A 95,326-nucleotide genomic window follows, 5' to 3' on the forward strand; every position below is an offset into this window, starting at 1 on the left:
GTCTTGTCCAGATCCACCTGGGCCTGCGCCAAGCTGGCTTCGGCGCTTGCCTTCTCCGCCGGCAGCAGTGTTGAGAGCCGAAGGGTCGCAGACTGCTTGGTAGCCACTGCGGCATCAATCCCGGCTTGCCGCTGATCGACCAGGACTTGAAGTTTTTCAATATCGCGCTGCGGCACGATGCCGGGATTGCGGCGCTGCAGGTCGCTCTTGGTATCCAATTCGTCCTTCGCTTGCTGATGCGCGCTCCTGGCTTCCTGTGTCTGCGCCTCGGCCTTGACGACGTCGGCCTCCGCCGCCACCAGCGCAGCATCGACCTCGGCGACTTTGCGCTTGGCTGTTTCAACGGCCGCTTCCTGCTTCGAATTGTCCAGCCTGAAGATCACATCGCCTTTCTTCACCGGGGCACTGAAGCCGAAATTGACTTCCGCGACGCGTCCGGAGGTTTCCGGGAGGATAGGGATCGTCCGGAAGAATAGCGTGGCGCTGTCAGTGGCAGGGTGGAAATAGAAGATCATGGTGATCAGCGCTATCGTGAGCATCAGGCAGCCGGTGATACCCCACCTCAGCTCGAACCAGACCGAGAAGAACGTGATCTCCTTGCCGAAGCGCTTGCCCTGGACATAGCGGCGGAAGAGATAGTCTGGAAGGATGGTCACGAGGGAGCAGATCATGAGCTCAAGCATTGCTGGGCTCCCTTGCCTTGGTCTCCGATGAGGCGGCCGGAACTGCCGGATCCGGTTTGGTTTCAGGCTTTGCCGCGCCGCCTTCATCCGCTGCGGCACTCGCTATCTTCTCCACCGAGCCGGCAATGCTGCGCAGCGGCGTGCTGAAGTCGGGAAGATCGATCATGGCGAGCAACAGCGCCGCGACCCAGAACAGGTGGATGTGCGTGAAAAGCGCCAGTAAGCCGAGGACCGCGACGATTTCGAACTGCAGCTTTTGCGATTTGTGCGCCATCCGCTCGGGCAGGCTGTGCAGGCGCCAATAAAGCGTGCCGACCCAGAGCACGACGGCTACCAGGAAGATGCCCATGACAACCATCAGCACGTCGACCTCGTTCGGTGGCGTGATGAAAAACGGCAGATGATGGGGTGCCATTGGATGAATCTGGTCGCTCAACTGCTTCTCCCGGTCAGGAATTGGGTTTGACCGTTCAATCTGGATACCGCCGCCCGGGAGGTCGCTTGATCTGGATCAAAGGTGCGCCCCTACCCGGCCCTAGCCTTTTGCGAACGACCATTGGAAACGGCCACTCAGGAGATGTCAGCCATGCCCGCGAACATTGATGACCTGATCCCCAGCGCCAGCCAGATCCAGAAGGAGGCCGCCCTCCGCGAGGCGGAAAAGGCGGATGAGTATGTCCGCCGCGCGGCCGCCGCCGAGGCCGAGAAGAAAGCACTGATCGAGCGGCTCAGCCGGCCCTCGGGCAAGTCCGAGGAGGAAAAGATCCAGTTGGCATCGACCATCATCCAGCGTGCCGTGCGGAACGGATTGACCGAGGTCCTGGTGTATCGCTTCCCGAATACGCTGTGCACCGACAGGGGCCGTGCCATCAACCAGATGGAAGCGGGCTGGGAAGCCACGCTGACCGGGATTCCCAAGGAGATCTACCAGCTTTGGACCGACTACCTGAAGCCGCGCGGCTACCGCATCCGCTATCAGGTCATCGACTTTCCCGGTGGGGTGCCGGGCGACATCGGCGTCACCATTGCCTGGGGCGATTGAACGGCCGGTTCGAGACGATCTGAAGCAGTGGAAAGCCTAGACATGGCAGATGCGCCCGCCGCACGGATGAAGCGAAAGATCTATGAGAAGGAACTGGAGAAGCTCCAGGTCGAGCTATGCCATCTCCAGGAATGGGTGAAAGCGACCCAGGCGCGGGTCATCATCCTGTTCGAGGGCAGGGACGCGGCGGGCAAGGGAGGCACGATCAAGGCGATCACGGAAAAGGTCAGCCCGCGCGTGTTTCGTGTCGTCGCGCTCCCTGCGCCTTCCGATCGCGAAAAGACGCAGATGTTCATCCAGCGCTACATGCAGCATTTCCCCGCCGCGGGCGAGATCGTCATCTTCGACCGGAGCTGGTACAATCGGGCCGGGGTCGAATATGTGATGGGCTTCTGCACCCCCGCCGAGCACAAGCGCTTCCTTGAGCTATGCCCCACTGTGGAGCACTACGTCGTTGAGGCCGGCATCGTCCTAATCAAGCTGTGGCTCGAAGTGGGGATGGAGGAACAGGAGCGACGATTCAGGGCCAGGATCAACGATCCGCTGCGACAATGGAAGCTGAGCCCGATGGATACGGAATCCTATCGACGCTGGTACGCCTACTCGCGGGCACGCGACCTGATGTTCAAGGCCACCAACTCGAAACATGCGCCATGGCACATCATCCGCTCCGACGACAAACGCCGGGCGCGGTTGAACTGTATCTCGCAGGTCCTGGACTTGATCCCGTACAAGCGCGTTCGCCGCAACAAGGTCAAGCTGCCAAAGCGCTCCACCAAGGGGCGCTACAACGACCAGACCGCACTGCGCGGGATGACGTTTGTTGACGAGCGATACTGACGGTTGCGGCGAAGTCTCAAGTTCCTGGATTCTCCGATCGGCTATCCGGGACTCGCGACGCCAGCTTGATCTATGTCAAGGGAGCGACGCCGTGCACGAATAGCGTCAATACTGGCCGCTCATTCCGGCCAAGCAGGGATAGGTTCGAGGATCATCTCACCATCCGTCGCGATTCGCCAACGGCGGCACAGCAATCATTCGGTCTTCGAATCTTGTCCGCAACGAGAGGAGAGCGCAATGACACGGCTGCCAGTGATTGCCGCAGCGGTTCTAGCGATTGCTGCATCTGCCCCACTTGTCTGCACGACAACAAGCCCCGCATCAGCCCAAGGATGGCACGGCAGGGACGGCGATGTGGGCAGCGATTTGAGAGACCTTCTGAGAGACCGGATTCAAACGCGCGAAGACTTGCGGGATCTCATTATCGACCTCCTGCGAGACCGACAGGAGATGCGGGGCCGCCTGCGCGAGCGGATGGCCCAGTGGCGTGATCGCGAGGAGGATGAGGACGATGGGGGCTGGCACGGCGGTCTACGGGGGCGGCTCGCCGAAAGGTTGGCCGAACGACGCGGTGGAGGTGAGGGAGGAGGGTGCTATTTCCTTACCCGCAGCCTGAGCGATGAGGACCGCGACTTTATCCTTATCATTCGTAGGCGCGTGTGCCGCGACTGAGCATCTCAGGGGTGAGCCGGAGCGGATCACGACCAGGATCGTTCCGCTCCGGCGTCTCAATTCGCTCACAATGAGGAGACGCATGATGAACAAAGCCTTTGCCCTCTCCGTCACGCTTTTGCTTATCTCTCCGCCCGCCTTCAGTCAGAACGCTCCCAGCTCAGATCAGCGAGACTCATCACACTCCCGAATGGATCGTGATCTGGACGATGTTCTGCGGGCGATCGGCGAATCTGGTCGCGGGGGAGCGCGCCGAGGCGGCGCCTCGTTCTTCCTGCGGAATGGCGACTCGATAGTGGCAGTGCGCTGCGATCCACAAGACTCCATGAAGGCATGCGTTGACACCACTCTGACGCTCCTTGAGCGGGCGCGCTCCATGCAGCCAGGAGGAGGAGCGCAGGGTGGCGCCCCGGGAGCGCAGCCCCAACCTCGCTGACAACTCTGAAAGCCGGGATGTCCGCTTGCCATCTACCGTCCAGACTGGCAGGAGGACGCTCCTTGGGCGGATTGACTCTCGCGCATTGCGCAAGAGCGCCTCGCCCCCGAGAAGCGGACCAGGGCAACGCAGCCCTGGCCCGCCCCGCGATTATTTCAATCGTATGGTGACGCCACCGACGGCGGCTGACACTTCGGCGCCAATCCTCGGACCGCTGAGCTGCAAGATCACGCCATTGGCATTCTGCAACTGAACGCCTCCGGCGCCGGCGGCAACGGCGCCACCGGCGCCGACCACGGCGTAGCTGCCTTCGATGGACTCAGGCCCCCGCAAATTCAGTGCACGCCCAACAAACTTGGTGGTCGAGGCTCCGATCGTAAAGCCAACGCTCATGCCGGAGACAGTGAATGGATAACGTTTGCCGCGGAGTATCAGCACGCCCTCGCCGCCGCCGACGCCGATGACAAAGCCGCCTTTGGTGAAGACGACTGCAACCTGGCCGGTCTCCGCCCGCGACGGCGTACTCAGTCCTGCCAAGGCCAGCATTGCCATCAGCGCGATCACCCCAACTTGTCTCATGATTTACCTCCAAGAGCGATTTAGAGAAATTTTTCCCAAGACTACTTCTTGCGTCAGACACTCTCGACGGCGGGTTTCTCCCGATCGTCGAGAACGCCGACGTTTGATCGTGCGGGGTCGCCCCGCCGCCCCTTTGATCCAAGTCAATGCCGCGATCACTAGCCAATCTGCGCCTCGTTCTGGAGATCCGGCGATCATCTGCCGGCGTTGCTCTCGCCAAGCACGCTGTCGAGCGTCCGCATCCAGCTGCGGCTATCGGTCTTTTCCGCCAGCCCATCTGCCTGCAACAGGTCGCGCAGTTGGCCATGAGCGCCGACGATGCAGAACGTCACTCCACGATCTGCCAGTTCGTCATGCAGACCATGCAACATGCGCGCCCCGGCCAGATCGATGAAGGGCGATGCCGAGAGATCGCAGACCACCAGCTTGATACCCGACGATTCTCGGAGCGCAGCCAGGACGGCGTCGAAGATCGTCTCGGCGTTCACGTAGAGCAGTGATGCTTCAGGACGGAATGCGATGACGCCCGCCAGCGGCTCTACCCCATGATGCCTGGCGCTGTCCGAATAACGGCCGGTTCCAGGGAGTCGTCCGAGAAACGCCACATTCGGTTGCGACGCGCGGACGAGCAGCAGGAAGATGGATGCGAGTGCCGCAAGCAGCACGCCTTGCAGGATTCCGAGCAGCAGCACCGAGGCGAGCGCGATCGCCGCAGCATAGAAATCGATCCGGCTGATTTTCCACATGCGCAGCAGCGCCGGGATATCGACCAGCCTGTATACGGCGGCAAGAACGATGGCAGCGAGCACCGCCTTGGGAAGATTTGTCAGCAGTCCCGTGAAGAACAGCAGACACAGCGCAAGCGTGCCCGAGCAGAGCACCAGCGCCAAAGGCGTACGGGCCCCGGCCGCGTCGTTCACCGCAGATTGCGACAGGCCGCCGGCAACCGGATAGCCGTGGCCGAACGCCGCCGCGAGGTTGGCCGCACCCAGTCCCAGAAACTCCTGCCGGACATCGAGGCCGTAGCCATGCTTGGCCGCAAAGCTCCGCGCTGCGGAAACCCCCTCGACATAGGCGAGCAACAGACAGCCGGCCGCGATCGGAAACAGCTCTTCAGGCTCCGACAGTCCGAATGACGGCATTGCAAACGCCGGCAGCCCTTGCGGGATCGCCCCGGTGATCGGCACTCCGAGCGCCGGCAGGCCAAATATCGACGCGACCAGAATCGACAGTGCGACGACGGCGAGTCCAACCGGCTTGCCCGGCAGGACGCGTTCGCCGATCAACAACAGCAGCAGCGCAGCAAGACCGATCGTCAGAACGAGCAAGTGGACGTCGCCGAGCTGGCCGGCGAGCCGAACAGCCCGGTCAAAGAAGTTGTGGCCACCGCCGGCGACACCGAACAGGCTGGGTAGCTGGGTCATCATGATCGTCAGCCCGGCGCCCGCCTTGAATCCCACCAGGATGCTGTCGCTGATCAGGCGTACCAGAAGGCTCAGCTTGAACAGCCAGGCGATCAGGCAGAGCAACGCCACCGCGCAGGCCACCAGGCTCGCGAGGCCGGCGTATCGCGCCGGATCGCCCGCGGCCAAAGCCCCGACCGAGCCGGCGATCATGAGCGAGATCGCGGATGTCGGACCAATCGCTAGCTGACGCGAGGAGCCGAGGAGCGCATAGCCGACGCCGCCAAGCAGATAGCCGTAGATTCCGACATGCGGTGGCAGTCCGGCGAGCGTCGCATAAGCGAGCGAAACCGGTATCGCGTAGGCGGCGAGCGTAATTCCCGCGACGGCGTCCGAAGGCAGAAAGGAAAGCCGATAGTTTGTAAGCCACTCCACCGGCGGAAAGAGCCGCGTCCATCCCGGTTGCTGAGATGACAATGACTTCATGTGAATTGGCCCGTCACGAGCGCTATAGCGGTCGCCGAAATGCTCCGATGAACGGCGGCCTGCGGCCAAGCGGGATTGATCTGGATCAAGCGTCGCTTCGGATTCGATCCGTCAACTCGCCTCGTTACAGCGGAGCTCTGATATGGGTCAGGCTTGCTCACGATTCCTGATAATGCTGTTCGTTGTCCTCAGCCAGATCGCGCCGGTGCGCCCTGACGATCAGAACGCCGCCGTGCACATTCAGGAGGAAGTCTGGGCGCTGCCGCTCGTCTTGCCGACCATCGCCTACGTGGTCCGTCCGGTCGGCGGCGGCCCTTTCCCGCTCGCCATCATGAATCACGGCGTGTCACTTGACCCGGTGCAGCGCAGCTTCTTTCCGCTGGTCGAATTCCGCGACGCCGCCGTGTGGTTCGCGCGACGCGGCTACCTCGTGGTGGCACCGGTTGGGTCGGGCTACGGCGCCTCGGCCATCGACATACCCGCGCGCGGGCTCTACGGACCGTTCTTCTCCAAGATCGGCAGTTGCGCCAATCCCAACTTCCGCGACGCCGGCATGGCTGTTGCGCAGCTCGACCTCTGGATCATCGACTATATGGCTGCCGAGAAGAAGATCGTGCCGAAGGATGTCATCGTGATCGGCCAATCGGCCGGCGGCTGGGCGTCGATCGCGCTTTCAAGCGTGAACCCGCCGCAGGTCAAAGCCATCATCACCTTTGCTGCCGGACGCGGCGGCCGCGTCGATGGCAAGCCGAACAACAATTGCGCCCCGGACAGATTGGTCGAGGCTATCACTGAATTCGGCCGCACCTCGCGGGTGCCGATGCTCTGGATCTACATTGCAAATGACACGTTCTTCGGCCCGACGCTGTCGAAACGGATGCACGAGGCGTTCACCGCCGCAGGCGGCAACGCCGAATACCACCTTCTTCCGCCGTTCGGCGACGATGGACATTTCCTGGTCGGCTCAGCCGACTCCATTCCGATCTGGGCGCCGCTCGTCGGTGCGTTCCTGGACGGGCACAAGTAGCGACGGTGATCGGCGCTGAGGAGCACAGCCATGACGATGCAGCCTCCCGAACCGTTTTCGATCCTGTTCGCCGCCCTGATATTATCAGCGATGATCACGGCCGGCCCGGCGAATGGACAAAAGGTGCCGACTGGTGCGCAAGCCGGGGAGCCCGAAATCGCGCTTCGCGGCCAACGTGAAGCGCGCGACATCAAGTTCGGCGACTGGGAGAAGGTCTGCTTCAAGCCTGGCGGCGCCAAGATGGTCTGTCGCACCACCATCAGCGGCAGTTTCAATACCGGCCAGACCGCGGTTCGCGTCTATCTGACCGAGCGCGAGGACAATAGCGGCGCGCGGCTACAGCTTTTCCTGCCGGTCGGCCTCTATCTGCCAGCCGGCGCCACGCTCACCGTCGATCAGGGTACGACCTATCGACTTCCGTTCACGTGGTGTCTCACCAACACCTGCATTGCGGGTGACCTCGCAAATCCGAACCTGCTGCACGACATGGACTCCGGCCAAAAACTCTTCTTGCAGGTGGTCGACACCAATTTGCTGTCAGTGAGGACGCTACTCCCGCTCGATCAATTTGCGACCGTGCGCAAAGGCGCACCGGCACGCGTTTTCGAACAGGATATTGATGAGTGAATATCGGCAAGCTCCGCTAGGCGATAGCGGCTGCCATTTTTTCGATCGGCTCGATCAGCGATTTTGCCGAGAACGGCTTGGTCAGGTAAGCGACACATCCCGACTCCGTCGCCGCCGTGCGGTTCGCGTGGCTATCATTGCCAGTGATATAGATGACCGGCAGGGTGATGCCCTTGTCCAGGAGCCGGCGACGCAGATCGATGCCGGATTGGCCATTCAGATTGATATCCAGGATGATGCAGAAGGCGCCGCCGAAATCGCCGTGGCCAAGCAGCGCGCTGGCGGAATCGAACAGCGTCGTATCAAAACCGTACTGCCCCAGCAGACGCTTAAGGCTCCTGAGCATGGATCGGTCGTCATCTACGACAAGAACAGATCTTCGATTCGACAAGGTGCTGGCTTCAGCTTTTCGAGGATGTTTTCGGCTATCTTCTGCAGAAGGCGACCTGACCGCGAGCCGAGAAACCATGCTGATTTCACACGCGCCTGATACGCGCTGTCATTAAGATGTGATATTGTCCGTTCGTACAGGTGTCCTGAGGGAACCCGACAGGGTCTGCGCATTTTTCCTGCAAGATTGCGATACTTCGATTTCGAACGCTAACGGGCTGCATCGTCGCTTGAATCGAGCACGCCGAGCCGTTCCGCGATCGACACCAATTCGGCGAGCGAGTGCACTTGCATCTTTTCCATCACTTGGTGGCGATGTGCTTTCACCGTGCGCTCGGTTGTTCCCATTTGATGCGCGATCTGCTTGTTGATCTTGCCGCGCACGATCAACTCAAACACCTGTCGCTCGCGCGGGGTCAATCTCGCAAGCAGCGAGCGGTGGGAATCGAGCCTGATGCGCTGGCTGCGCGTTGCCTCGTGACGGGCAATCGCGCGCTCGATTGCATCGATCAACTGTGCCGAAGACACTGGTTTGGTCAGGAAATCCTCAGCGCCGGCCTTGATTGCCCGCACGGTCGTCGCCGTGTCGGCGTACCCGGTGAGGAATACGATCGGCAGCGTCGAACCGAGTTCGCTGAGACGATCCTGCAGTTCGGGACCGCTCAGGCCGGGTATCCGCACATCAAGCAGGATGCATCCCAGCCGCTCATTGTCCGACAGACGGTCCAGTAGCTGCTGAGCGGACGGATAGGTTGCGACCTCATAGCCGGCTAGCTTCAGCCGCCGCTCAATGGCCGTCCGAAACGACGCATCGTCATCAACCACGTGAACGAGGCCAGGCAATTTTCCCTCCGAGAAGGCATGGAGCCGCACCGTGACCGGCAATCTCGCCGCCAGTCCGACACCATTGCCTACTTGTCCCATAGTACAATGGTCCGTGGGACAATGATTAGGAATGCTGCCTTCGTCGCAGATCAACCTTGGCGAGACCGGACCCGATACCGAATTCTTGCAGCGCAATAGTTCTAAAGACTGATAGAATTCGTGACGTTCAGGTGAGGAGTTGGGCCATGTTTTCCTATGTTAACATCGATCCGGCAGCGTCCCTACCTAATATGCTCGGCGCGTTCGGCATGGCGAGCGCTTCCAACCCGATGATGACCCTCAACGAATTTACGTACAAGAAAGGGACGGAGATCTACGGCGAGAAAGAGCCTGCCGATTACGTCTACCAGGTCAAGTCTGGCGCGGTGCGAAGCTACAAGCTGCTTTCAGACGGCCGCCGCCAGATTGGCTCGTTTCACCTGGTCGGCGATATCTTCGGGCTGGAGAACGGCAGCGAGCATCGCTTCACGGCCGAAGCGATCGTGGACACCGCGGTGCGCCTGGTGAAGCGTCGCAGCCTTGAACTCGTAGCCGAGAGCGACGCCATGGTCGCCCGCAACCTGCTGAACATGACCACGAACAACCTGCAGCATGCCGAGGATCACATGCTGCTGCTCGGCCGCAAGACGTCGCTCGAGCGCGTTGTCGCCTTCCTGCTCGAAATGGACAAGCGCCTGACCGCGGCCGGCGTCCTGGCGCTGCCGATGTGCCGCCGCGACATCGCTGATTATCTCGGCCTGACGCTGGAGACGGTCTCTCGCGCCCTGTCCCGGCTGCACGAGCTCGGTATCCTCGGATTCATCGGCAACAACCAGCGTCAGATCGTGCTCCTGGACCGGCCCCAGTTGGCTGGTCTCGATTTGCAGAACTGAACGGCCCTCCGGTGTCGTCGCTCTGCAACACGGGCGATGGCGACCACAGCGACTGTCACCAGCGCGTGGATCATGATGTTGGATCGGCTGATGGTTGCGACGACCAGGAATTGAAGGGCCACAGCCAGCACCGGGCCCGCAAGGCAAATCAGCTCTTGGGAGTAAACACGCCGGTTGCGGCTTTCATGGCCGATTCGCCCATGCTCCTCCCCTGTTCCATCAGCGCTCGCATCTGGTCCTGGAAGAACTCGGACTGAATTCTGACTACATCAGGCACGTCCTTGGCCTGGATCAGGCGGTCGCAGAGGTCGAAGGTCGCCGAAGTCTGGCGCCGCATATGATCGCAGAACTGCTTGGCCTGCCCGGCAATCGGAAGCTGCGAGGAGCTCATCCCCTTCTCAAGCATGTCAAAATAATCCGAATTGGCCTTGCGAACACGACTGAGATTCTCGGCGAGCATCGCGCGGACGTTGTCCGCTGCCACTTGGGGGTCCGACATTGCATCCTCCTCTGTTGATGAAATCTACTAACAGTTCCGTCGATTTCGCAAGGCCGCCGAACCAGCCGTCACAGAGCGCAGCCAATTCGAGATCCATGCCGGTGCCGGGCACGATGGCGAGTCGACGGTCCCTCACAGCCTTCCCCATTGTCTCGAGGTCGGCAAGCGCAATCCAGCCGTCCTGCTCACCCAAGAGCGCAAGACGCGGATGCCGGATAACCGGTATCTGTCGCTCCAGCGAATACCCTTGATACAGATCAAAGCGACGCGATGAGCGGGGACCAGCATCGCACGAGTACCGCCCCGATCAATCGCGTGCCGGCCGGAGTGCCAATCATGAAGGCTATTTCCGTCGAAGAAGCCGTTGCGAAGATCCCGGCCGGTGCGAGCATCATGGTCGGCGGCTTCATGGGCGTCGGGACGCCGGAACGCCTGCTCGACGAAGTCGTACGCCAGCACAAGACGGGCCTTGCCTTGATCTCCAATGACGCGGCGATACCCGGAAAGGGCATCGGCAAACTGTTCGATGCCGGCCTGGTCTCAAGCCTGACCGCAAGCCACATCGGCCTCAATCCCAAAGCGCAACAGCAGATGCTGGCCAACCAGATTGCCGTCGACCTGATTCCGCAGGGGACGTTGGTGGAGCGCATCCGCGCCGGAGGCTGCGGCCTTGGCGGCGTGCTCACGCCGACCGGCGTCGGAACGACGGTTGCCGAAGGAAAACGCCAGATCGAGATCGACGGAAAAGCGTTCCTGCTCGAGACCGCATTGCGAGCCCAATTCGCGCTGGTCCACGCCTTCCTCGCCGATTACCTTGGCAACCTTTCTTATGCGCTGACCGCGCGCAACTTCAATCCCGTCATCGCGATGGCCGCCGATACCGTGATCGTGACTGCCGAGCACATCGTTCCGGTCGGCGTCATCGCGCCCGACCATGTGGTCACACCGGCGCCGCTTGTCGACTATCTCATAGCGAACGAGTGAACCATGGATGCACAAGAGATCATCGGCCGCCGCGTGGCACGCGAGCTTCGCACTGGCCATCTGGTGAACCTCGGGATCGGCATTCCAACGCTGGTAGCCAACTACGTGCCATCAGACATCAAGGTGTTCTTCCAGTCCGAGAACGGACTGATCGGCACCGGCCCGATCCCGGAGCAAGGGTTGGCCCATCCCCTTCTGACCGATGCAGGTGGACGACCGATCAGCGCGCTTCCGGGCGCCAGCACCTTCGACAGTGCGATGTCGTTCGGATTGATCCGCGGCGGCCATGTCGACGTGACCGTGCTCGGCGGCCTTCAGGTCGACGCAGAGGGACGCCTCGCCAACTGGATGATCCCAGGCAAGATGGTGCCGGGCATGGGTGGCGCGATGGACCTCGTCAGCGGCGCCAAACGCGTCATCGTGGCGATGCAGCATGCCGCGAGGGGGAAATCGAAGATCGTCAGAAAATGCACCCTGCCCCTGACGTCGTCGCGAACAATCGACCTCGTCGTCACCGACATCGCCGTGATCGGCTTTCCGGACGGCAAGGCGACGTTGATGGAAACCGCTCCCGGGCTCACGGTCGCTGAGGTCATGGCGGTGACGGAAGCCGAACTCGTCATTCCCGACACGGTTCCGGAAATGACGATCTGACGGGGTAACGAACATGCGGGTATTCAGCGCTGAACGGTCCCAGCCGCTACGGCAGCCGGGTTCACTTAATCGATGATGTGATAACCACCATCGATATACATGACGGTGCCGGTAATGAGTTTTGCACCGTCAAGCGCCAGGAATGCCGTCGCGTTGCCAACGTCATCGATGCTGACGAGGCTGCGGGTCGGCGCCTTCGACTGCGCCTTATCCATCAGCGCGTCGAAATCAGGAATACCCGAGGCTGCGCGCGTGGCGAGCGGACCAGGTGAAATCGCGTGAACCCGGATACCCTTCGGCCCCAACTCGGCCGCGATGTAACGCACGGCGGCCTCAAGCGCTGCCTTCGCGACGCCCATGACATTGTAGTTCTCGACCACCATCTGGCTGCCGTAGTAGGTCATGGTGAACAGCGTTCCGCCGTTCTTCATCAACGGCTCAGCCAGGTGAGCCATGCGCATGAACGACCAGCATGAGACCTCCATCGTCTTCAAGAAGCCATCCCGTCCGACATCCACGACGCGGCCGTGCAGCGCTTCCTTTGGCGAGAACGCGATCGAGTGCAACACGAAATCAAGCCGGCCCCAGTCCTTCTTGATGCGCTCGAACACCTGCTCCATCTGGCCTTCGCTGTTGACATCGAGCGGCATGAAGATCGGCGCTTCCAGCGCCTGCGCCAGCGGCTCGACATGCTTTTTCGCCCGGTCGTTCAGGTAGGTGACGGCCAGATCGGCGCCGAGCGCACGAAACGCCTTTGCGCAGCCCCATGCGATCGATTGATCATTGGCAATGCCGACAATCAGGCCCTTCCTTCCCTTGAGGGCCACCTTGGTCTCCGGAAGCACGGGAATATTCATGACACCCTCTGACGGTTCGCGTTGGGCGATTGATTGTTCAACAGAACCGACAGGGTGTGCTGCGCGATCATCAGTTCCTCATCCGTCGGTATGACGTACACCGGAATGCGGCTGTCGGACCGCGATATCAGCCGCGCGTGGCCGGCATTCGCGGCCGGATCGAACGCAATGCCAAGCCAGGCCAGCTGCTCGACGATGCGTGAGCGAATTCCTGCCGAGTTCTCGCCGATGCCGGCCGTAAAGACGAACGCGTCCAGACCCTGCAGCGCCGCCGCCAGCATGCCGACGTTGAGGCATGTCCGATAGACGAAATACTCGATCGCCAGTATCGCGCGCGGATCGTTGCTTGCCTCCAATTGCCGCATGTCATTGCTGATGCCGGAGAGGCCCTTCAGTCCACAACTGCGGTAGAGGAAATCCTGGACGTTCGAGGCCGACATTCCCTTTTCAGATATGAGATAAAGCACGACGCCGGGATCGATCTGCCCCGGACGCGTCCCCATCGGCAAGCCATCAAGCGCGGTGAACCCCATTGTGCTCTCCACGCTGCGTCCACCGTTCAGGGCGCACATTGACGCACCGCTGCCGAGATGGGCGACGATCACCCGCCCCTTCGCGACATCCGGCGCGATCTGCGGCAAGGTTCTCGCGATATATTCATAGGACAGGCCGTGGAATCCGTAGCGCCGCACGCCCTCGGCGTGGAGCTGATAAGGGATCGCGTAGTGATCCGCTACCGGGCCGTGGGTGCGGTGAAAGGCAGTGTCGAAACACGCCACCTGCGGAAGGGCAGGAAAATTGGCGAGCAGCGAACGGATCGGCGCCAGATTGTGGGGCTGATGCAGCGGCGCCAGCGCGACATAGCGCTCCAGGCGCGACACTACGCCATGGTCGATCAGCACCGGCCGCTCATAGTCCGGACCGCCATGGACAACGCGATGCCCGACGGCCATCGGGGAGATGCGAAGCTCGTCCCGCAGCCACGCTCCCGCAACAGCCATCGCGGCCGGGATGTCTGAGACGCTTTCGATCTGGTAGGCCCGCTCCGCCAGCGGATCGCCGTTTGCATCGACAGCGCGCAGGCGCGGGCGGCTGCCGATGCCATCCATCTGGCCCTTGATCTGCCGCCGCAGCCTCCCTTCTCCTTCAATCGCAAAGATCTGGAACTTGACGCTGGAGGAGCCCGCATTGACAACGAGGATCGTATCCATGGCGATCACGCAGCCGCAATTGGAGCAAGCCGGCGCCGCGCGTCGGCATAGAGCGCCGCAACCGCGCAGGAGGCCATGCGCGCCCGCGGTGAATCCGCACGGGAGGTCAGAACGATTGGCACCCGGGCCCCGAGCACGATGCCGGCGCTGTCGGCGTTCGCGAAATAGGCCAGATTCTTTGCCAGCATGTTGCCGGCCTCGAGATCGGGAACGACCAGGATCTGCGCGCGGCCCGCGACTTCGGACTTTATTCCCTTGATCCTGGCCGCCTCCACATCGATCGCGTTGTCGAAGGCGAGCGGTCCGTCGAGCAAGCCTCCGATGATCTGCCCGCGATCCGCCATCTTGCATAGCGCCGCGGCCTCGATGGTGGACGGGATCTTGGACGTAACCGTTTCGACCGCGGACAGGATCGCCACCCGTGGCAATGTGCCGAAACCAGCCTGCGTGAACAGATCGATGGCATTCTGGATGATGTCCCGCTTGTCATCGAGATCAGGGAAAATATTGATGGCCGCATCCGTCACCAGCAGCGTGTCGGGATAGGCGGGGACATCCATCACGAACACATGGCTGATGCGCCGATCGGTCCGCAAGCCGGTCGCCTTTGCCGTGACGCTGCGCATCAGCTCGTCGGTGTGCAGGCTGCCCTTCATCAGCATTTCGCCCTTGGCCGCATGAATCAACTCGACGCCTTTGGCGGCCGCGGCGTCGCTGTGGGGAACATCGATGATCTCGACGCCGGCGATGTCGAGGCCCTGCTTGCTTGCGGTGTTCCTGATCTTGGCTTCGGGGCCGACCAGCAGCGGACGGATGATGCCGGCTTCCGCGCTGTCCAACGCACCGCGCAGCGAGGTCTCGTCGCAGGGATGCACGACAATGGTCGGCACCGGCGGCACGGCCTTGGTGGCCGCGATCAACCGATCATATTTGGTGTGGGGTCGCACTTCGCCTGAATCTGCGGGCATGACGCTCATGGTGGCGCTCCGGATTCTTCCAACCAGCGTTACGACGCCTTCGCCTTGGGATCGAAAGGGGTAACCTTATCCCTTTCCGACATTTCGCTCGCATCCAGACAGAACAACTCGGCGACATGCTGCAAGCGCTTGGCGACCTCGCCTGAGATTTCAGCACTGGCCGACAACACCTCGCCGATCGCTGCGAAGGCCGCGCGACGTTCGTTGGCATTGTCGGGCAGCATTTTCGGAATTGCCGCTAGCGCTCTCCTCTGGTCCAGCAACAGCATGAAGAACTGCTCGCGCACCAGCATTTTGAATTGTGCCAACGTCAATCGCTCACCCCTCTCGCGGCGGATTCGCCGCAGCGCTTCGAGGCTGCGCTCGTCCACCATGCCCCGCGCCGACCCGACGTAAAGCAAGCCTCTGATAGCTGCCTCGCGAAGGCCGCCTTCGTCGATCCTGGGTTTCAGCTCGCCGATCCGCCGCTGGAGCATTTCGCGGTGCTCGGCCGGCATCCCTTGTCGCGACGGCTCCCAGCGCGGATCAACACCGACCGCCGCCTGAAGTGCGGGCGAACCATACACGGCGAGAAAGATGGTTTCGCTGAGTGCTTCCTGGTAGTCCCGCCAACCGTCGAGCGCACTGACGATTTGCCTTGAGATTCCTTCCTGAAGGGCGATGAACGGATTCTCCTCGGCCGCCGGTTTCCGATCATTCCGAATTCTTTCCGCCGTCGTCCCCACGGCAGTCATCAACGGATTTCGGCTGCTGAAAAACTCATATTGCAGGCGCAGCGGGTGGATATTGCGCGTCCACTCCGCCACCTGCGGCGTCACCATGCATTTGATCCAGGGCTGGACGAACTTTTTATAGGCGGCGAGATTGATCTCCGAGACGCGCTTGGCGGTCGCGAAGCGCCGTTCGTCTTCCGACGAGTTGCCGCCCATGGCGCGAATATCATCGAGCGTGCGCGCCTCGCAGCGCATCACCCACTGTCCGACCGCAAGATCCGCGTTGGCGGTGTCGGCGCCCTTTGCCTCGAAGGTCGCTTCATAGAGGCCCGGCGGCAGCACGTCGATCAGATCGATGTTGCTGGAAAATTCCGCGTGTTCCTTCTTGGCGATGCCGCCGGACACGAAGATTCCGAGATGGCCGACGCTCTCATGAACCGTGTAGACGATGGTCTGGCCGTAGGCCCTGATCTCGTCGATGTCGGCGTAGAGATCGAGGACCCAGCCCAACGCCTGCTGTGGCGGAGTGATATTGTCTCCCTTGGAGCAGAACACCACGATGGGTGACTTGATGTTGCGCAGGTCGACTGCCTTGCCATCGGACGTCTTGATGCGGCCGGCGGCGAGATTGTTGCCGATGAAGAGCTCATCGACAATGAACTGGATTTCTTCCGCGTTCAGGTTGACATGCCCGCCCCACCAGCGCTCGAATTCGAGATAGCGGTCCGCCTCGGTATCGACCTTCGAATACACATTATATTGTTTGGTCCACAGCGTGTTCGACGGGTTCTGGTTCTCGAAATTCTGCACCAGCCAGGCGCCGTCAAACTTGCCGGCGCCGAGGTCGCTGGTGAGCGCGGTCAACCAGCTTCCGCCGAGCAGGCCGCCCGAGTAGCGCATCGGATATTTGCCGTGCACGCCAGCCCAATAGGCCAGCGGCGCGCCGGCGACGATAATGGGCCCGAACAGTTCCGGGCGCAGCGATGCGAGCATCATCACGGCCCAGCCGGCCTGGCAGTTGCCGATCACGCAGGGCTTGCCGTCGGCATCAGGATGGCGCCTGATGACTTCCTCGATGAACAAGGCTTCCGCGCGCGCGATGCGCTCGATGGTCTGGTGCGGCATCGGCTCCGGCAGGAAGCCGATGAAGTAGCAGGGATGACCGGCCTTCATGGCGACGCCGATCTCGCTGTCCGCCTTGAACCCGCCGATTCCCGGCCCGTGTCCGGCGCGCGGATCGACCACGATGAACGGTCGCCGCTCGAGATCGAGCTCGATACCCTCAGGCGGAATGATGCGCACCAGCGCATAGTTCACCGGTTCGGAGAGCTTGCGCCCGTCCATGACCAGTTCGGCGGCGTAGTGCAGAACATGCGGTGCCGTCTGGGCAATGTGCTGCTGATACTGGTCGCCACGCCGGCGCAGGATATCCAGGAACAGCACAGTGCGCTGCCCGGCATCAATCATGTATTCCACGGCCGAAGCAACGAGGCCTGACATGGGAACGCGCGCAAGCGGTGTTTTGTCGATCGACATGTTCAGACCTCCGTGTCGCGCATCGATTGAATGCGCCGCGCCACCCCGGACTTTGATTTAGGTCAACGTCGTGAGCGGAACAGAATGGTCCGTTTTGAGCGGCTTCGGCTTGCGAGCTATTGTTCCGCTGATTGCGCAAGGCGGCTGCGATCCTGATTGATCCAGGCCACTGTCAACTCCCAAGCGACTGACAGGATGACCGGGCCGATAAAGAGGCCAAGAATTCCGTGTGCAAGCGTGCCTCCGACCACCCCGATAAGGATCACGAGGGCGGGTGTAGTAAGGCCGCGCCCCATCACCAGCGGCTTCAAGATGTTGTCGAGCAAGCCAACAATCACCAGAAACACGGTCAGTGGGAGCGCCGTCGTGAAGTCTTTCGCTGTCCAGAGCCAGATGATCACGGGAAGCAGGACCACCGCCGCACCGATCTGCACGATGCTCAGCAGCAGGATCGCGAAAGCCAACAGGCCCGCATTCGGAATTCCAGCCAGCTTGAGGCCGATGCCTGCGAGCAGAGACTGGATGATCGCGACGCCGATAACGCCCTGAGACACCCCACGTATCGTTGCCCCCGCCAATTCCAGGAAGTGTTCGCTCTGCTCGGGAACGACGCGGGACAGGAACCCCCTGCTCGCTGCCGCTAGTTGCGGTCCGTAGGGGAAGAGAAAGCCGGCCAAAGCAACCGACAGGAGGAATTTGAGCGTTCCAACCCCGGCATTCCCGGCAAGGCCGAGAATCGTCGCGGCCAGCGGCTTCAGATAAGGAGCGATTTCGCGCAGAACGGCGCGGAGGTTGGTCGATGCCTGGTCCCAGAGATCGTAGAGCTGCGGGCCGATCAGCGGCCAGTCCTTGATGCGCGCGGGCGGCGAGGGAACCCCGAGGCTTCCCGCGCTGAGTTGTGCGGCAATTTCCCGGAGACCATCCACCGCGCCCAGACCGAGCCAGGTCGCCGGCCCGATGACTATCGCGAGGTTGACGATAGTGAGAATCGCCGCCGCCAGCTTCGGGCGTCCGCCGAGCAACTTGGCGAGACCGTTAAAGACCGGATAGAACGCAACGGCGAGCACCACGCTCCAGGCCACGATTGGCACAAAGGGTCGTACAAGAACGAAAGTCCAGTAGATCAGAAAAGCCAGCAATCCAAGCCGGATCGCAAGCTGGATGATGTCCTCCCCGGACAAAAGCTGGCGAAGTGTTCTCAAGGGTTCGCCCTCGTTCGAGGCTGCGCGGCAGCATACCCACCGCGCTGCGCGACGCGGCTTGATTTAGATCAAGCACACCGACCCCCACTGCCCCATCTCGCGAAATCAGTGCCCTCGCCCGCTCGGTTTCGTGCTCGGGGAGGGGCTTCGCTTTTCCGCCCCATTGATCCAAGATCGACGCCGCGCGCTCGGCGCAGCACTTGCCTGCAAAACATGAGAGGCGAGAGGAAACAGAGATGAAAGTGACATTCGCAGTTCTGTTCGCAGCCATATTCGCGAGCATTGGCATGGCCAACGCCGCGGACGGCTGCGGTCCCGGTTGCCATGCGGCGCGCAACGGTGGGTGCGTCGTCGACGGCTGGGATAGAGGCGCGCGTGTGCGCAATGAGTGTCCGGTCGGGGCTCATCCCCGTCCTCCGTGCTATCGGTGGTTCGTCTGGAGCCGTCGCGACGGAGCCTGCATCATCAGCCCCAACTAGGGGGCGATCCAGATCGGGATGATCGGCGTGCATCGCGGGAGCCGACCGGAGTGAGCCGCGTCTCGCGGCCCGCGAAGATTCACACGAGTATCAAGTGCCCGTGTGGCTAATGAGGACTTGATCTGGATCAAGCACCCTGGTCCCCCGAGTGGCAGGTTTGATTGCCGATGTCATGGCAATGGTACTGAATGCCTTCAGCCCGAACAGTGATGGTTCCGCTGAAGGCCAGGTTTTTTGTGGCGGCCCTCTAGAACATAGAGATCAGTCATGACCACCTTCGACGAACGTGAAAAGGCGGTGGAAGCGAAATTCGCTCATGACGAGGAGCTGCGATTCAAAGCGATGGCCCAAGCCAACAAGTTGCTGGGCAACTGGGCAGCCGTACATCTTGGATTGATCGGAGAGGACGCGACCTCCTGCTTTCGCTCGACACTCTTGGTTGAAACGAGCACCATGCTCCGGTGCAGGCCTTCTCACTCCGCCTGGTCAGCGAGACGGGCCGTCGAATGATTGGAACAAGAGGCAGCAGATGCCGGAAGCCGCAACCTACACCGCGCACGAGCGTCTGAACGACGGCAGCCACATCGAAATCCGATCGCTTCGGCCGGACGATGAGGCCGACATGCTTGCTGCGGTCGGGCGGGCGAGCACGCAATCCCTGCAACGCCGTTTCTTTGCGGTGAAGCGCGGCTTCTCGGAGAAGGAGCGCGCCTTCTTCATGGACATCGATTTCAGAAATCATGGCGCGCTTGTCGCACTCATCGAGGAAGCCGGTCGGCCGGCGATCGTCGGAGGAGGTCGATACGTTGTATTCGAGCCCGGGCGAGCCGAGATGGCATTCGTGGTCGTCGATGCCTGGCAGGGACGCGGCATCGGTTCGATCCTGATGCGTCACCTCGTCGGCATCGCTCGCAATGCCGGGCTACAGGAATTGACCGCAGAGGTCTTGCCTGAAAATGCCGCGATGCTGAAAGTGTTCGGGAAGTTCGGCTTCAAGCCGGTCGCGCGGGGAGACCCGCAGACGATCCATCTGGCGCTGACGCTCAGCTAAAAACGATGGTCGGAATCCCTGCTGCCATGCGCTTATCATGGCCCTGCTGCGAGGATCACAGGTAGAGCACGGCAACTGCGGTTATTGCCCCAGAAAATATTCCGAGCGAGATCACGGCCGCTTTGAATACCAAGTCATTCTCGGCAACCCACAACAAGCCAGACCTCAATCCGAGAACGCCCTTGCGCCAACGCAATCGGGCGATAGCGAAGATCACTATTGTTTTCGCCCGGTTCGGATTTGAGAACGACGGCATAGCCCCGATACTCCACAGCGCCATGATGTGGCTGCGGCTGGCAATTGACCAGTGCAGTTTGTGCCACCGGAAGCTCGCGGCATAACAACGCTTGGTAGCTGAAGGCGCAACCTCGTTTTTTTCCGACGCTGGTCGCATGTGATATCTCCGCCTCTCATAGGACGGCAATCGCTCAGCTCGCGGCGGCCCCCTTCGTCTTCGGCTCGAGCGACGCAAGCCCTTCAGCCGTCATCAGCTCCTTGCATCGAGAGGCCTTGGCCATACGGGTTCGTCGGGCTGTCCGGTACGTACGGATTTCCAGCACCGAAGGGATTGTTGACACTATCCGGAGAGAAACGACTTCCATACCGGCCGTATGGATTTGAAATCGAATCCGGATCATACCGGTTGCTGCTTAGGCGCCCACGATAGTTTCCCTGGCTGTCATACAGCTTGGGTGCATCCATCGCGTACGGATTGTTGATGCTGTTTGGATTGTCGGGACTGCCAGCACCGAATGCGTTCCCCGTAGAATTCGGGGCATATGGATCGGCGGAATAGTTGCCGAGATATTGCGCGGCGGCGCTAGATGTCATCACGACCAGCAGGGCGATGCTCAAGGCGATCTTCATCTGCACTTCCTCTTCGTTCCAACATCACGGGCGCGCTCGCCGGACGTACAGCCCTCGCGCGACATGACCGCCCCTGCAGGGCGACCTTAACGCAGGCTTCGCCATGGCACCCAGCTCACACATCCACCACGTGCGGTCAGAGGTATCGCTACCTCAGCCCGAGAAGGGAGCGGCGGTAGCCGCTCGCCTGGGCTTCGCTCCTGCACACAAAACTTCCGGTGAGACCCAGCCCGTAACGTTTCTGCCCTTTCAAATAATAGCGCGCGCGCCGAAAATCGAGCCAAACCACGGAATCACCGGGGCAATGGCGTTGCGCCTGGGCTTGATAGCGGAATGGCGTGAGCGGGACGGCCTTAGCCTGGTGTGCGGTGCACACGAAAAGTGAGAAGAAAACGACAAGTCCACTGCGTTTGACCCAGATCAACAGTCGCTCCCCCAGCGTTTCCAGCGCCCCGACCCATAGCATTTTCGGCACGCTGCCTAAAGACGGTTCGAACGGACTGTGCTAAATTTCAGTCTCGATCGAGCGAGCAGCAACATGCTCACGATACCACATCTCACCGCGCAGGCGCTCGGCGCCTTTCTGGCCTCCGAGACAAACGGACGGTTCGGCGCGTCTTACGGTTACCTCAACGAGCTCCTGCCATATGCGGCACGACTGGCGCTCGAATGCATCGGCAACAGCGACGCGCTCTATCACGATATCGAGCACTCGATGCTGGTCACCCTGGCCGGCCATGACATCCTGATGGGGCGCGCCTTGTCGCGGCCGACGACGGCCGAGGACTATTCAAATTTCATCCTGGCCTGCCTGATCCACGACATCGGTTATGTCCGTGGCGTCCTTCAAGGAGACGGGGACGACGTCTATGTCGCCGATGTCACCGGCACGACCATCCGGCTTCCGCGCGGCGCGTCCGATGCAGCGCTCGCACCCTATCACGTGGACCGGTCCAAACTGTTCGCGCTGGAGCGCTTCGATGGTGTTGAACACGTTGACGCCAACCGGATGGCGCGCGCGATCGAATACACGCGATTTCCCTACGCACCGTCATCGTCCGACGACGATCTGAACAATGAAGAGGGCCTGCTGCTGCGCGCCGCGGACCTGATCGGCCAACTTGGCGACCCCAACTATCTGAGGAAGGCCAACGCTCTCTTCTATGAATTCGAAGAGACCGGGATGAACAAGCAGCTCGGCTACGATACCCCGGCCGATGTCGTGTACAAATATCCGCAGTTCTATTGGAACACCGTCGCGCCGCAGATATCGACCGCCATTCGATACCTGAACGTCACGTCAAGCGGCCGCCAATGGATCGCAAACCTTTACAGCAATGTGTTCAGGGCGGAACGAGAGATGAGGCTGTCCGGTCCGGAGTTGTGACGCTGATCAATTGCCAGGGCGCACGCGGCATGTGGCATATGTAACCGAATGTTCGGGCGCCTGAAATGCCCGCGTAACCCTGACCTCCCAAGTTCCGACACGCGGCACCGCTCGCGGTTACCGCGAGATGCATTCGTTAGCGGGGGCACAAGGAGGAATTCATGACAAACAAACTCGCACTGGCTGCATCAGTCGTCATCCTCATCGCATTCTCGGGCGCGGCGTTTGCAGGCAGCTCCAAAACGCACGCGCGCACGCATTGGTCCGCGGCAGCTTACGCTGCACAAGCCGCGTACTACCCTTACGCTTTCGAGCCGGCACCATACTGGCCCAACGTGCGCCAGTATCACGGCGGACCGAAGTCCAACTATTGAGATCGCCGTCATAGCCTGGAGCTTCGGCTCTGAGTTTGTCGCCGAGCGATTAACGGTGTGATGCAGCGCTTGCGCGCGACGCCGCCAGCCGGTCGAGCAGCGCCAGCATGACCGGGGCATCCGGCATCGGTAGCACCGCGTCGATGCGCTCGATCAGGCGCGATTGCAACAGTGCAACGCGCGCCTTGCCGATGGTGCCGAGCGGACCGCGGAATCCGTGATCCTCCCATGCCATCTCGAGCAGGCTGTCGCTCATCAGCGCATCGATGAGGTCGTCGGCCTGGCGCTCGATGCTGATCAACGGATGCGCGGAGAACACCGTCGGCTGCGGATAGAGGATCACCGGCTTGGCCGGCGCATTGGCCTCCAGCCGCTTCCAGCGCTCGGCATCCTGCAGCACCCACTCCACCAATTGATTCTCGTAGCCGACGGTCAGCGGCTGCGCGCCGGCGCCGCCGGCAACATAATCGTCGAACAATTTTCCCGAGGACGGTTGATGAAGTCCTTTCCGAAACGGCATAGGTTACCCGAGGGTCGCAAAACCCGATCCGGCGCGAGCTCGGTGTACGAAGAGATTCTTGTTTGATTTCAAATATATGTGAGCAGATCATCCACACTGCCGACCTGCCGTGCGTTCACGTTGTAGCGCGGCGCCGCGATTCCCCTGCCCCTCATGCTAACGTCGAACCGCCGACGAATCGTTTGCAGCACGAAAGTCCGCATACAGCCAATGCAGAACCAAAACGCCAAAGCGCTGAAATCCGTCTGTATCTTCTGCGGCTCCAGCCCGGGCCGTGATCCGATCTATCTGGAGACCGCGGTCGCCACCGGACAGGCGCTGGCAAAGGCCGGCATTACCATCGTCTATGGCGGCGGGAAGGTTGGGCTGATGGGAGCGGTGGCAGACGCGGCGCTCGCGGCGGGCGGACGCGTGGTCGGCGTCATTCCGCGCGCGCTGGTCGAGCGCGAGATCGGACACACGGGCCTGAGCCAGCTTCACATCGTCGAGACCATGCACGAGCGCAAGACGATGATGGCCGAGCTATCCGACGGCTTCATCGCGCTGCCGGGCGGCGCCGGGACGCTCGAAGAACTTTTCGAGGAATGGACCTGGGCCCAGCTTGGGATTCACCAAAAGCCGTGCGGCCTGCTGAACGTGAAGGATTACTTCGCGCCGTTGATGGCGATGGTGGAGCGGATGGTGGCTGAAGGATTCACGATCAGAGCCTACGCCGAGATGCTCATCATCGAAACCAAAGTAGAGGCGCTGCTGCGTCGCTTTGCGGCCTACCAGGCGCCGCCGCGAAAATGGCTGCGCACGGACGCGGCCGCCAAGCCATAAGAGACGGTCCGAAAAGAGCATGCTCAAACGAAGAGGTGAAACCGTGATCGATTCATTTCAATCGGATCACGATTTCAGTCACTTCACCCGCCATGCTTCTGCGGCTTATGGCCGCTCTGACCGGGATCGTTGTGCTTGTTGTGGTGGCTTTCCTGGTTCAGCCCGCCGCGGCTCACCGGAAATTCCGACTGGCGCACATCCTGTTTCGGACGTCTTACGGTCGCATCTTCCACATTCCGCGCGCCTCCTTGCTCGAGATTGCGCGCATCGGGAACATCGGGCTTGCGTTCCAGCATCCGCAACTGCTGCTCATGGGTCTTCTTGCCCTGCAGCACCGTCTTGCGCGATTTCGGCGTCTGATCGCGCGACGGGCGGCCCTGCCGGCGATCCGGCGCCTCGATACCACCCTGCGGGTTGGTGTCGTTCTCGACGTCGCCCTCAAAGGTGTTCTCGCCTTCGACATCCTCGAGATCATCTGGCGTTGCCTGCGCCATCGTGACGCCCTTCGATCCGCCGATCAGGGGATTGCGATGAAGATCGACGTCGCTCGGCCGTTTCGTCTTGGCGTGTTTCGTCATAATCACCCCTTCGGTGCCGGATGCGTACCCCCGCCCTTGTGTTCCGGTTCGTGCGTGTGGTGGCTGTCGCGCTCGCCACCGCCGCCGGAAATCCGGCTGTGACGTCGCCTGGGATCGTCGGCGGCCGGCTTCTTGACCTCAAGCGGCGCCTGAGCGTTTTCGTGCGCAGCACCGGGGCTGCCCTGGCGAATGCTCGCCGGCGTCTTGGTTGAAGTGGACATGATGCGCTCCTTCAGCGATCCTGCTGATAGCCCTGATGGGTGGTGTTCTGCTTGGTATTCGCCGACTGCCCCTGCTCGTCGGGATTTTCCACGTGCCCGCGCGTCGTGCGCGCCTGATGGGCATTGCCGGACTTCGGATCACCCGTACCCTTGCGGCTCTGGTTCTCCGGCGGCACCGGTGGTGGCTTGGTCATGATGGACTCCTGTTCCATCCAAAGTGACATAGGATAACGCACGCGAAATGCATGGGTTCACTTCACTGTCATCGAAAACCCGACGGCGTAACGATCAGGAAACCGGCTCCGCTCGCCGCGGCGTCCTCTTCGATTCCGGCCACATCGCGCGGACTTCCTCCGGCAATGCGTGGCGGATCTTCTCGACCTGGCCAGGATCGACATAGTGGTTCAGCACCTGGAACACAGCATGCGCCGCGTCAGGCGCGCTGACCGGCCGTGTCGAGCTTAGCTCGGCCGTGATGATCGACAGGAACTGTTCCGCTGACCGCCAGCTTTGCGGAGCATCGCTCGGGCGGAATCGATCATAATACGTGCCGCGCACGATCAGCGGAAGCTGTGCGCCGAGATGCGCCGCGAGTTCGATCGGAACCCGATCGCGTATGGTCCGCAACACCGCGCCCAGCGCATGCCACGCCAGCTGCCGGTCGCGTGGCAAGGTTTCCATGATCTCATCCAGCCATGAATTGGTGAGGTGGATGGTTCTGTCGAATACCTCGAGACCTGTCGCACTCATGGGGATCACCCTTCGTTTGCAAGACGCAGGGCTAACGATGCGCGGACGCATAGGTTCGCGAATATTGCAGTCGACGAGCGGGCGCCGGTATTTGTCGCTGGGCGGCCGGGCAGACATCTATAATGGTGGCAGCGCCGCCACCGGCATCATTCAGGCAGCCCGCACGGTCTGCAGGAACCGGCTGACTTCCGTCTGGAGCCGGCTGCTGTCGCGCGACAGCGATTGCGCGGACGAGAGCACCTGCGTGGACGCCGAGCCTGTCGCGGTGGCGCCGCGCTGGACATCGGTAATCCGCGAAGAAACTTCCTCAGTGCCTTGCGCGGCCTGTTGCACGTTGCGCGCGATCTCCTGCGTCGCCGCGCCCTGCTCTTCGACCGCAGCGGCGACCGTCGAGGCGATCTCCGCCAGCGATTCGATCGTGTTGCTGATCTGGCCGATGGCGCCGACCGATTGATCGGTCGCGGTCTGGATCGCGGCGATCTGCTGACCGATTTCGCCGGTCGCCTTCGCCGTCTGCTCGGCCAGCGCCTTCACCTCGGACGCGACGACCGCAAACCCGCGGCCTGCGTCGCCGGCGCGCGCAGCCTCGATGGTGGCGTTGAGCGCCAACAGGTTGGTCTGGCCTGCAATGGTGTTGATGAGCTCGACCACATCGCCGATGCGGCTTGCGGCCTTGGACAGTTCGCTCACGCGCTCGGTGGTGGCGCGCGCCTGGCCGACCGCGTCCGCCGCGATTCGCGCCGAGTCCTGGACCTGGCGGCTGATCTCGTTCACGGAAGACGACAGTTGTTCCGTGGCAGTCGCCACCGATTGCACGTTGGCCGACGCTTCTTCGGAGGCCGATGCCACAGCGACCGTTATTTCCTGGGCGCGCTCGGCCGTCGAGGTGAGCGCCTTTGCCGATTGCTCCAGCTCCGCCGACGCCGACGAGACCGTGCTGACGATCTCGCCTACCGCTCCCTCGAAAGCGTCCGCAAGCTTGATCATCTCGGCCCGGCGCTGCCCGGCGAGGAGGTCATCCTGCCGGCGCTTGGACTCGGCCTCGAGCACCGCCTTCTCTTCCGCCTTGACCTTGAACGCCTCGACGGCGCTCGCGACCGCGCCGATTTCGTCCTTGCGCCCGATGCCAGGCAACTGGACATCAAAATTGCCATTGGCGAGTTCCTGCATGGCCCGGCTCAGGCTGCGCATCGGTCCCGCGATCGAAAGCGCCGACAGCACGGAGGTCACGATCAGCAGCAGGGCCGCAACGCCGCCGATTGCGAGCGACATCCTGTCGGCCGAGGCGGCCTGCTGCGCCGCCTTTTCGATCTCGCCGGCCATGACCTGCTTGGCGCGGTCCACGATCGTGTTGGCGTTCGACTCGAGCTCCGCTGAAAGCGGCAGCATGACATCGTTGGCGATCTGTCGTGAATCCGTCGTCAACTGGGCGGCGCGCGCCTGAGCCTCGCTCGAGATCGTGAGCCCGGAAGCTTCGACGGAGGCAATTTCCAGAAGCTCGGTTTTCATCTTCGCGAGTTTCTCGGCGGCGGACTCATAGGCAGTCGCCGTGCTCTTCAGCTTCTCCAACTGCGAGCGCGTATCGGCGGTCGTCAGACGGGAGATCTCATCGATGAACCCGAGGAATCCTTTGTAGCGTGCCGCCAGATACTCGGTGGCCTTCTGCAACTCTTCATCGATGGTTGCAACGCGGATGTTAGCTGCGCCGACCTGCAGGCCGCGCGCTGCCGCCTTGGCGTCGATTGCCGCGCGCGCGATGTTGGACTGCAGGAGCACGCTCTCATTGGTGCGGCTGACTGAGGCATTCGTTGTCAATTGATTGATGATCATCAGCGCGACGAAGATCACGCCGAGCGCGGATGCGATGCCAAGCTTGGCTCCGATCCGCAAGTTTTGAATACCTTTGATCATGCCCACCCCGTTGCAGTCTTGCCTTTGGCCCAACCTCGTCAGCCGGGGCGAACTTATTGCTGGGGCTGTTTAAGTAACGTTAAACGACGGCAGCGAAAGCGGTGAAACAACCCGAGAGCGAGTGATGATTGCTTGCAGGAAAGGCACGCTTCATATGCCGAGGCGCGAACGCTCAGTTCGCACAACTCCCTGATGTATATCTTCGTCCAGAAGACGGTTGGTCAGGAAAATTCGGCAGCGCACTCATCCGCACAGGATACCGTCAGCAGAGCATCTCCTTCAACTTCAACACGGCGCTATCCGGCGTCGTGAGCACCGGTCGTCCCGACGCTTGCTCAACCGCCGATGCCGCCGGCGCCATGCTGTATTGCGCGAGCGCGATGACGTCGCAGTTGCGCAAGTCTTTCGACGTTTCGATCACAAGCCGATCATGCTCGGCGCGGTCGCCGCGATCGAGCGCCGCCAGCGCGCCTTCCGCCAGCCTCGGTACGAGCTCAATCGAGGCAGGAAACTCGCGAGGCATGGAGGCCAAGGTCGGCGGAAATGTCGAGAGCAGGCCGACCTTCCGGCCGCTTCGCGCAGCCTGCTCGATCATCGCCTCATTGGGCTTCAAGACCGGCATCGGCGCATGCGCCCGCGCCACCGCCTCGATGCAGGGTCCGAAGGCGGAGCAGGTGAACAGGATCGCATCGGCGCCCGTGCTCACGACATAGCGGCCGAGCGCGAGGAAACGCTCGGTCATGGCGTCGGTGAGCCGGCCGTCGCGCGCGAGATCGGCCGACAGGCTGTCGTCGAGCAGGTTCATCAGCCGCGCCTCCGGCCACAGCCTGGCGAACGATGATTCAATCGGCTGAATCGAATGCTTCAGGGCGTGAATAAGGGCGATGCGCATTGTCGTTGTTCTACTCTCGATCAGTTGCCGATGCTGGTCAGCGCTCTGTCGACGGCGCGGCCGAGCCGGTCGACGTTCACATTGCTGTCGTCAGGCGTCCAAGCCGAGCTTACGCGGAGATCGCCATGATAGTCTATCGCGGCACGCTTCTTGCTACTCCCGGGACTTCCCAGGGGAAATTTCCATGCAGTTGATGACCAGAGTGACCGCGATCCTTGCCCTGCTCGCAGCCATTGCGGCGCTGCCCGCCCCCTCGCAGGCGCAGGACAAGGTCGCCGTCGGCGTATTCCCGCTGTCGTCGTCGCTGCCTTATTTCGTCGCGCTGGAACGCGGGTTCTTCAAGGAACGGAACATCGAGCCCGAGATGACGAAGCTTTTCGGTGGGCCCGCCAACGTCGCGGCGCTGATGACCAACCAGATCGAGGTCTCGGCGGTTCTGGTCACGCTCGAAGGCCTCAACGCCAACGTCAAGAAGCCGGGAGTCGCCACCTATATCAGCCTCAACAGCCAGACCAAGGTCTGGAAGATGGAACAGTTCGTCGTCCGCAATGGCTTTGCGGCGAAAACGATCGCCGATCTCAAGGGCGCCAAACTGATGTCGGCGCCGGGACCGGCCAACATCAACACCGCAAAGGCGATCCTCGCCAAGAACGGCCTGAAGGCAGGCGACTACACGATCGACCAGCTCGACATGGGCCAGCACGTCAACGCCATGACGGCCGGCACCTTCGACGGCGGCTACACGCTCGAGCCGAATGCATCGATGATGATCAAGGCAGGCGTCGCGCACCCGATCGAGGCCGGGGTGATCTCGAAATACATCCTCGGCAATGAGAATGCCAACGCCTACGCCGCCGGCTGCGCGATGACAGCCGATTTCATCCAGAAGCGACCGGATGTGGCAAAACGCTTCGCGGCCGCCTGGGCCAAGGCGATTGCCTTCATCAACGCCAATCCGGATGAAGCGCGGAAACACCTCGCCAAGAACACGTTCACGCCGGATAACGTGGTCGATATGGTGCCGATGCTTGGCTATGTGATGGTCGGCGATATGACAAAGGAGCAGCTTGCCGATCTGCAGGCATTGTCGGATTTCGGCAACTCGATCGGCGTCGTGCCCGAAAAGATCGACGTCACCAAGTTCCTGCACAGGTTCTGAGGCGCGCATGACGAGCGCAGCCGCAAGCGTGGCGAGCGGGCTGTCCAGCGGCTTCGACGAGTCGCGCCGGACGGCGCCGCATGTCACGATCCGCGGGCTTTCCAAGCGTTATCCCGACGCTGTCATCTACGACGCCTTCGATTTCGATATTCCGCGCGGCAAGCTCATTTCCGTGTTCGGACCAAACGGCTGCGGCAAGAGCACGCTGATCAACATGATCGCAGGGCTCGTGCCCGCTGATAGCGGCGAGGTGCTGTTCGACGGGCGGCCGCTCAGTCGCGTCAAGTTCGGCTATGTGTTCCAGAACTATCGCGAGGCCCTGTTTCCGTGGCTGCCGGCCTTCGACAACATCGCCTATCCGCTGAAGCTGATGGGCGTGCCGAAGGCGGAACGCAAGCTGCGCGTGGAGCGGCTGGTGGCGCATCTCGGCGTCAAGATCGACCTTGCGCTCTATCCCTACTACCTCTCCGGCGGACAGCAGCAACTCGTCTCGATCATGCGCGCGCTGATCGTCGAGCCGGAGGTCCTGTTCCTCGACGAACCATTCTCCGCGCTCGATTACGAGATGACGCTGTTCATGCGCGAGCAGTTGCAGCGCGTGTTCATGGAAACGAAGACGACGACGGTGCTGGTGTCGCACGACCTCGAAGAAGCCGTGTATCTCTCCGACTATGTGCTGCTGTTGTCGCGCCATCCGGCACGGGTGGTCGAGTTCGTGCCGTATGACGCGCCGCGGCCGCGCACGGACAAGACGATGTCAGAGTCTTCCTTCGTCGCCACCAAGGCACACTGCCTGAAGCTGTTCCAGCACGAGGTGCGCCGCGGATGACGGGACGCCAGCAAATCGCGAGGGCGTTGCTGCCGCTGGTTGGCGTTGCGATGCTGCTCGCCGTCTGGACGCTGGTGAACGGACTGAAGCTGGTCGATCCCGTGCTGCTGCCCTCGCCCACCGAGACGTTCAGGACCTTGTGGGAAGGCATGACCAGCGGCAAGCTCGGCGTCGACTTCGTCAAGACGGTGGCGCGGACGATCTCCTCCACCGCAATTGCCGCCGTCATCGCCATTCCGCTCGGCATCCTGCTCGGCTCCTCGGAGAAGCTCTATCGCTCGGTGGAGTTCCTGATCGACTTCTTCCGTTCGACGCCCGCCTCCGCGATGTTTCCACTGTTCCTGGTGCTGTTCGGCGTCGGCGACCGCACCAAGATTTCCGTGGCCGCGTTCGGCGCCGGCCTCGTCATCCTGTTCAACGTCGCCTACGGCGTCATGAACGCGCGGAAGACGCGCCTGCTTGCCGCCAAGGTGATGGGCGCATCGCGCACGCGCGTGCTGTTCGACGTGATGCTCCTGGAATCGCTGCCGCAGACCTTCGTGGGCTTGCGCAACGGCGTGTCGCTTGCGCTCGTCATCATCGTGGTCGCCGAGATGTTCATCGGCTCGACCGACGGGCTCGGCCAGCGCGTATTCGAAGCGCAGCAATTGTTCGACATGCCCGGCATGTATGCGGCGATCTTTGCCGCCGGCGCGCTCGGCTACGCGCTCAATCTCTTGTTTCTATTGATCGAACGCCGCTTCGTGCACTGGGCCGGCCGCTAGGAGCGGCGCTTTCCGGCCTCAGGACGAGGTCGTGCGAACCCGAAATATCCCAGTCGGCCGAATGGCCTATCTTCTAGGCCGCCGGACGCATGCCCCGATCGAAACCTCCATTCCCCAGGGAGAACCTCATGGCCCGCACCGTTGCCGACCAGATGGTCGAGACCTTTGCCGCAGCCGGCGTGAAACGCATCTACGGCATTGTCGGTGACAGCTTGAACGGATTCACTGACGCGCTGCGCCGCCACGGCGGCGTCGAGTGGCTGCATGTGCGCCACGAGGAAGTCGCGGCCTTCGCCGCCGGCGCCGAGGCGCATATCACGGGCGAACTCGGCGTCTGTGCCGGAAGCTGCGGTCCCGGCAATCTGCATCTGATCAACGGCCTGTTCGACTGCCATCGTTCGCGTGTGCCGGTAGTGGCAATCGCCGCGCATATCCCTTCGCCCGAGATCGGCTCGGGCTTTTTCCAGGAGACGCATCCGGAGCATCTGTTCAAGGAATGCTCGACCTATTGCGAATTGGTGTCGAGCGCCGAACAGATGCCCCGCGCGATCGAGATCGCCGTGCGGCGTGCGATCGGCGAACGTTGCGTCAGCGTCATCGTGATTCCCGGCGACATCGCGCTCAAGCCAGCCACCGGCACCTCGGCCTCGGCATCGACAGGGCTGGTGCTGTCGCAGCCGGCGGTGGCGCCATCCGATGCCGCACTCAAGCAGCTCGCCGACCTCCTGAACCAGTCGGAGCGCGTCACGCTGCTCTGCGGCAGCGGCTGCGCCGGCGCGCATGACGAATTGATGCAGCTCGCGGAAGCGCTGAAATCGCCGATCGTCCACGCCATGCGCGGCAAGGAACATGTCGAGTGGGATAATCCTTACGACGTCGGCATGACCGGCCTGATCGGGTTTTCCTCGGGCTATCACGCCATGGAAAACTGCGACACGCTGCTGATGCTCGGCACCGACTTCCCCTATCGGCAGTTCTATCCGAAGGGCGCGCGGATCGCGCAGGTCGACGTCAGGCCCGAGGCGATCGGCCGGCGCGTGCCGGTCGAGCTCGGCGTCATCGGACAGGTCGGCCCGACATTGCGCGCGCTGTTGCCGCGACTGACGGCCAAGGATGATCGACGGTTTCTCGACGGCGCGCGCAAGCATTATGCCGAAGCGCGCCGCGGCCTCGACGAGCTCGCCTCCGGCCGCAAGGGCGGCACGCTGCATCCGCAACAGATCGCGCGTGTCGCAAGCCAGCTCGCCAGTGAGAACGCGATCTTCACCTGCGACGTCGGCCTGCCGACAGTCTGGGCGGCGCGCTATCTCGCGATGAACGGCAAGCGCCGCCTGATCGGCTCGTTCTGGCATGGCTCGATGGCCAACGCGATGGCACAGGCGATCGGCGCCCAGGCGGCTGCACCGGGACGCCAGGTCATCTCGCTTTCCGGCGATGGCGGCTTCACCATGCTGATGGGCGATCTCCTCAGCCTTTCCCAGCTCAAGCTGCCGGTTAAGGTGATTGTGTTCAACAATGGCGCGCTCGGCTTCATCGAGCTCGAGCAGAAATCCTCCGGCTTCCTTGACACCGGCACAGAGTTGAAGAACCCGAACTTTGCCGCGATGGCGGAGGCCACCGGCATCAAGGGTGTCCGCATCGAGGATCCGTCGGAGGTCGAGGGCAAGCTTGCCGAAGCTTTCGCGCATCCCGGACCCGTCGTGATCGACGCCGTCGTCAACCGTCTGGAGCTCGCGATGCCGCCCAAGGTCACCACCGAAATGGCCAAGGGCTTCACGCTCTACATGGTGCAGGCAGTGCTGAACGGCCGCGCCGACGAGGTCGTCACGCTGGCGCGGACCAATCTCTTGCGGTGAGAGGCGCCCTCTCCCGCTTGCGGGAGAGGTGAGATCACCGCCGCTACGTGCAGCGCGCCGAAAAACCCGATGCCGCGAGCTTGGCCAGCACATCGTCCAGATGCGCGCGGTCACGGGTTTCGATCACGAGCTCGAGCAGCGTCGCCTTCGCGGGGAGCGCCGAGAAGGTGCGCTGGTGCGAGACTTCGATGATATTCGCACCGGCTTCGGCGAGCAGCGCCGAGACCGCGGCGAGCTGGCCGGGTCGGTCGACGATGTCGAGCGTGAGCTGCGTCAACCGTCCCTCGCGCGCGAGCTCGCGCGTCAGCACCGAGGCGATCAGGCGCGTGTCTATGTTTCCGCCGGTCAGGACCAGGCCGACCTTCTGCCCCGCGAAGCGCTGCGGCGCGGCCAATACCGCCGCGAGGCCCACGGCACCGGCCCCTTCGACGACCGTTTTCTCGATCGAGATCAGCATCGATACCGCGCGCTCGATCTGATCTTCCGTGACCAGCAGGATGTCGTCGACCAATTCGCGCACGATCTTGGTCGTGATCTGGCCCGGCGACTTGACCGCAATGCCCTCGGCAAGGGTGTCGCCGCGCATCGGCAGATGCTCGTTCCTGACCGCGTTGTGCATCGACGGGTAGAGCTGGGCCTGGACGCCGATGATCTTCAAACCGGGCTTGAGCGATTTGGCTGCGATCGCGATGCCCGAGATCAACCCGCCGCCGCCGATCGGCACGACGAGCACATCCAGATCCGGCACGGACGCCAGCATCTCCAGTGCAATCGTGCCCTGGCCAGCCATGATCAGCGGATCGTCATAGGGATGGACAAAGGTCATGCCGCGTGTCTCGCAAAGCTTGCGGGCAAACTGCGCGGCGTCCTCCAGCGTCGCGCCGGAGATGATGACTTCGGCGCCATGGCGCCGCGTATTCTCGATCTTCACCATCGGCGTGCCGATCGGCATCACGATCGTGGCGGGAATGCCGAGCCGCAAGGCGTGGTAGGCGACGCCCTGCGCATGATTGCCGGCCGACATCGCGATCACGCCGCGCTGTCGTTCCTCCGGGGACAAAGCCTGCAGGCGATTCAACGCCCCGCGTTCCTTGAAGGAGGAGGTGAACTGCAAATTCTCGAATTTGAGCCAGATCTCGCAGCCGCAGATCTCGCTCAGCGTCCGGCTCTGGTTGCAGGCGGTGACGATGACGGAATCGCGGATGGTGGCCGCGGCGGCCCTGATATCGGCCAGCGTGATCGGAAGGTTTTTCAAGTTGACCTCGGTTTGTCCTGTAGCTCCGCTTGGCGCGCCTGTGGCATGCTCACGACCTCCCTCCTTGGACACGGTCTGGAATGCCAACCTATATCGCCCTGTTGCGTGCCGTGAACGTAGGCGGAACCGGCAAGCTGCCAATGGCCGAACTGAAAGCGATGTGCGTCGCCGAAGGATTTGCGAGCGTACAAACCTATATCGCCAGCGGCAATGTGGTGTTCGACAGCAAATTGCCTCCCGCGAAGGTGAAGGCAGCGCTGGAGAAGCAGCTGCAGGCCTATGCGGGCAGCCCGATCGGCGTGGTGATCAGGACTGCGGAGGAGATGGCCGCGGTGCTGAAGGCCAATCCGTTCCCCAAGGCGCAGCCGAACTGGACGATCGCGATCTTCCTTGATGAGGCACCGCCGGCCGATACGCTTGGGGCGATCAAGGGGCAGCAGGACGAGGAAGTGCGCCTCGGCAAGCGCGAGATCTATGTCGCCTACGGCTCAGGGATCGGCCGCTCGAAGCTGAAGATACCGGCGGCGACGAACGGCACCGCGCGGAACATCAACACAATCGCGAAGCTCGTGGAGCTCGCGTCGGGCAGCTAGAGCGTTTTGAAGCGAAGTGGACGCCGGTTCGCGTGAAGAAAACGCGTCAAAGCAAGAATCTAGGGCGTTTTCGAGCGAGGTGGAGCCCGGCTCAGGCGTGCTGGAGCTCAGCCTGGACGTGCTCGCGCGGCCTGACCGGCTCGGCCCGCTCGACCACGTCGCAGTTCTCGCAATGCAGGACGGTACGGAAATGCTTGTCCAGCGCGACGGTCCGTTGCCGGCCGCATTGGCAGCGCATCTGCTTGTCCATGGGAATGACCCTGGTTGTACTTGATTCGCGGGAAGGTCGGTGCGCCTAGCTAGCCGCTAAGGGTTAACCTAGTGTGACGACGATGACGCAAATCAGGCGCGGCTTCGACAAGCCATCTTGCTGCGCCGCCGATTTTCCTGCGGTTCGAGGCCGACCTGGTCGCGGGCTCAATGGGGCCGAGGGCCAAGCTCAGAGGCTCGGCACTTCCTCCAGCGCGACCGCTTGCAAGCCGCCAAAGCGGCGTTCCCGGCCATGGAAGGAGGCTAGCGCCTCGGCGAGATCGTCCCCGTCGAACTCCGGCCACATCCGATCGGTGAAGTGCAGTTCGGCGTAGGCGCCTTCCCACAGCATGAAATCGGACAGGCGCTTTTCGCCGCTGGTGCGGATGATGAGATCGACGTCGCGCAGATTCGGCTCGCCGGTGACGAGCTCGGAGAAGGCCTCGCGCGTGAGCTTGCCAAAGCCGGCGACCCGGGTCGCGGCGTTGAGGATGGCATCGCGGGCGGAGTAATCGACCGCGATGCGCAGATGCAGGGTGTCGCCATCAGCCGTCGCGTCTTCCCCACGGGCGATCGCAGCCGCAATGCCGTTGGGCAGACGGTCACGGCGGCCGATCACGGTGAGGCGAACGCCATTGCGCACCAGCGCCTGGATCTCGTTGGCGAGATAGAAGCGCAACAGGCCCATCAGCGCGGTGACCTCGGTCTTCGGCCTGCGCCAATTGTCGCTGGAGAAGGCATAGAGTGTCAGCGTACCGATCCCCTGTTCGGGCGCTGCCTCGACGATGCGGCGGATCGCTTCGACCCCGGCCTCGTGGCCGCGCAGGCGCGACAACCCCTTCCGCGTCGCCCATCTTCCATTGCCGTCCATGATGATGCCGACGTGAAGTTTGGAGGAAAGATCACTTTGCATTACAAAGTCTCCGATCAAAAAAGGGAATCGTGATCAGGCCGGCAGGATGCCGAGCTGGGAAGGCGCGGCGCCCTCCTTGCCCGCGGCCTTGGCGGCGTCGCGCACCAGCCGTTCCAGCACAGCCAGATAGTCGAGGAAGCGGCGGCGGCCCGCCTTGGTGAGGCGGCAAGTGGTGTGCGGGCGGTTGCCCTCATAGCCCTTGGTGACTTCGACGAGTCCGGCTTCCTGCAACACCTGCAGATGACGGCTGAGATTGCCGTCGGTCAATCCGCAAAGCTGCTTCAGATCGGCGAACGCCAATCCCTTCGGATGCGTCATCAGCGAGGTCATCAGCCCGAGCCGCGCCTTCTCGTGGATCACGCGGTCAAGACCGTCATAGGAGAACGGCGCGTTGTTGGCTTCAATCTTCGACATCGTTTTCTCCGGTGGCGAAATACAACAGGGCAGCCATCAAAACCTGACCGACGACGAAGGGCAGGCCCATGGTCCAGGGCGACAAGGCGTGGCTCTGGCTCGCTACCACCAGCACCGCAAAGCCCGAGAGGAAATACCAGGCGCCGGCAAAGGCGATGCTGCGCGGCAACGAGCGGACGGAAGCGAACACGCCGAGGCTCACCAGCACCTGCCACAGGCCGGGCAGCATCCACAGCGTTTCGGGCGCGAACTTCCACAACAGGATCGCGAGCAAGACGCCGGCGACGCCCGCGGGCAGGAACTGCTCGACCGCTTGCTGGATCATGGCGTCCGCAAGCCCGGAATGATGCCGGCGCGAGCGCGCCCGCATCTCGGTCCAGATCAGCGCGGCCGAAAGCAGCGCGGCGATGGTCCAGCCGCCAAAGAAGGTGAGCGGGTTCCCGGTCGGATTGTTGAGCCAGAGGAACTGCAGGACGGCTGTCAGGAGCGCGACGCCGCCGGTGGCGGCCACGGTCGCCGGGCCATAGCCGCGGAACGCGGTGCCCGCCGCAATCTGGCTGCGGATGGCAAGAATGTCGGCCAGGGCCTTGTCGAGATCGCGCATCGGTTGTCCGAACTTTGCATTGCAAAGTATACCGAGTCGCGAGACGGGCGCAAGTGAGCCAGCGGCCGACTGGATCACTTCGGCCGTCTCCATGGAAACAGTTTGTGTAGCGCCAGCGCCGCTACACCTTCACCAGGCTCGCAAATCCGCCATAGATCATGCGCTTGCCGTCGAAGGGCATCGACTTTCCGTTCATCATGGGTTTGAGGCGCTCATCCGCCATCACCTTGGCATTGATCTTGTCGCGCTGGGCACGCGATTTGTAGGTGATCCAGGCGAACACGACGGTTTCGCCGGGTTTCAGCTTGACGCTTTGCGGGAACGAGGTGAGCTTGCCGGGCTTGACGTCCTCGGCGACCCATTCGCGATAGTCCAGCGCGCCATGCTCGCGCCAAACCTTGCCGGCCTTCCGCGACAAGCGGGCATAGGCGGCGAGATTCTTCTTCGGGACGGCGACGATGAAGCCATCGACATAGGGCATGGGCGGTTCCTGTTGTTGTTCAGCCATCGTCATTCCGGGGCACGCGGCGCGTGAACTCTGATGCGCAATTGCGCATCGGAGAATCTCGAGGTTCCGGGTTCGATGCTCGCGCATCGCCCCGGAACGACGACAGTGGCTCTCAGCTATGGCAACAGGATGCCTGAACCGGCGTGGGCTGGTATTGGTCACGGTGCCGCACCCAGTCCATCGGATAAGGCAGGCCCTCTTCATGCCGGCCGAGCGGCGTGAGATCCAGATAGTGGTAGGCCGCATTCATCATGTCTGTGCCGCGGGAAAAACACGAATAGGTGTGAAAGACGTTGCCGGTCTCGTCGCGGTAGAACACGCTGATGCCAGGCGCCTCCTCGATACCAAAGCCGGACGTGCCGAAATTGTAGATCTTAGCGCCCGACTTCACTTCTTCCAGCGTGAACGACACCGCGAAATCATGGTTGAAGTCGCTGTTGGCCGAGGACAGCCAGTCGAACGTCCAGCCCATCCGTTTCCTGAACGCTTCCAGCTTCTCGAATGGCGCACGCGAGATCGCCACCAGCGTGGTGTCGCGCGCTGCAAGATGCGGGATCATGCGCTCGTATCCGTCGGCCCAGAACGAGCAGCTCTTGCAGCCTTCGTCCCAATCGGGTGCGAACATGAAGTGCTGCACGACGAGTTGCGGCCTGCCCTTGAAGAGGTCGGCGAGCGCCACTTTGCCGTTCGCTCCGTCGAACATGTAGGCCTTATCGACCTTGACCCACGGCAATGCCCGGCGCTCCGCGCTGAGGGCATCTCGTGCACGGGTGAATTCCTTTTCATGCGCCAGATGGACCTTGCGGGCTTCGAGCCATTCCTCACGTGATACGGTCTTGTGTGGCTGCATGGCATGCTCCTATGACAACGTTGAGGTGACGAACTTTTCCAACTTGCCGAGGGACTCGCTCCAGCCCCGTTCGTGGTCGTCGCGCGCGGTCTCGTCGACGAACTGTTCGTGATGGAAGGTCAGCAGCGTGCCGGCGCCATCTGACCTCAGCGATACGGTCACCAGCGACTCGCGCTCAGGCGTCGAATGCCAGGCCCAGGTGAACACCAAGCGCTCGTTTGGCACGACCTCGCGATAGACGCCGCCGACTTGGTGATATTCGCCGTCGTTGCCGGTGAAACTGATGCGGTAGCGCCCGCCGGCGCGAACGTCGAGTTCGGCCTGCACCGAGCCGGGCTTCACATTCGCCGGCCCGAACCATTGCACTAGGTTTTCCGGTTCGGTCCACGCGGCGTAGACTTTTTCCGGCCGCGCGCGGAGGCGGCGCGTAAGGGCGAGGCCGGGGCGCGCGGCGGCGCCGGGGCTGGCGGTGCTGATGGCCATGGGTCTTCCTCCACGAAGGCGGCAAGGCGATCGAAATTGTCGGACCAGAAGCGCGCATAGCGATTGAGCCAGTCCATCGCCTGCTCCATCGGTCGCGCGGTCAGCCGGCACGCCACCGTGCGGCCGGTCTTCTCCCGCGTGATCAGGCCGGCGTCCGACAACACGTCGAGATGCTTCATGATCGCGGGCAGCGACATCTGAAATGGCTGCGCGAGCTCGCTCACGGACAAGCCGTCCTTCTCGCCAAGCCGTGCCAGAAGCGCACGGCGGGTGGGATCGGAAAGCGCCGCGAAAGTGCGGTCCAGCGTCTCGTCGAAATACCTAACCATATGGTTTAGTATAGACGCGATCGATCGCGAGTCAATGGCGCGTATCGGGCGAACATTCACGAAAACTTGGCGCGCAAGAGAAGGGACAGAGGCGGCTAGCGCGCGCCGTTCTTTCCTTCTCCCCTTGTGGGAGAAGGTGGCGCGCATGCAATGCGCGACGGATGAGGGGTTGTCTCCGCGGGCGATGGTGATTGTGGAGACAACCCTTCACCCTAGCGGGTCTGTTGCTGGCGCCGTCGCAGCCCTCTCCCACAAGGGGAGAGGGCACATCAACTCGCGCCGCGAAGGCGCACCGCGTGAAGCGCGCCGTTCGCAAGCTCAGTTGTAATAATAATAGTCCCTATGCACGCGGCCGCGACGCGGCGGCTGTTGCTGACCGAAGGCGACGCGTGGATTGATGTTGCAATAGAGGTTGCGGCCGGACGCGCTCGCCATGCATTGCCCATAGGTTTGATACGAGCAGTCGCCCGGAATGCCGAAGCCCCTGCCTTGGGCGCACCAGGGATAGTCGTAGGCCGCGGCGGGAGCGGAGCCGGCGGTGACACCCGCCCCGACGGCCGTCACGGCCAGCATTGCCAACATCAGTTTGCGCATCGTCGTTCTCCTTCGCCTGGGCCAAGCTGATCATTGCCCCGCATCTGCGTAGTCGCATCGCCGGCGTCAAGGTTCAGAACGCGATTGCCGCAGGAAGGTTCTGGCTGGTGCGCGCTTGTGTCCTATTCCACCTTGAGCCCGGCGCCCTCGACCACTTTCCTCCACTTTTCGGTCTCCGCGACGATCTCCGCGCCGAACGCCTCCGGCGTCTGGATGCGCGGCTCGCCGCCCAGTTCAACCAAACGTGTTTTCATCGCCGGCTCGGCCATCACAGCGTTGATCTCGCTGTTGAGCTTAGCGATGATCTCCTTCGGTGTGTTCTTTGGCGCTCCCATGCCGAACAAGGCGCTCGCCTCGTAACCCTTCACCGTCTCGCCGACGGCCTGCACGTCGGGCAGTTGCGGCGAACGCTCCGCCGTGGTGACGCCGAGCGCCCGCAATGAGCCGGAGCGGATATGCTGAATGATCGAGGGCATGTTGTCGAAGATCACGTGCACTTGACCGGCAAGCAGGTCGGTGATGGCTGGCGCCGCGCCGCGATAGGGCACGTGCTGCATCTTGGCTCCGCTCATCGCCATGAACATCTCGCCGGAGAGATGCACCGAAGTGCCATTGCCCGATGAGGCCATGTTCACCTTGCCGGGATTGGCCTTCACATATGCGATGAACTCGGCGACGTTTTTGGCCGGGACATCCTTGTTGACGGTCATCACGTTCGGCACCCGCTGGAACGAGGCGACCGGCGCGATGTCGCGAACGAAATTGAACTTCAAATTCGCATACAGCGTGGCGTTGATGTAGTTCGCGGGATTGACCAGCAGCACGGTGTAGCCGTCCGGCTCGGCGTTGATGGCGGCCTCCGTGCCGATATTGTTGCCGGCGCCGGGCTTGTTCTCGACCACGAATTGCTGTCCGAGCTTTTCCGACAGCCGCTGCCCGATCAGGCGTGCCAGGATATCGGTGGCGCCGCCCGGCGGATAGCCGACGATCCAGCGGACCGGCCGAGCCGGATAGTCCGCCGCTGCCGAAGCGCGGCCGATCGCAAATGTCGAAATCCCGGAACCGATCAGGCCAAGCGCAGTACGGCGTGAAATCATGTAGTTTCCTCCGATATGGCCGGGTTCACACTCCGGTCCGTTTCTATTGAATTAGTGACGGCGCGCGTTGTAACAAACTACGCATTGGACAGCCAGTGCGCGGCCTGCGCGCTGGACCGCGACGAAAGGATGAGGCCATGGCCGTCAAGGTGAACGCGCTCGACCATCTCGTGATCAACGTGTCCGACGTGGCGCGATCCACCGAATGGTACAGCAGGATCCTCGGCATGGAGGTCAAGGTGTTCGATCCCGGTGAAGGCAAGGCGCCACGGACATCGCTGGAGTTCGGTAACCAGAAGATCAATGTGCGGCCGCGCGATGCCTCCAAGATCGAGTGGTTCACGGCCGACCACGAGACGCCCGGCAGCGAGGACCTCTGCTTCCTCACCTCCAGCACGCCCGATCAGGTGGTCGCGCATCTGAACGCCAACGGCATCAAGATCGAGGAAGGCCCGGTGGCCAGGCATGGCGCGCGCGGCATGCTGCGCTCGGTCTATTGCCGCGATCCCGACGGCAGCCTGATCGAGATTTCGTCGTATGAAGATGGCGGCAAGTAAGCGCGAAGCAAGCGCACCCTTCCGAGCACGCCCTCAGTCGTCATGCCCGGGCTTGACCCGGGCATCCACGTCTTTCTTGCCGCGGTTTCGTGGATGGCCGGGTCAAGCCCGGCCATGACGGAGGAAATAGCGCCATTTGATCACCTCACGATCCGGTGGCAAAACTGTCCTCCGAACAAGCAAGACGAAAGCAGCCGGCAAGGTTGCACGGGAGGAAGCATGACCAATTCACAGGCAGCACCTGGTATCGTGGGACCGTTCGCAGGCCTTGACGTGCCGTGGCTGCTTCGGATGCGCGCCGAGGTCCGGCGCGATCACCCGTTCCTGATCTGGGCGCCGTTCGAGGCGCCGGCGCGGAAATGGACCTACGGCGAATTTCACGAGCGCGTCGGCGCGCTGGCCGCGGGACTTGTGAGACGCGGCATCAGGCCCGGCGAATATGTGCTGATCCATCTCGACAATTGCATCGAGGCGATGCTGGCCTGGTTCGCCTGCGTCGAGCTTGGCGCGATCGCGGTCACCACCAACACGCGGTCGGCCGCCGCCGAGATGGAATATTTCGCCGGGCATTGCGGCGCGGTCGCCGCCATCACCCAGCCGGCCTACGCGGAACTGATCGCGGCCAATTGCCGCGAGCTGCGCTGGATCGCCGTGATCTCGCATAACGCCGGCGCCGCGCCGGCACAGGCCACCTCACGCGGCGACAGTTTTGAAGCGCTGTTCGCCGACAGCGCCGACCGGCCGCGCCGCGCCACCGACCCGCTCGCCCCCTGCAGCGTGCAATACACGTCCGGCACGACATCGCGCCCGAAGGCGGTGTTGTGGACCCATGCCAACGCGCTGTGGGGCGCCAAGGTCAATGCCGCGCACGAAGACCTGCACGCCGGCGATGTGCACCAGACCTACCTGCCGCTGTTCCACACCAATGCGCTGGCCTATTCGATGCTGGCGACGCTCTGGGTCGGCGCCTCCTGTGTGATCCAGCCGCGCTTTTCCGCAAGCCGGTTCTGGGGCGTCGCGCTGGAGCATGGCTGCACCTGGACCTCGACCATCCCGTTCTGCATGAAGGCGCTGCTGGAGCACGAGATCCCGAAGAATCACAAGTTCCGGCTCTGGGGCACGGCGGTGTGCGAGCCGCCGGCCTTTGCCGCGTTCGGCGTCAGGACCATCGGCTGGTGGGGCATGACGGAGACCATCACCCACGGCATCGTCGGCGAGGTCGACCAGCCGAACGCGCCGATGTCGATCGGCCGCGCGGCGAGCGAATACTCGATCCGGATCACCAATGATGACGGCTCGGCGACGGAAGTCGGCGGCACCGGCAATCTCTCGATCAAGGGCATTCCCGGATTGTCGCTGTTCAAGGAATATCTGCACAACGAAAAGGCTACCCAGGAAAGCTTCGACGAGCACGGCCATTTCCTGACCGGCGACCGCGTCACGTTGCTCGAGCACGGCTTCGTCAAGTTCGGCGACCGCGCCAAGGACATGCTGAAGGTCGGCGGCGAGAACGTCGCGGCGTCCGAGATCGAACAGGTGATCGCGGTGGTAGCAGGCGTGCGCGAGGCGGCGGTGGTTGCAAAGAAGCACCCGATGCTCGAGGAGGTGCCGGTGGTCTTCATCATTCCGCAGGGCGGCGTCGCACCCGCAGGCCTGCACGACGATGTCATGGCCGCCTGCCGCAACGCGCTCGCCGACTTCAAGGTGCCGCGCGAAATCCGCTTCGTCGACGACATGCCGCGCTCGACGCTGGAGAAGGTCGCGAAGGCGGAATTGCGGAAGATGCTGGAGTGAGGTGAACGCTGTCATTCCGGGGCGCGCATCGCGCGAACCCGGAATCTTGAGATTCCGGGTTCAACGCTGCGCGTTGCCCCGGAATGACGGTGACAATCAATAATGCCCGAACGCGACCGGGCGGAACGCCTGCAGCAATTGCTGGTCGAGCTTGGCGCCCATATCTTCCATGATCGCGAACGCCTTGGCGTGGGTGAACTGCAGCCGGTAGGCGCGCCTCTCCACCAGCGCGGCATAGATATCGACGATGGTGGTGACCCGCACGATGTCGCTGATCTGGCCGCCGTGGAGGCCATTCGGATAGCCGGAGCCGTCCAGCATCTCGTGATGGTGCAGCACCACGTCGAGCATTTCAGGCGGAAAGCCGCCTTGGACCAAGAGCGCCTCGTAGCCGCGCCGCGGATGCTCGCGCATCTCGGCCATCTCGTCCGCCGTCAATTCGGTCGGCTTGTCCAGGATCGAGGTCGGGATGAACGCCTTGCCGACATCGTGCAAGAGCGCCGCGCGGGCGAGGCGGCGCTGGTCGTCCTCGCGCATGCCGAGGTGCTGCGCGAACGCCACCGCAAAGCCGGTCACGAACAGGCAATGACGATAGGTGTCGGTGTGATGGCAGCCGACCATGGTCAGCCATTCGCGCAAGGATGAGTGCTTGATCGCCTTCAGGATCTTGCGCTCGGCGGCGACGATGTCGCTGAATTGCAGGGGCACGCCGGCCGGCAGCTTTTCGAACATCTTGACCATGACCGCGTGCGCCGCCTCGACGCCGCGATTCAGCGCCTTGCCGCGATCGGTTTCATCGTAGCCGTCGGCGTCCGGAAACGCGGCGCGAATGCGCTGCAACAGTCCGGCAGCGTCGAACGGACGTGAGATCGTGTCGGTGGCCCCGAGCGCCCAGGCCTGCATGGTCGCGTGGTGCAATGCATCCTGCAGCACGAACAGGCGCGGCATTTCGCGATAGGCTTCCGTCCTGAGCTTGTTGCGCACGAGCTGCACGCTCTCGGGCGAGCGCAGGTTGATGTCGACCACGATGCCCGAAAGATTATCCGCGGGGTTCTCGGGAATCTCCGCGGTCGAGATGGTATCGACCTCGCCGACGGACCGCAAAATCCTCGCCAGTTCGCTGCTCTGGTCGCCGCGATCCGACGCCAGCAACAGGCGGCGTCTTAGCGAATTCTTGTTGGCTAACGCTGTCATGAAATTCCTGGGCGTTCGCAATGACGATCGACAGCGAAGGCTAGCGGAAAAGGGGTTCCCTCCGGCTTAATGGGCGTGATGAACAGCGGTCTAGCGGAAATGCTCGAATTTTAACGATCGGACCTTCGATTTCCGCATTTCCCACCCGCGAACGGATCGCGCTAGGATGATTGCGCAGCATCGCTGCCGAAAATCTGGTCGGGGAAACGCAATGCCGAAAATCAAGCGAGATGGGGTCGAGATTTATTACGAGGTCCATGGCGATGGCCCTCCCCTGCTTTTGACCCACGGCTATTCATCGACCTCCGCGATGTGGCAGGGCCAGGTCGGGGCGCTGTCGAAGCGCCACAGGCTGGTGTTGTGGGACATGCGCGGCCACGGCCAGTCGGACTATCCGAGCGATCCCGCAGCCTATAGCGAAGCCCTGACGGTCGCCGACATGGCCGCGCTGCTCGATACGGTCGGCGCGGAAAAGGCGATCGTCGGCGGGCTCTCGCTCGGCGGCTATATGTCGCTTGCATTCTATCGCGCCTACCCGGAGCGGGTGCGCGCGCTCCTGATCATCGACACCGGACCCGGCTTCAAGAAGGACGACGCCCGCGATGCCTGGAACAAGCGCGCCTACGACACCGCAGAGAAGTTCGAGCGCGAAGGCCTGGACCTTTTAAAGTCGTTCAGCCGTGAGCGCTCGACGGTAACGCACCGCCATGCCACCGGTCTTGCGCTTGCCGCCCGCGGCATGCTGACCCAGCGCGACGCGCGCGTGATCGAGTCGCTGCCCGAGATCAAGGTGCCGTCGCTGATCGTGGTCGGCGCCGACGACACGCCGTTCCTCGCCGCCTCCGACTATATGGCGGCCAAGATCCCCGGCGCGCAGAAGATCGTGATCCCGGCCGCCGGCCACGCCGTCAATATCGATCAGCCGCAAGCCTTCATCGAGACGGTGTTGCCGTTCCTCGATAGCCTCGAAGTCAAGTCGGAGCAGAAGGCTGCGTCATGAGGAGGATGACCGCGACACTGCTCGTGCTCGCCGCTGCCGCGGAACCGGCCTACGCGCAACACCTGCCGCCATTTGGCGGTCCTGCTCCTGCGCCATCCACTTTCGTGACGACGCTGTCGAACATTACGCCGCTGGTGTTCGGGATGGATGTGGAAGAGACGTCGCGCGCGCTCGGCACGCCCCTCACCTACATTAGCGGACGTCCCGGCAACGAGATCTATCTCACCTTCCGTGACCTCGGTGGCAGCGGCCTGTTCCCGCACAAGGACCGGCTGTTCCTGCAGTTCCGCAAAGGACGGCTCGCCGGCTGGAAAGCCGACTGGGGCCAGAACTGGATGTGGCGGTAGAGCATGATCCGGAAAAGTGGAAACCGGTTTTCCGAAAAGATCATGCTCAAACAAGAGAGGAGATCATGATCCGATTCCGTAATCGGATCATGATCTACCCGCTCCTCTTTCGCGAACCGCAATTGCAACCCTCAAACCAGAAGGGATGACCCATGGGACAAGATATCACGCTGACGGCTTCGGACGGCTTCAAACTCGGCGGCTACCGCGCGGACCCTGCCGGCGCGCCAAAGGGCGCGATCGTGGTGATCCAGGAGATTTTTGGCGTCAACCACCACATCCGCTCGGTCTGCGACCGCCTCGCGCAGGAAGGCTATGTCGCGATCGCACCCTCGATCTTCGACCGCAGCGAGCCGAATTTCCAGAGCGGCTATTCCCCTGATGAAATCGCCGTCGCGCGAAAGTTCGTCGCCAATCCGGATTGGACGGCGATACTGCGCGACACGCAGGCTGCGATTGATGCCGTGAAGAGCGTCGGCCCGGTCGGCATCATCGGCTTCTGTCTCGGCGGCAGCGTCGCCTATGTCGCGGCGACCAAGCTGACGGGCCTGAAGGCAGCCGTCGGCTATTACGGCGGCGCCATCGTCCGCTTTGCCGACGACAAGCCGAAAGTGCCGACGCAACTCCACTTCGGCGAGAAGGACTCAGGCATTCCTTTGACCGATGTGGAGACCATCAAGGCCAAGCGACCCGAGGTCGAAATCCACATCTATCCCGGCGCGCAGCACGGCTTTCACTGCGACGAACGGGCAAGCTACGACAAGGCCAGCGCCGACATCGCCTGGCCGCGCAGCCTGGCGTTCTTCGCGAAGCATTTGCGCTGATCGTCATTGCCGGGCTTGACCCGGCAATCCATCGCCTTCGGAAAACTCACTTTCGATTGATGCGCGGGTCAAGCCCGCGCATCACAAGGTGATGCTTTCAGAACCATCGCTCGCCGACGAACACCGTATCGCCGGGACTCATCGGCGTGCCGAGCGGCACGGTGTAGCGCCCCGAGCCGCCAGCATCGGTATGCGTTAGCGTCACCATGTCGCGCTTGGCGCGCGGCGAGAAGCCGCCCGCAATCGCCACGGCGCTTTCGACGGTCATATTGGGCACATAAGGATATTGTCCGGGCGCGGCGACTTCGCCGAGGATGAAGAACGGCCTGTACGCCTCGATCTCGACGGCGACCGAAGGCTCGCGGATATAGCCGCTGCGCAGCTTTGCCGCGATCTCGCCTGCGAGCCCCGACGTCGTTCTGCCGCGCGCGGGCACCTGCCCGATCAGCGGCATGGTGATCGAGCCGGCAGCATCGATCGCGTAGGTATTGGTGAGCCCTTCCTGGCCGTAGACCACGACGCGCAGCCGGTCGCCGGCATCGAGATGATAGGCCGAGTCGTAGCGGACCGCAGCAACCGGCGCCGCCGCATAGGCCGCGCGGGGTGAAGCGGCAAAGGCGGAGCGAAGCGCGCCGACGGCGCCACCGCCGCTGCTGGCGACCGCGACCGGCGCAGGGGCGGCGGGCCCGCCATAGGCCATGGAGTCGAGATCGGCCGGCGCTGGAGCGACCGCAACCGGACCGCTCGCGTGCATGCAGCCTGACAGCACGAGTGCAGTCATAACGGCAGTGATCGGCAATCGAAACGCGCGTGCAACCCGCACCCTGGCCATCCCTGAAAAGCGAGACAGCCTAGTCTTGCACCGGTTATGGTTAACAAATGGTTTGTTAGAGAGAACTCCCTCGCTCCGCTCTTGCGGGGCGAGGGAGAACGCGATCAGGCGCCGACGCCGACCCCGATCGGGCACGACACGCCGGTGCCGCCAAGGCCGCAATAGCCCGCCGGATTCTTGGCGAGATATTGCTGATGATAGTCTTCCGCGAAATAGAACTCGCCGGCCTTTGCGATCTCGGTGGTGATCGGACCGAGGCCCTTGGCCGAAAGCGCTTTCTGATAGACGGCCTTCGAGGCCTCCGCGGCCTTCCGCTGCGCGTCGCCAAAAGTGTAGATCGCGGAGCGATATTGCGTGCCGACATCGTTGCCCTGACGCATGCCCTGCGTCGGGTTGTGATTTTCCCAGAATGTCTTCAGGAGTTGCTCGTAGGAGATCTTCTTCGGATCGAACACGACCAGCACCACTTCGGTGTGGCCGGTACGACCGGAGCAAACCTCCTCATAGGTCGGATTCGGCGTGTAGCCGCCGGCATAGCCAACGGCGGTCGTGTAGATGCCGTCGCCGAGCTCCCAGAATTTGCGCTCGGCGCCCCAGAAGCAGCCGAGCCCGAACACCGCCTGCTCCAGACCTTCAGGATAAGGCGGCTGCAGCTTGCTGCCGTTGACGAAGTGGGTGGTGGCGGTCGGGATCGGCGTGGCGCGTCCCGGCAGCGCTTCGGCTGCACTCGGCAACGCGGTGGTCTTGCGCATGAACAACATGGATTACCTCCAGGCGGGCACATCGGCCTGAAGCCGAGAGCGGCTTCGGCCGGCTTGGCCCTCAATATAGGTATTTACGCGCGATCTGGCAGCCCTGTTACGTCTCCACAACCCGAAGGAGCAAAGTTCGGATCAATCGCGCGCGTAGCCGATCAGCGGCTTGCGCGGCCGGAACAGGATCATCAAGAGGATGCCGGCGACACCGAGCACGACGAAAACCGGCTGGTCGAGGATGATCTTGATCACGCTGTCCCAGAGGAAAGGCGCGGTGCGCTCGATCCAGGCACGGAAGGCCGCCTGGCTGGACTGGTGGATGTCGTTCCAGAACTGGCCGAAGCGGGTGAAGCGCAGGGTCTGATCGGCGACGAAGCGGGCGCCGTCATAGACCATGAAAACAAATCCGCCGGCCAGGAGCAGCAGGCCGATTAACCGAAAAAACCCGCGGATCATGCCTCACCCTAGTCCCTGTCCGCCCCAAGCGCGCCAAGGCCCATTAACGGCAGGAAGGGCGGAAATTCAACCTGTTCAGCACCTTGGCGGCCATTTTCTGCCGGTTTCGGCCCTCCGAACCGGGTGGAAAACGTTGACGCTGGGGGCCGGCCCCTCTATAAGACCGCGCAATGGCGGCGGGCGCAATCCTGCTGCCGCTGTTCTTTGGACGGGCGGCCGCCGGGACTTTTGCTTCTGGGCACGGCTCCCTCAAGAACACATCTCGACAACACAGCAGAGTAGATCACGCGATTTCAACGGCCGGCGCGCTCGAGCCCGACCAACAGAGCGACCAACGCCGAAGGACAATTGAGACCATGGCCAACACCACTTCCGCCAAGAAGGCGACCCGCAAGATTGCCCGCCGCACCATCATCAACAAGTCGCGCCGCACCCAGATGCGTGGTGCGGTTCGCTCGGTCGAGGAAGCGATCAAGCGCGGCGACCGCGATGCAGCGCTGAAGGCGATGGCGCATGCCGAGCCCGAACTGATGAAGGCCGCACAGCGCAACATCGTTCACCGCAATACTGCGAGTCGCAAAGTCTCGCGCCTGACGCATCAGATCGCCAAGCTGGCGAAGTGAGCTGACGGAAAAACATTTTCGTCAAAGGCCCGGCTTTATGCCGGGCCTTTTTCTTTTGCGAAGCTTCGAACGACTGTGCTCTCGAAGTGACTCGCTGTTGCAGGACAGCGCGTGTGCCGTATTCAGTGTGCCCGTAGTTTACCGGACCTGCAGTTCTTGCTGCGCTTTACACGCGACGACGCGATTAAATACGCACGCGTGCGCCACATAATGGAATAGCACTAAACATTTCCTCGGCGAAAAGCCGCGAAGGGTTACCCTCCAAAAGCAATCGCGAAAAACTCCGTCTCGCTAATCACTTACCCACATAGCGAAGCCAACTTGTTTGAAAATTGGCGCCGCCGAGATGCTACGTAAATATTTTATGAACTTTTTTTTCCGTTACACCGCGCTTTGTGACACGCGCGAATCTGCGCGGTGATTCAAAAACTTGCTTTCCGGTTTCGCAATTGCAATGCCGCAACACCGGCGAAGACTCAACTCACGAGCCACAAACAACGGATTGTCAGAAATCACGCTTGGTGTATTTGTTTATGCGTTCGCGGCGCCCACGGCTCTTAAGATCAGCGCGATTTTAGACCCACGGGCGGACGTGCAAATCGGCGGCGGTGTGCGCGTTAGCGACGCTTTCCAAGCGAAGCTGAGTTGGCAACTCATAGCAGTATGAGAACGGCTGTTCTGTGTCTGGATTTCTCGATCGCAGCGTCCGCGCTGCGGGAGAGACGAACTGGGGAGACACGCAACAGCCGCGGCCTTAAGCAGCGGGGAACGCGGAGCCCGTGACTGGGTTGACAAGGACTGAACTACGCGGCGGCGCAGCACTGGACATTTCGATGTTTGGGAGCGGCACACTGAATTTGGACCACTTGCGAGCGGATTGCTCGCCGCGCGCAATCGCGGCGAGAGGGGGAGGCAGTATGATTTACGGAACCATCGCAGCATTCGAATTGCGCATTTCAGACAAGTCCGTATTCGACACCTTGAATTGCTCTTCCGCAAACAGCTCCACGCGAACTCCGGATACTCCTTCGAGTACGCGCTGACCTCGCGAACGCACGTCTGTTCCAGCACATAATCTGCCCTGCGGCGGTTTTGCCGAACGGGAGAGATGTGCCCGGAACAGAAGGCCTCGCTAGAGGTCGCGCCGTGGCAAGAAACATGCACGGCGCTTTCACAATCAACGGCACTACTCTTGAGAAAAGTCTTCAGGCAATGACAAACACGGAACAGGATCGCTGGTCGCGGGTGAAGGGACGGTTGCGGACGAGCGTAGGGGAGGATGTCTATACGAGCTGGTTTGCACGCATGGATCTTGAGGGCGTGCAGGACGAAAGCGTCCGCCTGTCGGTTCCGACCCGATTCCTGAAGAGCTGGATCCAGGCGCACTACGCCGATCGCGTGCTCTCCTGCTGGCAGGCCGAGATGCCGGAGGTGCATCGCATCGATCTGACCGTGCGCACGGCAGTGCGGCCTTCGGCCACGGTGAAGGAGACTCCCGCGCCGGCAGAAACGCGCCGCGTCGAGCGTCCGGAAGGACGGCCTTCCGTCGAACTGCGTTCCACCGCGACCGCGCCGGTATCGGCGAGCCACGATGCGCTCGGTGGTTCACCGCTCGATCCGCGGCTGACATTTGCGAGCTTCGTGGTCGGCCGCTCGAATACGCTCGCGCATGCGGCGGCGCGCCAGGTTGCGGAAGGTCGTCGCGGCGATCCCGTGATGTTTAACCCGCTCTACATCCATGCCGGCGTGGGGCTCGGTAAAACCCATCTTCTGCAGGCAGTGACCTGGGCCGGCAATTCCGGTGGCGAGCGCAAGGTGCTGTATCTCACCGCGGAAAAATTCATGTACGGGTTCGTCGCGGCGCTGAAGACGCAGACGGCGCTGGCGTTCAAGGAAGCGCTGCGCGGCATCGACGTGCTGGTGATTGACGACCTGCAATTCCTGCAAGGCAAATCGACTCAGGCCGAGTTCTGTCACACGCTGAATGCGCTGATCGATGCCGGCCGCCAGGTCGTGATCGCGGCCGATCGTCCGCCGTCGGATCTGGAAAGCCTCGACGATCGCGTGCGCTCGCGGCTTGCCGGCGGGCTCGTGGTCGAAATGGGATCGCTCGGCGAGGAGCTGCGCCTCGGCATCCTCAAATCGCGCGTGGCCGCGGCCCGCGTCCATCACGCAAGCTTCGACGTGCCGGACGAGGTGCTGGACTATCTGTCACGCACCATCACCCATAATGGCCGCGACCTCGAGGGCGCGATCAACCGCCTGCTCGCGCACAGCAAGCTGAACAACCAGCCGGTGACGCTGGAGATGGCCGAGCGCGAGGTCCGCGATCTGATCCGCCCGCAGGAGCCGAAGCGCATCAAGATCGAGGACATCCAGCGCGTGGTCGCCCGGCAGTACAATGTCAGCCGTTCCGACCTCTTGTCCTCACGCCGCACGGCGAACGTGGTGCGCCCGCGCCAGGTCGCGATGTACCTGGCCAAGACGCTGACGCTCCGCTCGCTGCCCGAGATCGGCCGGCGCTTCGGCGGGCGCGACCACACCACGGTGCTCCATGCCGTGCGCAAGATCGAAGCACTGGTTGCCAAGGACAACTCGCTCTCCGAAGAGGTCGAATCCCTGAAGCGCCAATTGCAGGAATGAATTCTTCCCTCCCGCCCGAACCATGATCCGATCCCGGATCATGGTCCCATCCTTTTGTTTGAGCATGATCTTTTCGGAAAACCGGTTTCCACTTTTCCGGATCATGCTCTAGCCGGGGCGGGAACGGCGTTTAATGCCTGAAAACGTGGGGAACGGCGTCCCGCTCCCTTGCGCTCGCGCGTTATCCGCGCCACCTTGCGGTCCCCCCGACGGTTTGGTCAAATCCCATGGATTAGCCGGCTTTCGGGCCTCAAACGCCGCGGCGCGCCCCATGGCCGCCCGGCCTTTCCATCTCAGAGCACGGTGGGTTACCGGTTTTCGGACAGACCATGCTCAACTCAGGGATCTGGCGGGTATTGCAATGAAGGTCACCGTCGAGCGCGCGCAACTCCTGAAGTCGCTCGGCCACGTGCATCGCGTGGTCGAACGTCGCAACACCATCCCGATCCTCGGCAATGTGCTGGTCCGCGCCGAAAATGCCAAACTCTCGCTGAAGGCAACCGACCTCGATCTCGAGGTGACGGAGACGCTGGCCGCGGAAACCGCCACCGCCGGCTCGACGACGGTGCCCGCCCACATGTTCTACGACATCGTGCGCAAGCTGCCCGACGGTTCCCAGATCATGCTGGAGGCGGACGGCGACCGCTCGGTGCTGGCGATCCGGGCCGGCCGCTCGCGCTTCACCCTGCAAACGCTGCCGGAGAGCGATTTCCCGGATCTGGCCGCCGGCGACATGACGCATTCGTTCTCGCTTCCCGCCGCCGGCGTCAAGCGCCTGATCGACCGCACGCAGTTTGCGATCTCGACCGAAGAGACACGCTATTATCTCAACGGCATCTACCTGCATTCGGCCGGCAGCGCCCAACAGGCGACGCTCCGCGGCGTCGCGACCGACGGCCATCGCCTGGCGCAGGTCGACCTGGTGCAGCCGAAGGGTGCCGCCGGCATGCCCGGCGTGATCGTGCCGCGCAAGACCGTCGGCGAAGTGCAGCGGCTGATCGAGGATACCGAGGCGGAAATCACCATCGAGCTCTCGCCGGGCAAGATCCGCTTCACGCTCGGCAATGTGGTGCTGACCTCGAAATTGATCGACGGCACCTTCCCCGATTACGGCCGCGTGATCCCGCAGAACAACGACAAGGAACTGGTGGTCGACAAGAAGGATTTTGAAGCCGCCGTCGACCGCGTCTCGACCATCTCCAGCGAGCGCGGCCGCGCGGTCAAGCTGTCGCTGTCGGCAGGCAAGCTCGTGCTGTCGGTGACAAACCCGGATTCCGGCAGCGCTACCGAGGAACTGGAGGTCGAATACGCCTCCGACGCACTCGATATCGGCTTCAACTCGCGCTATTTGCTCGACATCGCCGCCCAGATCGAGGGCGAAGTCGCAGTCCTGAAACTCGCCGATCCCGGCTCGCCGACGCTGGTGCAGGACAAGGACAACAAGAGCGCGCTGTACGTGCTGATGCCCATGCGGGTGTGACCTCGTCCCGCGAAACGCGCTCCGACGTACCCTCTCCCCTTGTGGGAGAGGGTGGCGCCTCACGAAGTGAGGCGCCGGGTGAGGGGTTTGCGCCGCAAACACCACACCATCGACCGATCGCCAAGCGCATCCGCACCTTCGCGAAGAAGATGCGGCTGGAGCCGACCGATGCCGAAGCTAAGATGTGGCGATTGCTCCGCGATCGACGCCTTTCACACCTGAAGTTTCGTCGCCAAGTCCCGTTTCAGACCTATATTCTCGACTTCGTCTGTTTCGAGAAGCGCCTCGTCATCGAAATAGACGGCAGTCAGCACGCGTCATCGACACGAGATGCGGTGAGAGAAGCCGCCCTCATCGCGGAAGGCTTTCGTGTCGCACGTTACTGGAACAACGATGTGCTGCTGCAACCCGGGGCGATATTGGAGGACATTCTCGCAAAGCTTGCCGAGCTGTGAGATACCCCTCACCCGTCGCCTCGCTTCGCGAGGCGCCACCCTCTCCCACAAGGGGAGAGGGGAAGGACGACGAACGACATGACCCCTTCGCGCATCCATCGGCTGTCGCTGACGCATTTCCGCAACTATCGGGCGGCGAGCGTTTCGACGCGCGGTGACGTGGTGGTGCTGGTCGGGCCGAACGGTGCCGGCAAGACCAATTGCCTCGAGGCGATCTCGTTTCTGGCGCCGGGGCGGGGCCTGCGCCGCGCGACGCTGGAAGACGTCGCCGACAACCAGGGCGAAGGTTCCTGGGCGGTCTCCGCCGAGGTCGAGGGCGCGCTGGGACTGTCGACGCTCGGCACCGGGATCGAAGCGCCCGCGCAAGGCGGCGAGAGCGTCAGCCGCCGCTGCCGCATCGATCGCGAGCCGGTGGGTTCGGCCGCGGCCTTCGGCGACCATCTGCGTATGGTGTGGCTCACGCCTGCGATGGACGGCTTGTTCATGGGCGCGGCCTCCGAACGACGGCGGTTCTTCGATCGGCTGGTGCTTGCCATCGACTCCGAGCATTCCAGCCGCGTCTCGGCGCTGGAGCGCTCGCTGCGCTCGCGCAATCGCCTCCTGGAAGTGCGCAATTATGACGACCACTGGTGCGGCGCGATCGAACGCGAGACCGCTGAGCTTGCGGTCGCGGTGGCGGCGACGCGCGGCCAGACCGCCGCAAGACTGTCGGCGATGCTGCGTGAGCGCGCGCAGGGGTCGGCGTTTCCTTCGGCCGAGATCGCGCTCGACGGCTGGATAGAGAATGCGCTGCTCAGCGAGCCCGCAACGGCCGTCGAGGACCGCTACCGCGAGATCCTGCGCCTCAGCCGCGCGCGGGATGCCGCCGCCGGACGCACGCTCGACGGCCCGCATCTGACCGATCTGCAGGTCGTCTACGCGCCGAAGAACATGCCGGCACGCGACGCCTCCACCGGCGAGCAGAAGGCGCTTCTGATCGGGCTGGTGCTGGCGCATGCGACATTGGTTGCCGAGATGACCGGCATCGTGCCGCTGCTGTTGCTCGACGAAGTCGTGGCGCATCTCGATCCGAACAGGCGCAAGGCGCTGTTCGACGAGCTGGCAAAGCTCGGCGCGCAGGTCTGGATGACCGGCGCCGATCCCGCCGCATTCGTCGATATCGGAGCGAATGGCGAGATCTTCGACGTCGAGGCAGGCCGCATCAGCCGCCGCGGCTGAAGCTACTTTCCCGGGTCGCCTGCTTTGCGCCCGTCGAGCACACGGTCAATCACCGCGTCGACGAGATAGGCCGAACCCTTTTCGGTGAGGTGAATGCCGTCGCTTGCGGTGATATCGCCGGCACTGTCGCCGATCCGGGTCAGGCAGCCCTCGCCATTGCACAGCACATCCCAGGCGGAGACGAAGTCCGCGCCGGCCGGCGCAAGCTTGTCGCGCATCACCGCGTCGAACCATCCGCTGGTCACGCCGCCGCTCCAGCGCGCCGGGAGCAGGTCGTGATAGAGCAGGAAATAACGCAGCACTTCATTCGGCAGCCCGCGCCGCCAGGTCGGCACCGCACCGAGCACGACCACGCGCGCGCCGGTCTCACGCTTCAGCGCGGCGGCGGTCTCGGCGATCTTATCCGGATATCGATCCCAGGTGCCGTGCATCAGCACGATGTCGGGCCTGATATCGCGGATCAGTGAGAACACCTTGTCATTCATCGCGCGGCAGTTGGGCGTGCCGGGCACATCGACATTCAGGATGGGGACGCAGGATGCCGAGGTGAACTGCGCGATGCCGAAATTCTTCGTCTCCTGCACTTTCCGCAACCCGGGCAACAGCGCGCCCGCGGTCGAGTCGCCCCAGATCACGACCAGCGGACGGTGGCCCTGATCGACGCAATCATCTGCGAACGATGTGTCGCGGCCGAGATCGAGCAGGCATCGGTGGTACCGCCATTGCGCTGATTGTGTCGACACACCGGCCATGGCGCGGATTTCCGGCGGCAGGCGGAAATCGTAGCCACGCCCCCAAACGACAGTGCCACCGAGCGCGGCGATGAGCACGATGCTGGCACCCAGCGCAACCAATTTGCGCGGCTGCGGCCGGCCGAAACGCAGCGGCTTCTCGATGAAGCGGTAGGTCGCCCAGGCGAGCAGCACGCTGAGCAGCAGGATCAGGCCGCGCTCGAGCAGCGTCAGCGGACTGAACTTGATCAGCGCGAAGAACACCAGCAGCGGCCAGTGCCAGAGATACAGCGGATAACTGATCAGCCCGATCCATACCATCGGCCGGCTGGCGAGCAGGCTGCGATTGAGCCAGGCAGCGGGAGCCGACAGCAGCAGCGCGGACCCAACTACCGGCAGCGCCGCGCGCCAACCCGGAAACTGGCTGTGACTGTCGTACAGGCCGACCGCGAGCGCGATCAGGGCGAACCCTGCGAACGCACGCCAATCACTCGCGACGGTCGGTTTGCCGGTCTGGCTCCAGCCCAGCGCCAGCAAGGCGCCGGCGAGCAATTCGAAGGCGCGCGTGAACGGCAGATAGAAGGTTGCGACCGGGTTTGCGCCGATCAGCACCAGATTGAGGGCGAAGGAGGCGGCGCCGAGGATTGCGGCGATCCAGAACAGTTTCAGCCGCAGCCGCGCCACCAGGATCAGCAATAGCGGCCAGAACAGGTAGAACTGCTCCTCGATGCCGAGCGACCACAGATGCAGCAGCGGTTTTTTCGCCGATTCGACGTCGAAATAGCCTGACTGCAGCAATAGCGCGATGTTGGCGAGAAACGCAGCGCTGGCAAAGACGTCGCTGCCCAGTTGCACATAGGCGGACGGCAACATCAATAGCCAGCCCGCCACCAGCGCGACAGCGAGCACGACGATCAGCGCTGGAAAAATCCGCCGGATGCGCCTGGCATAGAAGCCGGCCAGACTGAAGCGCTGCTCGCCGAGCTCGCGCGCGATGATACCGGTGATCAGAAAGCCGGAAATCACGAAGAAGACATCGACACCGACGAACCCGCCCGGCGCGGCTTCAGGAAAAGCGTGAAAGATCAGCACCAGCATCACGGCGATGGCGCGGAGGCCATCGATATCGGGCCGATAAAGCTGGGACGGCAGGGACAAGGGCAAATAATCCGGAAATCGCGGAACTAGGAGAAGGCATCGAAGTCAGCCTGCTTCGATGCCCTCTCTAGCAGGTCCGCGAAGCGCTGCCAGAGGGAGCTCGCCGAGCGATCCAAATCGGGATTCTCGAGCGCTCGAAATGGACCTCGAATCGCGCTTTTTCGCGGCCTTTGAAACAGCCTTAAACCGCCTTGAAAAAAGGCAGAAAAATACTATTTATTCAACAGCTTGCGGAGACAGACTTTGCGCTAGGCGCGATGCATCTTTCGTGGCACAAATAGTGTAATCAGCCCTCAGTTTTGCGCTGCTGATTCGGGACATCCTAAGGCCTCACATGACAGAACCAGCCCGGCAGACTCCTGCCGAAAGCGAGCATCCCATTCCCGTGGAATATGGTGCGGAATCGATCCGGGTCTTGAAGGGCCTGGATGCCGTGCGCAAGCGGCCGGGCATGTATATCGGAGACACCGATGACGGTTCCGGCCTGCATCACATGGTCTATGAAGTCGTCGATAACGCGATCGACGAAGCGCTCGCGGGCCATGCGACGCGCGTCGAAGTCGTGCTCAATCCCGACAATTCCGTCACCGTGCGCGACGACGGCCGCGGTATTCCCGTCGGCATCCACAAGGGCGAAGGCATCTCCGCGGCCGAGGTCATCATGACCCAGCTCCATGCCGGCGGTAAATTCGACCAGAACTCCTACAAGGTTTCGGGCGGCCTGCACGGCGTCGGCGTCTCCGTCGTCAACGCGCTGTCGAGTTCGTTGAAGCTCCGCGTCTGGCGCGACGACAAGGAACATTTTGTCGAGTTCGCCCATGGCGATTCGCTCGCCCCGTTGAAGGTGGTCGGCGACGCCAATGGCAAGCGCGGCACCGAGGTCACCTTCCTCGCCTCCACCGAGACCTTCAAGAACATCGAATATGATTTCGCGACGCTGGAGCATCGCCTGCGCGAACTCGCCTTCCTCAATTCCGGCGTCAACATCGTGCTCTCGGACATGCGCCATGCGGTCGAGAAGCGCGAGGAACTGCACTATGTCGGCGGCGTCGAGGAATTCGTCAAATATCTCGACCGCAACAAGAAGGCGGTCGTCGCCAATCCGATCATGGTCCGTTCGGAGATGAACGGCATCGGGGTCGAAGCCGCGCTGTGGTGGAACGACAGCTACCACGAGAACGTGCTGTGCTTCACCAACAACATCCCGCAGCGTGACGGCGGCACCCATCTGGCCGGCTTCCGCGGCGCGCTGACGCGTCAGGTCAACGGCTATGCCGAGGCCAATGCGAAAAAGGAAAAGATCACGCTGACCGGCGACGACTGCCGTGAGGGCCTGACCGCCGTGCTCTCGGTGAAAGTGCCGGATCCGAAGTTCTCATCGCAGACCAAGGACAAGCTGGTGTCCTCGGAAGTGCGTCCCGTTGTCGAGAACGTCATCAACGAGGCCCTTGCCGCCTGGTTCGAGGAGCATCCGAGCGAGGCGAAAGTCATCGTCGGCAAGGTGATCCAGGCCGCGGCCGCCCGCGAGGCCGCGCGCAAGGCGCGCGAACTGACCCGCAAGAATCCGCTCGCGGTCTCCTCGCTGCCGGGCAAACTGGCCGACTGCCAGGAGAAGGATCCCGCCAAGTCGGAGCTCTTCATCGTCGAGGGTGACTCGGCAGGCGGCAGCGCCAAGCAGGGCCGCAACCGCGAATTCCAGGCGGTGCTGCCGCTGCGCGGCAAGATCCTCAATGTCGAGCGCGTCCGCCCCGACAAGATGCTGTCCTCTGAGCAGATCGGTACGCTGATCACGGCGCTCGGCACCGGGATCAGCGACGACTTCTCGATCGACAAGCTGCGCTATCACAAGATCATCGTGATGACGGACGCCGACGTCGACGGCGCCCATATCCGCACGCTGCTCTTGACCTTCTTCTATCGCCAGATGCGCGAGATCATCGACGGCGGTTATCTCTATATTGCGCAGCCGCCGCTCTATAAGGTCACGCGCGGCAAGTCCGAGCAGTATCTGAAGGACGAGCGCGCGCTGGAAGATTATCTGATCGAGGCCGGGCTCGACGATTGCGTGTTCACGCTTGGCACCGGCGAGGAACGCTCGGGCCGCGATCTGCGCTCCCTGATCGACGACGCCCGCGTCATTCGCGCCGTGCTGCGCAACCTGCATAGCCGCTACAATCGGAAGGTCGTCGAGCAGGCCGCCATCGCAGGTCTGTTTGGCAAGGATATCTACAGCAATCCGGAAACCGCCGCTGCCGCGGCAGAATACATGGCGGGACGGCTGGACAATCAGGCCGAGGAAGTCGAACGCGGCTGGGCCGGACAATTCGTCGAAGGCCAGGGCTTCATGTTCGAGCGTACCGTGCGCGGCGTCAAGGATGTCGCCGTCATCGACGACGCCTTCCTCGGTTCGGCCGACGCCCGCAAGCTCCACGAATACCGGGAGCGGCTGCAGAGCGTCTATGCCCGCTCCGGCAAGCTGCGCCGCAAGGACAGCGAGCAACTCATCTACGGCCCCGTCGACCTGTTCGAAGCCGTAACCAACACGGCCCGCAAGGGCCTGACCCTGCAACGCTACAAAGGTCTCGGCGAGATGAACCCGGAGCAGCTCTGGGAGACCACGCTGGATACCGACGCGCGCTCGCTGTTGCAGGTGAAGGTCAAGGAGGTCGACGAGGCCGACGACATCTTCACCAAGCTGATGGGCGATGTGGTCGAGCCGCGCCGCGACTTCATCCAGGAAAACTCGCTCAGCGCAAACATCGACATCTGAGGCCGCGACGCTGCCAGCCCGAGCGCATCAGGCGCCGGCGTCGGCCGTCGCCAATGGCGGCAGGTTTTCGCGCCTGCGCGTGAGGTCGATGAGCTGGCGCAGACCGGGCGGTGGTTGGCGGCGGCTCGGATAGTAGATGGTGAATGGCGGGCCTTCCGAGGCCCATTCTGGCAGCAGGATTTCCAACGCGCCGGATACGACCTCCGCTTCGATCCGCCGTTCCAGACAATAGACGAAGCCCACGCCACGCAGCGCCATGTCGACCGCATGTTCCGTCTCGTTGGCGCATACCGGCCCGCGGACATCGAGCCGGATCATCGAATCGCCATTGCCCAATTCCCACGGGAAGTTGCGGTGATCGCCGACGCGCATCTCGACGCACGGAAGCTGCAGCAGATCGCCGGGAGTATCGGGACGGCCAGCACGCGCGATCAGTTCGGGTGAGCCGACCACGACCCACTTCAACGGTTTCGTCAGCGCTATGCCCACCATGTCCAGCGGCACGCGATCGCCATAGCGGATGCCGGCGTCAAAGCCCTCCGCGATGATCTCGACCATGCGATCCTCGACGGTCACGTCGACATGCATGCCCGGAAATTCCTTGCAGTAACGCGGCAGCACGGGACCAAGCACAAGCCGCGCGGCATCACGGAGAACGTTGAGACGAAGCCGCCCCACCGGGACACGTCGATGGTTCTCCAGCCCGGTCAAGGCATCGCGGATAGTGCGAAATCCATTCTCCAGATCGGCGGCAAGCGCGGCTCCTGCGTCAGTCAGCCTGACGGAACGGCTGGAGCGATGCAACAGCCTTACGCCCAGATCGGACTCCAGCTTGCGCAGGCGATGGCTCAAGGCGGACGTGCTCACGCCGAGTTCGATGCCCGCTTTGGCAAGGCTGCCGCGGCGCACGATCGTCAGGAACACGTTCAAGTCCGCCAGCATGTTTCGGTCGAACGTTTTCATGAACGGCTTCTCAAGGCATCGTTGAGCTGCACTCAACGAACCTACCCTGGTGGCCGCCGTTTTACGACCCATACTCAAGCTCAAGGAAGCCGCGCCGCGCATGGAGCCACGTTTCCGGCGCCTTTCCCGCATGACCGAAGGAGACACGTGATGACGAAACGAACTGGCAGCCGCAGGGATTTCCTCACCGTCGCCGCGGGCACGGTCGGCGCCCTTGCGGCACCGTCATTGGTGATAGCCGCCACCGACAGCAAAGGAGACAATCGCATGGCACAGGCAAATCGGGCGACACAACTTTTCAAGCCGGGGTTCCGCTTCGGGCTGGGCGGTGTTCCGCTCGGCAACGAGTTCAACAAGGTCACCGACGAGGACGCCGAGGCGACGCTCGAGGCCGCATGGAGCGCCGGCGTGCGTTATTTCGACGTGGCGCCCTGGTACGGCTTCGGATTGTCAGAGCGCCGCTTCGGCCATTTCCTGCACAACAAGTCCCGCGGCGATTACGTACTGTCGTCGAAGGTCGGCAAGCTGTTCAAGGCCTCGAAGAACAACCGGCATGCGGAAATCTTTCCACTCTCGGACTCGCCGAATGACGTCACCTACGACTACACCGCTGACGGTGTTCGCCGTTCAATCGAGGACAGCCTGCAGCGGCTCGGCGTCGACAGCCTTGATGTGGCGTTCGTCCACGACATCTCGCCTGATTTCCCATACTTCCCGACATCATGGCAGGAGCAGTTCGCGATCGCCGAACGCGGCGCGTTCCCGGCACTGTCGCGCATGCGCGAGGAAGGCATTATCAAGGCGTGGGGCATCGGCGTGAATTGTCCCGAGCCGATCCTGCGCGTCATCGAAATTGCCGATCCCGACGTCTGCCTGTGCGCGTCGCAGTACTCGCTGGTCGATCATGCCAACGCCGTCAATCAGGTTTTCCCGGCGGTGCGGCAGAAGAACGTGTCGCTGGTGATCGGCTCGGCGCTGAACGCAGGCTTCATCTCCGGCAGTCCGCGCTACAATTACGGGCCGAACAATTACAAGATCTCCCCGGCCCATATCGAGAAACGCGACCGACTGCGCGCAGCAGCCGCCCGCCACGGCGTCGATCTGCGGACCGCGGCGTTGCAGTTCTCATCAGCCCCTGACGTTGTCGTCGCCTTGGTCGTGGGCGCGAGCAGCCACCGGCAGATCCTCGAGGACTACAATTCGATGCAGGCCAAGATCCCCGCGGAATTCTGGCAGGAGCTGAAGGAAAGCGGGCTGATCGAGCAGGCAGCCACAGTCCCGGCCTGATGGCCGGGCAGTGGCTCGCTAAGGGCATGACTTGGACGAGCCTTGTGTGCTATGTCGCTCGCATCGCCCTTTGATTCCGTTACGGAATCTTCCACGAGCGAAGCAACCAACCCATCGAGGACAACGTGGCGCCCATCCAATATATCGTCGAGGGCGGCCACCGGCTCTCCGGCACGATCGAGCCGTCCGGCAACAAGAATTCGGCGCTGCCGATCATCGCGGCGGCGCTATTGACCGAGCATCCGGTCACGCTGACCAATGTGCCGCGGATCCGCGACACCGAGACGCTGGTTGAGCTTTGCCGCTCCGTCGGCGCGTCGGCCGAGTGGACCGAGCGCAACACGCTGCTGATCCACGCCAAGGAGATCCGCGCTGCCGATCTCGATCCGGAACTGTGTGCCCGGATCCGCGCTTCGATCCTGCTTGCGGGACCCCTGCTCGCCCGCTGCGGAGAAGTCGCGTTGCCGCCGCCCGGCGGCGACGTGATCGGGCGCCGCCGTCTCGACACGCATTTCCTCGCTTTCGAGCAGTTAGGCGCGAGCGTCACCGCGACCCATCGGCTCGAGTTCCGCGCCTCCCGCCTGAGAGGCGCCGACGTGTTCCTCGACGAGCCCAGCGTCACCGCGACCGAGAATGCGCTGGTTGCGGCCGTAGCCGCGCGCGGCACCACATACCTGCGCAACGCCGCGTCCGAGCCGCATGTGCAGGATCTCGCGCATTTCCTGGTCGCGCTCGGCGCCAAGATCGAGGGCATCGGCACCAATACCATCATCGTGCACGGCCCGGCCACGCTCGGCGGCACGCATTACGCGATCCAGCCCGATCACATCGAGGTCGGCTCGCTGATCGGGCTTGCCGCGGTGACGCGCTCGCCGCTGCGCATCGCGCGTGCCGGCGTCGAGCATCTGCGCTCGATCCGGATGGGTTTTGAGCGGCTCGGCATCGTCTGCGGCGTCGAGGGCGACGACCTCGTGGTGCCCTCGGGCCAGACCATGAAGATCCATGATGATTTCGGCGGCCATGTGCCGAAGTTGGAGGACCAGCCCTGGCCGGCCTTCCCCGCCGATTTGATGTCGATCGCGATCGTCACCGCAACCCAATGCGATGGCGTCATCCTGATGTTCGAAAAAATGTTCGAATCGCGGATGTTCTTCGTCGACAAGCTCATCGCAATGGGCGGGCGCATCGTGTTGTGCGACCCGCATCGCGCCATCGTCGCCGGTCCGAGCCGCCTGCGCGGCGCGCCGATGACCTCCCCCGACATCCGCGCCGGCATGGCGATGCTGCTTGCGGCCGTCTGCGCCGAGGGCACCTCCACTATCAACAATGCCGACCAGATCGAGCGCGGCTACGAGCGGATCGAAGAGCGGCTGAACGCGCTCGGCGCCAAGATCACCCGCGTGCCCGAACGCGTGCGGTAAATTGGAACAATCGGCCGACCTGTCCGTTGCACTGCCAATCCCCCATAGGCAGGTGCGACCATGCGCGTTCGTCTGCCCAGCTTTCTCCAGATCACCGGCGGCGATGCCGCCAATCTCACCATTGCCGCGGCAGCAGTCGCGGTGCTGACGATTGCGCTCTGGCTCGCGCATAGCAACGAGAGCCCCAGCGGCGTCGCGGGCATCCCGGTCGTGATCCCGCACCATTCGGCGGCGCTCCTGACCAGCGAGCGCGCCCATGTCAGCGATCCCCGCGTCGGACAGATCGCCGACGGCGTCATCGAGGCCCAGGAGCGCGAAATCAACGCGATCAGGCACGGCAAACCGTAACCCGCCGTCGTCCCGGGCTTGACCCGGGCTATTGCAGTGGCCGTTCCGCCACCTTTTAGGCGCCCGGCAGTGCTAATCTCACGCCATGACCTCAACCGAGAACATCGAACGCGCTTCGATGGCGCCGCGCGTGGCCGCGCGTGCGCCTCGTCACCATTTGCGCGACGAGCTCACTGAGACCCTGCGCCTGGCAGTGCCAATGGCGCTGACGCAGCTCGGCCAGATCGCGATGATGACGACCGACCTCGCCTTCATCGGCCGGTTCGGCGACGAGGCTGTCGCCGCCGCAGCCTTGGCAGGCACGGTCTACTTTGTCAGCTTCACCTTCGGCATGGGCCTGATGTCCGCCGTCGCCCCGCTGGCGGCGCAAGCCTTTGGCGCGCGCAATCCGCGCATGGTGCGGCGCTCGCTCCGCGTCGGGCTGTGGGCCGCGCTGTTCATCACATTGCCGCTGATGGTGCTGCCGTTCCGCGGCGAGCAGATCCTGCTCGCGCTCGGCCAGTCCGCCACGGCCGCGCAGCTCGCGCAGCAGTATCTGTTCGGCCTCGCCTGGGGCATCCTGCCGGCGCTGTGGTTCATTGCGATCCGCGGCTTCATGAGCGCGGTCAACCGGCCCGAGCCGATCCTGTGGATCACGCTCGCGGCGATCCCGGCCAATGCGCTGCTGGTCTATCTCCTGCTCTATGGTGCTTCCTATGGCGCTTGGCGATTGCCGTCGCTCGGGCTGTTCGGGGTCGGCATTGCCACCTCGATCGTCAATCTCGGGACCTTCCTCGCCGGCCTGTGGTTCGCCTACCGCCGCCGGCCGTTCCGGAAATACCAGGTGCTCGGCCGCGTCTGGCGCATCGATTGGCCACTGATGCGGCAGCTCGTCATTGTCGGCGCGCCGATCTCAGTCTCGTTCCTCCTGGAATTTGGCCTGTTCGGCGCAGCGGGGCTGTTGATGGGCCTGATCTCGACGGCCGCGCTGGCCGCGCACCAGATCGCGCTGCAGATCGCAGCCATCCTGTTCATGGTGCCGTTCGGCATCGGCATGGCGGCGACGGTCCGCGTCGGCCATGCGGTCGGACGCACCGATGCGCAAGCGGTCAGGCGCGCGGGGCTCGTCGCAACCGGGCTCGGCATCGCCTTCATGTCGACGATGACGCTCTTTGTCATTCTCGGACGATCCGCGATCGCCGAAATCTTCCTCGGCGAAGCAGCCGAAGCGACCGTGCAATTGACGGCCTCGCTGCTCCTGGTCGGCTCGACGTTCTTCATCGCCGACGGCGTGCAGACGGTGGCCGCCGGCGCGTTGCGCGGCATGAACGACACACGCCTGCCGCTGCTGTTCGCCACGATCAGCTATTGGCTGATCGGGTTCACCTCCGCATGCCTGCTCGGCTTCGCGACCACGCTCGGCGCAGTCGGCATCTGGATCGGGCTATCGGCCGGAACCGCGGCCTATGCCATTCTGCTGATCTTGCGTTTCCGCCTGCTGAGCAACAGACTGGCCATGTGATGAAAGCGCGCGAAGTCACGCCCGATATCGATCCCGGCCCGCTCCTCGCCGGCGCCGAGTTCATCGACGCCTTTCGTATCGCCGTCGACGGCACCGCGCTCGATGCGCGCAAGGCCGCCGAGAAGATGTTCGCGCGCAGGCAGTGCTGGATTGAAGCGCTATTGCGGCTACGCAATTTGATCGTCGCGCCGCTTGGCCTGAAGACGTCGGGCGAAGGCGATAGGGCATCGCTGGGCATGGTCGGCATGTTTCCGGTTCTCAGCGAGACGCCGGAACGGCTGGTGGCGGGCTTCAATGACAGCCATCTCGATTTTCGTGTCGTGGTCGATGTCACCGCCCATGCCGGCAGCCAGGAGGTCACCACCACCACGCTGGTGCGGACGCATAATTGGCTCGGCCGGACCTATCTCGCGATCATCCTGCCCTTTCACCGTCTGGTCGTGGCCGCGATGCTGCGGCAGGTCGCGCTTTAGAGCCAGCCTAACCGCATCGCGCGCTCGGGCGTGAACTGAACCTAGTCACGATGGAAGAAGAAAACTTTGGTCGTGAGACAAAGCATCAAGATGACGGTGCACTCGAGAAACAGCAACGTCGCAACGAAAAGCACGGGCTCTTCGGAGGCAACAATCGTCCTGGTAAAACCGAGCTTTTTCCATCCGATTGTCAATTGTCCGAATAAGTAGGAATGCAAAGGTCCCGCAATCGCGCCGACCGCAAGCCCTGCCGTCGCGAGCAACTTCTTCCACATCGGCCAATCGGCAAATCGCCTGAGCTGCTCAGTCCTGAATGTCTGCCGTTCGGCATCGCTCATAAGCAAGAAGCGGCGGTTAAGGATGCCGAAGTAGACGAGCCATCTTTTCCATCTCGGTAATGCCGCAAAGCGCTGAGCTTTGCTTTCTTCGGATTCGGTATCATTCATCGCATGGCCGCACGATAATGGAGATGAAGCCTGTCTCCGGACGATACCTCCTAAGATTTAAGAGCGGTTGAGCGCGAGGCGGTAAAGTGCAGCTTTCGAGAGTAAACGATAGCTTAAGGTGTAACTTCCGCCTTGGTCACGAGCGCTGCGGACGGCGGCGACTTCGCCGACGTCGCGCTGCAGGGCAGCACAAACAGGTGCGATCGCCGGCGTGCAAATTGCGCCCGCCGGCGTCTTGTCGCCAGAGGTGCAATCGCTTCAAGAATCAGCGGCGAGGAGGCCATCGCGGACCGGTCCGGGGGTCCAATCGTCCCCTGAGAGCGGCCTGACCGTTACGTCATTGATGACTCCGAGCTGCAGGCTTGGATCGAAATGGCGCATCGTCCGCTCATTCAGATCAATGATGCGGCCAGGCGTCAGTGGCCCCACGTCATTTATCTTGACGATGACCTTCTTGCCTACAGCCTCAACGAGGGCATACTTCGGCTTCGCGCCATACTGCACCCCACCGAATTTCTGACGCAAACTTGTCTTGATGGCAGCCGCCCAGCCAGAGGGATCATAGCGCTCGCCGGAGGCTGTATTCGGGCCGCCCTCCCGCCATCCGGGTCGGAACGGATTGTACATGGATGCTGCGCCAACGATCGCATCCCCAGAAGCGACATCGACGACAGCGCTTGAATAAACCGCGCGGGTTTCACTGCGAGCAATGGTAACAGAAATGACAAGTGCAACTAGGGCGCCGCAAATTGCGGCGCTCGAGCGGAAGAGCATCATAACTCCTTGATTGATTTTCTTCGATCGTTCGGTTCCCGATGCCGCAACGCATGGCCAAGCGAACGCGGAGGCGTTTACGAACTCGTGCCAATTTTTTGCGGATTCGCGCCAACCTGGGCGATGGAACCGCTGTGGGAACCGGGGTGGTTCTCACACAGTGTTTTAGTTCTCGTCGACTAAGACAGAGATTGCGTCAGCAGCATGACAGCGCGTGCGCAGGAGCAAGCGTTCTGCCGAGGGCGCAAGGAACAAGCCACAAGCCCATTGGATCGCGCGGCAAATGCGGCCAAGGAGGCCGGTGTTTCCTGCGAGACGATTCAGTGGAGAACGGGCAACCGTATCAAGCCATCATCGCAGCAGCCAAGGACAGGGGCCGCGATCTCATTGTTATGTCATCCTACGGAGCGCACGCCCTATTCTTCGGCCGCCTCTTTCGCCGCTGCCGACGTCTCCGACCACTCGCCGACGACGCGATCGAGATCGAGCAGGTTCTGCCGCATCTGCTCCAGCGAGAATCCGAGTGCGAAGAAACGCTCCGCCATGTCGCCCGGAAGGCCGCGGATCAGGCCCTCGCTGCGAACGGCGGCGACTTCGTTCGCATAGCGCTGCAGGGCGGCATGAACAGGCGCGATCGGCGGTGCGCCCGCGCCCATGCGCAGCGCTGCGGCGGCAGAACGCAAATAGAGCGTGATCGCCTTGCTGACCTCGGACAAGGGCGCCGCAAGTCGCGCCTGTACATTCGCCGGCAGCGGCACCACAGTGGCGCGGCCGATCATCACGACATCATGGCGCAGTCGCAAGATGGTCCGCAGCAGCGGCCCGGTATCCGGACCGGACGATAGATGCGCGGAGCGCTCGCGCTCGGCCTCCGCCCCGGTTGCGTCCAGGCCGACCAGCGCGGTGCCGATGCCGTCCTGGATGCGGTGGAGAGCGTCATTGTCACGGCCGCGCGTCAGGCCGGCGAGCAGCTCAGTGAAGGCGGCCGCGATCAGTTCCAGCAGGCGCGCCGCGTTGATCCGGATCTGGCTCACCGCGCGCGACGGCAACACCAGGAACGACACCAGAAGCCCGGTGACCGCGCCGACCGCGACCTCGCTGACGCGGTCGATTGCGGATGCCAGCGGATCGGCGTGATGCATGGTCGGGACCAGCAGCACGATCACGGCCGTCACGGTGGCCGCACTGAGGCTGGGGTTGATGGCCGCGACAAAGGCCAGTGGCGCAACCGCCAGCACCAGCAAGCCCAGCAGGCCGCTCTCTCCGGAATACGGGATCAGCACCGCGATGGCGCCGCCATAGATCGCGCCGCCGATGGTGCCGAGCATGTAGTCGCGGGTTGCCTTCAGCGATCGGCCGACGCTCATCTGGGTCACGATCAGCGACGTCAGCACCGCCCAGAGCGGCAGCAGGAGGTGCAGCGCGACGGCCACCGCATAGGCGATCGCGGCCGCCACCGTGACCCTGACTGCCAGCGCCAATTGGCCCTTTCGGCTGCGAATCCAGCCGAGCACACGTTTCGCGGCGGCTGTCATGCGACCAAATCTCTGCTGCTCACGACGATCCTATGGCTGACGTTCGGCATGGCTGATGCCCGCGGCGTGAAGGCGGCTTGAAACGTGAAACCGGCCCGCCTACCCTGCGCGACAGAACGAGGAAACACGATGGCCAACGAAACCGCAACGCTCGCCGCCTATGTCGCTAACCTGAAATTCGCGGATATTCCACCGGAAGTATTGCAGCGCGCCAAGGTGCTGACGCTGGACTTCCTCGGCAGCACGATCCGGGCGCGGCGCGAAGCCGAATCCACGCCCTCGCTGCTCAAGATGCTGGAAGCGCTGGCGCTTGATGGCAAGGGCGAAGCCACCGTGTTCGGCGACGGCAAGACCTGGACGCCGGCGGTCGCGGCGCTGCTCAACGGCGCGCTCGGCCATTCCCTCGACTTCGATGACACGCACGCCGATTCCTCGCTGCATCCGAGTGCGCCCGTGGTGCCTGCTGCGTTTGCGGTCGGCGAGATGGTCGGCGCCTCCGGCCGCGACGTGCTGACCGCTGTTGTCGCGGGCTATGAGGTCTGCTGCCGGCTCGGCAATGCGCTCGATCCGACCTCGCATTATGCGCGCGGCTTCCATCCGACCGCGACCGCCGGCACCTATGGCGCGGCAGCGGCGGCCGCGAAACTGTTCGGGCTATCGAAGGAGCAGATCATCGCGGCCTTCGGCGTCTCCGGCAGCCAGGCCGCGGGCTCGCTGCAGTTCCTCATCAACGGCGCCTGGAACAAGCGCTACCAGGTCGGCGCCGCCGCGATGAACGGCGTCATCGCCGCAACGCTGGCGCGCAACGATTTCGTCGGCTCGGTCGAATCGGTGGAAGGCAAGCATGGCCTGCTCGTCGGCTACAGCGACGACGTGCACCCGGACAAGGCGATTGCGGGGCTCGGCAGCATCTTTGAGACCATGAAGATCGGCGTCAAACCCTATCCGAGCTGCCGCTACACCCATGCCGCGATCGATGCGCTGATCGCGATGCGGCGCGAGCACAATCTGACGCCGGACCAGGTGAAGCGGGTCGAGATCGGCCTGCACCGCAACGGCATCACGCTGACCGGCGATGCCGCCACCAAGCGGCATCCGACCTCGATCGTTGGCGGCCAGTTCTCGATGTTCTTCACCGGTGCCGTTGCCCTCGACCAGGGCCGCTTCGGCTGGGACGACTACAGTCGGCTTGGCGATGCCGCGATCGATGCGCTCGCCGACAAGTTCGACGTGGTGCAGGACGACCGGCTGGAGATCGGCCGCACCCATCCGTTCGGCGCGCGCGTCAGCATCACCACCGACGACGGCGTGCATGAGCGGCTCAATGCCGACCCCTCGGGCGAGCCGACCTCATTCCCCGATGCTCAGGCGATGCAGCAGAAATTCCTCACCCTGGCCCGCCCGGTCCTGAACGGCCGTGCCGACCAATTCGCCGATGCGATCCTGTCGCTGGAACGCTTCGACCGCGTGGAACAGGCGACGCAATTGGGCCGGCAGTAGGCCTCTCAAACCGTCCATCGATCGCGATCGGTCACCCAGATATCGACGGCATCGCCATTGAGCTCGGCCTGGCCGTCGATTTTCGCACCAAGCCGGCGCGCCACCGCCTGCGAGGCGGCGTTGACCGGATCGATGCAATGAATGATGCGATCGACTGCAAGATTGGCGAACACCCAGTCGATGGCCGCGCGCGCTGCCTCGACCGCATAGCCCTTGCCGCGACAATCCTTGGCGATGCCCCAGCCGACCTCGAACCCCGGCCATCCTGCCGGGTACCAAGGGCCCACTCGGCCCACGTAGCGGCCGGATGATCTTTCTTCGACGGCAAACATGCCGAAACCATGCAGCGCCCAGTGCCCGGCGATGACCGCCGCATTGCGCCAGCCAGTCGTTTCGTTGGTCACCGCCTTATGGTCGGGCGTGATGAATCGCGCCGTCTCGGGATCGGCGAGCATGGCGGTGTTCGGCGCGATGTCGGAAGCCTTCCACGAGCGCAGGATCAACCGCGGCGTCTCGATTGTGGGACCGTGAAATTGCGCCGGCGCTGAGCCGGGCTTGAGCCAAGCGACCATTGCTCCTGCACCCTACTGACCAGAATGAGAAGATCCGCGGATATCACTTCAATCTAGCGGAAAAGCGTTCATCCAGGTAGCGGCTCACCAGCACCGCCGACCGTGCGTCCAGGTGCACGCCGTCGTCCCATCGCAGTTCGCTGCGGTCGACGTCGATCGGCAGCCAGCGGCTCTGATCCGGAAATGCGCGATGGACGATCTCGCGCGTGGTCCTGACATAGAGCGATGTCTCGATCGGCGCGGCGTAGGGCATTTCCATCAGCAGCACGCGGGCGCCGCGCTGTTCCAGCAGCTCGATCAACCGGCCGATCGTTTCGATATTGACCTTGGCGGCGGCGCTCGGGTCTTCGGACTCCATCTCTCCGATCGCCCGCTGCAGATAGACGTGGTTGTCGAAATTGCCGGGCGGCTGCGCGAGCAGGCTTTTCAGCCGGGCCGCAATCTGGGCGTGGGTGACCGGGGCATGCACCCGGTTCTCATAGGCCGCAACGGCGGTCCGGATCGGGCGCAAGAACAGCGCCTCGTGCCCTTCCTTGGTGGAGAAGCGCTTCACCAGATCCGCATCCGGCGCGCGGGACAAGATATTGGTCTCGACGACGATCAGCTTGGGAAGCTGCCGCTGGCCCGCGAGGATCTCGAGCGCAGTGACGGGCGAGCCGCCCGCGAACGCCAGATTCCCCACGCGCGGCGTTTCGAAATATTCCTCCCTGAGCCGGAAGGTCAGCGAGCTGCCGACCAGCACGACATCCGGAACGGGATTGTCGACATAGCGGTTCACGATGACGAGCGCGCCATCGCGCGCGGTCGTCGCCGGCAGTTGGAGCGCGTGTCCGAACCGCGCGGTCGCGATACCGCAGGCGAGCAGCAGGAGCGCTGCCGCAACGGCGCTCTTGATCAACCAAGCGGTGGGTTTGGGCTGCTGCTCCATGCGATCAGAACTGGAAATAGATGAAGGCACTGTCCGGCCCCGCCTCCAGATAGGCAAGCGCGACCAGCGCACCATAGGCATATGGCTCCCACCGCGTCAGCGCGGTCTCGAACAGCGATGTGATGCGCATATGCTGCAGCAGGACCGGAAGCGCGTAGAGCAGCGCAAGATTGTAGAACAATTTGGGCGGATTCGGGTTGGTGGTCGGCGTGAACATGCCGGTGAGATAGGCGAGCGCATGATCGAAATTCGGCAGCTTGAAGAAGATCCAGGCCATGGTGACGCAGAAGAACACCACCCCCATCCGCAACAGGCGCAGCGGCATGGAATCGATCGCCTGCAGCAGGCGCAGGAACGGCCGCTCGATCACCAGGAACAGCCCGTGCAGCACGCCCCAGGCCAGATAGCTGAAGCCTGCGCCGTGCCAGAGGCCGCCGAGCCCCATCACGATCATCAGGTTGAGATAGGTTCTGACACGCCCATGGCGGTTTCCCCCTAAGGGGATGTAGAGATAGGTGCGCAGCCAGGTTGACAGCGAGATGTGCCACCGGGTCCAGAATTCCGAGAACGACAGCGACGTATAGGGCAGGTCGAAATTGATCGGCAGGCGGTAGCCGAACAGAAGCGCGAGACCGATCGCGATCGCAGAATAACCGAAGAAGTCGGCATAGATCTGATAGCCGTAGAGGAAAACGAGCAGCCAGCGGTCCTGGGTTTGCAGCGTCTCGTAGAGCGGGAAGTCCATATAGGCCGTCATCTCGTTGAGATTGTTGGCCACGTAGAGCTTGAAGAAGAAGCCCGCGATGATCCATTTCGTGGCTTCGACGAACGGCACGTCGGCAAGCCGCTTCGGCACGATCTGCGGCATGAAATTGCCGGCGCGCGTGATCGGACCGGAGACGAGCTGCGGAAAGAAGATGATGTAGAGGAAGACGTCGGTCAGAGGCGGCCGCAAGGCCTTGCTGCGCGTGAGGTCGACCAACAGGCTGATATTGTGAAAGACGAAAAAGGAGATGCCGATCGGTAGCGGCAGCTTCAAGAGGAAGTCGATCGCCGCATTGTCGACCAGCACCGGCGCCTTCGGATCGAGAAACAGGAATTTGTATTTGAAGAAGGCGAGCAGCGCGAGGTTGAAGACGATGCCGGCCGGCAGCCAGCGCCGGTCGTGCAGCGACAGCACCAGGAACAGATAGGTCCCGCCGACCGCGACCGCGAGCAGCGGCAGCAGCTCGGGCTGGCCGTATCCATAGAAGAACAGGCTCGCGACCACCAGGAGCAGGACCTGGAACCGCCGGAGCGGCGGGAGGTAGTAGGCCACAAATACGATCGCGGCAAACAAGCCGAATTGCCACGACGTGAAAGTCATGTTCCGGGGGCCTCGCAGGAACCTTGGAGCCCATGGCATGCCCCATTGGCGATTCCAGAGTCAAGCCACGATGATGCCAAAAGCCGGCACCCGGCGTGCACGTCCGGGATGATGGCGTGCAGGCGGCGGATTCCTGCTATCATTGAAGCCACGAAATAAGGAGTCCCCCTCATGAGCTGGCTTCCCTCCAACGATCCGATCCTCGGCGATCCCAAGACCTGCGACGCGCTGGAGCTCGTCATCGTGCCTCGCACCCGCGATCTCGGCGACGGCTTTGCCGTGCGGCGCGCGCTGCCGCATGGCAAGCGGCAGATGGTCGGCCCCTTCATCTTCCTCGACCATTTCGGGCCGATGCAGTTTCTCGCCGGCAAGGGCATGGATGTGCGGCCGCATCCGCATATCGGGCTTGCCACCGTCACCTATCTCTTTGACGGCAGCATCATGCACCGCGACAGCGAGGGCAACATCCAGGAGATCCAGCCCGGCGCGATGAACCTGATGACCGCAGGCCGCGGCATCGCCCATTCCGAACGCACGCCTGATGTGCAGCGCCGCGACGGCCAGAAGATGCTGGGCCTGCAGAGCTGGATCGCGCTGCCTCAGGCCAAGGAAGAGATCGCGCCCTCGTTCCAGCATTATGCCGCCGGCGACCTGCCCATGATCAGCGAACGCGGCTTCACCGCGCGCGTCATCGCGGGCTCGTCGTTCGGCATCTCTTCGCCGGTCGAGATGGTCTCGCCCTGGTTCTACACCGAGGTCGCCGCAGAAGCCGGCACCAGCGTGCCACTCGATCCCGATCATGAGGAACGCGGGATCTATCTCGTCGACGGCGAGGTCGAGATCGCGAACGAGCGTTATGAGGGACCGCGCCTCCTGATCTTCCGGCCCGGCGACCGCATCACCGTGAAAGCGCTGCAGCCGACGCGGATGATGTTCCTGGGCGGCGACGCGCTCGAAGGCCCACGCCACATCTGGTGGAATTTCGTCTCGTCCAGCAAGGAGCGGATCGAGCAGGCCAAACAGGACTGGAAAACCGGACGTTTCGAGCCGGTCCCGCAGGAACATGAGTTCATTCCGCTGCCTGAGTGAGCTATCTCCCCATCGCTCTACGCCGCCCGCAATCTCGCGGGCGGCCGCTTTGAAGGTCTGACCAGATGAATGCGATGCGCGCCAGCGACCTGCCCTTGCCGCAAATCGGCCGCGGCAAGGTCCGCGATATCTATGCCGTGGGCGAGGACCGCGTGCTGCTGTTGACCACCGATCGCATCTCGGCGTTCGACGTGGTGATGGCCGAGACCATCCCGATGAAGGGCGCGGTGCTGACCCAGATCAGCGCCTGGTGGTTTCGCCAGCTCGAAAGCACCGTGCCGCATCACATGATCAGCGCCGATGCCGATGAAATCATCCGCGAGGTGCCCGCACTGAAGGACCATCGCGCCGATATCGTCGGGCGCGCGATGCTGTGCCGGCGCACCACCGTCTTCCCGATCGAATGCGTGATCCGCGGCTACATCTCCGGCTCGGCCTGGAAGGAATATGCCGCGCACGGCACGCTTGCCGGCGAAAAGCTGCCGGCAGGCCTCGTCGAGAGCGCCAAGCTGGAGCCTGCGATCTTCAGTCCGGCGACCAAGGCCGAGACCGGGCATGACGAGAATATCACGGTCGCCCGCGTGCGCGAGATCGTCGGCTTTGATGTTGCCGACACGCTGGAGCGGATGGCGCGCACGGTCTACGCCTACGGCGAAAAGGTCAGCCGCGAGCGCGGCATCATCATCGCCGACACCAAGTTCGAATTCGGTCGCGATAAGGATGGACGGATCATCCTGATCGACGAGGTGATGACGCCGGACTCCTCGCGCTTCTGGGCGGTCGATGTCTACAGACCGGGCCAGCCGCAGCCGAGCTTCGACAAGCAGCCCTTGCGCGACTATCTCGACACTGAGCGCCACGCCGGCCGCTGGAACGGCGACGCCCCGGCGCCGCCATTGCCGGCCAGCGTGGTGGACGCGACCAGCAAGCGCTACCTGGAGGCTTATCGGCGGGTAACGGGCAGCGAGTTGAAGATCTAACCGCCGTCGCGATTCTATCCCGTCATTGCGAGCGCAGCGAAGCAATCCATGCCCCCGCAAGCGGTGAGATGGATTGCTTCGCTGCGCTCGCAATGACGGTGGTGCGATTGCGTCGGCGCCGTCTCCAGTGCCAATCTCCTAGCCAGACAAAATCCGGGGAGGAGCAAAACATGAGCGAGGCCGACAGCGTGCTCGTCGAACAGGATGGTGCGGTGACCATCGTCTCGATCAACCGTCCGCATTGCCGCAACGCCGTCGACGGCGCCACCGCGCGCAGGCTCTATGACACTTTCCTTGCCTTCGATGCCGACGAGAATGCGTCGGTGGCAGTGCTCACCGGCACCGGCGGCATCTTCTGCGCCGGCGCCGACCTGAAGGCGGTTGCCGCGGGCGATCCCGCACGAAAGCGCAAGATCGGCGGCCAACAATCGATCGCGCCGATGGGGCCGAGCCGGCTGCGCCTTTCGAAGCCGGTCATTGCCGCGGTCGAAAGCTATGCGGTTGCAGGTGGCCTGGAGCCGGCGCTGTGGGCCGACATGCGGGTGGCAGCGGAAGACGCGACCTTCGGTGTGTTCTGCCGCCGCTTCGGCGTGCCGCTGATCGATCTCGGCACCATCCGCCTGCCGCGCCTGATCGACGATTCCGAGGCGATGGACCTGATCCTGACCGGACGCTCGGTCGGCGGCCCGGAGGCACTTCGCTTGGGCCTCGTCAATCGCCTGGCGCCCAAGGGCGAGGCCGGCGCGCAGGCGATTGCGCTCGCCAGGGAAATCGCACGCTTCCCACAACAATGCCTGCGCGCGGACCGCCTGTCGGCGCTGCGGCAATGGGACCTCGAAGAGGAAGAAGCAATCGTCAATGAAGTACGCGGCGGGCTCGAAGTCATCGCCTCAGGCGAAACGCTCGCGGGCGCCACCCGCTTCGCCTCCGGCGCCGGCCGCCATGGCGCCTTCGGCGGAAAGGACGATTGACCGTAGCCCGGATCGTGCGTCGCTCCATCTGGGCTACAAGTTCGCCATCATTGCGAGCAGCGAGGTCACGATGGTTTCGGCGCCGGTGGGCGCGATTTTGCAGAATAACGCTAGCCGGTCCAGGCTGCCACTGACCGGCCTTGTGGCAGCAGCCTGGCGCCCGTGGCCAGACCGGCACAACACAGTGCTCGGCGACATTTATCAACCCAGGGCTGGACGTCGTGTCTGGCCAAATCTACACTACCGAAAGCGCAGCCGGGGCAATGGGGCGGGCGTTGGCATGTCCGGTCTTCCAGTGACAAAGGGAAGCGGGTCTGGGTGGCGAGTGCGGCGTGAGCCGGAAGCCGCTGCTCTTCGCACGGCTAGCATGCTCGCTCACATCAGACCCCGCCCTGAGGCGCATGCAGCATGCATCGTCCAAGGTCTGCTTCAATCGGCAATTGGCACGCCTGCCGCGTTGATCAGCACTTACGAATTTTTCTATCGAGCGTCGAGCGATGAGCGAGCCAATGCTACGGCTCGGCCGGAATTGGCTATCGCCGCCATTACTCATCAAGAGTGCGAGTCGGGTTCATCCCAAGATGAGATCTCGCGAAGATAGAGCGCCCGGAACTGAAACCGAAACTCGCTGTCCTTTGTGCGGTACGGCACATCGGCCAGATGCGAAGTTTTGCTCGGAGTGCGGCCATCGCTTGAGCGGAAATGGTCCCCAGAAGCTGGCCAAGACCCCGGCCGATAGACTGCCGGCGTCGTTGCAGATCGGTGGATCAATTCAGCGAAGACAAATGACGATCATGTTTTGCGACCTTGTCGGGTCGACGGCGCTTTCTCTTCAACTCGATCCGGAGGATTTGCGCGAGGTCATCGATACCTGCCATCGTTGTATTTCGGATGTGGTCGCTCGGTTCGAAGGAGTCGTGGCTCGTTATATGGGCGACGGTGTCCTCGTATACTTCGGTTATCCGCAGGCGCACGAAGATGACGCGGAACGCGCGATCAGAGCCGGGCTACACGCGGTGGATGCGATATCCGGCCTCACACTGCTGTATGGCTACAGGCCTCAGGTACGGATAGGAGTGGCAACGGGCCTGGTTGTCGTGAGTGATCTCGTGGTCGACGGCACGCCACTCAGCCAGGAGGTTGCGGGAGAAACGCCAAATCTTGCCGCACGTCTGCAAGCCCTGGCTGAGCCCAACACCGTGCTGGTCTCGTCCAGTACGCACCACCTTGCGGGAGGCGTGTTCGAGTACAGGAATCTCGGGCCCAGAGCGATCAAAGGCTTTGACGACCCCGTTCAGGCTTGGCAGGTGGTCGGCACAAGCGGCGTTGAGAACCGTTTCGAGGCCAAGCGCAAGGCAGGCATATCGCGGCTGGTGGGGCGCGAAAGGGAGTCGGAGTTTCTGCTGCGATGCTGGCAGCAGAGCAAGGCGGGTAATGGCCGCGTGGTGCTGCTCACGGGCGAAGCTGGCATCGGAAAGTCGCGCATCCGACGCGCCTTGCAGGAGCAACTGGCTACCGAACAGCACATCCTCCTGGACTATTATTGCTCACCCTACCACCAGGATAGCGCCCTGCATCCGATTATTGACCAAATTCAGCGCGGGGCGGGCTTATCCCGTTCGGACACGCGAGACGAAAAGCTCGCCAAACTTGAGAGGGTCCTCTCTGGACTCAACGTCGGGCCGGCAGAAGTTGACCTTGTCGCTGAAGTCATGTCGCTGCGGAACCATCAGCGCGCATCCCTGCCGGAACTCAGTCCCGAACAGCGTCAGCAGAGAAGCATGGAAGTTCTGCTGGATCTGGTCGCGCGTCATGCCGCAAGACGACCGGTTCTGATAGTGCTCGAAGATCTCCATTGGATCGACCCGAGCTCATTGGAGCTGGTGGGGATGCTGGTGGAGCGCATTGCGCGTCTCAGGGTGCTTGTGATCTCCACCGCGCGTCTCGAATTTGCTGCCGACTGGTCCAACTATCCCAACGTCACGATCATGCCGCTCCGCAAGCTGAGCCGCGATGCATCAGCTGCCCTGGTGGAGCAAGTGACGGGCGGCAGAACACTGCCAGATGAACTGCTGGAAGAGATCCTGGATCGCACCGATGGCGTGCCGTTATTCGTCGAGGAGCTGACGAAAACCGTCCTTGAGAGCGGCGTGGTCCAGATGCAAAGAGGATCCCTCGTGCTTGAAAGACCTGCCCGACAAGCAGCAATTCCATACACCTTGCAGGATTCTCTCGTGGCTCGGCTGGACCGACTTGGCGAAATCCGTGAGATCGCCCAAATCGGCGCTACCATAGGCCGCGAATTTTCAGTCGAGGTCTTGGGTGCGGTATCCGGACTGTCAAACACTCGGCTCGAGGACGGATTACAGCAACTCGTGCGCTCGGAATTGATCGTCCGTCGCAATGATCCCTCCCAGGAAATATACGCGTTCAAACACACTCTCGTAAGAGATGCGGCGTACTCGACATTGCTTCGGAGCAAACGCCAAGCTTGGCATGTTCGCATCGCCAACATACTTGAAGAGCAATTCCCGACCATTGCAGAGCAGCAACCGGAGATGCTCGCTTATCACTGCAGCGAGGGCGGGCTGATAGAGAAAGCCATCAACTACTGCGAAAAAGCCGGCCGGATGTCAGCCGCGCGATACGCGAAGCTCGAGGCGATTTTGCAATTGAGTAGAGCGCTCGAACTGCTGTCAAGCCTGCCGTCCAGCGCAGACAATCTGCGCCGGGAGCTGGGACTACAGTGCGCTTTGGGGAGAGCGTTGATCGTTGCGAAAGGCATCGGAGCGCGGGAAACCGGCGAGGCTTACCTGCGCGCTCGCGAATTGTGCGAGCATCTTGGCGACACCTCTATGTCGCTCCGGGTGCTGGGTGAACTGGCTCGATATTATCTGGGCCGAGGAGAGCATATCAAGGCGTGCCGAGTGGCCGAGGACTTAATGCGTGTCGGTCACTCGCAGCATGATCAGTTCAGTGTCGTATCCGGCCACCTGTTTAAGGGAATTAGTCTTTTTTGGATCGGTGAGTTTCTGCAGGCCAAGGACAATCTGGAGAGCGTCCTCGGCTTTTCGGCCCCCGAAGAATTTCAGTCCAACGCCGCCATTGCGGCCTGGGATATGAAGATAGGTGCCTCGTCCTATCTTGCTCTTGTTTTGTTCGTCCTTGGCCATCGCGAACGCGCCCTATCGACAAGTGGGGAGGCGCTGGTTCGCAGCCGCGCCCTGCGTCCGCCGCAGATCTTGATCCGTGAACTGACCTTTGCTGCTTTGGTCAACCTGCTGTGCGGTGAGGAAGGGACTGCACTGGCGCGTACGGAAGAAGCAATTTCATTGGCAACCGAGGAGAGATATCCTTTCTGGCTTGAAGTGGCGCATATGCTGCGCGGCTTTATCCTGGCGGCCGATGGCGATGCGGCAGGAGGACTGCAGCTCGCCCAGAAAGCGCTGGCCGATCTTGCCGCGACCGGATCAATTGGAAATCACACTTACTTCCTGGGCCTGGTTGCCCAAATATGCGAGCGGGCCAATCGAACCGAGGAAGCGCAGGCTCTGATCTGCAGGGCCTTGGATATGACCGAAGAAAGGGGCGAAAGGTGGTTCGAGGCCGAACTGAGCCGACTTAAGGGACGCTGGCTAATCGTACATCATGGAGCGCGGGAAGCTGAGGCGGAGCAATGTTTTCGCCACGCCCTGGCTGTCGCAGAGCGACAAGGTGCAAGAACCTGGGAACTGCGGGCAGGGATCGATTTGTGCCGGTTGCTCGACCGAAGAGGCGACCGAGAGGAAGCACGCCATCTCCTTGTGCCAATTCTCGAACGATGCTTGGACGGCTGTGGCACAGCAGAGCTCACGGAAGCCAAGATGTTGCTCGAGGCCCTCACCTAGCTCGACGAACCGCGACAGGCGATGAATTTCGGAGCCGCCGAGCAATTTCTTGAAAGCCCCGAGAGACTGCATATCCCGCCTCGCTCGTCTAGCCATGTTCGAAGACTGTGAACTGGTTCACATGCGAGGGAACTTAATTGCGGTAGGTTAATATCCCAGAAGTTCGGTCAACACTGAGAGCGCGCCGTCGTTCGGACAGACCGGCCATGCTTCGGTCCGTTCTACGATTTCGCGGGGCGGACATAGCGATGAGCGAGCTAACAACCGAGGCCGCGACCGAGCCGGTCGTACGCGAATCCCTACCTGGTCAATTCAATCTGCAAGACCTCCAGCCTACCGGCTGGTCCAAGTGGCTGCAGTGGATTTACGATGAGCCGCATTGGCTCTTTTGGTTGTTGAGGGAGTTTTGGCCCATCCCGCAGCTCGGGGGATGGGCTTTCGTTACGCGATACGATGATGTCGCAGAAGTTCTCGAGAACGATGTCGTTTTTCAGGTGCCGTTCGGAGCCAAGATCCAGAAGCTTAACGATCATCCAGGAGCCGGCCCCAACTTTCTGTTGGGCATGCAGCGAGGCAACGACTACTGGAAGTGCCAGCGTCAGGTGATGCAGGCTTTCCAACGTGATGATGTGGCAAAAATTGTCACGCCACTCGCCGCGAAATTCTCGAACAGGATCGTTGCCGACGCCGCGAAAATCAACGATCAGACGATGGAGCTCGATGCCATCGAAGGGTTGATCACGCGCGTCCCGATCCTGATCTGCAGGGATTACTACGGCCTTGAGATTCAGCAGCAGGAGGAGATCGATTTCGGTCGCTGGCTGATAGCCATGAGCCTGTACACGTTCGGCAATCCCTTTGACAATCCTCGCTATGAAAGGGCTGCGATTGCCGCCGGAATGCGCGTCCGGGCGATCATCGATAGGTCGATCCAGCGCGCCCGGAAGCACTCGCGGATACGCCCTACCGTGCTCGACCGACTGCTCGCGATGCAACGTGGAGAGTCAAGTCTCACCGACAAGGTTATCGGCGCGTACCTTATCGGCATGATCACAGGCTTTGTCCCGACCAACACAATGGCGGCCGGGCATATGCTGGTCATGCTGCTCGGTCGCCCAAAATTCATGGCTGCAGCAACCGAGGCAGCGCGCGCTGGCGATGACAAACGGCTGACGCGTTGCCTGTTCGAGGCCATGCGTTTCATGCCGCTCAACCCTGGGCCGTTCCGGATCTGCGCCGAAGATTATACTGTTGCCGCCGGAACCGCGCGCCAAACGACGATCAAGAAGGGAACGAAGCTGCTGGCGGGAACGGAATCGGCGATGTTCGACAATCGCCGCGTGGTGCGACCGCGCAGCTTCAATCCGGACCGGCCGCAGACCGACTACATGCTGTTTGGCCACGGGCTTCATTGGTGTGTTGGCGCCTACATCGCCGAGGCGCAGATCACGCAGACCTTCAAGGCCTTGCTGGTGCAGAAGCGACTCCGGCCTGTCGACGGCAGGAACGGCAAGCTGAAGACGCTAGGCCCGTTCCCGTGGCATCTATCGGTCAAGTACGACGTCTGAACCCAGAAAAGGGGAAGTGCCGTGCCCCACTCGTTCGTAACGATAGCAATTCCATTCGATGTCCAATGGTCGGACGCCGTAGAAAAATGCCTGGACGCGCTTGGCACTCCTCTTTTGGATGACCACGTGAAGTTCGCGCTTTCTCCGCGGCAGGCAAACGGCGGCAACAGCGCGCTGCGCGCCGGGCTCGACAATACTCAGATCATCCATTTCTTGAGTATCACCGTCGTGCGCGGCGATGACGCGCGAAGCGTCGGCATCCAGGGAGCGCACCGGCAACCCGAGAACTCCTTCATCATCATAGAAGCGAGCGTCGATGGGGGCATGGATCCCGCTATCGATAAAATCGCAGCGACGATGAGGCCAGAGCTTGAAACAATGCTGGCGGAAGCCGGCGTCCCATATAAGGGTCTGGAGATCTCCGATCTGCTTCGCAATCACCGTCATGATGTCGGTCAAGGATGGTTCTCCACACCCGGCCTGAACTACGACGGCACGCCCGGAATGACTGTTCAACGTATCAAGCAAGAAGCGGAGTTGGCAGACCAGATAGAGGATATGCTCCAGGACAGGCCTCGCGGAGGCAGTGCATTGAGCGTGCTCGAGGACGTACGTTCAAAGCTTTGGGACAACGGCGAAAAATGGGCGTTTGTCGAAGAGCCGGCTCCCTGCCTCCAGGCAAACGGATTCAGTAGCTGGGGCTTCTACTGGGGTTTGGCCAAGTCCGCCATTGCCAGTCTGGCGTGGCCATTTCTGCTGGTTATCGCCGTCCCGGCGCTGATTTTCCTGCTGTCGCTCGTGGTGCCCGAGCTCCCGACCCGCTTCCTGGCAGCGATCCTGATCGCTCTCATTGTCATTGTTCTTGTAGCAGCGGCCGCCGGCTATGCCTGGCTGCGCCATCGCGAGAAGACCGACGTTTGCGACGACATCGCACCGACAGCAGAGCACGTCGAAAAGCTCATGAGGCGTGAAACCTTCGGCGCGCAAAATCACCTGGCCGCATCCTCGATTATGAAACCCGGCTGGTTCCGCTGGCTGACGCTAAGAGTCGGACTTTGGGGCGCCGGCGCCATCGCGGCATACGGCTCCCGGCCGAGCTTTTTGGGATCGACAGGCGTCATTCATTTCGCACGCTGGATTCTGCTGCCCGGAACGAACAAGCTGCTTTTTATGTCGAACTACGACGGGGCTTGGGAAAGCTACCTGGAGGACTTCATCGAGAAGGCACACGATGGAGTGACTGGCATATGGAGCAATACGCTGGGATTTCCAAGAACCGAGAATCTGTTCTCGAAGGGCGCAACCGACGGCGACCGGCTCCGGCGGTGGACGCGCCGCCAGCAGCATCCCTCCTGGTTTTGGTACGTTGCCTATCCGAAGCTGTCGCTGGCCAGGATCCGCGTCAACGCCGCCATCCGCCAAGGCATCGCTGCGGCCCGGACCGAAGCCGACGCCGCCGATTGGCTGTCGTGTTTCGGATCGTCGCCACGACCTGCGAATGCACTGCAACTCGAGGAGATATCAACTCTCGTTCTCGGCGGGCTGGGCCGACTGCGCTTCGGCACATGCCTGTTCCTGCGGCTGCCGCCTGACAAGGAAGAGAGTAGAAAATGGCTTACCGGCGTCAGCAATGACATTAGTTATGGCGACCATCGGAACGCATCGAACGCGCTGGTCGTAGGGTTCGCGCCGAGCGGACTGCGGAAACTCGGCCTGACCGGAGAACATCTGGCAACATTCCCGGTGGCTTTTCAGCAAGGAAATGCGGCACCCTGGCGCGCGCGCACCCTCGGCGATATCGGCGCTGATGATCCCGAACACTGGCTTTGGGGTGCAGGAAATCAGAGCACGGATCGAACCGCGACAATGAGCGCTGGTACTGACGCCGGCAAGCAAGTCGATGCCGTGATGCTGATCTATGCGCGGGACCCGGAGCAGCTGCGTGATCTCGAGCGTATGCATATTGATCAAATCGAACGATGCCATGGGCGAGTTGGTTTCGGGATCAGATTCAAGGAGGTCCCGGAACCGCAGATCGCGCAGCGGCAAAAAGAGCCGTTCGGCTTTGCAGACGGTATATCGAATCCCATTATCCGCGGCATCCGATCTACGACATCGGAAGACGCTCCGCACCTCGTAGGGCCGGGTGAGTTCATTCTCGGCTACCCCGACAACCTCGGGTACACTCCTCCATCGCCTACGGTTGCTCCCGGCGACGATCCGAAGAGTGTTCTTCCCAGCGCCGGCGCGGATCTGCTGCGACAACGGCCGGACTTTTCCGAGCCCTCGGCAGCGGCCCGGCACGACCTGGGGATGAACGGCACGTTTCTTGTCGTGCGGCAGCTCGAACAGGATGTCACCGAATATCACAAGTTCCTGGACGCTGCCGAGCAACAGCTGATCAGCAGCAACCGCGAGCCAACAAACATCTCCGCAACGCGTCGCGAATGGATCGCCGCAAAAATGGTAGGCCGGTGGCAAGATGGGACGTCCCTGGTGCGCTATCCGGACGGTCCCGGAACGACGGCGGGCCCCTCGAGGTCAAGAGGGCGAGGTCGGCGGGTGGATAATGACTTCAGCTTCCGTATCGAAGATCCGAACGGGCTGCGATGTCCGCTCGGCGCTCACATTCGCCGCGCCAATCCGCGCGACAGCTTTGTCTCCGGAATCGAAAAGGAGCCCGAGGGAGCCACGAGGGAGCAAATCCAGCAGCAATTTTCCGAGCAGATCAACGAGCAGCTAAGAATCGTAAATCGCCATCGCATTCTTCGCGTGGGACGCCCGTACGAGGCGCAAGGCATACTGGACAAGCCTGGGCTTGTATTCATGTGTCTGAACGCTGACATCGAACGTCAGTTCGAATTCATCCAGCAGAGTTGGGTACTGGGGCCGAGCTTCCACGGTCTGCAGAATGAAATCGATCCCCTGGTCGGAAATCGACAAGGGTCGGAGATTTTTTCGATCCCTACTCCGGACGGCCCGATGTGGATCAAAGACATCACTGACTTCGTCAGGGTCCGGGGCGGCGGCTATTTCTTCCTGCCTGGCAAGCGAGCCCTTCGGTTTCTCGCCAACCTGCAAGAGCCTGGATAAACAGCACCTGCCGATCTTGCCCCTGATCCCGATGCTCCTGAAAGTGGAGCAGGGATATGCTATCGGTTCCCGCTTTCGCGGGAACCACGAATGCACGCGTTGACACAAGAATCTTGTTGTCGCGGCCGGCTGCGCTCGTTTACCAGTGGCGCGGGTGTTGAGGGCAGTGCAAGGCGTGGTGCATCGAAACGTCAAACCGAGTCCGCGGATTGGTCGCGCGTTCAGCGACATCCTCGGCGGCAGCGCCGCCAGCGTGCTCTCGATCACCTTCGGCCTGTCCTATGCGCTCCTGATCTTCGCAGGCCCACTGTCGCCCTATCTCGCTTACGGCGTCGCCGCCACCTTCATCTCATCGGCGGTGCTGGCGCTGGTGATCGCGCTCGGCAGCTCGGTGCCATTTGCGGTCGCGGGTCCCGAGAGTTCCACCGCGGCGATGACCGCGATCCTCGCCTCCGCGCTGGTCGAGCGCGTGGCGGCCGTCAATCCGGCGGCGCCGATGCTGGCGCCGGTCCTGATCACGCTCGGGCTTGCCACCATCATCACCGGCATCGTGCTGTGCGGCTTCGGCGTGACGCGGATGGGCCGCGCCATCCGCTATGTGCCCTATCCCGTCGTCGGCGGCTTCCTCGGCGCCACCGGCTGCCTGCTCGTGCTCGGCGCCATCAGGGTCATCACGGGCATGGAGCTGAAGTTTGCGACGCTGCCTCAGTTCGCAAACGTCGTCACCATCGCCGAGCTGTCGGCCGCCTGCGCCATGGCGCTGATCCTGTACCTGACTTGGCACCGCTCGCGCAGCCCGTTCGGGCTGCCGGTGATCCTGGTCGGCGGCGTGCTCATCGGCCATCTCGCATTCTGGATCGTCGGCCTCACGCCCGCCGAGGCGCAGGCCGCGGGCTGGACCTTTCAGCCGCCGCCTCCGACCAGATTCATGCTGCCGTGGAGCGCGGAGAATTTCGCTGACTATCCCTGGTATGCCGTGCCGGACCTGCTCGGCAATCTCGTCGCCGTCGTGTTCGTGACGGCAACCAGCACCCTCTTCAACACCACCGGCATCGAGGTCGCCGCGCATCGCGAGGCTAACCTGGAACGGGAACTCAATATCACCGGCCTTGCCAACATCCTGACCGGCGCCCTGGCCGGTTACGCCGGCTGCACCTCCACCACCCGCTCGCTGCTCAGTCTGAACAGCGGCGGCACTGGCCGCCTTTGCGGCGTGACAGTCGCAGCCTTCTCGCTGCTGATGCTCGCGGTCGCGCCCGAGTTGCTGGGCTACATGCCGAAATTCGTGCTCGGCGGCCTGTTGATCTATCTCGGCGCCGATCAGCTCCACAAATGGATCGTCGAGTCGCGACGGCGGTTGTCGAAAACCGAATATGTGTCGCTGCTCGCGATCATCCTGATCATCCTGCAATGGGGCTTCGTCGCGGGCGTCTTGATCGGCGTCGTGATCGGCTGCGCCACCTTTGCCTTCAGCGCCGCGCGGATCGAATCGATCAAATATGGTTTCGACGGCACCGAGTATCGCAGCTCGCTGGACCGCTCGCGCGATGATCTCGACCTGCTGGCGGACCATGGCAGCGCGATCCAGGGCCTGAACCTGCAGAGCTATCTGTTCTTCGGCTCGGCCAACCGGCTCTACCAGCACGTCAAGGCGCTGCTCGCGCGCCATCCGGAATGCCGTTATCTGGTGTTCGACTTCAAGCTCGTCACCGGCATCGATTCATCGGCAGCCTACAGCTTTGCACAGATCAAGCGCTGCGCCGACGAGCGCGGCGTCAAGCTGCTGCTGGTGCATCTGGCGCCAGCGGCCGAAAAGACGTTGCGCGCGAGCGGCTTCATTTCCGGCGAGGTCAGGATCGAGCCCGAGCTCGATCATGCGCTGGAATGGTGCGAGAACGAGATCATCGCCGAGCACCGCGGGCTGGAGCAGGAGGAAGCGAGCCTGCGCGACTGGTTCACCGAAATTCTCGGCTCCGAGCCGGAGGCGAGCGCGCTGATGCATTATTGCGAGCGCGTCGAGGTCGATGCCGGAGAGACCATCGTCCGCGCCGGCGACCTCGCCGAATCCATGCATTTCATTCTGGACGGACGCGTCGGCGTGATGGTTGCGGCCGATGATGGCCGCCCGACCCGCGTGCGCAGCCTCGGCCGCTACACCACGATCGGCGAGATGGGCCTGGTTTCGCAAACGCGGCGCAGCGCCACCATCCAGGCCGAGGTCGCAAGCGTGCTCTATGTCCTGAACACGCATCAGTTCGAAGCGCTCAGGGACGACGACCCCGCGCTCAGCCACAAGCTCCTGACCTATTTCGTCTCGATCATGGCCGAGCGCCTGAGCTTCGCCAACCGCACCATCGCGGTGCTGCGGCGATAGCAAGGGTCGTAGCCCGGATGGAGCCAACGGGTCGCGCGAATGCGCGCCCGATGACAGGCTCCGCGCAATCCGGGGTTCTCGCGCTTGGCTCCGGTGGAAATTAATCACTTGTTAACCATACGGTCGCCTAATGCGAATGATTTGGGGGGTATTTAGATCCACCGCCCCGGCGACGCGAACGAAGTCGATGCCTTTGTCGGCCGATCTTACGTTCCTTTGCCAGGCTGACGGTTCGCGTTACGGCTGTCCTACGCGGAGCAAAAAATGTCCGGAGAGAACGATCTAGTGGACACTCTCAGCCGCGATCTCGATCGCGCGCGCGGAAAGCGCGACGCACTTGCATCCGATGTCACGACACTGACGGCTCAGATCGCCGAGATCGAGGCCCGCCTTTCTGAGGAAAGAGTTCGGCGCGAACGCAATCACGTTTTGGGCGAAATCGAAGCGATAAAAAAGCGAATCGCGCAAACTGGCAAAGCGTTTACACCTGTCATCAGCGAACTCTGCGAGGCGACCGAGATGGCGGCGGCAGTCGTGCCCGAAGCTCGCGAGCTCAATAATTTTCTATCATCCGTCGCGACCGAAGTCGAAGCCGTCATCGATCCCTTGTTGCGTGAACTGGACCGACGCGCGGATGCGGTGAGAGTTGGCCAGGCTGCGCTGGATCTCCCGCGCCTGGCCAATGAGGCGCCGACCGAGCTGCCAAAAGATAATAACGATCGCCTGCTTGGCTTACTCCGTCTTCCAGCATGGCTGTCGCGCAGCAAGGAGGTTGGAAATAAAGAAGCAGCAGAGAACCCGGGCAGCACAGCCGCGTAAAACATCGGCGCGCTGCGCACCTCAAGGAAGACCCTCGATGCTCGTGTGACGGACTTTGCAATCCGTCTACTTCCCGCAGTTGGACGTGCTCAGGTGGCCTTCCGGCGCAGGAAGGCCGGGATATCGAGAAGGTTTTCCTCGACCAAATTCCGCCCAGGAGCGGAGCGGCCGTACGGATCGACGCCTTGCGGAGCCGCATGGCGCGCATGTTCCGAAATCGGCGCTGCCGGTTCAGGGTGGCGGGTCGTCGGGCGGAACGGCGAACGCTCTGATTGAGGCACCGGTGCACGACGCTCGATCCCATTGGCAATGCGACGGTTGTCGTTCTGCAGCCTGCCCGCAAGTTCGGTAACTGCGCTTTCCACCCGTTGCGCCCGCTGCGCCGGGCCAAGATTATCGATGCCGGTCGCCACCACGGAGACGCGGACGATGCCTTCCAGGCTTTCGTCGAAAGTGGCGCCGATGATGATGTTGGCGTCCGGGTCGGCCTGTTCGCGAATGCGCGTAGCGGCTTCGTCGACCTCGAACAACGTCAGATCCCTGCCGCCGGAGATGGAGACGATGAGGCCGCTGGCGCGCTTGATCGAAGGGTCCTCGATCAATGGATTGGAGATCGCGGCCACGGCGGCGTTGAGCACGCGCTTCTCGCCGGAAGCCTCGCCCCTGCCCATCATGGCTTTGCCCTTCTCGCGCATGACCGAGAGAACGTCGGCAAAATCGAGATTGATCAGACCTTCCTTGACGATCAGATCACTGATGCATGCCACGCCCGAATAAAGCACTTGATCGGCGAGGACGAAGGCATCGGCGAATGTGGTTCTCTCGCTGGCGACCCGGAACAGGTTCTGGTTCGGGATGATCAGCAGCGTGTCAACAGCCTTCAGCAGTTCGGCAATACCTGCTTCGGCAACGCGCATGCGGCGCTGACCCTCGAAGTGGAACGGCTTGGTGACGACACCAATGGTGAGAATGCCAAGCTCGCGCGCGGTCCTGGCTATAACGGGCGCCGCCCCAGTGCCCGTACCGCCGCCCATGCCGGCCGTGACAAACACCATGTGCGCGCCGGCCAAATGATCGCGGATTGCATCGGTCGCCTCTTCGGCCGCAGCGCACCCCACTTCAGGCTGCGCGCCGGCGCCAAGACCCCCGGTCACCTGGGTGCCCATCTGAACGATGCGCGTGGCCTTCGACATGCTGAGTGCCTGCGCGTCGGTATTGGCAACGATGAAGTCGACGCCTCTCAGCCCACTCGCGATCATGTTGTTGACGGCATTGCCGCCGGCGCCGCCGACCCCAAACACGACAACGCGCGCCTTCATTTCCCTGATATCGATGGCCTGGGTCATTTTTGCCTCACGTTGCTCCGGCAAGTCGGGGATGAGGGGGTACGGATCAGCTATCTACAAGCCCTGCGGTCTGTTTCCACTTTGGTCCTCGATCTTCGCCGCTAATCGGGGCGATGTTGCCTGACGTCGCTTGGCAAGCGAACGAGCAGCCTCTGGCGGGACTGTCAGGCGGGCACCTGGAGCGGCATATGTCAGCGCCTCAACGGACATCGGCTGTTCTCCTAGAACGAACCGGGCGGCAATCGGCTGATGATGACCGGGCGATGACCGCAGGCTAGGCTGCGTTGGTTAACAGAGTGTTACCGGACGCGTGTGATCTCACTCAGCAAAAAGCCGCCCGGAAAGAGCGGCTTTTCGCCTCGTAGCCTCGTAGGGTGGGCAAAGCGACTTTCACGCACCGTCATTGAAACAGACGCAGGTGTAAGCGTGCCCACCATCACGAGTGGAATGCGGAAGGTGGGCACGCTTCGCTTTGCCCACCCTACGCGACTTCGGGCTGTCATTCCGGGGCGCGCGAAGCGCGAACCCGGAATCCATTCATCCACCTGGCTTTGACGCCCGATAGATTCTCGCGACTTCGTCCACGAGCGGAGTGCGGATGGTGGGCACGCTTCGCTTTGCCCAGCCTACGCGGCTTCGTGCCGACGATGACGGATTACACGCCCGCCATCATCACGTATTTGATCTCGACATATTCTTCCATGCCGTGATGCGAGCCTTCGCGTCCCAGGCCGCTCTCCTTGACGCCGCCGAACGGCGCGACTTCGGTCGTGATCAGGCCGGTGTTGACGCCGACCATGCCTGATTCCAGCGCCTCCGCGACGCGCCAGACGCGGCCGAGGTCGCGTGAGTAGAAGTACGAGGCGAGGCCGAACGGCGACTTGTTGCACATCGCGATCACGTCGGCTTCATCCTTGAAGCGGATCACTGGCGCGAGCGGGCCGAATGTCTCTTCCTGCGACACCAGCGCATCCGACTTGACGTCGGAGAGCACCGTCGGCTCGAAGAAGGTGCGGCCGAGCGAAGAGCGCTTGCCGCCGGTGACGACCTTGGCGCCGCCCTTCACCGCATCGGCAATGTGCCGCTCGACCTTCTCGATCGCTTCCATGTTGATCAGCGGCCCCTGCACCACGCCCTGCTCGGTGCCGTCGCCGATCTTCATGGCGGCAACCTTCTTCGAGAGCTTCTGCACGAACTCGTCGTAGATCTTGTCCTGGGCATAAAGGCGGTTGGCGCAGACGCAGGTCTGGCCCATGTTGCGGTATTTCGAGACGATCGCGCCCTCGACCGCGGCATCGATATCGGCGTCATCGAACACGACGAAGGGCGCGTTGCCGCCGAGCTCCAGCCCGAGCTTCTTCACGCCGACCGACGCCTGCCGGTACAGGATCTTGCCGACCTCGGTCGAGCCGGTGAAGCCGACGAAGCGCACGGCAGGATGCTCGCACAGGACCTTGCCGATCGGCGGCGCATCGCCGGTGATGATGTTGAACACGCCCTTCGGCACGCCGGCCTTCTCGGCCAGCGCCGCCAGCGCTAGCGCCGACAGCGGCGTCTCGTTGGCAGGCTTCAGCACCACGGTGCAGCCGGCGGCAAGCGCTGGCGAAACCTTGCGGGTGATCATCGAGTTCGGGAAGTTCCACGGCGTGATCGCGCCGCAGACGCCGATCGGCTGCTTGATCGCGAGCAGCCGCGCATCCGGCCGCTGGGTTGGGATGGTCTCGCCATAGACGCGGCGGGCCTCCTCGGCGAAAAACTCGACATAAGCGCCGCCGATATCGACCTCGCCGAGCGCCTCGGCCAGCGGCTTGCCCTGCTCCGAGGTCAGGATCAGCGCCAGGTCCTCGCGGTTGGCGATGATCAGTTCGAACCATTTGCGCAGGATGTTGGAGCGCTGCTTGGCCGTCAGCTTGGCCCAGGCCGGGAACGCGCGTTCGGCGGCTTCGACCGCCTTGGTGGCGTCATCGGCGCTGAGTTGCGGGATCTGCACCAGTTCGGCGCCGGTGGCGGGATTGTTCACGGAGAAGACGGGCGTTCCGACCCAGGCGCCATCGATGAAGCAGCGGTCGCGCAGCAGCGAGGGATCTTTCAGGCGATCGCGAAGCGAGGTTCCTGATTGCGAAGCGCGTGCGGCAACGGGCGGATTCATGGCGTCACTCCTGGCATTTTCTGGGCGTTGTCGCCCAAAGATAAGTCTAAACCGGTCGCAATGCATCGTCCGCTGAGGGCGGATGCGTCAAGCAATTTTGCGGGTGTGCGGGAGCCGCTGGAGCGTTTTCGAGCGAAGCATAGCCTCGGACTTGATCCGAGGGTGGACACCGGTTCGCTGCGTAGACTTATCCGCGCAAAAAACGCACCAAAACTAGCAAGCTTCGGTTCTGATTCAATCAGAACCGAAGCTCTAGGCCGCGCCGTTCAGATAGGTTTCGCGACGCCCGATCATACGTTCCGCCGCCGCCTTGGCATCGGCCTTTGAGGACGTCGCGCAGGTGCGATATTCGAGGTCCGGCAACTTGGCCGGGTCACGGCGGCCGAACCACGACCTGGGCGCGACCTGGAGCAGCGCCAGCGCCTGCGCGACATTGTCGACCGCTTCGAAGGAGTGCAACGCGCCGGTGCCGGCGTAACGGACCTCGTAAAGGCCGGGGCTGATCGGGGCTTCGATGTTCTCGCCCCGGCCGGGCCGGGGATACCGTTTCCACTCACTCCACGTCGAGATCATCGCCACATCCTGCAACTTCGAAAGCAACCATTTGCTTCAAAACATTCAGACCAGAAGCATAGTTTGCCTTGGAATTAGAATGCGTTACATCACGAAACCATTGACGGGAAGCAATACCAAATCACGTTATCGTGGACGGTTCCTGGTTGTCGTCGCTGCATTTCCGCTGACATCAAAATCCGCGAGCGGCCGGCTTGCGGGACGCGCCACACGGTAAGAAGATCAAGCCTCCACAACAACAATCAGGAGGCGCCCCATGCAGAGCAAAGCTCAGATCGATCAGCTTCTCCGTCAGAAATGCGACGCGAAGGAAGTCCCCGGCGTGGTCGCGATTGCTGCGACCGGCAACGAAATCATCTACGAGACCGCGTTCGGCAAACGCGACCTCGGCAAAGACGATGCGATGACGACGGACAGCGTGTTCTGGATCGCCTCGATGACCAAGGCGGTGACCAGCGCAGGCGCGATGCAACTGGTCGAGCAGGGCAAGCTCTCGCTGGACGAACCGATCGGCAAGGTGCTGCCTGATCTGGCTTCACCGCAAGTGCTTGAGGGCTTCGATGCCGACGGCGAGCCCAAGCTGCGGCCGGCCAGGACGCCGATCACGCTGCGCCACCTGATGACCCACACAGCGGGCTTCTGCTACCACATGTGGAACGACGACATGGGCAAGTATCTCGCAAAAACCGGGATGCCCGCCGTCACCACCTGCAAGAACGATGCGCTGAAGTTGCCGCTGACGACAGATCCCGGCACGCGCTGGGAATACGGCATCAATATCGATTTCATCGGCAAGGCCGTCGAGGCGGCGAGCGGCAAGCGGCTTGACGCCTACTTGCGGGATCACCTGTTCGCGCCGCTCGGCATGAGCGATACCGGATTCAAGATCACCGATGCGATGCGCCAGCGCCTTGTCGGCATGCATGCGAGAGCCCCCGACGGGACGCTGGCACCGATCCCGTTCGAGCTCGAGCAGGAGCCGGAATTCCATATGGGCGGCGGCGGCCTCTATTCGACTGCAGGCGACTACATCAAGTTCACGCGGATGATCCTGGGCAAAGGCCGCGGCAACGGCAACCAGGTGCTGAAGCCCGAAACCGTGGCTCTGATGGGCCAGAACCACATGGGTGACCTCAACGTCACCAAGATGGTCTCGGCCGATCTCACTTTGTCAAACCATGTCGATCTCTATCCGGACATGGACAAGAAATGGGGCCTCAGCTTCCTCATCAACACTCTGAAGACGCCGGAAGGACGCAGCGCCGGCAGCCTCGCCTGGGCGGGCCTTGCCAACACCTATTACTGGATCGATCCGGCGCGCGATGTCACCGGCGTGATCCTGATGCAGCTCTTGCCGTTCGCCGACGGCAAATGCCTGGAAGCCTTTGCGGGCTTCGAGCGCGGCATCTATGCCGGCCTCGACGCCGACAGTGGCAAGAGGGCGGCGTGATGACGTAGGGCGAAATCAGCTTTTCGCCTTCGCCAAGAGCGAAGGCGAAAAGCATGATCCGCCGCGCGCTCGCCACAGGTGGCTCAAAGCGAGCTACGCGTCTGGCGGGCAAGAAGACCAGCTACCGTCTCACGGCCTCTGCGGGATACTCAATCCACGCTGCACTGCCGGCCGTGCTAGTCCCCGTTCGAGCCAAGCAGGCACTGCTTGAAGACTGTCGAAGTCGACGAGTTCGCGCGCCTCATAGAACCCGATCAGGTTGCGCACCCAGCCAAGCATCGAAATGTCGGCAATGGTATATTCATCGTCCATGATCCACTCGCGCCCGGCGAGATGCGTTTCCATGACGCCGAGCAGGCGTTTCGACTCGTTGACGTACCGCTGAAGCGGGCGCTTGTCCTCGTATTCACGGCCTGCGAATTTGTTGAAGAAGCCGAGTTGGCCAAACATCGGTCCGATCCCGCCCATCTGGAAATGCACCCACTGGATAGTCGTGTAGCGGCGAGCTGCGTTGCTCGGCAGAAGCTTGCCGGTCTTCTCCGCGAGATATTGCAGGATGGCACCGGATTCGAACAAGGGCAGCGGCTGGCCATCCGGACCGTTTGGATCGAGAATCGCGGGAATCTTGCCGTTGGGGTTGAGCGAAAGGAATTCGGGCGTGTGCTGGTCGCCCTTGTTGAAGTCGACCAGATGCGCTTCGTAAGGCAGCCCGATCTCCTCCAACATGATCGAGACCTTTACGCCGTTGGGTGTCGGCAGTGAATAGAGTTGCAAGCGATCGGGATATTTCGCTGGCCAGCGCTGTGTGATCGGGAAATCAGCAAAGCTTGGCATCTCTCAACTCGCTCTTGCGGCTCGATTACGAGATAGTAGGCATCACGGCGGGTGAATTCATGGCATGACGGTTCAGCTAAGCCACGGAGTATTGCGTATCCGAACGCAGGCGTTTGGCCGACGAAATGTGGGATCGCGATCTTCGATATAATCGACATTGACTGTGCCGAACGTGGTCTGGGGCTTCTTCAAGGCCGAGCACGTCTGAACCTGGATGAACTCATTCTTGAAATCACCACGCGGAAACGCGGCAATGACCTGGTTGCGCTGCTCTGGCGTATAGTCGTCATATCCAATGCCGACGACATCAACTAGAACACCTGCGTTCGTGAGGGCTATCTCTGGCCGCATGTATTGGGGAATGCCTGGCGTGGTATGTAAGGCGATTGCTTCCCACACCAGATCCGCTTTCGGGTCCGGGATGCCATGGCTCTTGAGGAATCCGCGGGCTGCATCGGCGCCGTCGACTTCAAACCGCTTCGTATCGGTATGGTAAGGGTGGACAAGACCCAGATCGTGAAACAGCGCTGCGACGTAAAGCAGTTCAGAATCGAATTTTAGGTTCTGGCGGATTCCTTTCATCGCACCGAACACAAATACGCGAACCGAGTGGTTGAACAACATCTCGGTTTCATGTTGCCGCACGAGTTCGGCGGCCTCGCGGGCGATCTTGCTATCGGGGATCCTAACGCCAGAAATAACGTCGGCCATTGTCGAACTCCCGTCTTCCCTATCTGTGCCGCTGGTTACAGGAAATAGATCGGTCCGCCCTTGATCATAAAACAGTACCAAGATTGCCAATTTTGACTGTACCACCGCGGCGCAATCAGCCGCCCGCTCGCGGGGCGACAATCACCGCCGTCATTCCGGGCGCGCCTCTTGGCGCGAGCCCGGAATCTATCGAGCCGCAGGCGGAGGCGGAGAAATGGATTCTCTGATGTGCAATTGCAACATCATAGCTCGATGCTTCGCATCGCCCCGGAATGACTGAGGGACGCATTGCGCAATCCTCTCCTCCGTCATGGCCGGGCTTGACCCGGCCATCCACGTTCTCTCCCGTGCGCGGAGGCAAAGGAGGTGGATGCCCGGGACATCTGCGCGAAGACGCGCTTCGCGCTTTTGCCCGGTATGACGGTGTCGTATCGTTGGCGGGATTTTCTTTAAGCCAATCAACGTGATTTCCCCGGTCCACCCCTCGCGCGAAAAACATTCCGCTTCCACCGTCGGGCAAATCAGTGATTTAACTCCGCGCGTCTCACGCGAATGAGGGGCGGGTCGCGATCGTCACGAACGTTGCGGTGAGATGCGGTGGACGTGA

General features: G+C 62.4%; 94 protein-coding genes and 1 pseudogene (1 of these 95 only partly in view). 45 read left to right on the forward strand and 50 right to left on the reverse strand.

All coding sequences use genetic code 11. The features are described 5' to 3' along the window. Nucleotides 1-683, reverse strand: partial view of an HlyD family secretion protein gene (locus YY7_RS0106195; RefSeq protein WP_028162468.1) — the 5' portion only. Its footprint begins 550 nt before the window's first position; the window shows 683 of its 1,233 coding nt (coding positions 1-683); the start codon lies at nucleotides 681-683; its stop codon lies beyond the left edge, outside the window. Further along, nucleotides 676-1,098, reverse strand: a complete 423-nt coding sequence (locus YY7_RS0106200; RefSeq protein ID WP_051396560.1) for a hypothetical protein — start codon at nucleotides 1,096-1,098, stop codon at nucleotides 676-678. The genes YY7_RS0106195 and YY7_RS0106200 overlap by 8 nt, the downstream gene beginning before the upstream one ends. Before the next feature lie 171 nt (nucleotides 1,099-1,269). On the opposite strand from YY7_RS0106200, the gene YY7_RS0106205 reads away from it, so the two are divergent. Beyond that, the gene (locus tag YY7_RS0106205) at nucleotides 1,270-1,725 is read left to right on the forward strand and encodes a hypothetical protein (protein WP_028162470.1); all 456 of its coding nucleotides are present in this window, start codon (nucleotides 1,270-1,272) and stop codon (nucleotides 1,723-1,725) included. A 42-nt stretch (nucleotides 1,726-1,767) separates the two neighbouring features. Further along, nucleotides 1,768-2,565 (forward strand): polyphosphate kinase 2, encoded by a 798-nt coding sequence (gene ppk2 / locus YY7_RS0106210; protein WP_028162471.1) that lies wholly within the window; start codon nucleotides 1,768-1,770, stop codon nucleotides 2,563-2,565. Nucleotides 2,566-3,823: 1,258 nt separating this feature from the next. Here ppk2 and YY7_RS0106220 read toward each other — a convergent pair. Next, nucleotides 3,824-4,252, reverse strand: coding sequence for a hypothetical protein (locus tag YY7_RS0106220; RefSeq protein ID WP_028162473.1), 429 nt, complete (start codon nucleotides 4,250-4,252; stop codon nucleotides 3,824-3,826). Between the two features lie 194 nt (nucleotides 4,253-4,446). Then, on the reverse strand, nucleotides 4,447-6,141 hold the full coding sequence (locus tag YY7_RS0106225) for a SulP family inorganic anion transporter (protein WP_028162474.1): 1,695 nt from the start codon (nucleotides 6,139-6,141) through the stop codon (nucleotides 4,447-4,449). 172 nt (nucleotides 6,142-6,313) lie between these two features. On the opposite strand from YY7_RS0106225, the gene YY7_RS60095 reads away from it, so the two are divergent. Together YY7_RS60095 and YY7_RS60100 are read left to right on the forward strand one after the other, a co-directional pair. Then, nucleotides 6,314-7,168, forward strand: a complete 855-nt coding sequence (locus tag YY7_RS60095) for an alpha/beta hydrolase family protein (protein ID WP_245287203.1) — start codon at nucleotides 6,314-6,316, stop codon at nucleotides 7,166-7,168. Between the two features lie 30 nt (nucleotides 7,169-7,198). Then, complete coding sequence (locus YY7_RS60100) at nucleotides 7,199-7,795, forward strand: invasion associated locus B family protein (protein WP_028162476.1); 597 nt, start codon at nucleotides 7,199-7,201, stop codon at nucleotides 7,793-7,795. Between the two features lie 16 nt (nucleotides 7,796-7,811). On the opposite strand, the gene YY7_RS0106240 is transcribed toward YY7_RS60100, so the two are convergent. Together YY7_RS0106240 and YY7_RS0106245 are read right to left on the reverse strand one after the other, a co-directional pair. Then, a complete protein-coding gene (locus tag YY7_RS0106240; protein WP_080663600.1) occupies nucleotides 7,812-8,264 on the reverse strand; it encodes a response regulator in 453 nt (150 codons plus the stop codon). 131 nt (nucleotides 8,265-8,395) lie between these two features. After that, nucleotides 8,396-9,028, reverse strand: a complete 633-nt coding sequence (locus YY7_RS0106245) for a response regulator transcription factor (protein ID WP_028162478.1) — start codon at nucleotides 9,026-9,028, stop codon at nucleotides 8,396-8,398. Between the two features lie 227 nt (nucleotides 9,029-9,255). Between YY7_RS0106245 and YY7_RS0106250 the strand changes: the two genes are divergently transcribed. After that, nucleotides 9,256-9,942, forward strand: coding sequence for a helix-turn-helix domain-containing protein (locus YY7_RS0106250; protein WP_028162479.1), 687 nt, complete (start codon nucleotides 9,256-9,258; stop codon nucleotides 9,940-9,942). 148 nt (nucleotides 9,943-10,090) lie between these two features. Here the strand turns inward: YY7_RS0106250 and YY7_RS0106255 are convergent, their stop codons facing one another. Beyond that, entirely contained in the window at nucleotides 10,091-10,441 is a 351-nt protein-coding gene (locus YY7_RS0106255; RefSeq protein ID WP_028162480.1) for a phasin, read from the reverse strand. 336 nt (nucleotides 10,442-10,777) lie between these two features. Here YY7_RS0106255 and YY7_RS0106260 point away from each other — a divergent pair, with 336 nt between their 5' ends. Together YY7_RS0106260 and YY7_RS0106265 are read left to right on the forward strand one after the other, a co-directional pair. After that, nucleotides 10,778-11,425, forward strand: a complete 648-nt coding sequence (locus tag YY7_RS0106260) for a CoA transferase subunit A (protein ID WP_028162481.1) — start codon at nucleotides 10,778-10,780, stop codon at nucleotides 11,423-11,425. 3 nt (nucleotides 11,426-11,428) lie between these two features. Then, nucleotides 11,429-12,079 (forward strand): 3-oxoacid CoA-transferase subunit B, encoded by a 651-nt coding sequence (locus tag YY7_RS0106265; RefSeq protein WP_028162482.1) that lies wholly within the window; start codon nucleotides 11,429-11,431, stop codon nucleotides 12,077-12,079. 65 nt (nucleotides 12,080-12,144) lie between these two features. Here YY7_RS0106265 and fabI read toward each other — a convergent pair whose 3' ends face one another. From fabI to YY7_RS0106290, 5 genes are all read right to left on the reverse strand, one after another. Then, nucleotides 12,145-12,936, reverse strand: coding sequence for an enoyl-ACP reductase FabI (fabI, locus tag YY7_RS0106270; RefSeq protein ID WP_028162483.1), 792 nt, complete (start codon nucleotides 12,934-12,936; stop codon nucleotides 12,145-12,147). Next, nucleotides 12,933-14,147: an acetate/propionate family kinase gene (locus tag YY7_RS0106275; RefSeq protein WP_028162484.1), complete on the reverse strand. Its 1,215-nt coding sequence runs from the start codon at nucleotides 14,145-14,147 to the stop codon at nucleotides 12,933-12,935. Before YY7_RS0106275 ends, fabI begins: the two co-directional genes overlap by 4 nt. Nucleotides 14,148-14,152: 5 nt before the next feature. Beyond that, nucleotides 14,153-15,124 (reverse strand): phosphate acetyltransferase, encoded by a 972-nt coding sequence (locus tag YY7_RS0106280; RefSeq protein WP_283806990.1) that lies wholly within the window; start codon nucleotides 15,122-15,124, stop codon nucleotides 14,153-14,155. A gap of 29 nt (nucleotides 15,125-15,153) precedes the next feature. Continuing rightward, complete coding sequence (locus tag YY7_RS0106285; RefSeq protein WP_028162486.1) at nucleotides 15,154-17,373, reverse strand: DUF3141 domain-containing protein; 2,220 nt, start codon at nucleotides 17,371-17,373, stop codon at nucleotides 15,154-15,156. 116 nt (nucleotides 17,374-17,489) lie between these two features. Further along, nucleotides 17,490-18,575, reverse strand: coding sequence for an AI-2E family transporter (locus tag YY7_RS0106290; protein ID WP_028162487.1), 1,086 nt, complete (start codon nucleotides 18,573-18,575; stop codon nucleotides 17,490-17,492). Between the two features lie 287 nt (nucleotides 18,576-18,862). Here YY7_RS0106290 and YY7_RS64980 point away from each other — a divergent pair, with 287 nt between their 5' ends. The 3 genes from YY7_RS64980 (at nucleotide 18,863) to YY7_RS0106300 (ending at nucleotide 20,105) form a co-directional block, all read left to right on the forward strand. Further along, nucleotides 18,863-19,054, forward strand: a complete 192-nt coding sequence (locus tag YY7_RS64980; protein ID WP_433994492.1) for a GCG_CRPN prefix-to-repeats domain-containing protein — start codon at nucleotides 18,863-18,865, stop codon at nucleotides 19,052-19,054. A gap of 267 nt (nucleotides 19,055-19,321) precedes the next feature. Continuing rightward, nucleotides 19,322-19,564, forward strand: a complete 243-nt coding sequence (locus tag YY7_RS50880; protein ID WP_035689395.1) for an ATPase inhibitor subunit zeta — start codon at nucleotides 19,322-19,324, stop codon at nucleotides 19,562-19,564. Between the two features lie 19 nt (nucleotides 19,565-19,583). After that, complete coding sequence (locus YY7_RS0106300; protein WP_028162488.1) at nucleotides 19,584-20,105, forward strand: GNAT family N-acetyltransferase; 522 nt, start codon at nucleotides 19,584-19,586, stop codon at nucleotides 20,103-20,105. A gap of 55 nt (nucleotides 20,106-20,160) precedes the next feature. Here YY7_RS0106300 and YY7_RS0106305 read toward each other — a convergent pair whose 3' ends face one another. The 3 genes from YY7_RS0106305 to YY7_RS0106315 all read right to left on the reverse strand — a co-directional run bounded on the left by YY7_RS0106305 (nucleotide 20,161) and on the right by YY7_RS0106315 (nucleotide 21,348). Further along, a complete protein-coding gene (locus YY7_RS0106305; protein WP_155255060.1) occupies nucleotides 20,161-20,499 on the reverse strand; it encodes a hypothetical protein in 339 nt (112 codons plus the stop codon). A gap of 83 nt (nucleotides 20,500-20,582) precedes the next feature. Further along, nucleotides 20,583-20,972: a hypothetical protein gene (locus YY7_RS0106310; protein WP_035689398.1), complete on the reverse strand. Its 390-nt coding sequence runs from the start codon at nucleotides 20,970-20,972 to the stop codon at nucleotides 20,583-20,585. Nucleotides 20,973-21,120: 148 nt separating this feature from the next. Continuing rightward, on the reverse strand, nucleotides 21,121-21,348 hold the full coding sequence (locus YY7_RS0106315; protein WP_245287214.1) for a hypothetical protein: 228 nt from the start codon (nucleotides 21,346-21,348) through the stop codon (nucleotides 21,121-21,123). A gap of 162 nt (nucleotides 21,349-21,510) precedes the next feature. On the opposite strand from YY7_RS0106315, the gene YY7_RS0106320 reads away from it, so the two are divergent. Together YY7_RS0106320 and YY7_RS60105 are read left to right on the forward strand one after the other, a co-directional pair. After that, a complete protein-coding gene (locus YY7_RS0106320) occupies nucleotides 21,511-22,359 on the forward strand; it encodes a hypothetical protein (RefSeq protein ID WP_028162492.1) in 849 nt (282 codons plus the stop codon). A 161-nt stretch (nucleotides 22,360-22,520) separates the two neighbouring features. Continuing rightward, nucleotides 22,521-22,733, forward strand: a complete 213-nt coding sequence (locus tag YY7_RS60105) for a hypothetical protein (RefSeq protein ID WP_130225805.1) — start codon at nucleotides 22,521-22,523, stop codon at nucleotides 22,731-22,733. A 49-nt stretch (nucleotides 22,734-22,782) separates the two neighbouring features. On the opposite strand, the gene YY7_RS0106325 is transcribed toward YY7_RS60105, so the two are convergent. Beyond that, a complete protein-coding gene (locus tag YY7_RS0106325) occupies nucleotides 22,783-23,211 on the reverse strand; it encodes a hypothetical protein (protein ID WP_245287204.1) in 429 nt (142 codons plus the stop codon). Between the two features lie 252 nt (nucleotides 23,212-23,463). Here YY7_RS0106325 and YY7_RS0106335 point away from each other — a divergent pair, with 252 nt between their 5' ends. Continuing rightward, nucleotides 23,464-24,075, forward strand: coding sequence for a TIGR00730 family Rossman fold protein (locus YY7_RS0106335; protein ID WP_210164683.1), 612 nt, complete (start codon nucleotides 23,464-23,466; stop codon nucleotides 24,073-24,075). Between the two features lie 83 nt (nucleotides 24,076-24,158). On the opposite strand, the gene YY7_RS62980 is transcribed toward YY7_RS0106335, so the two are convergent. The 6 genes from YY7_RS62980 to YY7_RS0106370 all read right to left on the reverse strand — a co-directional run bounded on the left by YY7_RS62980 (nucleotide 24,159) and on the right by YY7_RS0106370 (nucleotide 28,427). After that, a complete protein-coding gene (locus YY7_RS62980; protein WP_245287205.1) occupies nucleotides 24,159-24,653 on the reverse strand; it encodes a hypothetical protein in 495 nt (164 codons plus the stop codon). Nucleotides 24,654-24,655: 2 nt separating this feature from the next. Further along, nucleotides 24,656-24,874 (reverse strand): hypothetical protein, encoded by a 219-nt coding sequence (locus YY7_RS0106350; protein ID WP_028162496.1) that lies wholly within the window; start codon nucleotides 24,872-24,874, stop codon nucleotides 24,656-24,658. Nucleotides 24,875-24,885: 11 nt separating this feature from the next. After that, nucleotides 24,886-25,068, reverse strand: a complete 183-nt coding sequence (locus YY7_RS0106355; protein ID WP_035689448.1) for a hypothetical protein — start codon at nucleotides 25,066-25,068, stop codon at nucleotides 24,886-24,888. 94 nt (nucleotides 25,069-25,162) lie between these two features. Beyond that, nucleotides 25,163-25,624: a DUF2267 domain-containing protein gene (locus YY7_RS0106360; RefSeq protein WP_028162498.1), complete on the reverse strand. Its 462-nt coding sequence runs from the start codon at nucleotides 25,622-25,624 to the stop codon at nucleotides 25,163-25,165. A gap of 150 nt (nucleotides 25,625-25,774) precedes the next feature. Then, nucleotides 25,775-27,535 carry a methyl-accepting chemotaxis protein gene (locus YY7_RS0106365; RefSeq protein ID WP_028162499.1) on the reverse strand — a complete coding sequence of 587 codons (1,761 nt, stop codon included), beginning with the start codon at nucleotides 27,533-27,535 and terminating at the stop codon, nucleotides 25,775-25,777. 262 nt (nucleotides 27,536-27,797) lie between these two features. After that, nucleotides 27,798-28,427, reverse strand: a complete 630-nt coding sequence (locus YY7_RS0106370) for an aspartate/glutamate racemase family protein (RefSeq protein ID WP_028162500.1) — start codon at nucleotides 28,425-28,427, stop codon at nucleotides 27,798-27,800. A 184-nt stretch (nucleotides 28,428-28,611) separates the two neighbouring features. On the opposite strand from YY7_RS0106370, the gene YY7_RS0106375 reads away from it, so the two are divergent. The 4 genes from YY7_RS0106375 (at nucleotide 28,612) to poxB (ending at nucleotide 33,035) form a co-directional block, all read left to right on the forward strand. After that, nucleotides 28,612-29,586, forward strand: a complete 975-nt coding sequence (locus YY7_RS0106375) for an ABC transporter substrate-binding protein (protein ID WP_028162501.1) — start codon at nucleotides 28,612-28,614, stop codon at nucleotides 29,584-29,586. A 7-nt stretch (nucleotides 29,587-29,593) separates the two neighbouring features. Next, the gene (locus YY7_RS50890; protein ID WP_080663603.1) at nucleotides 29,594-30,415 is read left to right on the forward strand and encodes an ABC transporter ATP-binding protein; all 822 of its coding nucleotides are present in this window, start codon (nucleotides 29,594-29,596) and stop codon (nucleotides 30,413-30,415) included. Then, nucleotides 30,412-31,179 (forward strand): ABC transporter permease, encoded by a 768-nt coding sequence (locus YY7_RS0106385; RefSeq protein ID WP_028162502.1) that lies wholly within the window; start codon nucleotides 30,412-30,414, stop codon nucleotides 31,177-31,179. Before YY7_RS50890 ends, YY7_RS0106385 begins: the two co-directional genes overlap by 4 nt. Nucleotides 31,180-31,307: 128 nt before the next feature. After that, nucleotides 31,308-33,035 carry a ubiquinone-dependent pyruvate dehydrogenase gene (poxB, locus tag YY7_RS0106390; protein WP_028162503.1) on the forward strand — a complete coding sequence of 576 codons (1,728 nt, stop codon included), beginning with the start codon at nucleotides 31,308-31,310 and terminating at the stop codon, nucleotides 33,033-33,035. 43 nt (nucleotides 33,036-33,078) lie between these two features. Here poxB and YY7_RS0106395 read toward each other — a convergent pair whose 3' ends face one another. After that, nucleotides 33,079-34,290, reverse strand: coding sequence for a threonine ammonia-lyase (locus YY7_RS0106395; protein WP_028162504.1), 1,212 nt, complete (start codon nucleotides 34,288-34,290; stop codon nucleotides 33,079-33,081). Between the two features lie 80 nt (nucleotides 34,291-34,370). Between YY7_RS0106395 and YY7_RS0106400 the strand changes: the two genes are divergently transcribed. After that, nucleotides 34,371-34,883 carry a DUF1697 domain-containing protein gene (locus tag YY7_RS0106400; RefSeq protein ID WP_028162505.1) on the forward strand — a complete coding sequence of 171 codons (513 nt, stop codon included), beginning with the start codon at nucleotides 34,371-34,373 and terminating at the stop codon, nucleotides 34,881-34,883. Between the two features lie 91 nt (nucleotides 34,884-34,974). On the opposite strand, the gene YY7_RS60115 is transcribed toward YY7_RS0106400, so the two are convergent. The 10 genes from YY7_RS60115 to YY7_RS0106450 all read right to left on the reverse strand — a co-directional run bounded on the left by YY7_RS60115 (nucleotide 34,975) and on the right by YY7_RS0106450 (nucleotide 40,924). After that, entirely contained in the window at nucleotides 34,975-35,133 is a 159-nt protein-coding gene (locus YY7_RS60115) for a hypothetical protein (RefSeq protein ID WP_155255062.1), read from the reverse strand. Between the two features lie 189 nt (nucleotides 35,134-35,322). Next, nucleotides 35,323-36,045 (reverse strand): di-trans,poly-cis-decaprenylcistransferase, encoded by a 723-nt coding sequence (locus YY7_RS0106410; RefSeq protein ID WP_028162506.1) that lies wholly within the window; start codon nucleotides 36,043-36,045, stop codon nucleotides 35,323-35,325. A gap of 33 nt (nucleotides 36,046-36,078) precedes the next feature. Then, the gene (locus YY7_RS0106415; protein ID WP_028162507.1) at nucleotides 36,079-36,459 is read right to left on the reverse strand and encodes a winged helix-turn-helix domain-containing protein; all 381 of its coding nucleotides are present in this window, start codon (nucleotides 36,457-36,459) and stop codon (nucleotides 36,079-36,081) included. Beyond that, nucleotides 36,446-37,063 (reverse strand): hypothetical protein, encoded by a 618-nt coding sequence (locus tag YY7_RS0106420; protein ID WP_028162508.1) that lies wholly within the window; start codon nucleotides 37,061-37,063, stop codon nucleotides 36,446-36,448. Before YY7_RS0106420 ends, YY7_RS0106415 begins: the two co-directional genes overlap by 14 nt. 121 nt (nucleotides 37,064-37,184) lie before the next feature. Then, a complete protein-coding gene (locus tag YY7_RS0106425) occupies nucleotides 37,185-37,544 on the reverse strand; it encodes a DUF1428 domain-containing protein (RefSeq protein ID WP_028162509.1) in 360 nt (119 codons plus the stop codon). 139 nt (nucleotides 37,545-37,683) lie between these two features. Then, nucleotides 37,684-38,421 carry a DUF899 domain-containing protein gene (locus YY7_RS0106430; RefSeq protein ID WP_028162510.1) on the reverse strand — a complete coding sequence of 246 codons (738 nt, stop codon included), beginning with the start codon at nucleotides 38,419-38,421 and terminating at the stop codon, nucleotides 37,684-37,686. Nucleotides 38,422-38,430: 9 nt separating this feature from the next. After that, nucleotides 38,431-38,787, reverse strand: coding sequence for an SRPBCC family protein (locus YY7_RS0106435; RefSeq protein WP_245287206.1), 357 nt, complete (start codon nucleotides 38,785-38,787; stop codon nucleotides 38,431-38,433). After that, complete coding sequence (locus tag YY7_RS0106440) at nucleotides 38,787-39,233, reverse strand: ArsR/SmtB family transcription factor (protein ID WP_028162512.1); 447 nt, start codon at nucleotides 39,231-39,233, stop codon at nucleotides 38,787-38,789. The genes YY7_RS0106435 and YY7_RS0106440 overlap by 1 nt, the downstream gene beginning before the upstream one ends. Before the next feature lie 318 nt (nucleotides 39,234-39,551). Then, on the reverse strand, nucleotides 39,552-39,827 hold the full coding sequence (locus YY7_RS0106445) for a DUF3551 domain-containing protein (protein WP_028162513.1): 276 nt from the start codon (nucleotides 39,825-39,827) through the stop codon (nucleotides 39,552-39,554). Nucleotides 39,828-39,949: 122 nt separating this feature from the next. Further along, entirely contained in the window at nucleotides 39,950-40,924 is a 975-nt protein-coding gene (locus YY7_RS0106450) for a Bug family tripartite tricarboxylate transporter substrate binding protein (protein WP_028162514.1), read from the reverse strand. Between the two features lie 137 nt (nucleotides 40,925-41,061). Here YY7_RS0106450 and YY7_RS0106455 point away from each other — a divergent pair, with 137 nt between their 5' ends. Then, nucleotides 41,062-41,481 (forward strand): VOC family protein, encoded by a 420-nt coding sequence (locus tag YY7_RS0106455; RefSeq protein ID WP_028162515.1) that lies wholly within the window; start codon nucleotides 41,062-41,064, stop codon nucleotides 41,479-41,481. Nucleotides 41,482-41,700: 219 nt separating this feature from the next. Further along, nucleotides 41,701-43,275 carry an AMP-binding protein gene (locus YY7_RS0106460; RefSeq protein ID WP_028162516.1) on the forward strand — a complete coding sequence of 525 codons (1,575 nt, stop codon included), beginning with the start codon at nucleotides 41,701-41,703 and terminating at the stop codon, nucleotides 43,273-43,275. Between the two features lie 96 nt (nucleotides 43,276-43,371). Here YY7_RS0106460 and YY7_RS0106465 read toward each other — a convergent pair whose 3' ends face one another. Further along, nucleotides 43,372-44,469, reverse strand: a complete 1,098-nt coding sequence (locus YY7_RS0106465) for an HD-GYP domain-containing protein (RefSeq protein ID WP_028162517.1) — start codon at nucleotides 44,467-44,469, stop codon at nucleotides 43,372-43,374. Between the two features lie 211 nt (nucleotides 44,470-44,680). On the opposite strand from YY7_RS0106465, the gene YY7_RS0106470 reads away from it, so the two are divergent. From YY7_RS0106470 to YY7_RS0106480, 3 genes are all read left to right on the forward strand, one after another. Further along, nucleotides 44,681-45,469: an alpha/beta fold hydrolase gene (locus YY7_RS0106470; RefSeq protein ID WP_028162518.1), complete on the forward strand. Its 789-nt coding sequence runs from the start codon at nucleotides 44,681-44,683 to the stop codon at nucleotides 45,467-45,469. Beyond that, nucleotides 45,466-45,816, forward strand: coding sequence for a hypothetical protein (locus YY7_RS0106475; protein WP_028162519.1), 351 nt, complete (start codon nucleotides 45,466-45,468; stop codon nucleotides 45,814-45,816). Before YY7_RS0106470 ends, YY7_RS0106475 begins: the two co-directional genes overlap by 4 nt. 152 nt (nucleotides 45,817-45,968) lie before the next feature. Further along, nucleotides 45,969-46,640, forward strand: coding sequence for a dienelactone hydrolase family protein (locus YY7_RS0106480; protein ID WP_028162520.1), 672 nt, complete (start codon nucleotides 45,969-45,971; stop codon nucleotides 46,638-46,640). Nucleotides 46,641-46,737: 97 nt separating this feature from the next. Here YY7_RS0106480 and YY7_RS0106485 read toward each other — a convergent pair whose 3' ends face one another. The 3 genes from YY7_RS0106485 to YY7_RS0106495 all read right to left on the reverse strand — a co-directional run bounded on the left by YY7_RS0106485 (nucleotide 46,738) and on the right by YY7_RS0106495 (nucleotide 48,683). Next, nucleotides 46,738-47,421 carry a polysaccharide biosynthesis/export family protein gene (locus YY7_RS0106485; RefSeq protein WP_245287207.1) on the reverse strand — a complete coding sequence of 228 codons (684 nt, stop codon included), beginning with the start codon at nucleotides 47,419-47,421 and terminating at the stop codon, nucleotides 46,738-46,740. A gap of 155 nt (nucleotides 47,422-47,576) precedes the next feature. Continuing rightward, a complete protein-coding gene (gene msrA / locus YY7_RS0106490; protein ID WP_028162522.1) occupies nucleotides 47,577-48,233 on the reverse strand; it encodes a peptide-methionine (S)-S-oxide reductase MsrA in 657 nt (218 codons plus the stop codon). Between the two features lie 132 nt (nucleotides 48,234-48,365). Continuing rightward, nucleotides 48,366-48,683 (reverse strand): hypothetical protein, encoded by a 318-nt coding sequence (locus YY7_RS0106495; RefSeq protein ID WP_028162523.1) that lies wholly within the window; start codon nucleotides 48,681-48,683, stop codon nucleotides 48,366-48,368. Nucleotides 48,684-49,039: 356 nt separating this feature from the next. Between YY7_RS0106495 and rpsT the strand changes: the two genes are divergently transcribed. The 5 genes from rpsT to recF all read left to right on the forward strand — a co-directional run bounded on the left by rpsT (nucleotide 49,040) and on the right by recF (nucleotide 55,102). Beyond that, nucleotides 49,040-49,306: a 30S ribosomal protein S20 gene (rpsT, locus tag YY7_RS0106500; protein WP_028162524.1), complete on the forward strand. Its 267-nt coding sequence runs from the start codon at nucleotides 49,040-49,042 to the stop codon at nucleotides 49,304-49,306. 1,212 nt (nucleotides 49,307-50,518) lie between these two features. After that, on the forward strand, nucleotides 50,519-51,949 hold the full coding sequence (gene dnaA / locus YY7_RS0106510; protein ID WP_028162525.1) for a chromosomal replication initiator protein DnaA: 1,431 nt from the start codon (nucleotides 50,519-50,521) through the stop codon (nucleotides 51,947-51,949). Between the two features lie 361 nt (nucleotides 51,950-52,310). After that, on the forward strand, nucleotides 52,311-53,429 hold the full coding sequence (dnaN, locus tag YY7_RS0106515; protein WP_028162526.1) for a DNA polymerase III subunit beta: 1,119 nt from the start codon (nucleotides 52,311-52,313) through the stop codon (nucleotides 53,427-53,429). A 149-nt stretch (nucleotides 53,430-53,578) separates the two neighbouring features. Continuing rightward, nucleotides 53,579-53,884, forward strand: coding sequence for a DUF559 domain-containing protein (locus tag YY7_RS0106520; protein WP_051396563.1), 306 nt, complete (start codon nucleotides 53,579-53,581; stop codon nucleotides 53,882-53,884). 78 nt (nucleotides 53,885-53,962) lie between these two features. Then, a complete protein-coding gene (recF, locus tag YY7_RS0106525; RefSeq protein ID WP_028162528.1) occupies nucleotides 53,963-55,102 on the forward strand; it encodes a DNA replication/repair protein RecF in 1,140 nt (379 codons plus the stop codon). Nucleotides 55,103-55,104: 2 nt separating this feature from the next. Here the strand turns inward: recF and YY7_RS0106530 are convergent, their stop codons facing one another. Further along, nucleotides 55,105-56,991 (reverse strand): acyltransferase family protein, encoded by a 1,887-nt coding sequence (locus YY7_RS0106530; protein WP_035689404.1) that lies wholly within the window; start codon nucleotides 56,989-56,991, stop codon nucleotides 55,105-55,107. A gap of 334 nt (nucleotides 56,992-57,325) precedes the next feature. Here YY7_RS0106530 and gyrB point away from each other — a divergent pair, with 334 nt between their 5' ends. Beyond that, the gene (gene gyrB / locus YY7_RS0106535; RefSeq protein WP_028162530.1) at nucleotides 57,326-59,761 is read left to right on the forward strand and encodes a DNA topoisomerase (ATP-hydrolyzing) subunit B; all 2,436 of its coding nucleotides are present in this window, start codon (nucleotides 57,326-57,328) and stop codon (nucleotides 59,759-59,761) included. A 27-nt stretch (nucleotides 59,762-59,788) separates the two neighbouring features. On the opposite strand, the gene YY7_RS0106540 is transcribed toward gyrB, so the two are convergent. Beyond that, entirely contained in the window at nucleotides 59,789-60,724 is a 936-nt protein-coding gene (locus YY7_RS0106540) for a LysR family transcriptional regulator (RefSeq protein ID WP_028162531.1), read from the reverse strand. 150 nt (nucleotides 60,725-60,874) lie between these two features. Here YY7_RS0106540 and YY7_RS0106545 point away from each other — a divergent pair, with 150 nt between their 5' ends. The 5 genes from YY7_RS0106545 to YY7_RS0106565 all read left to right on the forward strand — a co-directional run bounded on the left by YY7_RS0106545 (nucleotide 60,875) and on the right by YY7_RS0106565 (nucleotide 65,754). Beyond that, nucleotides 60,875-62,011, forward strand: coding sequence for an aldo/keto reductase (locus YY7_RS0106545; RefSeq protein ID WP_035689406.1), 1,137 nt, complete (start codon nucleotides 60,875-60,877; stop codon nucleotides 62,009-62,011). Nucleotides 62,012-62,136: 125 nt separating this feature from the next. Then, nucleotides 62,137-63,432, forward strand: coding sequence for a UDP-N-acetylglucosamine 1-carboxyvinyltransferase (murA, locus tag YY7_RS0106550; protein ID WP_028162533.1), 1,296 nt, complete (start codon nucleotides 62,137-62,139; stop codon nucleotides 63,430-63,432). 60 nt (nucleotides 63,433-63,492) lie between these two features. After that, complete coding sequence (locus tag YY7_RS50895; RefSeq protein ID WP_051396564.1) at nucleotides 63,493-63,780, forward strand: hypothetical protein; 288 nt, start codon at nucleotides 63,493-63,495, stop codon at nucleotides 63,778-63,780. An 85-nt stretch (nucleotides 63,781-63,865) separates the two neighbouring features. Beyond that, nucleotides 63,866-65,281, forward strand: a complete 1,416-nt coding sequence (locus tag YY7_RS0106560) for an MATE family efflux transporter (protein ID WP_028162534.1) — start codon at nucleotides 63,866-63,868, stop codon at nucleotides 65,279-65,281. Then, on the forward strand, nucleotides 65,281-65,754 hold the full coding sequence (locus tag YY7_RS0106565; RefSeq protein WP_028162535.1) for a DUF2867 domain-containing protein: 474 nt from the start codon (nucleotides 65,281-65,283) through the stop codon (nucleotides 65,752-65,754). Before YY7_RS0106560 ends, YY7_RS0106565 begins: the two co-directional genes overlap by 1 nt. Before the next feature lie 41 nt (nucleotides 65,755-65,795). Here the strand turns inward: YY7_RS0106565 and YY7_RS0106570 are convergent, their stop codons facing one another. From YY7_RS0106570 to YY7_RS0106580, 3 genes are all read right to left on the reverse strand, one after another. Further along, a complete protein-coding gene (locus tag YY7_RS0106570; RefSeq protein WP_028162536.1) occupies nucleotides 65,796-66,200 on the reverse strand; it encodes a hypothetical protein in 405 nt (134 codons plus the stop codon). A 258-nt stretch (nucleotides 66,201-66,458) separates the two neighbouring features. Then, the gene (locus tag YY7_RS50900; protein ID WP_196237229.1) at nucleotides 66,459-66,977 is read right to left on the reverse strand and encodes an RlpA-like double-psi beta-barrel domain-containing protein; all 519 of its coding nucleotides are present in this window, start codon (nucleotides 66,975-66,977) and stop codon (nucleotides 66,459-66,461) included. A gap of 413 nt (nucleotides 66,978-67,390) precedes the next feature. Beyond that, complete coding sequence (locus YY7_RS0106580; protein WP_028162538.1) at nucleotides 67,391-68,509, reverse strand: FUSC family protein; 1,119 nt, start codon at nucleotides 68,507-68,509, stop codon at nucleotides 67,391-67,393. A 129-nt stretch (nucleotides 68,510-68,638) separates the two neighbouring features. Between YY7_RS0106580 and YY7_RS0106585 the strand changes: the two genes are divergently transcribed. After that, a complete protein-coding gene (locus YY7_RS0106585) occupies nucleotides 68,639-70,009 on the forward strand; it encodes an MmgE/PrpD family protein (protein ID WP_028162539.1) in 1,371 nt (456 codons plus the stop codon). Between the two features lie 5 nt (nucleotides 70,010-70,014). Here YY7_RS0106585 and YY7_RS0106590 read toward each other — a convergent pair whose 3' ends face one another. Genes YY7_RS0106590 through YY7_RS0106600 form a run of 3 tightly spaced genes read right to left on the reverse strand, consistent with a single transcriptional unit; the run spans nucleotide 70,015 to nucleotide 72,875 of the window. After that, on the reverse strand, nucleotides 70,015-70,581 hold the full coding sequence (locus tag YY7_RS0106590; protein ID WP_028162540.1) for a GNAT family N-acetyltransferase: 567 nt from the start codon (nucleotides 70,579-70,581) through the stop codon (nucleotides 70,015-70,017). A gap of 43 nt (nucleotides 70,582-70,624) precedes the next feature. Further along, entirely contained in the window at nucleotides 70,625-71,509 is an 885-nt protein-coding gene (locus YY7_RS0106595) for a hypothetical protein (protein WP_028162541.1), read from the reverse strand. Nucleotides 71,510-71,513: 4 nt separating this feature from the next. Further along, nucleotides 71,514-72,875, reverse strand: a complete 1,362-nt coding sequence (locus YY7_RS0106600) for an MBOAT family O-acyltransferase (RefSeq protein WP_028162542.1) — start codon at nucleotides 72,873-72,875, stop codon at nucleotides 71,514-71,516. A 171-nt stretch (nucleotides 72,876-73,046) separates the two neighbouring features. Here YY7_RS0106600 and YY7_RS0106605 point away from each other — a divergent pair, with 171 nt between their 5' ends. From YY7_RS0106605 to YY7_RS50915, 9 genes and pseudogenes are all read left to right on the forward strand, one after another. Then, a complete protein-coding gene (locus YY7_RS0106605; protein ID WP_028162543.1) occupies nucleotides 73,047-73,964 on the forward strand; it encodes a pirin family protein in 918 nt (305 codons plus the stop codon). A 65-nt stretch (nucleotides 73,965-74,029) separates the two neighbouring features. Continuing rightward, nucleotides 74,030-74,944, forward strand: a complete 915-nt coding sequence (locus YY7_RS0106610; protein ID WP_028162544.1) for a phosphoribosylaminoimidazolesuccinocarboxamide synthase — start codon at nucleotides 74,030-74,032, stop codon at nucleotides 74,942-74,944. A 170-nt stretch (nucleotides 74,945-75,114) separates the two neighbouring features. Continuing rightward, entirely contained in the window at nucleotides 75,115-75,915 is an 801-nt protein-coding gene (locus YY7_RS0106615) for a crotonase/enoyl-CoA hydratase family protein (protein WP_028162545.1), read from the forward strand. A gap of 581 nt (nucleotides 75,916-76,496) precedes the next feature. After that, nucleotides 76,497-76,604 (forward strand): annotated as a pseudogene (locus tag YY7_RS64985) (zinc ribbon domain-containing protein); the annotation flags it as partial. A 96-nt stretch (nucleotides 76,605-76,700) separates the two neighbouring features. Further along, a complete protein-coding gene (locus tag YY7_RS50905; protein WP_051396565.1) occupies nucleotides 76,701-79,802 on the forward strand; it encodes an ATP-binding protein in 3,102 nt (1,033 codons plus the stop codon). Nucleotides 79,803-80,050: 248 nt separating this feature from the next. Further along, nucleotides 80,051-81,370 carry a cytochrome P450 gene (locus YY7_RS0106630; protein ID WP_028162546.1) on the forward strand — a complete coding sequence of 440 codons (1,320 nt, stop codon included), beginning with the start codon at nucleotides 80,051-80,053 and terminating at the stop codon, nucleotides 81,368-81,370. Nucleotides 81,371-81,496: 126 nt separating this feature from the next. Then, nucleotides 81,497-84,463 (forward strand): Dyp-type peroxidase, encoded by a 2,967-nt coding sequence (locus tag YY7_RS50910; protein WP_155255064.1) that lies wholly within the window; start codon nucleotides 81,497-81,499, stop codon nucleotides 84,461-84,463. A gap of 166 nt (nucleotides 84,464-84,629) precedes the next feature. After that, on the forward strand, nucleotides 84,630-86,837 hold the full coding sequence (locus YY7_RS0106640) for an SLC26A/SulP transporter family protein (protein ID WP_245287215.1): 2,208 nt from the start codon (nucleotides 84,630-84,632) through the stop codon (nucleotides 86,835-86,837). Nucleotides 86,838-87,101: 264 nt separating this feature from the next. Further along, nucleotides 87,102-87,656 (forward strand): hypothetical protein, encoded by a 555-nt coding sequence (locus YY7_RS50915; RefSeq protein WP_245287208.1) that lies wholly within the window; start codon nucleotides 87,102-87,104, stop codon nucleotides 87,654-87,656. Between the two features lie 89 nt (nucleotides 87,657-87,745). Here YY7_RS50915 and ftsZ read toward each other — a convergent pair whose 3' ends face one another. From ftsZ to YY7_RS0106660, 3 genes are all read right to left on the reverse strand, one after another. Further along, on the reverse strand, nucleotides 87,746-89,002 hold the full coding sequence (gene ftsZ / locus YY7_RS0106650; protein WP_028162548.1) for a cell division protein FtsZ: 1,257 nt from the start codon (nucleotides 89,000-89,002) through the stop codon (nucleotides 87,746-87,748). Between the two features lie 655 nt (nucleotides 89,003-89,657). Then, a complete protein-coding gene (locus YY7_RS0106655; protein WP_028162549.1) occupies nucleotides 89,658-91,151 on the reverse strand; it encodes an NAD-dependent succinate-semialdehyde dehydrogenase in 1,494 nt (497 codons plus the stop codon). A 252-nt stretch (nucleotides 91,152-91,403) separates the two neighbouring features. After that, nucleotides 91,404-91,724 (reverse strand): hypothetical protein, encoded by a 321-nt coding sequence (locus YY7_RS0106660; RefSeq protein WP_028162550.1) that lies wholly within the window; start codon nucleotides 91,722-91,724, stop codon nucleotides 91,404-91,406. 256 nt (nucleotides 91,725-91,980) lie between these two features. Between YY7_RS0106660 and YY7_RS0106665 the strand changes: the two genes are divergently transcribed. Continuing rightward, nucleotides 91,981-93,174, forward strand: coding sequence for a serine hydrolase domain-containing protein (locus YY7_RS0106665; RefSeq protein ID WP_028162551.1), 1,194 nt, complete (start codon nucleotides 91,981-91,983; stop codon nucleotides 93,172-93,174). A gap of 129 nt (nucleotides 93,175-93,303) precedes the next feature. Here YY7_RS0106665 and YY7_RS0106670 read toward each other — a convergent pair whose 3' ends face one another. Together YY7_RS0106670 and YY7_RS0106675 are read right to left on the reverse strand one after the other, a co-directional pair. Further along, on the reverse strand, nucleotides 93,304-94,008 hold the full coding sequence (locus YY7_RS0106670) for a glutathione S-transferase N-terminal domain-containing protein (protein WP_028162552.1): 705 nt from the start codon (nucleotides 94,006-94,008) through the stop codon (nucleotides 93,304-93,306). 72 nt (nucleotides 94,009-94,080) lie between these two features. Continuing rightward, the gene (locus YY7_RS0106675) at nucleotides 94,081-94,719 is read right to left on the reverse strand and encodes an HD domain-containing protein (protein WP_028162553.1); all 639 of its coding nucleotides are present in this window, start codon (nucleotides 94,717-94,719) and stop codon (nucleotides 94,081-94,083) included. Nucleotides 94,720-95,326 lie beyond the last annotated feature (607 nt).

This window comes from Bradyrhizobium elkanii WSM2783 (assembly GCF_000472865.1).
GTDB lineage: Bacteria > Pseudomonadota > Alphaproteobacteria > Rhizobiales > Xanthobacteraceae > Bradyrhizobium > Bradyrhizobium elkanii_A.

Bases quoted from the DNA above. Each gene is read 5' to 3' on its own strand.
- YY7_RS0106200 (WP_051396560.1), bottom strand. From the start codon at position 1,098: ATGGCACCCCATCATCTGCCGTTTTTCATCACGCCACCGAACGAGGTC.
- YY7_RS0106205 (WP_028162470.1), top strand. From the start codon at position 1,270: ATGCCCGCGAACATTGATGACCTGATCCCCAGCGCCAGCCAGATCCAG.
- ppk2 (WP_028162471.1), top strand. From the start codon at position 1,768: ATGGCAGATGCGCCCGCCGCACGGATGAAGCGAAAGATCTATGAGAAG.
- YY7_RS0106220 (WP_028162473.1), bottom strand. From the start codon at position 4,252: ATGAGACAAGTTGGGGTGATCGCGCTGATGGCAATGCTGGCCTTGGCA.
- YY7_RS0106225 (WP_028162474.1), bottom strand. From the start codon at position 6,141: ATGAAGTCATTGTCATCTCAGCAACCGGGATGGACGCGGCTCTTTCCG.
- YY7_RS60095 (WP_245287203.1), top strand. From the start codon at position 6,314: ATGCTGTTCGTTGTCCTCAGCCAGATCGCGCCGGTGCGCCCTGACGAT.
- YY7_RS60100 (WP_028162476.1), top strand. From the start codon at position 7,199: ATGACGATGCAGCCTCCCGAACCGTTTTCGATCCTGTTCGCCGCCCTG.
- YY7_RS0106240 (WP_080663600.1), bottom strand. From the start codon at position 8,264: ATGGTTTCTCGGCTCGCGGTCAGGTCGCCTTCTGCAGAAGATAGCCGA.
- YY7_RS0106250 (WP_028162479.1), top strand. From the start codon at position 9,256: ATGTTTTCCTATGTTAACATCGATCCGGCAGCGTCCCTACCTAATATG.
- YY7_RS0106255 (WP_028162480.1), bottom strand. From the start codon at position 10,441: ATGTCGGACCCCCAAGTGGCAGCGGACAACGTCCGCGCGATGCTCGCC.
- YY7_RS0106260 (WP_028162481.1), top strand. From the start codon at position 10,778: ATGAAGGCTATTTCCGTCGAAGAAGCCGTTGCGAAGATCCCGGCCGGT.
- YY7_RS0106265 (WP_028162482.1), top strand. From the start codon at position 11,429: ATGGATGCACAAGAGATCATCGGCCGCCGCGTGGCACGCGAGCTTCGC.
- fabI (WP_028162483.1), bottom strand. From the start codon at position 12,936: ATGAATATTCCCGTGCTTCCGGAGACCAAGGTGGCCCTCAAGGGAAGG.
- YY7_RS0106275 (WP_028162484.1), bottom strand. From the start codon at position 14,147: ATGGATACGATCCTCGTTGTCAATGCGGGCTCCTCCAGCGTCAAGTTC.
- YY7_RS0106280 (WP_283806990.1), bottom strand. From the start codon at position 15,124: ATGAGCGTCATGCCCGCAGATTCAGGCGAAGTGCGACCCCACACCAAA.
- YY7_RS0106285 (WP_028162486.1), bottom strand. From the start codon at position 17,373: ATGTCGATCGACAAAACACCGCTTGCGCGCGTTCCCATGTCAGGCCTC.
- YY7_RS64980 (WP_433994492.1), top strand. From the start codon at position 18,863: ATGGCCAACGCCGCGGACGGCTGCGGTCCCGGTTGCCATGCGGCGCGC.
- YY7_RS50880 (WP_035689395.1), top strand. From the start codon at position 19,322: ATGACCACCTTCGACGAACGTGAAAAGGCGGTGGAAGCGAAATTCGCT.
- YY7_RS0106300 (WP_028162488.1), top strand. From the start codon at position 19,584: ATGCCGGAAGCCGCAACCTACACCGCGCACGAGCGTCTGAACGACGGC.
- YY7_RS0106305 (WP_155255060.1), bottom strand. From the start codon at position 20,499: ATGCGACCAGCGTCGGAAAAAAACGAGGTTGCGCCTTCAGCTACCAAG.
- YY7_RS0106310 (WP_035689398.1), bottom strand. From the start codon at position 20,972: ATGAAGATCGCCTTGAGCATCGCCCTGCTGGTCGTGATGACATCTAGC.
- YY7_RS0106320 (WP_028162492.1), top strand. From the start codon at position 21,511: ATGCTCACGATACCACATCTCACCGCGCAGGCGCTCGGCGCCTTTCTG.
- YY7_RS60105 (WP_130225805.1), top strand. From the start codon at position 22,521: ATGACAAACAAACTCGCACTGGCTGCATCAGTCGTCATCCTCATCGCA.
- YY7_RS0106335 (WP_210164683.1), top strand. From the start codon at position 23,464: ATGCAGAACCAAAACGCCAAAGCGCTGAAATCCGTCTGTATCTTCTGC.
- YY7_RS62980 (WP_245287205.1), bottom strand. From the start codon at position 24,653: ATGACGAAACACGCCAAGACGAAACGGCCGAGCGACGTCGATCTTCAT.
- YY7_RS0106350 (WP_028162496.1), bottom strand. From the start codon at position 24,874: ATGTCCACTTCAACCAAGACGCCGGCGAGCATTCGCCAGGGCAGCCCC.
- YY7_RS0106355 (WP_035689448.1), bottom strand. From the start codon at position 25,068: ATGACCAAGCCACCACCGGTGCCGCCGGAGAACCAGAGCCGCAAGGGT.
- YY7_RS0106360 (WP_028162498.1), bottom strand. From the start codon at position 25,624: ATGAGTGCGACAGGTCTCGAGGTATTCGACAGAACCATCCACCTCACC.
- YY7_RS0106365 (WP_028162499.1), bottom strand. From the start codon at position 27,535: ATGATCAAAGGTATTCAAAACTTGCGGATCGGAGCCAAGCTTGGCATC.
- YY7_RS0106370 (WP_028162500.1), bottom strand. From the start codon at position 28,427: ATGCGCATCGCCCTTATTCACGCCCTGAAGCATTCGATTCAGCCGATT.
- YY7_RS0106375 (WP_028162501.1), top strand. From the start codon at position 28,612: ATGCAGTTGATGACCAGAGTGACCGCGATCCTTGCCCTGCTCGCAGCC.
- YY7_RS50890 (WP_080663603.1), top strand. From the start codon at position 29,594: ATGACGAGCGCAGCCGCAAGCGTGGCGAGCGGGCTGTCCAGCGGCTTC.
- YY7_RS0106385 (WP_028162502.1), top strand. From the start codon at position 30,412: ATGACGGGACGCCAGCAAATCGCGAGGGCGTTGCTGCCGCTGGTTGGC.
- poxB (WP_028162503.1), top strand. From the start codon at position 31,308: ATGGCCCGCACCGTTGCCGACCAGATGGTCGAGACCTTTGCCGCAGCC.
- YY7_RS0106400 (WP_028162505.1), top strand. From the start codon at position 34,371: ATGCCAACCTATATCGCCCTGTTGCGTGCCGTGAACGTAGGCGGAACC.
- YY7_RS60115 (WP_155255062.1), bottom strand. From the start codon at position 35,133: ATGGACAAGCAGATGCGCTGCCAATGCGGCCGGCAACGGACCGTCGCG.
- YY7_RS0106410 (WP_028162506.1), bottom strand. From the start codon at position 36,045: ATGCAAAGTGATCTTTCCTCCAAACTTCACGTCGGCATCATCATGGAC.
- YY7_RS0106415 (WP_028162507.1), bottom strand. From the start codon at position 36,459: ATGTCGAAGATTGAAGCCAACAACGCGCCGTTCTCCTATGACGGTCTT.
- YY7_RS0106420 (WP_028162508.1), bottom strand. From the start codon at position 37,063: ATGCGCGATCTCGACAAGGCCCTGGCCGACATTCTTGCCATCCGCAGC.
- YY7_RS0106425 (WP_028162509.1), bottom strand. From the start codon at position 37,544: ATGCCCTATGTCGATGGCTTCATCGTCGCCGTCCCGAAGAAGAATCTC.
- YY7_RS0106430 (WP_028162510.1), bottom strand. From the start codon at position 38,421: ATGCAGCCACACAAGACCGTATCACGTGAGGAATGGCTCGAAGCCCGC.
- YY7_RS0106440 (WP_028162512.1), bottom strand. From the start codon at position 39,233: ATGGTTAGGTATTTCGACGAGACGCTGGACCGCACTTTCGCGGCGCTT.
- YY7_RS0106445 (WP_028162513.1), bottom strand. From the start codon at position 39,827: ATGCGCAAACTGATGTTGGCAATGCTGGCCGTGACGGCCGTCGGGGCG.
- YY7_RS0106450 (WP_028162514.1), bottom strand. From the start codon at position 40,924: ATGATTTCACGCCGTACTGCGCTTGGCCTGATCGGTTCCGGGATTTCG.
- YY7_RS0106455 (WP_028162515.1), top strand. From the start codon at position 41,062: ATGGCCGTCAAGGTGAACGCGCTCGACCATCTCGTGATCAACGTGTCC.
- YY7_RS0106460 (WP_028162516.1), top strand. From the start codon at position 41,701: ATGACCAATTCACAGGCAGCACCTGGTATCGTGGGACCGTTCGCAGGC.
- YY7_RS0106465 (WP_028162517.1), bottom strand. From the start codon at position 44,469: ATGACAGCGTTAGCCAACAAGAATTCGCTAAGACGCCGCCTGTTGCTG.
- YY7_RS0106470 (WP_028162518.1), top strand. From the start codon at position 44,681: ATGCCGAAAATCAAGCGAGATGGGGTCGAGATTTATTACGAGGTCCAT.
- YY7_RS0106475 (WP_028162519.1), top strand. From the start codon at position 45,466: ATGAGGAGGATGACCGCGACACTGCTCGTGCTCGCCGCTGCCGCGGAA.
- YY7_RS0106480 (WP_028162520.1), top strand. From the start codon at position 45,969: ATGGGACAAGATATCACGCTGACGGCTTCGGACGGCTTCAAACTCGGC.
- YY7_RS0106485 (WP_245287207.1), bottom strand. From the start codon at position 47,421: ATGACTGCACTCGTGCTGTCAGGCTGCATGCACGCGAGCGGTCCGGTT.
- msrA (WP_028162522.1), bottom strand. From the start codon at position 48,233: ATGTTGTTCATGCGCAAGACCACCGCGTTGCCGAGTGCAGCCGAAGCG.
- YY7_RS0106495 (WP_028162523.1), bottom strand. From the start codon at position 48,683: ATGATCCGCGGGTTTTTTCGGTTAATCGGCCTGCTGCTCCTGGCCGGC.
- rpsT (WP_028162524.1), top strand. From the start codon at position 49,040: ATGGCCAACACCACTTCCGCCAAGAAGGCGACCCGCAAGATTGCCCGC.
- dnaA (WP_028162525.1), top strand. From the start codon at position 50,519: ATGACAAACACGGAACAGGATCGCTGGTCGCGGGTGAAGGGACGGTTG.
- dnaN (WP_028162526.1), top strand. From the start codon at position 52,311: ATGAAGGTCACCGTCGAGCGCGCGCAACTCCTGAAGTCGCTCGGCCAC.
- YY7_RS0106520 (WP_051396563.1), top strand. From the start codon at position 53,579: ATGCGGCTGGAGCCGACCGATGCCGAAGCTAAGATGTGGCGATTGCTC.
- recF (WP_028162528.1), top strand. From the start codon at position 53,963: ATGACCCCTTCGCGCATCCATCGGCTGTCGCTGACGCATTTCCGCAAC.
- gyrB (WP_028162530.1), top strand. From the start codon at position 57,326: ATGACAGAACCAGCCCGGCAGACTCCTGCCGAAAGCGAGCATCCCATT.
- YY7_RS0106540 (WP_028162531.1), bottom strand. From the start codon at position 60,724: ATGAAAACGTTCGACCGAAACATGCTGGCGGACTTGAACGTGTTCCTG.
- YY7_RS0106545 (WP_035689406.1), top strand. From the start codon at position 60,875: ATGACGAAACGAACTGGCAGCCGCAGGGATTTCCTCACCGTCGCCGCG.
- YY7_RS50895 (WP_051396564.1), top strand. From the start codon at position 63,493: ATGCGCGTTCGTCTGCCCAGCTTTCTCCAGATCACCGGCGGCGATGCC.
- YY7_RS0106560 (WP_028162534.1), top strand. From the start codon at position 63,866: ATGACCTCAACCGAGAACATCGAACGCGCTTCGATGGCGCCGCGCGTG.
- YY7_RS0106565 (WP_028162535.1), top strand. From the start codon at position 65,281: ATGAAAGCGCGCGAAGTCACGCCCGATATCGATCCCGGCCCGCTCCTC.
- YY7_RS0106570 (WP_028162536.1), bottom strand. From the start codon at position 66,200: ATGAATGATACCGAATCCGAAGAAAGCAAAGCTCAGCGCTTTGCGGCA.
- YY7_RS50900 (WP_196237229.1), bottom strand. From the start codon at position 66,977: ATGATGCTCTTCCGCTCGAGCGCCGCAATTTGCGGCGCCCTAGTTGCA.
- YY7_RS0106580 (WP_028162538.1), bottom strand. From the start codon at position 68,509: ATGACAGCCGCCGCGAAACGTGTGCTCGGCTGGATTCGCAGCCGAAAG.
- YY7_RS0106585 (WP_028162539.1), top strand. From the start codon at position 68,639: ATGGCCAACGAAACCGCAACGCTCGCCGCCTATGTCGCTAACCTGAAA.
- YY7_RS0106590 (WP_028162540.1), bottom strand. From the start codon at position 70,581: ATGGTCGCTTGGCTCAAGCCCGGCTCAGCGCCGGCGCAATTTCACGGT.
- YY7_RS0106595 (WP_028162541.1), bottom strand. From the start codon at position 71,509: ATGGAGCAGCAGCCCAAACCCACCGCTTGGTTGATCAAGAGCGCCGTT.
- YY7_RS0106600 (WP_028162542.1), bottom strand. From the start codon at position 72,875: ATGACTTTCACGTCGTGGCAATTCGGCTTGTTTGCCGCGATCGTATTT.
- YY7_RS0106605 (WP_028162543.1), top strand. From the start codon at position 73,047: ATGAGCTGGCTTCCCTCCAACGATCCGATCCTCGGCGATCCCAAGACC.
- YY7_RS0106610 (WP_028162544.1), top strand. From the start codon at position 74,030: ATGAATGCGATGCGCGCCAGCGACCTGCCCTTGCCGCAAATCGGCCGC.
- YY7_RS0106615 (WP_028162545.1), top strand. From the start codon at position 75,115: ATGAGCGAGGCCGACAGCGTGCTCGTCGAACAGGATGGTGCGGTGACC.
- YY7_RS50905 (WP_051396565.1), top strand. From the start codon at position 76,701: ATGACGATCATGTTTTGCGACCTTGTCGGGTCGACGGCGCTTTCTCTT.
- YY7_RS0106630 (WP_028162546.1), top strand. From the start codon at position 80,051: ATGAGCGAGCTAACAACCGAGGCCGCGACCGAGCCGGTCGTACGCGAA.
- YY7_RS50915 (WP_245287208.1), top strand. From the start codon at position 87,102: ATGTCCGGAGAGAACGATCTAGTGGACACTCTCAGCCGCGATCTCGAT.
- ftsZ (WP_028162548.1), bottom strand. From the start codon at position 89,002: ATGACCCAGGCCATCGATATCAGGGAAATGAAGGCGCGCGTTGTCGTG.
- YY7_RS0106655 (WP_028162549.1), bottom strand. From the start codon at position 91,151: ATGAATCCGCCCGTTGCCGCACGCGCTTCGCAATCAGGAACCTCGCTT.
- YY7_RS0106660 (WP_028162550.1), bottom strand. From the start codon at position 91,724: ATGATCTCGACGTGGAGTGAGTGGAAACGGTATCCCCGGCCCGGCCGG.
- YY7_RS0106665 (WP_028162551.1), top strand. From the start codon at position 91,981: ATGCAGAGCAAAGCTCAGATCGATCAGCTTCTCCGTCAGAAATGCGAC.
- YY7_RS0106670 (WP_028162552.1), bottom strand. From the start codon at position 94,008: ATGCCAAGCTTTGCTGATTTCCCGATCACACAGCGCTGGCCAGCGAAA.
- YY7_RS0106675 (WP_028162553.1), bottom strand. From the start codon at position 94,719: ATGGCCGACGTTATTTCTGGCGTTAGGATCCCCGATAGCAAGATCGCC.